Annotated in this window: 102 protein-coding genes and 1 riboswitch (2 of these 103 cut by a window edge); of the genes, 28 read left to right on the plus strand and 74 right to left on the minus strand. The window is 72.5% G+C overall.

Annotated elements, in window-relative coordinates:
- Both nusA and rimP read right to left on the minus strand, forming a co-directional pair.
- Window positions 1-72: the 5' portion of a transcription termination factor NusA gene (gene nusA, locus ACFYU9_RS31985; protein WP_389209094.1), read on the minus strand. It extends 918 nt beyond the left edge of the window; only the first 72 of its 990 coding nucleotides appear in the window; its start codon is at window positions 70-72; its stop codon lies off the left edge, out of view.
- A gap of 2 nt (window positions 73-74) precedes the next feature.
- Window positions 75-572, minus strand: a complete 498-nt coding sequence (rimP, locus tag ACFYU9_RS31990; protein WP_389347116.1) for a ribosome maturation factor RimP — start codon at window positions 570-572, stop codon at window positions 75-77.
- 157 nt (window positions 573-729) lie between these two features.
- Here rimP and ACFYU9_RS31995 point away from each other — a divergent pair, with 157 nt between their 5' ends.
- The 4 genes from ACFYU9_RS31995 (at window position 730) to ACFYU9_RS32010 (ending at window position 3,654) form a co-directional block, all read left to right on the plus strand.
- Complete coding sequence (locus ACFYU9_RS31995; RefSeq protein ID WP_389347119.1) at window positions 730-1,272, plus strand: hypothetical protein; 543 nt, start codon at window positions 730-732, stop codon at window positions 1,270-1,272.
- A complete protein-coding gene (locus ACFYU9_RS32000) occupies window positions 1,269-1,685 on the plus strand; it encodes a ferritin-like domain-containing protein (RefSeq protein WP_389209089.1) in 417 nt (138 codons plus the stop codon). The genes ACFYU9_RS31995 and ACFYU9_RS32000 overlap by 4 nt, the downstream gene beginning before the upstream one ends.
- Window positions 1,686-1,735: 50 nt before the next feature.
- Entirely contained in the window at window positions 1,736-2,620 is an 885-nt protein-coding gene (locus tag ACFYU9_RS32005; protein WP_389209087.1) for an aminoglycoside phosphotransferase family protein, read from the plus strand.
- 77 nt (window positions 2,621-2,697) lie between these two features.
- Complete coding sequence (locus ACFYU9_RS32010; RefSeq protein ID WP_389347122.1) at window positions 2,698-3,654, plus strand: slipin family protein; 957 nt, start codon at window positions 2,698-2,700, stop codon at window positions 3,652-3,654.
- An 87-nt stretch (window positions 3,655-3,741) separates the two neighbouring features.
- Here the strand turns inward: ACFYU9_RS32010 and ACFYU9_RS32015 are convergent, their stop codons facing one another.
- The 8 genes from ACFYU9_RS32015 to ACFYU9_RS32050 form a co-directional block, all read right to left on the minus strand.
- On the minus strand, window positions 3,742-5,442 hold the full coding sequence (locus tag ACFYU9_RS32015; protein WP_389209083.1) for a proline--tRNA ligase: 1,701 nt from the start codon (window positions 5,440-5,442) through the stop codon (window positions 3,742-3,744).
- 91 nt (window positions 5,443-5,533) lie between these two features.
- Window positions 5,534-6,076, minus strand: coding sequence for a GNAT family N-acetyltransferase (locus ACFYU9_RS32020; RefSeq protein WP_389209081.1), 543 nt, complete (start codon window positions 6,074-6,076; stop codon window positions 5,534-5,536).
- Window positions 6,077-6,144: 68 nt separating this feature from the next.
- Window positions 6,145-6,990, minus strand: coding sequence for a GNAT family N-acetyltransferase (locus tag ACFYU9_RS32025; RefSeq protein WP_389209079.1), 846 nt, complete (start codon window positions 6,988-6,990; stop codon window positions 6,145-6,147).
- A gap of 118 nt (window positions 6,991-7,108) precedes the next feature.
- Entirely contained in the window at window positions 7,109-8,266 is a 1,158-nt protein-coding gene (ispG, locus tag ACFYU9_RS32030) for a flavodoxin-dependent (E)-4-hydroxy-3-methylbut-2-enyl-diphosphate synthase (RefSeq protein ID WP_389209077.1), read from the minus strand.
- A gap of 126 nt (window positions 8,267-8,392) precedes the next feature.
- A complete protein-coding gene (locus ACFYU9_RS32035) occupies window positions 8,393-9,697 on the minus strand; it encodes a M50 family metallopeptidase (protein WP_389347124.1) in 1,305 nt (434 codons plus the stop codon).
- A complete protein-coding gene (gene dxr / locus ACFYU9_RS32040; RefSeq protein ID WP_389347126.1) occupies window positions 9,694-10,953 on the minus strand; it encodes a 1-deoxy-D-xylulose-5-phosphate reductoisomerase in 1,260 nt (419 codons plus the stop codon). Before dxr ends, ACFYU9_RS32035 begins: the two co-directional genes overlap by 4 nt.
- A gap of 46 nt (window positions 10,954-10,999) precedes the next feature.
- Window positions 11,000-12,259, minus strand: coding sequence for a 3-phosphoshikimate 1-carboxyvinyltransferase (gene aroA / locus ACFYU9_RS32045; protein ID WP_389209071.1), 1,260 nt, complete (start codon window positions 12,257-12,259; stop codon window positions 11,000-11,002).
- 101 nt (window positions 12,260-12,360) lie between these two features.
- Window positions 12,361-14,289 (minus strand): acyl-CoA dehydrogenase family protein, encoded by a 1,929-nt coding sequence (locus ACFYU9_RS32050; protein WP_389209069.1) that lies wholly within the window; start codon window positions 14,287-14,289, stop codon window positions 12,361-12,363.
- A 134-nt stretch (window positions 14,290-14,423) separates the two neighbouring features.
- Between ACFYU9_RS32050 and ACFYU9_RS32055 the strand changes: the two genes are divergently transcribed.
- Window positions 14,424-14,726: a putative quinol monooxygenase gene (locus tag ACFYU9_RS32055; RefSeq protein WP_389209067.1), complete on the plus strand. Its 303-nt coding sequence runs from the start codon at window positions 14,424-14,426 to the stop codon at window positions 14,724-14,726.
- A 167-nt stretch (window positions 14,727-14,893) separates the two neighbouring features.
- On the opposite strand, the gene ACFYU9_RS32060 is transcribed toward ACFYU9_RS32055, so the two are convergent.
- The 4 genes from ACFYU9_RS32060 to ACFYU9_RS32075 form a co-directional block, all read right to left on the minus strand.
- On the minus strand, window positions 14,894-16,339 hold the full coding sequence (locus tag ACFYU9_RS32060; protein ID WP_389209065.1) for an aldehyde dehydrogenase family protein: 1,446 nt from the start codon (window positions 16,337-16,339) through the stop codon (window positions 14,894-14,896).
- Between the two features lie 531 nt (window positions 16,340-16,870).
- Window positions 16,871-17,866, minus strand: a complete 996-nt coding sequence (locus ACFYU9_RS32065; protein ID WP_389347128.1) for an EamA family transporter — start codon at window positions 17,864-17,866, stop codon at window positions 16,871-16,873.
- 403 nt (window positions 17,867-18,269) lie between these two features.
- Window positions 18,270-19,835, minus strand: coding sequence for a PucR family transcriptional regulator (locus ACFYU9_RS32070; protein WP_389347130.1), 1,566 nt, complete (start codon window positions 19,833-19,835; stop codon window positions 18,270-18,272).
- Window positions 19,836-20,322: 487 nt separating this feature from the next.
- Window positions 20,323-22,473, minus strand: coding sequence for an ATP/GTP-binding protein (locus tag ACFYU9_RS32075; RefSeq protein WP_389347133.1), 2,151 nt, complete (start codon window positions 22,471-22,473; stop codon window positions 20,323-20,325).
- 724 nt (window positions 22,474-23,197) lie between these two features.
- Between ACFYU9_RS32075 and gabT the strand changes: the two genes are divergently transcribed.
- Together gabT and ACFYU9_RS32085 are read left to right on the plus strand one after the other, a co-directional pair.
- Window positions 23,198-24,532, plus strand: coding sequence for a 4-aminobutyrate--2-oxoglutarate transaminase (gabT, locus tag ACFYU9_RS32080; protein WP_389209058.1), 1,335 nt, complete (start codon window positions 23,198-23,200; stop codon window positions 24,530-24,532).
- 132 nt (window positions 24,533-24,664) lie between these two features.
- Window positions 24,665-25,399 (plus strand): phosphatase PAP2 family protein, encoded by a 735-nt coding sequence (locus tag ACFYU9_RS32085; protein WP_389347136.1) that lies wholly within the window; start codon window positions 24,665-24,667, stop codon window positions 25,397-25,399.
- Here the strand turns inward: ACFYU9_RS32085 and ACFYU9_RS32090 are convergent.
- From ACFYU9_RS32090 to ACFYU9_RS32125, 8 genes are all read right to left on the minus strand, one after another.
- Window positions 25,365-27,194, minus strand: coding sequence for a chitinase (locus tag ACFYU9_RS32090; protein WP_389347138.1), 1,830 nt, complete (start codon window positions 27,192-27,194; stop codon window positions 25,365-25,367). The two genes, ACFYU9_RS32085 and ACFYU9_RS32090, sit on opposite strands and share 35 nt — an antisense overlap.
- Before the next feature lie 90 nt (window positions 27,195-27,284).
- A complete protein-coding gene (locus ACFYU9_RS32095) occupies window positions 27,285-27,797 on the minus strand; it encodes a hypothetical protein (RefSeq protein WP_389209240.1) in 513 nt (170 codons plus the stop codon).
- A 135-nt stretch (window positions 27,798-27,932) separates the two neighbouring features.
- Window positions 27,933-29,360, minus strand: a complete 1,428-nt coding sequence (locus tag ACFYU9_RS32100) for an NAD(P)/FAD-dependent oxidoreductase (RefSeq protein ID WP_389209052.1) — start codon at window positions 29,358-29,360, stop codon at window positions 27,933-27,935.
- Window positions 29,361-29,414: 54 nt separating this feature from the next.
- A complete protein-coding gene (locus ACFYU9_RS32105) occupies window positions 29,415-30,209 on the minus strand; it encodes an ABC transporter permease (protein WP_389347140.1) in 795 nt (264 codons plus the stop codon).
- On the minus strand, window positions 30,209-31,141 hold the full coding sequence (locus tag ACFYU9_RS32110) for an ABC transporter permease (RefSeq protein WP_389347142.1): 933 nt from the start codon (window positions 31,139-31,141) through the stop codon (window positions 30,209-30,211). The genes ACFYU9_RS32105 and ACFYU9_RS32110 overlap by 1 nt, the downstream gene beginning before the upstream one ends.
- Window positions 31,138-32,307, minus strand: coding sequence for an ABC transporter ATP-binding protein (locus ACFYU9_RS32115; RefSeq protein ID WP_389209047.1), 1,170 nt, complete (start codon window positions 32,305-32,307; stop codon window positions 31,138-31,140). Before ACFYU9_RS32115 ends, ACFYU9_RS32110 begins: the two co-directional genes overlap by 4 nt.
- 54 nt (window positions 32,308-32,361) lie before the next feature.
- Window positions 32,362-33,609, minus strand: a complete 1,248-nt coding sequence (locus tag ACFYU9_RS32120) for a spermidine/putrescine ABC transporter substrate-binding protein (protein ID WP_389209045.1) — start codon at window positions 33,607-33,609, stop codon at window positions 32,362-32,364.
- Window positions 33,610-33,672: 63 nt separating this feature from the next.
- Window positions 33,673-35,187, minus strand: a complete 1,515-nt coding sequence (locus tag ACFYU9_RS32125; protein WP_389347145.1) for a gamma-aminobutyraldehyde dehydrogenase — start codon at window positions 35,185-35,187, stop codon at window positions 33,673-33,675.
- 175 nt (window positions 35,188-35,362) lie between these two features.
- On the opposite strand from ACFYU9_RS32125, the gene ACFYU9_RS32130 reads away from it, so the two are divergent.
- Window positions 35,363-35,905, plus strand: coding sequence for an NADAR family protein (locus tag ACFYU9_RS32130; protein WP_389209041.1), 543 nt, complete (start codon window positions 35,363-35,365; stop codon window positions 35,903-35,905).
- A 149-nt stretch (window positions 35,906-36,054) separates the two neighbouring features.
- Here the strand turns inward: ACFYU9_RS32130 and ACFYU9_RS32135 are convergent, their stop codons facing one another.
- The gene (locus ACFYU9_RS32135) at window positions 36,055-36,699 is read right to left on the minus strand and encodes a DUF4190 domain-containing protein (protein ID WP_389347147.1); all 645 of its coding nucleotides are present in this window, start codon (window positions 36,697-36,699) and stop codon (window positions 36,055-36,057) included.
- An 85-nt stretch (window positions 36,700-36,784) separates the two neighbouring features.
- Between ACFYU9_RS32135 and ACFYU9_RS32140 the strand changes: the two genes are divergently transcribed.
- From ACFYU9_RS32140 to ACFYU9_RS32160, 5 genes are all read left to right on the plus strand, one after another.
- The gene (locus ACFYU9_RS32140) at window positions 36,785-37,810 is read left to right on the plus strand and encodes an adenosine deaminase (RefSeq protein ID WP_389209037.1); all 1,026 of its coding nucleotides are present in this window, start codon (window positions 36,785-36,787) and stop codon (window positions 37,808-37,810) included.
- A gap of 37 nt (window positions 37,811-37,847) precedes the next feature.
- On the plus strand, window positions 37,848-38,552 hold the full coding sequence (locus ACFYU9_RS32145; protein ID WP_389347149.1) for a glycerophosphodiester phosphodiesterase: 705 nt from the start codon (window positions 37,848-37,850) through the stop codon (window positions 38,550-38,552).
- Between the two features lie 143 nt (window positions 38,553-38,695).
- Window positions 38,696-39,742 (plus strand): sensor histidine kinase, encoded by a 1,047-nt coding sequence (locus ACFYU9_RS32150; RefSeq protein ID WP_389209238.1) that lies wholly within the window; start codon window positions 38,696-38,698, stop codon window positions 39,740-39,742.
- The gene (locus tag ACFYU9_RS32155) at window positions 39,739-40,455 is read left to right on the plus strand and encodes a response regulator (RefSeq protein WP_389209034.1); all 717 of its coding nucleotides are present in this window, start codon (window positions 39,739-39,741) and stop codon (window positions 40,453-40,455) included. The genes ACFYU9_RS32150 and ACFYU9_RS32155 overlap by 4 nt, the downstream gene beginning before the upstream one ends.
- 96 nt (window positions 40,456-40,551) lie before the next feature.
- Window positions 40,552-41,748 (plus strand): serine hydrolase domain-containing protein, encoded by a 1,197-nt coding sequence (locus ACFYU9_RS32160; RefSeq protein ID WP_389347150.1) that lies wholly within the window; start codon window positions 40,552-40,554, stop codon window positions 41,746-41,748.
- Here the strand turns inward: ACFYU9_RS32160 and ACFYU9_RS32165 are convergent.
- The 4 genes from ACFYU9_RS32165 to ACFYU9_RS32180 form a co-directional block, all read right to left on the minus strand.
- Window positions 41,714-42,268 carry a hypothetical protein gene (locus tag ACFYU9_RS32165; protein ID WP_389347152.1) on the minus strand — a complete coding sequence of 185 codons (555 nt, stop codon included), beginning with the start codon at window positions 42,266-42,268 and terminating at the stop codon, window positions 41,714-41,716. The two genes, ACFYU9_RS32160 and ACFYU9_RS32165, sit on opposite strands and share 35 nt — an antisense overlap.
- A 30-nt stretch (window positions 42,269-42,298) precedes the next feature.
- Window positions 42,299-42,868 carry an HXXEE domain-containing protein gene (locus ACFYU9_RS32170; protein ID WP_389209029.1) on the minus strand — a complete coding sequence of 190 codons (570 nt, stop codon included), beginning with the start codon at window positions 42,866-42,868 and terminating at the stop codon, window positions 42,299-42,301.
- Between the two features lie 11 nt (window positions 42,869-42,879).
- Window positions 42,880-44,043 carry a PotD/PotF family extracellular solute-binding protein gene (locus tag ACFYU9_RS32175; RefSeq protein WP_389347274.1) on the minus strand — a complete coding sequence of 388 codons (1,164 nt, stop codon included), beginning with the start codon at window positions 44,041-44,043 and terminating at the stop codon, window positions 42,880-42,882.
- A 167-nt stretch (window positions 44,044-44,210) separates the two neighbouring features.
- Window positions 44,211-45,647 (minus strand): gamma-aminobutyraldehyde dehydrogenase, encoded by a 1,437-nt coding sequence (locus ACFYU9_RS32180; protein WP_389347154.1) that lies wholly within the window; start codon window positions 45,645-45,647, stop codon window positions 44,211-44,213.
- A gap of 206 nt (window positions 45,648-45,853) precedes the next feature.
- On the opposite strand from ACFYU9_RS32180, the gene ACFYU9_RS32185 reads away from it, so the two are divergent.
- The 7 genes from ACFYU9_RS32185 (at window position 45,854) to ACFYU9_RS32215 (ending at window position 52,977) form a co-directional block, all read left to right on the plus strand.
- Entirely contained in the window at window positions 45,854-46,345 is a 492-nt protein-coding gene (locus ACFYU9_RS32185; protein ID WP_389209025.1) for an Lrp/AsnC family transcriptional regulator, read from the plus strand.
- Window positions 46,330-47,709: an aspartate aminotransferase family protein gene (locus tag ACFYU9_RS32190; RefSeq protein ID WP_389209023.1), complete on the plus strand. Its 1,380-nt coding sequence runs from the start codon at window positions 46,330-46,332 to the stop codon at window positions 47,707-47,709. Before ACFYU9_RS32185 ends, ACFYU9_RS32190 begins: the two co-directional genes overlap by 16 nt.
- Window positions 47,710-47,928: 219 nt before the next feature.
- Window positions 47,929-48,669, plus strand: coding sequence for an ABC transporter ATP-binding protein (locus ACFYU9_RS32195; protein WP_389347155.1), 741 nt, complete (start codon window positions 47,929-47,931; stop codon window positions 48,667-48,669).
- Window positions 48,651-49,736 (plus strand): hypothetical protein, encoded by a 1,086-nt coding sequence (locus ACFYU9_RS32200; RefSeq protein ID WP_389209019.1) that lies wholly within the window; start codon window positions 48,651-48,653, stop codon window positions 49,734-49,736. Before ACFYU9_RS32195 ends, ACFYU9_RS32200 begins: the two co-directional genes overlap by 19 nt.
- Window positions 49,737-49,759: 23 nt before the next feature.
- Window positions 49,760-50,884, plus strand: a complete 1,125-nt coding sequence (locus ACFYU9_RS32205; RefSeq protein ID WP_389347157.1) for an LOG family protein — start codon at window positions 49,760-49,762, stop codon at window positions 50,882-50,884.
- 78 nt (window positions 50,885-50,962) lie between these two features.
- The gene (locus tag ACFYU9_RS32210; RefSeq protein WP_389347159.1) at window positions 50,963-51,916 is read left to right on the plus strand and encodes a hypothetical protein; all 954 of its coding nucleotides are present in this window, start codon (window positions 50,963-50,965) and stop codon (window positions 51,914-51,916) included.
- A gap of 26 nt (window positions 51,917-51,942) precedes the next feature.
- On the plus strand, window positions 51,943-52,977 hold the full coding sequence (locus ACFYU9_RS32215; RefSeq protein ID WP_389347161.1) for a hypothetical protein: 1,035 nt from the start codon (window positions 51,943-51,945) through the stop codon (window positions 52,975-52,977).
- Window positions 52,978-53,008: 31 nt separating this feature from the next.
- Here the strand turns inward: ACFYU9_RS32215 and ACFYU9_RS32220 are convergent, their stop codons facing one another.
- The 4 genes from ACFYU9_RS32220 to rlmN all read right to left on the minus strand — a co-directional run bounded on the left by ACFYU9_RS32220 (window position 53,009) and on the right by rlmN (window position 58,133).
- Window positions 53,009-54,031 carry an ABC transporter ATP-binding protein gene (locus ACFYU9_RS32220; RefSeq protein WP_389347163.1) on the minus strand — a complete coding sequence of 341 codons (1,023 nt, stop codon included), beginning with the start codon at window positions 54,029-54,031 and terminating at the stop codon, window positions 53,009-53,011.
- The gene (locus ACFYU9_RS32225; protein WP_389347276.1) at window positions 54,031-55,644 is read right to left on the minus strand and encodes an ABC transporter permease; all 1,614 of its coding nucleotides are present in this window, start codon (window positions 55,642-55,644) and stop codon (window positions 54,031-54,033) included. The genes ACFYU9_RS32220 and ACFYU9_RS32225 overlap by 1 nt, the downstream gene beginning before the upstream one ends.
- 62 nt (window positions 55,645-55,706) lie before the next feature.
- Window positions 55,707-56,804 carry a thiamine ABC transporter substrate binding subunit gene (locus ACFYU9_RS32230; protein WP_389209010.1) on the minus strand — a complete coding sequence of 366 codons (1,098 nt, stop codon included), beginning with the start codon at window positions 56,802-56,804 and terminating at the stop codon, window positions 55,707-55,709.
- An 82-nt stretch (window positions 56,805-56,886) separates the two neighbouring features.
- A riboswitch (TPP riboswitch) is annotated at window positions 56,887-56,997 on the minus strand.
- 29 nt (window positions 56,998-57,026) lie between these two features.
- The gene (gene rlmN / locus ACFYU9_RS32235) at window positions 57,027-58,133 is read right to left on the minus strand and encodes a 23S rRNA (adenine(2503)-C(2))-methyltransferase RlmN (protein WP_389209008.1); all 1,107 of its coding nucleotides are present in this window, start codon (window positions 58,131-58,133) and stop codon (window positions 57,027-57,029) included.
- A 146-nt stretch (window positions 58,134-58,279) separates the two neighbouring features.
- On the opposite strand from rlmN, the gene ACFYU9_RS32240 reads away from it, so the two are divergent.
- Complete coding sequence (locus ACFYU9_RS32240; protein WP_389347165.1) at window positions 58,280-59,008, plus strand: hypothetical protein; 729 nt, start codon at window positions 58,280-58,282, stop codon at window positions 59,006-59,008.
- 127 nt (window positions 59,009-59,135) lie between these two features.
- Here the strand turns inward: ACFYU9_RS32240 and ACFYU9_RS32245 are convergent, their stop codons facing one another.
- The 5 genes from ACFYU9_RS32245 to rpsB form a co-directional block, all read right to left on the minus strand.
- The gene (locus ACFYU9_RS32245; RefSeq protein ID WP_389209004.1) at window positions 59,136-60,284 is read right to left on the minus strand and encodes a phosphatidate cytidylyltransferase; all 1,149 of its coding nucleotides are present in this window, start codon (window positions 60,282-60,284) and stop codon (window positions 59,136-59,138) included.
- Complete coding sequence (frr, locus tag ACFYU9_RS32250) at window positions 60,284-60,841, minus strand: ribosome recycling factor (RefSeq protein ID WP_389209002.1); 558 nt, start codon at window positions 60,839-60,841, stop codon at window positions 60,284-60,286. The genes ACFYU9_RS32245 and frr overlap by 1 nt, the downstream gene beginning before the upstream one ends.
- 112 nt (window positions 60,842-60,953) lie before the next feature.
- On the minus strand, window positions 60,954-61,718 hold the full coding sequence (pyrH, locus tag ACFYU9_RS32255; protein ID WP_389209000.1) for a UMP kinase: 765 nt from the start codon (window positions 61,716-61,718) through the stop codon (window positions 60,954-60,956).
- 157 nt (window positions 61,719-61,875) lie between these two features.
- Window positions 61,876-62,712 carry a translation elongation factor Ts gene (tsf, locus tag ACFYU9_RS32260; RefSeq protein ID WP_389208998.1) on the minus strand — a complete coding sequence of 279 codons (837 nt, stop codon included), beginning with the start codon at window positions 62,710-62,712 and terminating at the stop codon, window positions 61,876-61,878.
- A 111-nt stretch (window positions 62,713-62,823) separates the two neighbouring features.
- Window positions 62,824-63,711 carry a 30S ribosomal protein S2 gene (gene rpsB, locus ACFYU9_RS32265; RefSeq protein ID WP_389208996.1) on the minus strand — a complete coding sequence of 296 codons (888 nt, stop codon included), beginning with the start codon at window positions 63,709-63,711 and terminating at the stop codon, window positions 62,824-62,826.
- 252 nt (window positions 63,712-63,963) lie between these two features.
- Between rpsB and ACFYU9_RS32270 the strand changes: the two genes are divergently transcribed.
- On the plus strand, window positions 63,964-64,437 hold the full coding sequence (locus tag ACFYU9_RS32270) for a peptidoglycan DD-metalloendopeptidase family protein (protein WP_389347166.1): 474 nt from the start codon (window positions 63,964-63,966) through the stop codon (window positions 64,435-64,437).
- A 92-nt stretch (window positions 64,438-64,529) separates the two neighbouring features.
- Here ACFYU9_RS32270 and ACFYU9_RS32275 read toward each other — a convergent pair whose 3' ends face one another.
- The 17 genes from ACFYU9_RS32275 to ACFYU9_RS32355 form a co-directional block, all read right to left on the minus strand.
- Window positions 64,530-65,090 (minus strand): TetR/AcrR family transcriptional regulator, encoded by a 561-nt coding sequence (locus ACFYU9_RS32275; RefSeq protein WP_389209232.1) that lies wholly within the window; start codon window positions 65,088-65,090, stop codon window positions 64,530-64,532.
- A 65-nt stretch (window positions 65,091-65,155) separates the two neighbouring features.
- Complete coding sequence (gene whiG / locus ACFYU9_RS32280; RefSeq protein ID WP_389208992.1) at window positions 65,156-65,992, minus strand: RNA polymerase sigma factor WhiG; 837 nt, start codon at window positions 65,990-65,992, stop codon at window positions 65,156-65,158.
- A gap of 245 nt (window positions 65,993-66,237) precedes the next feature.
- A complete protein-coding gene (gene dprA, locus ACFYU9_RS32285) occupies window positions 66,238-67,563 on the minus strand; it encodes a DNA-processing protein DprA (RefSeq protein ID WP_389347169.1) in 1,326 nt (441 codons plus the stop codon).
- Complete coding sequence (locus tag ACFYU9_RS32290; protein ID WP_389347171.1) at window positions 67,560-69,188, minus strand: YifB family Mg chelatase-like AAA ATPase; 1,629 nt, start codon at window positions 69,186-69,188, stop codon at window positions 67,560-67,562. The genes dprA and ACFYU9_RS32290 overlap by 4 nt, the downstream gene beginning before the upstream one ends.
- Window positions 69,188-69,589 carry a YraN family protein gene (locus ACFYU9_RS32295; protein WP_389347173.1) on the minus strand — a complete coding sequence of 134 codons (402 nt, stop codon included), beginning with the start codon at window positions 69,587-69,589 and terminating at the stop codon, window positions 69,188-69,190. Before ACFYU9_RS32295 ends, ACFYU9_RS32290 begins: the two co-directional genes overlap by 1 nt.
- 118 nt (window positions 69,590-69,707) lie before the next feature.
- The gene (locus ACFYU9_RS32300; protein ID WP_005311352.1) at window positions 69,708-70,016 is read right to left on the minus strand and encodes a DUF2469 domain-containing protein; all 309 of its coding nucleotides are present in this window, start codon (window positions 70,014-70,016) and stop codon (window positions 69,708-69,710) included.
- 56 nt (window positions 70,017-70,072) lie between these two features.
- Window positions 70,073-70,672, minus strand: coding sequence for an NUDIX hydrolase (locus ACFYU9_RS32305; RefSeq protein ID WP_389347174.1), 600 nt, complete (start codon window positions 70,670-70,672; stop codon window positions 70,073-70,075).
- Window positions 70,669-71,454 (minus strand): signal peptidase I, encoded by a 786-nt coding sequence (gene lepB, locus ACFYU9_RS32310; protein ID WP_389347176.1) that lies wholly within the window; start codon window positions 71,452-71,454, stop codon window positions 70,669-70,671. The genes ACFYU9_RS32305 and lepB (ACFYU9_RS32310) overlap by 4 nt, the downstream gene beginning before the upstream one ends.
- A 72-nt stretch (window positions 71,455-71,526) precedes the next feature.
- Entirely contained in the window at window positions 71,527-72,489 is a 963-nt protein-coding gene (gene lepB, locus ACFYU9_RS32315) for a signal peptidase I (protein ID WP_389347178.1), read from the minus strand.
- On the minus strand, window positions 72,404-73,477 hold the full coding sequence (lepB, locus tag ACFYU9_RS32320) for a signal peptidase I (protein ID WP_389208979.1): 1,074 nt from the start codon (window positions 73,475-73,477) through the stop codon (window positions 72,404-72,406). The genes lepB (ACFYU9_RS32315) and lepB (ACFYU9_RS32320) overlap by 86 nt, the downstream gene beginning before the upstream one ends.
- Entirely contained in the window at window positions 73,470-74,528 is a 1,059-nt protein-coding gene (gene lepB / locus ACFYU9_RS32325) for a signal peptidase I (protein WP_389347179.1), read from the minus strand. The genes lepB (ACFYU9_RS32320) and lepB (ACFYU9_RS32325) overlap by 8 nt, the downstream gene beginning before the upstream one ends.
- 39 nt (window positions 74,529-74,567) lie before the next feature.
- The gene (rplS, locus tag ACFYU9_RS32330) at window positions 74,568-74,918 is read right to left on the minus strand and encodes a 50S ribosomal protein L19 (RefSeq protein ID WP_389208975.1); all 351 of its coding nucleotides are present in this window, start codon (window positions 74,916-74,918) and stop codon (window positions 74,568-74,570) included.
- 129 nt (window positions 74,919-75,047) lie between these two features.
- A complete protein-coding gene (trmD, locus tag ACFYU9_RS32335) occupies window positions 75,048-75,869 on the minus strand; it encodes a tRNA (guanosine(37)-N1)-methyltransferase TrmD (RefSeq protein ID WP_389208973.1) in 822 nt (273 codons plus the stop codon).
- Window positions 75,869-76,486 (minus strand): ribosome maturation factor RimM, encoded by a 618-nt coding sequence (rimM, locus tag ACFYU9_RS32340; protein ID WP_389208972.1) that lies wholly within the window; start codon window positions 76,484-76,486, stop codon window positions 75,869-75,871. The genes trmD and rimM overlap by 1 nt, the downstream gene beginning before the upstream one ends.
- Before the next feature lie 161 nt (window positions 76,487-76,647).
- Window positions 76,648-76,887 carry an RNA-binding protein gene (locus tag ACFYU9_RS32345; RefSeq protein ID WP_056566048.1) on the minus strand — a complete coding sequence of 80 codons (240 nt, stop codon included), beginning with the start codon at window positions 76,885-76,887 and terminating at the stop codon, window positions 76,648-76,650.
- Between the two features lie 2 nt (window positions 76,888-76,889).
- Entirely contained in the window at window positions 76,890-77,336 is a 447-nt protein-coding gene (gene rpsP, locus ACFYU9_RS32350) for a 30S ribosomal protein S16 (protein WP_389208970.1), read from the minus strand.
- A gap of 154 nt (window positions 77,337-77,490) precedes the next feature.
- Window positions 77,491-78,084: a hypothetical protein gene (locus tag ACFYU9_RS32355; protein WP_345485364.1), complete on the minus strand. Its 594-nt coding sequence runs from the start codon at window positions 78,082-78,084 to the stop codon at window positions 77,491-77,493.
- Window positions 78,085-78,458: 374 nt separating this feature from the next.
- On the opposite strand from ACFYU9_RS32355, the gene ACFYU9_RS32360 reads away from it, so the two are divergent.
- Window positions 78,459-79,205 (plus strand): class I SAM-dependent methyltransferase, encoded by a 747-nt coding sequence (locus tag ACFYU9_RS32360; protein WP_389347181.1) that lies wholly within the window; start codon window positions 78,459-78,461, stop codon window positions 79,203-79,205.
- Between the two features lie 94 nt (window positions 79,206-79,299).
- Here ACFYU9_RS32360 and ftsH read toward each other — a convergent pair whose 3' ends face one another.
- The 6 genes from ftsH to ACFYU9_RS32390 form a co-directional block, all read right to left on the minus strand.
- Window positions 79,300-81,219 carry an ATP-dependent zinc metalloprotease FtsH gene (gene ftsH / locus ACFYU9_RS32365; protein WP_389208966.1) on the minus strand — a complete coding sequence of 640 codons (1,920 nt, stop codon included), beginning with the start codon at window positions 81,217-81,219 and terminating at the stop codon, window positions 79,300-79,302.
- Window positions 81,220-81,517: 298 nt separating this feature from the next.
- On the minus strand, window positions 81,518-83,071 hold the full coding sequence (gene ffh, locus ACFYU9_RS32370; RefSeq protein WP_389208964.1) for a signal recognition particle protein: 1,554 nt from the start codon (window positions 83,069-83,071) through the stop codon (window positions 81,518-81,520).
- A 239-nt stretch (window positions 83,072-83,310) separates the two neighbouring features.
- Entirely contained in the window at window positions 83,311-85,770 is a 2,460-nt protein-coding gene (locus tag ACFYU9_RS32375; RefSeq protein ID WP_389347183.1) for a [protein-PII] uridylyltransferase, read from the minus strand.
- A 163-nt stretch (window positions 85,771-85,933) separates the two neighbouring features.
- A complete protein-coding gene (locus ACFYU9_RS32380; protein WP_004924863.1) occupies window positions 85,934-86,272 on the minus strand; it encodes a P-II family nitrogen regulator in 339 nt (112 codons plus the stop codon).
- On the minus strand, window positions 86,269-87,615 hold the full coding sequence (locus ACFYU9_RS32385; RefSeq protein ID WP_389347185.1) for an ammonium transporter: 1,347 nt from the start codon (window positions 87,613-87,615) through the stop codon (window positions 86,269-86,271). The genes ACFYU9_RS32380 and ACFYU9_RS32385 overlap by 4 nt, the downstream gene beginning before the upstream one ends.
- Window positions 87,616-87,965: 350 nt before the next feature.
- Window positions 87,966-89,435, minus strand: a complete 1,470-nt coding sequence (locus ACFYU9_RS32390) for a hypothetical protein (RefSeq protein ID WP_389208959.1) — start codon at window positions 89,433-89,435, stop codon at window positions 87,966-87,968.
- A gap of 441 nt (window positions 89,436-89,876) precedes the next feature.
- Between ACFYU9_RS32390 and ACFYU9_RS32395 the strand changes: the two genes are divergently transcribed.
- Window positions 89,877-90,530: a bifunctional DNA primase/polymerase gene (locus ACFYU9_RS32395; protein ID WP_389347187.1), complete on the plus strand. Its 654-nt coding sequence runs from the start codon at window positions 89,877-89,879 to the stop codon at window positions 90,528-90,530.
- 97 nt (window positions 90,531-90,627) lie between these two features.
- Here the strand turns inward: ACFYU9_RS32395 and ftsY are convergent, their stop codons facing one another.
- Window positions 90,628-91,854 (minus strand): signal recognition particle-docking protein FtsY, encoded by a 1,227-nt coding sequence (gene ftsY / locus ACFYU9_RS32400; protein ID WP_389208956.1) that lies wholly within the window; start codon window positions 91,852-91,854, stop codon window positions 90,628-90,630.
- An 87-nt stretch (window positions 91,855-91,941) separates the two neighbouring features.
- On the opposite strand from ftsY, the gene ACFYU9_RS32405 reads away from it, so the two are divergent.
- Window positions 91,942-93,402, plus strand: coding sequence for a cytosine permease (locus ACFYU9_RS32405; protein ID WP_389208954.1), 1,461 nt, complete (start codon window positions 91,942-91,944; stop codon window positions 93,400-93,402).
- Window positions 93,403-93,471: 69 nt separating this feature from the next.
- Window positions 93,472-94,443 carry an LLM class flavin-dependent oxidoreductase gene (locus ACFYU9_RS32410; RefSeq protein ID WP_389347189.1) on the plus strand — a complete coding sequence of 324 codons (972 nt, stop codon included), beginning with the start codon at window positions 93,472-93,474 and terminating at the stop codon, window positions 94,441-94,443.
- Between the two features lie 116 nt (window positions 94,444-94,559).
- Here the strand turns inward: ACFYU9_RS32410 and ACFYU9_RS32415 are convergent, their stop codons facing one another.
- From ACFYU9_RS32415 to ACFYU9_RS32430, 4 genes are all read right to left on the minus strand, one after another.
- Window positions 94,560-95,993, minus strand: a complete 1,434-nt coding sequence (locus ACFYU9_RS32415; RefSeq protein ID WP_389208951.1) for a sugar porter family MFS transporter — start codon at window positions 95,991-95,993, stop codon at window positions 94,560-94,562.
- Between the two features lie 204 nt (window positions 95,994-96,197).
- Window positions 96,198-99,764, minus strand: coding sequence for a chromosome segregation protein SMC (gene smc / locus ACFYU9_RS32420; protein ID WP_389347192.1), 3,567 nt, complete (start codon window positions 99,762-99,764; stop codon window positions 96,198-96,200).
- 212 nt (window positions 99,765-99,976) lie between these two features.
- Window positions 99,977-100,192, minus strand: coding sequence for a hypothetical protein (locus tag ACFYU9_RS32425; protein WP_389208947.1), 216 nt, complete (start codon window positions 100,190-100,192; stop codon window positions 99,977-99,979).
- A 405-nt stretch (window positions 100,193-100,597) separates the two neighbouring features.
- A complete protein-coding gene (locus ACFYU9_RS32430; protein ID WP_389208944.1) occupies window positions 100,598-100,879 on the minus strand; it encodes an acylphosphatase in 282 nt (93 codons plus the stop codon).
- Window positions 100,880-101,064: 185 nt separating this feature from the next.
- Between ACFYU9_RS32430 and ACFYU9_RS32435 the strand changes: the two genes are divergently transcribed.
- Window positions 101,065-101,937, plus strand: a complete 873-nt coding sequence (locus ACFYU9_RS32435; RefSeq protein ID WP_389347194.1) for a CAP domain-containing protein — start codon at window positions 101,065-101,067, stop codon at window positions 101,935-101,937.
- A gap of 86 nt (window positions 101,938-102,023) precedes the next feature.
- Here the strand turns inward: ACFYU9_RS32435 and ACFYU9_RS32440 are convergent, their stop codons facing one another.
- On the minus strand, window positions 102,024-102,608 hold the full coding sequence (locus ACFYU9_RS32440; protein ID WP_389208941.1) for a flavodoxin family protein: 585 nt from the start codon (window positions 102,606-102,608) through the stop codon (window positions 102,024-102,026).
- Between the two features lie 161 nt (window positions 102,609-102,769).
- Here ACFYU9_RS32440 and ACFYU9_RS32445 point away from each other — a divergent pair, with 161 nt between their 5' ends.
- Entirely contained in the window at window positions 102,770-103,168 is a 399-nt protein-coding gene (locus tag ACFYU9_RS32445; RefSeq protein ID WP_389208940.1) for a winged helix-turn-helix transcriptional regulator, read from the plus strand.
- On the opposite strand, the gene mutM is transcribed toward ACFYU9_RS32445, so the two are convergent.
- The 9 genes from mutM to ACFYU9_RS32490 form a co-directional block, all read right to left on the minus strand.
- Window positions 103,158-104,027 carry a bifunctional DNA-formamidopyrimidine glycosylase/DNA-(apurinic or apyrimidinic site) lyase gene (gene mutM / locus ACFYU9_RS32450; protein WP_389208938.1) on the minus strand — a complete coding sequence of 290 codons (870 nt, stop codon included), beginning with the start codon at window positions 104,025-104,027 and terminating at the stop codon, window positions 103,158-103,160. The genes ACFYU9_RS32445 and mutM overlap by 11 nt on opposite strands.
- A 140-nt stretch (window positions 104,028-104,167) precedes the next feature.
- The gene (gene rnc, locus ACFYU9_RS32455; RefSeq protein WP_389208936.1) at window positions 104,168-104,953 is read right to left on the minus strand and encodes a ribonuclease III; all 786 of its coding nucleotides are present in this window, start codon (window positions 104,951-104,953) and stop codon (window positions 104,168-104,170) included.
- 19 nt (window positions 104,954-104,972) lie between these two features.
- The gene (gene rpmF / locus ACFYU9_RS32460; RefSeq protein ID WP_030195083.1) at window positions 104,973-105,146 is read right to left on the minus strand and encodes a 50S ribosomal protein L32; all 174 of its coding nucleotides are present in this window, start codon (window positions 105,144-105,146) and stop codon (window positions 104,973-104,975) included.
- A gap of 2 nt (window positions 105,147-105,148) precedes the next feature.
- Window positions 105,149-105,715 carry a YceD family protein gene (locus ACFYU9_RS32465; RefSeq protein WP_389208934.1) on the minus strand — a complete coding sequence of 189 codons (567 nt, stop codon included), beginning with the start codon at window positions 105,713-105,715 and terminating at the stop codon, window positions 105,149-105,151.
- Between the two features lie 211 nt (window positions 105,716-105,926).
- A complete protein-coding gene (locus tag ACFYU9_RS32470) occupies window positions 105,927-106,973 on the minus strand; it encodes a cell division initiation protein (RefSeq protein ID WP_389347195.1) in 1,047 nt (348 codons plus the stop codon).
- A gap of 120 nt (window positions 106,974-107,093) precedes the next feature.
- The gene (gene coaD / locus ACFYU9_RS32475; protein WP_389209230.1) at window positions 107,094-107,573 is read right to left on the minus strand and encodes a pantetheine-phosphate adenylyltransferase; all 480 of its coding nucleotides are present in this window, start codon (window positions 107,571-107,573) and stop codon (window positions 107,094-107,096) included.
- A gap of 26 nt (window positions 107,574-107,599) precedes the next feature.
- Entirely contained in the window at window positions 107,600-108,181 is a 582-nt protein-coding gene (gene rsmD / locus ACFYU9_RS32480; RefSeq protein ID WP_389347197.1) for a 16S rRNA (guanine(966)-N(2))-methyltransferase RsmD, read from the minus strand.
- Window positions 108,182-108,272: 91 nt separating this feature from the next.
- Entirely contained in the window at window positions 108,273-110,492 is a 2,220-nt protein-coding gene (gene recG / locus ACFYU9_RS32485) for an ATP-dependent DNA helicase RecG (RefSeq protein ID WP_389347199.1), read from the minus strand.
- Window positions 110,493-110,578: 86 nt separating this feature from the next.
- A protein-coding gene (locus tag ACFYU9_RS32490; protein ID WP_389347201.1) for a DAK2 domain-containing protein crosses the window boundary here: on the minus strand, window positions 110,579-112,076 show its 3' portion. The gene runs 89 nt beyond the window's last position; only the last 1,498 of its 1,587 coding nucleotides appear in the window; its start codon lies off the right edge, out of view — the gene reads right to left on this strand; the stop codon is at window positions 110,579-110,581.

Raw genomic sequence — 112,076 nt, forward strand, 5'->3', positions numbered from 1 at the left:
CTCGACCAGCATTTCGAAGGAGATTTCCTTCTCCTGTGCCAAGCCCTTCAGGAGCTTCACGTCGATGTCCACGGCTACGCCTCCTCTTCCTTCTTGTCCTTGCGGTTGAACTCGATCTCGACACGCGCCTTCGCGATGTCCGCGAACTCGATCCGGCGGGCGGTGGCCTTGCGGCCCTTCACGCCCGGCACCTCGGTGTCGAGGCCGTCCTCGTCCACGGCGATGATCCGGGTGATCAGCTCGCCGCCCTCGTTCAGCTGCAGCTTCACCAGGCGGCCGACGGCGCGCTCGTAGTGGCGGGCCTGCGTGAGGGGACGGTCGGCGCCGGGCGAGCTGACTTCGAGGACGTACTCGCCCTCGCCCATCACGTCCGTCTCGTCGAGCTTCTCGGAGATGGCGCGGCTCAGCTCGGCACAGGCGTCCAGCTCGACGCCCTCGTCCGAGTCGACGATGACCCTCAGCAGTCCGCGGCGGCCGGCCCGGGACACCTCGATCTCCTCGAGGTCGAGGTCCTTCGCGTGAACGAGCGGCTCCAGAAGACCGCGCAGCCGTTCGCTCTGGGTGGTGCTCATCCGGGTGACTCCTCGGCCGCGTGTGCTGTTGTGGGTTCGTCGCGTGTCAGATCAAAGGGTATCCGGTCCCGGAGGGTGTTGCCGTCCACCGGGCCGGGGGCCGCGGGTACGCTCGCCTGCGGTGATCTTCGAATACGTGAACGCAAGGGAGTGGGCGTTGACAACGGTGAACAGGCGCACGCTCCTCACCGCCGGAGCGGCGGGAACCGCCGTCGCGCTCGCGGGCTGCACGTCCTCGGGCGACGGCGGCCCGCGGAAGCCGACCGCCGCCGAACGGGCCGCGGCGGCCGAGGCGGCCCTGCGCCGGCGCTCGGCGACCGCCAGCCGGGACCTGATGCTGCGGTACGACGCGGTCACCGGCACCCACCCGGCGCTCACCGCCCGGCTCGCCCCGCTGCGGGCCGCGGTGGCGGCGCACGTGAAGGCGCTCGGCGAGGGCGGCACGCCCCCGGCGCCCGGCCCGTCGGGCAGCGCCTCCGCCGCCCCCGCCCCCTCCCCCTCGCGGTCGCTCGCGGCGATCCGCGTCCCGGCCACCCCCGCCGCCGCCCTGCGGAGCCTCGCCACCGCCGAACGGGCGACCGCCGACACCCATACGGCCGCACTGCTCACCGCCCCGCCCGAGTACGCCCGGCTGCTCGCCTCCGTCGCCGCCGCGGGCGCCGCCCACGCCTACCTGCTCACCGAAGGGGACCGCGGATGACCGCGCTCGACGCCGCCCAGGCCGCGCTCGCCGCCGAGCACGCCGCCGTGTACGCGTACGGGGTCGTCGGCGCGCGGATCGGCGGGGACCGGCGCGCCGAGGCCACCGACGCCTACGAGGCCCACCGCGCGCGCCGCGACGCGCTGCGCCGCACCGTCCGCGACCTGGGCGGCGAGCCGGTCGCCGCGGCCGCCGCGTACGAGCTGCCCTTCGCGGTGCCGGACCCGGCCGCCGCCGGCCGGCTCGCCGCCGTCCTGGAGGACCGGGTGGCCGGCGTCTACTCCGACCTGGTGCGTTCCGCCGAGGGCCCGCTGCGCCGCGACGCGGCGGCGGCGCTGCGCGAGGCGGCGGTCCGCGCCGTCCGCTGGCGCGGCAGCGACGTAACCTTTCCTGGGCTCGCCGAACGGGCCTAGGGCCTGTCCGGCGGATCGGCCCCCAGCCGAACCGAAGGAACGACGCACGCATGGGTTTCGAACCGCCGCAGCGACTGGTGCGCGTGCTCGGCGAGACGTACGGGGAGACCGCCGCGGCCGCCTGGCTCGCCACGCTCCCGGAGCTCGCCCAGGAGACGCTGGAGCACGCCGGTCTGGTCGCGGAGCGTGTGGTGGCCCCCGGCGGGCGCAGCAGCCTCGTCGTCCTCGTCCAGGGCGCCGTCGTCAAGATCGCGCCGCCCTTCGCCCGCCCCGACCTGGAGCGCGACGCGCTCGCCCACTGGAACGGCTGGGGCGCGGCCAGGCTGCTCGGCGAGACCGCGCACGGCGGGCTGCTCCTGGAGCGGCTGCAGCCGGAGGTGTCGCTGCGTTCCCTGCCGGAGGCGAAGGCGCTCCTGGAGGCCGCGGGGACGGTGCGGAAGCTGTGGGTGGAGCCGGCGGCCGGGCACGGCTTCGAGTCGGTCGCGGAGCGCACGGAGCGGCAGACGGAGGGCATGCGGCGCCACGAGGCCGGGGACGGGACCGGCGCGCTGGTGACCGCGGCCCTTCACGCCCGCGCGGAGCTGCTGTCCGGCCCCGGTGAGACCTTCCTTCTGCACGGCAACTTCCGCCAGGGCAAGGTGCTCGCCGCCGAGCGGGCCCCCTGGCTCGCGGTCGGCCCCGAGCCGCTGGTCGGCGAGCGTGCCTACGACCTCGCCCGGCTGGTGCGCGACCGGGTCGAGGACCTGGTCGCCGCCTCGGCCGGTGCGTCGGCCGCCCGCCGCCGGGTCAACAAGCTCGCCGACTCCCTGGAGCTGGACCGGGACCGGCTGCGCGGCTGGACGCTGTTCCGCGCCGTCGAGTCCGCGACGCGCGCGCTGACGGCGGGGCGGCGGACGGACGCGGAGCTGCTGTGGGAGTTCGCGAGCTGGCTGTAAGGGAATACCCTTTTTGTAACCTTTGGGTGCCATAGCCCTCGGATCGGCTCGACAGCCTCGGCAGCAGGGGGCCCGTGATGATCCAGGAAGTGTTGACGGCCGTCCTCGCGGGCGGCGCGGTGGTCGCGGTGTACGCGGGCGCGGCGGCGCGGGTGGTGAAGCAGTACGAGCGCGGAGTGGTGTTCCGCTTCGGCAAGCTCGCCGGCCAGGTGCGCCCGCCGGGCTTCACCATGATCGTGCCGCTCGTGGACCGGCTGCACAAGGTGAACATGCAGATCGTCACGATGCCCGTGCCGGCCCAGGAGGGCATCACCCGGGACAACGTGACGGTGCGGGTGGACGCGGTCGTCTACTTCAAGGTGGTCGACCCGGCGGACGCGCTGGTGCGGGTGGAGGACTACAAGTTCGCCGTCTCGCAGATGGCGCAGACCTCGCTGCGGTCGATCATCGGCAAGAGCGATCTGGACGACCTGCTGTCCAACCGGGAGAAGCTCAACCAGGGCCTCGAACTGATGCTGGACAGCCCGGCGATGGGCTGGGGCGTCGCGATCGACCGGGTCGAGATCAAGGACGTCTCGCTGCCCGAGACCATGAAGCGCTCGATGGCCCGGCAGGCCGAGGCGGACCGCGAGCGGCGGGCCCGGCTGATCAACGCGGACGCGGAGCTGCAGGCGTCGAAGAAGCTGCGGGAGGCGGCGCACCAGATGGAGGACGCGCCGTCGGCGCTGCAGCTGCGGCTGCTGCAGACGGTGATGGCCGTCGCCGCCGAGAAGAACTCGACGCTGGTGCTGCCGATCCCCGTCGAACTCCTCCGCTTCCTGGAACGCGGCGGCACCCCGCCGCCGGCGCCCGAGGTCACGCGTGCCCCCGCTCCCCCGCCGCAGGAGTCCCAGGAGTCCCAGGAGCCCCTCCCCGGCCTCTCCTCCCCCGCGTATCTGGCGGGCCGGGCGGACGCCGAGAGCGCGGTGGAGGCGGTCGAGGACCTGACGGGGGCGTCGGTGGAGCCGTCGCCGGTGCCGGAGGCCGATTCCTGAGCGGACGGGCCCCAGGGGTGGGGCTGACACGACCGAGGGGGCGCGGGTCCGCCGGACCCGCGCCCCCTCGGTGACGTCCTACCGCTGTCAGGCGGACAGGCGGGCGATGGCCTCGTCGACCGTCAGCTCCTCGCGCTCGCCGGTGCGGCGGTCCTTCAGCTCCAGGACGCCCTCGGCCGCGCGGCGGCCGGCGACGAGGATCTTGGGGACGCCCATGAGCTCGGAGTCGGTGAACTTGACGCCCGGGGAGACGCCGGCGCGGTCGTCGACGAGGACGCGCAGGCCCGCGGCGGCGAGCTTGTCGGAGACCTCCAGGGCGAGCTCGGTCTGCAGGGCCTTGCCGGCGGCGACGACGTGGACGTCGGCCGGGGCGACCTCGGCGGGCCAGCACAGGCCCTTGTCGTCGGCGGTCTGCTCGGCGAGCGCGGCGACGGCGCGGGAGACGCCGACGCCGTACGAGCCCATGGTGACGCGGACGGGCTTGCCGTTCTGGCCGAGGACGTCGAGCTTGAGCGCGTCGGCGTACTTGCGGCCGAGCTGGAAGATGTGGCCGATCTCGATCGCGCGGTCCAGCTTCAGGCCGGTGCCGCACTTGGGGCACGGGTCGCCGTCCTGGACGACGACGACGTCGACGTACTCGGAGACCTCGAAGTCGCGGCCCGCCACGACGTTCTTGGCGTGCGTGCCGTCCTTGTTGGCGCCGGTGATCCAGGCGGTGCCGGGGGCGACGCGCGGGTCGGCGATGTACGTGACCTTGTCGAGGCCCTGGGGGCCGACGTAGCCGCGGACGAGGTCGGCGCGCTCGGCGAAGTCGGTCTCGGTGACCATCTCGACGGTGGCCGGGGCGAAGTGCGCCTCGACCTTGCCCATGTCGACCTCGCGGTCGCCGGGGACGCCGACGGCGACGATCTCGCCGTCGACCTTCACCAGGAGGTTCTTCAGGGTGGCGGAGGCCGGGACGCCGAGCGAGGCGGCGAGCGTCTCGATGGTCGGCGTGTCGGGGGTGGGGATCTCCTCGGCGGCCGGGACGGCGGAGCCGTCGACCGGCTTCAGCTCGTAGTTCACCGCCTCGGTGTTGGCGGCGAAGTCGCAGTTCGGGCAGTCGGCGAAGGTGTCCTCGCCGGCCTCGGCGGGGGCCAGGAACTCCTCGGACTTGGAGCCGCCCATGGCGCCGGCGGTGGCGGCGCAGATGCGGTAGTCGAGGCCGAGGCGCTCGAAGATCCGCTGGTACGCCTGGCGGTGCAGGCCGTAGGAGGTGGCCAGGCCCTCGTCGTCGAGGTCGAAGGAGTAGGAGTCCTTCATGAGGAACTCGCGGCCGCGCAGGATGCCGGCGCGGGGACGGGCCTCGTCGCGGAACTTCGTCTGGATCTGGTAGAGCGTGACGGGCAGGTCCTTGTAGGAGGACGCCTGGTCCTTCACGAGGAGGGTGAAGATCTCCTCGTGGGTGGGGCCGAGGAGGTAGTCGCCGCCCTTGCGGTCCTGGAGGCGGAACAGCTCGGCGCCGTACTCGTCCCAGCGGCCGGTGGCCTCGTAGGGCTCACGGGGCAGCAGGGCCGGCAGGGAGACCTCCTGGGCGCCGATGGCGTCCATCTCCTCGCGGACGATGCGCTCGACGTTGGAGAGCACCTTCTTGCCCAGCGGCAGCCAGCTCCAGATGCCGGCGGCGGTGCGGCGGACGTAGCCGGCGCGGACGAGGAGCTTGTGGCTGAGGACCTCGGCGTCCGCCGGGTCGTCGCGCAGCGTCTTCGCCATCAACTGGGACATGCGCTGGACCGGTGCGTTGGCCATGGTTCTCGTACTCCTGCCGGGTAAGGGTGATGGCCCCGAGGTTAGCGGGGCCATCACTCCTCAGAGAAATCAGTTCCCGCCCGCACCGCGGCTACCTGCGCCGGAGCGGCAGCGGGGCGCCCATCACCGCGTACGGGCGCGGGGCGCTGGGGAACAGCACGCGGCGGGCGAGGTCGGTGTAGCCGAGGGAGCGGTAGAGGCCGCGGGCCGGGCTCTCGGTGTCGATGGCGGAGAGGATCGAGCGCGGCAGCTCGGACCGGTCGGTGATGGTGGTGATCAGTCCGCGGCCCAGGCCCCGGCCCTGGTAGCCGGGGTGGACGTGGAGCTCGGTGATGACGAAGGAGTCGTCGAGCCAGCCCTCGTGCCCGCCGGCGCGCAGATACGGTTCGACGACGGTGGACCACCAGTGGGTGCGGCTGTTGGGCATCCCGTAGACGAAGCCGACCAGCCGGCCGTCGGGAGTGGTGGCCCCGTAGGCGCGGGCGCCGGGGTTCTGCAGGTGGCGCACGACGATGTGGCGGCGTACGGCGACCTCGGCCTCGTCGAGGCCGAAGGCGAGGGCCTGTACGGCGAGGGCTTCGTCGACCCTGGCGGCGAGGTCGACCGGAGCGATCACGACCTTCGCGTCATCCATGCGCTCTTCCATGCGCCGCACCCTACAAGCACCCTCTCCGGTCCGGCCTGCGGATCCGGGCCTCCGCCTCAGAACAGCACGCTCATGAAGGCGCCGACCTCCTGGAAGCCGACGCGCTGGTACGCGGCCCGGGCCGGGGCGTTGTAGTCGTTCACGTAGAGGCTGACGACGGGCGCGACGTCGGCGAGGGCGTAGCGCAGGACGGCGGCCATGCCGGTCTCGGAGAGGCCCTTGCCGCGGTGTTCGGGGGCGACCCAGACGCCCTGGATCTGGCACGCCTGGCGGGTGGCGGCGCCGATCTCGGCCTTGAAGACGACCTTGCCGTCCTCGATGCGGGCGAAGGAGCGGCCGGAGCCGACGAGCTCGGCGACCCGGGCCTGGTAGAGCAGTCCGCCGTCGCCGGACATCGGGGAGATGCCGACCTCCTCGGTGAACATGGCCACACAGGCGGGCATGATCACCTCCATCTCGTCCTTGCGGACCCGGCGGACCAGCGGGTCGGGCCGGACGGTGGCGGAGGGCGCCTCGGCGGTCATGAGCGGCTGGTGGGCGCGGACGTCGCGGGCCGGGCCCCAGCTCGGTTCGAGGAGCTGCCAGAGCCGGGCGGTGGCCTCGGCGGGGCCGACGATGGAGGAGCAGCGGCGGCCGATCCGGCGGGCCCGGTCGGCGAAGGCGCGGACGGCCTCGGGAGTGGCGCAGATGGGGACGAGGTTGGCGCCGGAGTAGCAGAGCGAGGTCAGCATCCCGTCGCTGTACCAGCCCCACATCTCGCCGCCGAGCCGCCAGGGGTCGAGCCCGGCCATCTGGACGCGGGCGGTGACGAAGGCGTTCTCGACGGGCGCGCTGTCGAGCACGGCGAGCGCGGCGCCGAGGTCGGCGGGTTCGAGGACCCGCGTCGATGATTGCGTCAACACGTGGGGCCTCACCGTACGGTTTCTGCTGGTCCTGGCACTCTACCCCTCGTCCCCGCCGCCGCGGGGGTACGAAAAAAGCCCCTCCTTGGCGGAGGGGCTTCTTGCGCGGGCGGGCCGGTCAGCCGGCGACGGAGACGGTGGGCTCGCCGCTGGCGACGCCGTCCTTCTCCATCTGCTCGGCGATCTTCATGGCCTCGTCGATGAGCGTCTCGACGATCTTCGACTCGGGGACGGTCTTGATGACCTCGCCCTTGACGAAGATCTGGCCCTTGCCGTTGCCGGAGGCGACGCCGAGGTCGGCCTCGCGGGCCTCGCCGGGGCCGTTGACGACGCAGCCCATGACGGCGACGCGGAGCGGCACCTCCATGCCCTCGAGGCCGGCGGTGACCTCCTCGGCGAGCTTGTAGACGTCGACCTGGGCGCGGCCGCAGGACGGGCAGGAGACGATCTCCAGGCGGCGCGGGCGCAGGCCGAGCGACTCCAGGATCTGGTTGCCGACCTTGATCTCCTCGACCGGCGGGGCGGAGAGGGAGACGCGGATGGTGTCGCCGATGCCCTCGGAGAGCAGGGCGCCGAAGGCGACGGCCGACTTGATGGTGCCCTGGAAGGCGGGGCCGGCCTCGGTGACGCCGAGGTGCAGCGGGTAGTCGCACTGGGCGGCGAGCTGGCGGTAGGCGTTGACCATCACGACCGGGTCGTTGTGCTTGACCGAGATCTTGATGTCCTGGAAGCCGTGCTCCTCGAAGAGGGACGCCTCCCAGAGCGCGGACTCGACGAGCGCCTCGGGGGTGGCCTTGCCGTACTTGGCGAGGAGCCGCGCGTCGAGCGAGCCGGCGTTGACGCCGATGCGGATCGGGGTGCCGGCGGCGGAGGCCGCCTTGGCGATCTCCTTGACCTTGTCGTCGAACTGCTTGATGTTGCCCGGGTTGACGCGGACCGCGGCGCAGCCGGCGTCGATGGCGGCGAAGACGTACTTCGGCTGGAAGTGGATGTCGGCGATCACCGGGATCTGCGACTTCCTCGCGATGGTGGCGAGGGCGTCGGCGTCGTCCTGGGTGGGGCAGGCCACGCGCACGATCTGGCAGCCGGAGGCGGTCAGCTCGGCGATCTGCTGGAGCGTGGCGCCGATGTCGGACGTGCGGGTGGTGGTCATCGACTGCACCGACACGGGGGCGTCGCCTCCGACGGCCACCGATCCGACCTGGATCTGGCGGCTCTTGCGCCGTTCGGCGAGCCGGGTCGGAACGGTCGGGATACCGAGAGAGATCGCGGTCATCAGCTGTACAACCCCAAGGTGTGGTTCATCGGGCTCAGGTCTCCGAGATTACCGTCCCGGCGGCGGGTGGCCGGACACCGCACGGGTTCCGGCCACCCGGAGTCGCCCGGGACGCGGCGTGGCCGGTCAGGTGATCTTGACCGGGTTGACGATGTCGGCGACGAGGACGAGCAGGGTGAAGCAGACGAAGACGCCTGCGACGACATAGGCGGCCGGCATCAGCTTGGCGACGTCGAACGGGCCCGGGTCGGGCCGCTTGAAGACGCGGGCGACGGTCCGGCGCAGCGACTCCCACAGGGCGCCGGCGATGTGGCCGCCGTCGAGCGGGAGCAGCGGGAGCATGTTGAACAGGAACAGCGACACGTTGAACATGACCAGCAGGTTCATGAACATGACCAGGATGGTCTTCTTCGGCGCGTCGATGGTCATCAGCTCGCCGGTGATGCGGGCGGCGCCGACGACGCCGACGGGCGAGTCCGCGGCGCGCTTGCCGTCGCCGAAGGCGGCGTCCCACAGGCCGGGGATCTTGCCGGGCAGGGCGATGACGGACTTGACGCCGGCCTGGAGCTGCTCGGACATCCGGTCGACCGACTGGCCGAAGGTGAGCGGCAGGACCTCGGTCTTGGAGGCGAAGCCGAGGTAGCCGGCGGGGACGGTCTGCAGCGGCTGGACCACCCGGCCGTCGGCGTCCTTCTTGTAGACCTCGTTCTTGATGAGCGTGGGGTGGAGGTCGATCCGCTGTCCGGCGCGCTCGACGGTCACCGTGGCGGGGCCGATGGTGGCGCGGATGTGGTCGGAGAGGGTGTTCCAGTCGGAGACCGGGGTGCCGTTGAAGGCGACGATCCGGTCGCCGTCCTTCAGGCCCGCGGCGTACGCAGGCGACACCGGGTCGCCGGCCTGGCACTTCTCGCGCTTGCTGTCGGCGGCGATGACGCACTTCTGGACGCCGGCGACCTTGGTGGTCTGGGCCTCGAAGCCGATGGCCATGGCGCTGCCGAAGAACAGCACGACGGCGAGCACCAGGTTCATGAAGGGCCCGGCGAACATGACGGTGACGCGCTTCCACGGCTTGCGCGTGTAGAAGAGCCGGTCCTCGTCGCCGGGCTGCAGCTCCTCGAAGGACGCCTCGCGGGCGTCCTCGATCATGGAGCGCCAGGGCGAGGTGGAGCGGGCCTCGATGCGGCCGTCCTTGCCGGGCGGGAACATGCCGATCATGCGGATGTAGCCGCCGGCCGGGATGGCCTTGAAGCCGTACTCCGTCTCGCCCTTCTTCCGCGACCAGATGGTCGGGCCGAAGCCGACCATGTACTGCGGCACCCGGATCCCGAAGAGCTTGGCCGTGGAGAGGTGGCCCAGTTCGTGCCAGGCGATGGAGACGAGCAGGCCCAGTGCGAACAGCACGAGGCCGAGTACGTACAGGAAAACCGTCATGCGCGCGCCTCCGCGATTGCCTTCGCCGCGAGTTCCCGGGCCCGGGCCCGTGCCCAGGTCTCCGCTTCCAGGACGTCCGGGACCGTGAGCGGGGTTCCCGTGGCGGGCGTGCCGTGCTCGGCGACGACCGCGGTGACCGTGTCCATGATCCCGTTGAAGGGCAGCCGGCCGGCGAGGAAGGCGTCCACGCACTCCTCGTTGGCGGCGTTGAAGACGGCGGGCGCGGTGCCGCCGAGGGTGCCGACGTGCCGGGCGAGGTTCACCGACGGGAAGGCCTCGTCGTCCAGCGGGAAGAACTCCCAGGTGGACGCCGTGGACCAGTCGAAGGCGGGGGCCGCGTCGGGGACCCGCTCGGGCCAGCCGATGCCGATGGCGATGGGGCCGCGCATGTCCGGCGGGGTGGCCTGGGCGAGCGTCGAGCCGTCCGTGAACTCGACCATCGAGTGCACGTAGGACTGCGGGTGGACGACGACCTCGATCCGCTCGAACGGGATGTCGTAGAGCAGATGGGCCTCGATGACCTCCAGGCCCTTGTTGACCAGGGTCGCGCTGTTGATCGTGATGACCGGGCCCATCGCCCAGGTCGGGTGCGCGAGCGCGTCCTCGCGGGACACGTTCGCCAGCTCCTCGCGGGTGCGGCCGCGGAAGGGGCCGCCGGAGGCGGTGACGACCAGCTTGCGGACGTCGGCGCGGGTGCCGGCGGCGAGCGCCTGGAAGAGGGCGGCGTGCTCGGAGTCGACCGGGATGATCTGGCCTGGCTTGGCGAGCGCCTTCACCAGCGGGCCGCCGACGATCAGCGACTCCTTGTTGGCGAGCGCGAGCGTCCGGCCGGCCTCCAGGGCGGCGAGGGTGGGCGCGAGGCCGATGGAGCCGGTGATGCCGTTGAGGACGGTGTGGCACGGGGACGCGGCCGCCTGGGTGGCCGCGTCCGGGCCGGCCAGGATCTCGGGCAGCGGCTCGGAGCCGTACAGCGCCTTCAGGGCGTCGCGCAGCTCCGGCACCGCGTCCTCGCGGGCGACGGCGACCGTCTCGGCCTTCAGCCGGTGCGCCTGCTCGGCGAGCAGCCCGATCCGGCTGCCGGAGGCGGCGAGGGCGGTGACCCGGAACCGGCCGGGGTTGCGCAGGACCAGGTCGATGGCCTGGGTGCCGACGGACCCGGTGGAGCCGAGGACGACGATGTCCCGGCGGCCGGCACCTGTGTCCACAGGGGAGAAGACGCTGTGCGGGTCGGCGAGAGGAGAGGGGCGGTCGCTCATGCCCCCCATTCTTGCCGCAAAGACTGTGCGCCCCGCACGGACCCCGTCAGACTCCTTCCCCGAGCCCCTGGGCGAAGGAGCCGAAAACGGTGTGGAAGTCCGGGAACGTCTTCCGTACGCAGCCGGGGTCGTCGAAGGTCACGCCGGGCGTGCGCAGCGCGGTGACGGCGAAGGACATCACGATGCGGTGGTCGCCGTGGGTGGCGATCTCGGCGGGGCCGCTCGGCACACCTGGCCGGATCTCGATCCAGTCGGGGCCGGTTTCGACCGTGATGCCGAGCCGGCGCAGGTTCTCGGCGCAGGCGTCGAGGCGGTCGCACTCCTTGACCCGGGTGTTGGCGACGTCCTCGATGCGCACCGGCCCGTCGGCGAAGGGCGCGAGGGCGGCGAGGGTCGGCATGGTGTCGGAGATGTCCCGCATGTTGACGGTCAGGCCGCGCAGGGTTCCGGTGGAGCGGACGGTGGTCCGGTCGTCGGCGACGGTCACCTCGGCGCCCATGCGGCGCAGCACGTCGACGAAGCCGAGGTCGCCCTGGAGCGCGCCGGCGCCCAGGCCCGGGACGGTGACCTCGGCGCCGGGCACGAGGGCGGCCGCGGCGAAGAAGTACGAGGAGGTGGAGGCGTCCGGCTCGATGGCGTAGGTGGTGGCCCGGTAGCCGGTGGGCAGGACGGTGTAGGTACGGCCCTCGGGGCCGTCCGCGCGGTCGATCTCGGCGCCGAAGCTCCGCATCATCGCCAGCGTGATCTCGACGTACGGCTCCGAGACCAGGTCCGTGACGGTGATCGCGAGGCCCTCGGTGGTGAGCGGGCCGAGCATCAGCAGCGCGGTCAGGTACTGCGAGGACTGGCCGGCGTCGAGGCGGATCGCGCCGCCCTTGATGCCGCGGCCGGTGACGGTGAGCGGGTGGTGGCCCTCGCGCTCGCCGTGCGTGAGGTCGACGCCGAGCTCGCGCAGCGCGGTGCTGAGCGGGCCGAGCGGGCGGCGGCGCATCTGGGCGGAGGCGTCGAAGCGGAAGGTGCCGTGCCCGGCGGCGGCGAGGGCGGGCAGGAAGCGGGCGGTGGTGGCGCCGTCGCGGCAGTAGACGTCGGCCTCGGCGACCCCGGGCCCGGCGGGCCGGCCCTCGATGTGCCAGGCGCCTGGCTCCTGTCGTACGGCATAGCCGAGGGCCTTCAGACCCTCGGCGAAGCCCTCGCTGTCGTCGGAGCGCAGCGGCCGCAGCAGGGTGGTGGTGCCCTCGGCCGCGGCGGCGAGGAAGAGGGCGCGGGCGGTGACGGACTTGGAACCGGGGATGTCGATGACGGTCACGCCGGTCATCCTGCCGTGGCGGGCGGAACGGCGGGGGTCCCGTCCGCGAACTGGACGGGACCCTGACGTTTATTTGTCCGAATAGGTGGTGGCCGTGCCGGTCATTCGATCGGGCGGTGCTGGTTCTCCTTCGCCGACGGGCCCGGTGTGGTGTCGGCGATCCACGGGCCGTCGCCGCTCGGGTCGAGGATGCCCTCCTCCAGCCAGGTGTACGCGCCGGCCAGCACGCCGTCGACGACCTTGCGGTCCACGTCGTCGGTGTTGGCCCAGAGCCGGCCGAACAGCTCGGCGATCCGCAGCCGGGCCTGGCGGCAGAAGACGTCGGCGAGCTGGTGGGCCTCGCGGCCGTGGTCGCCGGTGGTGCGCAGCAGTTCGGCGCGGACGCAGGCGGCGCTCATCGCGAAGAGCTCGGCGCCGATGTCGACGATCCGGCCGAGGAACGCCTGCTTGAGCTCCATCTTCCCCTGCCAGCGGGACATCGCGTAGAAGGTGGAGCGGGCGAGCTTGCGGGAGGTCCGTTCGACATAGCGCAGATGCCCGGCGAGGTCTCCGAACTCTCCGTACGCGCCCGGGAGTTGCCCTTGTCCGGCGACGAGCTGCGGCAGCCAGCGGGCGTAGAAGCCGCCGGCCTTGGCGCCCGCCTTGGCCTTGTCGGCGAGCGCCTTGTCGGGGTCGATGATGTCGCCGGCGACGGCGAGGTGGGCGTCGACGGCCTCGCGGGCGATCAGCAGGTGCATGATCTCCGTCGAGCCCTCGAAGATCCGGTTGATGCGCAGGTCGCGCAGGAGCTGTTCGGCGGGGACCGCGCGTTCGCCGCGGGCGGCGAGCGAGTCGGCGGTCTCGTAGCCGCGGCCGCCGCGGATCTGGACCAGTTCGTCGGCGATCCGCCAGGCCATCTCGGAGCCGTACAGCTTGGCGAGCGCGGCCTCGATGCGGATGTCGTTGCGGTCCTCGTCGGCCATCTGGGAGGCGAGGTCGACGACGGCCTCCAGGGCGAAGGCGGTGGCGGCGATGAAGGAGATCTTGGTGCCGACGGCCTCGTGCCGGGCGACCGGCTTGCCCCACTGCTCGCGCTCGGCGGCCCATTCGCGGGCGATCTTCAGGCACCACTTGCCGGCGCCGGCACAGGCCGCGGGCAGCGAGAGCCGGCCGGTGTTGAGGGTGGTGAGGGCGATCTTGAGGCCGGCGCCCTCGGGCCCGATGCGCTGCGCGGCCGGGACCCGGACCCGGTGGAAGCGGGTGACGCCGTTCTCCAGGCCGCGCAGGCCCATGAAGGCGTTGCGGTGCTCGACGGTGATGCCGGGCGAGCCGGCCTCGACGACGAAGGCGGTGATGCCGCCCCGGTGACCCTCGGAGGCGGGCACGCGGGCCATGACGACGAGCAGGTCGGCGATGACGCCGTTGGTGGTCCACAGCTTCACGCCGTCGAGGACGTAGCCGTCGTCGCCGTCGGGCACGGCGGTGGTGGCGAGCCGGGCCGGGTCGGAGCCGACGTCGGGCTCGGTGAGCAGGAAGGCGGAGATGGCGCCGCGGGCGAGCCGGGGCAGGAAGGCGTCCTTCTGCTCCTGGGTGCCGAAGATCTTCAGCGGCTGCGGTACGCCGATCGACTGGTGCGCGGAGAGCAGCGCGCCGAGCGCGGGGCTGACCGAGCCGACCAGGGCGAGGGCCCGGTTGTAGTACAGCTGGGTGAGGCCGAGGCCGCCGTACTTCGGGTCGATCTTCATGCCGAAGGCGCCGAGTTCGCGCAGGCCGGCGATGGTCTCGTCGGGGATGCGGGCCTCGCGCTCGATGCGGGCGCCGTCGACGCCGCTCACGCAGAAGGCGCGCAGCTTGGCGAGGAACGCCTCGCCGCGCCGGACGTCCTCGTCGGCGGGCAGCGGGTGCGGATGGATCAGGTCGAGGCGGAACCGGCCGAGGAAGAGTTCCTTGGCGAAGCTGGGTTTGCGCCAGTCCTGCTCGCGGGCTGCCTCGGCGACCTGCCGGGCCTCGCGCTCGCTGACCTTGGGCGGCCGCTGGGTGGGTGCGGACATGCGGAGCTCACCTCGCCGCTCGTCGGGGCTTGGGGCCACGTGGGCCTGCTCTGTGGCTACTGTCCGTCGTACCCGATATCCACGGGTTGGGAAAGACGAGCGGCGCGGGGGCGCGGGGACGTAGGGTCCGCGCCATGTCGCAGACGATCAAGCTCATCATCCACATCACGACCCTGCCCGGCCGGGGCGCGGAGCAGGTCGCCGCCTTCGCGGAACTCGCCCCGGTCGTACGGGCCGAGGACGGCTGTCTCCAGTACGACCTGCACCGGGTCGCCGACGACCCGGACCGCTTCGTGCTGATCGAACGCTGGGCCTCCGCCGAGGCGCTCGCGGCGCATGACGCGGCCCCGCACATGACGGCGGCGGGCGTGACGAACAGGGCGTTCCGGGCGGGCCCGGCGGAGGTGTCGCGGCTCGACGACGCGCCGGTCGCGTAGGCCTGGGGAAGTCGCGGGAAGGCTGGGAAGCCCTGGGAAGTCTTGGGGGGCCCGGGAGGGGCTGGGAAGCCCTGGGCAATGGAGACGGCCCGAGCCCCCGCACAGTGGGCTCGGGCCGTCGGCCTGCGCGTACGGAGGCGTTGCTCCGTACGGATGAGGGGTCGCGCTTACAGCGCCAGGCCCGTGAGGACCAGGACCCGCTCGTAGGTGTAGTCGTCCATGGCGAACTTGACGCCCTCGCGGCCGACGCCGGAGCGCTTGGCGCCGCCGTACGGCATCTGGTCGGCGCGGTAGGACGGGACGTCACCGACGATCACGCCGCCGACCTCGAGGGTGCGGTGGGCGCGGAAGGCGGTCTGCAGGTCGTGGGTGAAGACACCCGCCTGGAGGCCGAAGTCGGAGTCGTTGACCGCGGCGAACGCCTCGGCCTCGCCGTCGACCTTGGTGACCGTGAGGACCGGGCCGAAGACCTCGGCGCGGGCCAGGGTGACGCCGGCCGGGAGCTCGGTGAGGACGGTCGGGGCGTAGGTGGCGCCCTCGCGCTTGCCGCCGGCGAGCAGCTTGGCGCCGGCCGCGACGGCCTCGTCCACCCAGGACTCGACGCGCTTGGCGGCGTTCTCGTCGACGAGCGGGCCGACGTCGGTGGCGTCGTCCGCCGGGTCGCCGCTGACCTGGGCCTCGACGGCCGCGACGATCTTCGGCAGCAGACGGTCGTGGACGGAGGCGTCCACGATCACGCGCTGCACGGAGATGCAGGACTGGCCGCCCTGGTAGTTGGAGAAGGTCGCGATGCGGGTCGCGGCCCAGTCCAGGTCGGCCTCGGAGGACCAGTCCGACAGGACGACGGCGGCGGCGTTGCCGCCGAGCTCCAGGGTGCAGTGCTTGTGCGGCACGGACTGCTGGATGGCGTAGCCGACGGTGTCCGAGCCGGTGAAGGAGATGACCGGCAGGCGCTCGTCCTGGACCAGGGCGGGCATGCGGTCGTTCGGGACCGTCAGGACCGACCAGGAGCCGGCCGGCAGGTCGGTCTCGGCCAGGATCTCGCCCAGGATCAGCGAGGAGATCGGGGTGGCCGGGGCCGGCTTGAGGATGATCGGGGCGCCGACGGCGATGGCCGGGGCGACCTTGTGGGCGGCGAGGTTCAGCGGGAAGTTGAACGGCGCGATGCCGAGGACGACACCCTTGGGGATACGGCGGGTCAGCGCGAGCCGGCCCACGCCGCCGGCCTCGGTGTCGAGGCGCTGGGCCTCGCCGGCGTTCCAGCGGCGCGTCTCCTCGGCGGCGAAGCGGAACACGGACACGGCACGGCCGACCTCGCCGCGGGCCCACTTGATCGGCTTGCCGTTCTCGGCGGAGATCAGCTGGGCGATCTCCTCGGTGCGCTCGGCGAGCCGCTTCGACACGTGGTCGAGGGCGGCGGCGCGGACGTGCGCCGGGGTCGCGGCGAACTCGTCGACGACGGCGTGCGCGGCGGCGACGGCCTCCTCGACCTGGGCCTCGGTGGGCACGCTGACCTTGCCGACCAGACGTCCGTCGTACGAGTTCGTGACGTCGAAGGTGGCCTCGCCGGTGGCCTCACGGCCGGCGAGCCAGAAGGCGTGGGTGGTCGTCATTGCGTCCCGGCCCTTTCCGTATCGGGGTGCGAGCGGTTGCTCTGGTGACACGGTAGGGCCGGTCGGGCCGCCGGTGGCTTGTCCGGTGTGGAGTGGTGCACGGGACACTCCTGTCCGGTTTGGCCGAGGCGCCCGGGTCGCGGGTGGGCGTTCCGGGGCGGTGTGGGTGACCGGTGGGCGTTCCCTGGCGCCGCACGGGGCGCTCCGGCGCGACGTGGCCGATGCGCCCGGGTCGCGGGTGCGCGGTTCCTGGGCGCAGCACTGGGCGCTCCGGCCCGCGCCCGGCGGACAGGCAGGCAGCCGTTTCACCGGCGCTCGTACGCGGAGAAGGGCGGCGCGCTCCCGCCCGTGCGCACCCCGATGACCAGGCCGCCCTTGTACGGGAGCAGCTCCCGTATGCCGCCGATGCGGTCGCGGAAGGCGCGGCCCTCCTCCTCGTCGCCCGTGGCGGCGCCCAGGAGATACAGGTCGTCGCCGTACGTCGAGGAGGGCCGGCCGTTCGAGACGGCCCTCAGGGCAGAGGACTGGTGCTCATCCGCGCCGCTCTGTCGACACGATCAGTCCCACGCCGACCACGACGATCGCGCCACCGAGGACGATCGGCCAGCTCAGCGCCTCGTTGAGGACGAGCGCGCCGAGGGCTACGGCGACGACCGGGTTGACGTAGGCGTAGGTGGCGACGAGGGAGAGCGGCGCGGTGTGGAGGAGCCAGGCGTAGGCGGTGAAGGCGATGAGCGAGCCGAAGACGATCAGGTACGCGAGGCCCGCCCAGGACCGGGCGGACACGGCCGCCAGGTCGAGGCCGTGCTGCTCGCCCCGCACCAGACCGACGCCGAGGCCCGCGAGGCCGCCGGCCAGCATCTCGTACACGCTCGCGGTGAGCGGGTTCGCGGGCATCGGCAGCCGGGACGAGGAGAAGGACCCGACGGACCAGCTGAGCGCCGCGACGACGACCAGGACCACGCCGCCGACCTTCACCTCGCCGCTCAGCCCGGGCAGGGTGAGCACCGCGAGGCCCCCGAGCCCGACGAGCACGCCCACGATCCCGCCGGCGCTCGGCCGCTCCCCGGCCATCGCCTTGAGCACGACCACGAACGCGGGCACGACGGCGATGAGCAGCGCGGTCAGCCCGGACGGCACGGAGGTCTCGCCGAGCACGACGAGCCCGTTGCCGCCGAGGAGCAGCAGCAGACCTACGGCCGCCGCGGAGGCCAGCTCCCGGGCCGTCACCTTGAGCGCGCCGACGCCCTGCCGCCACGCCACGATCCCGGCCAGGATCGTTCCGGCAGCCACGAACCGCGCCCCGGCCGACAGGAACGGCGGCAGCGTCTCGACCACGACCCGGATCCCGAGGTACGTCGACCCCCACACGACGTACACGATCGCGAGCGCGGCCCAGACGGCGCCGGGGATGCGGCGGGGGGCGGGGGCGCCGGAAGCTCCGGCAGCGCCGGGGAGGGTGGCGGAGGACGATCTTCCGGGGGACTGGGTTCCGGAGGCCGCGGCATCGGCGGCAGGGTTTGTCATGCCCAGGAGATTAGGCGGATCAGTGGCCGCCGGGCCAGAAATCTGCCCGCGATCGGGCAGGGGGAGGGGAATTCGGGCGAGCGGGGGCGCGAGCGAGTGGCGCGCTGGGCCGGGGCCGAGGTCCCGATCGGTTCCGGAGTGACCGGACCCGAGGCCCGAGCCGAGCCCGAGGTCCACGCCGGGCCAGGCGGGGCCGGGCCAGCCCGAGGTCCAGGCCGGGCCCACGCCGGGCGAGGCCGGGCGAGGCCGGGCGAGGCCGGGGGCCAGGCCCGGCCCGGAGTCCAGACCAGCCCCAGGTCGGGCCGACCGCCGCTGCAGAGCGGCCCGGTCGGTCGGCGCTGCGGAATGGCCCGGCCGGTCAGACGCCGCGCCCGCGGGCGCGGCCGGCCCCGTCCTCCTACTCCTACTCCGCGCCCGTCCCCGTCGTCTTCAGCGCCAGCCACAGCTCCATGCGGACGTCCGGGTCGTCCAGCGAGCGGCCCAGGATCTCCTCGACGCGCCGCATGCGGTAGCGCAGCGTGTGGCGGTGGACGCCCAGGTCGGCGGCGGCCGCGTCCCATTGGCCGTGGCGGGAGAGCCAGGCGCGCAGGGAGGCGACGAGGTCGCCTCGGCCGGTGGCGTCGTGTTCGTAGAGGGCGCGGAGCAGGCCGTCGGCGAAGGCGCGGACGGCGTCGTCGGCGAGGAGCGGGAGGACGGAGCCGGCGGCGAGTTCCTCGTGCTCGACGAGCGAGCGGCCGCGCCGCCGGGCCACCGACAGGGCCTGCTCGGCCTGTTTGTAGGCGGCGGAGGCGGCGATGGGGCCGGTCGGGGCGGAGAGGCCGACGACCAGTTCGGTCTCCTCGGCGTCGCGGTTCGCGTACGCCTCGCACGCGGCGACCACCGCTCCCCCGTCGCCCGCCAGGACCACGAGCCGTTCCCCGCCCTCGGGGCCCTCCGGCACGGTGAGAACGGACTCGCCCGCCCGCGCGGCCGCCGCCTCCAGTGACTCCGCGAACACCGCGAGCGGCGTCTCGCCCTCGCGCGGTTCGGAGCTCGCGGGCTCGGCGATGAGCAGCCGGAACGGCGCGTCGAGCAGCCCGCCGTACAGGTCCCCGGCGACCCCGCGCGCGTGGTCGGGCTGCCCGGCGAGCAGCATCCGCAGCACGGCCGCGCCGAGCCGCTGCTCGGCGGCCTGCAGCGAGCGCGAACGTTCCGTCGTCAGGGTGAGCAGCGCGATCGCCGAGTGCACGGCGTAGCGCTCGGCGGTGCCGAGCGGCGCGCCCGTGCCGACCGCGAGCGCCCCGCGCACCCGCCGCCCCGTGCCGAGGGACTGGAGCTCGACCCGGTCGTCGGTGCCGCCGACGACGGCGCTGGCGGGCGCGGGCCGGTCCCGGAGGCGCTCGACGTCCGGGGTGAGCCGGGCGGCCCGGCGCGCCGCCCATTCGGGCGAGACCGCGAGGACGGCGCCGGACGTGTCGTACAGCGCGGCCCACCCGTCCACGTGCGCGGCCAGCCGGGCGACGACGGCGTCCGGTCCCTCGGCGAGCGCGGCCCGCGTCAGTTCGCGCTGCGCCTCGAAACCGGCCGTGACGGCGCGGTACTGGTCGGCGGCAATGGCCGCCGACACCGCCTTGCTGATGGCGAGGAACGGCGTCCGCCGCGGCACTTCGAGCAGCGGCAGGTGTTCCTCGCGGGCCGCCGCGAGCAGTGCTCCCGGGATCTCGTCGTAGTTGACGCCGACCGCGAAGCCGAGCCCGACCACCCCCGCGCCCAGCAGCCGCCGCACATAGCGCCGCATCGCCTCGGGGTCCTCGGCGTCGAGCGTGAGCGCGGTGGTGAGCAGCAGCTCGCCGCCCTCCATGTACGGGACGGGGTCGGCGAGTTCGCTGACGTGGGCCCAGCGCACGGGTGTGCCGAGGCGGTCCTCACCGGCGCGGACGATGAGTTTGAGCGCCGAGTGCTGGACGAGCGAGGCGAGGGTGGGCGGCATCAGGGGGGACCGGGGGACCTTCGGACCGGGGAGCGGGGAGGCGTCGCGCCGCCCGTCAGAGCGGCGCGCCCCCGATTCTGCCAGCCCGGGCCGTGGCCCGCGCCCAGCCGCGCGAGCCGGCTGCGACGGGGTGGGTCGGGTGTGGCCGCGGGGCCGGCCTTGTCGGCGAGGGTCGGTGCCGCAGCACGCTTCCGCCCCCGGCCGCGTGAACCGGCCCCCGCCGCATGCGAACCCAGCCGCCCGCGTGAACAGATCCCTGCCGCGTGAACCGACCATGGCCGCACGCAAGCCCAGCCGACCGCGTGAACCGCGTGAACAAGCCCCCGGCCGCGTGAACCGGCCCCCGCCGCACGCGAACCCAGCCGCCCGCGTGAACAAATCCCTGCCGCCGCACGCCCCGGCCCCTGCCGCAGCGCCCCGGTCCCGGCCACGCGAGCCGATCCCCTGCCCCGCGCCCCGGCCCCTCCCGCGGGAGAACCCGCGTGGCTCAGCCGCGCAGGTCCACGAGCAGCGGCGGGGTCTGCTCCCCGCGTACGTCCGTGAGCGAGAGGACCGCGTGGCCCGGCGGCACCGCGTGTGCGAGGTCGGACGCCGACCAGCGTTCGCGCTCGACCTCTCGTACCGTCACCGCCTCCGTCGTCACGGCCTTGCCCGTCACCAGCTTGCGCAGGGCGTGGAAGGCGCGGGTCATCGGCTGGTCGGCGAAGACGGTGTGGTGGGCCACCTCGGTGGTCTCCACCCGTTCGGTGCCCCACGCCTCGGCGAACGCCCTGCCGTCCCAGGTGGGGATGCCGGCGAACGCCATCCGGCAGCCGACGACCGCGAGCAGCGGTCCGTGGAGCTGCTCGGGAACCTCGGCGAAGGTACGCAGGGCGAGCACGACGCCGGCGTTCTGCGGGCGCAGCCGCTGGAGGCCGCGCACGGTCCCGGGGGTGAGCGCGCCGGCCGCGTCGTCGAGGACGAGGCAGGCGAAGTGGGAGCCGGGGGCGCCGGCCCGGTCCCGTACGACGGTCTGGAACTGGGCGAGGAGCAGCCGGTTCAGCAGCCGGGCGGCCTCCTCGTGGGCGCCTTCCGGGAGGCTGATCCGGACCCGCATCGGGTGCCGGACGACGGCCCGAAGGGCGAACGCGCGGTCGTCGCCTTCGCTGCCGCTCGCGCCACCGAAGAAGTCGGCGAAGACGGGGCGGTCGAGGGCGGCGAGCCGGTCGGCGAGGACGGGGCCGAGGTCGGTCGCGGTGCCGACCTGCCGGATCCGGGACTCGAGCTCGCGGCGCATGGCCGTGGCGGCGCCGTCCTCGGGCAGCAGGCCGAGCAGGGCCCGCAGGGTCTCGGGGCCGGCTTCGAGGAGTTCGCGCAGGACGGGGACGGCGGGGAAGCGGCCGTGCGCGGCGCGGTACGGGCCGATGAGCTGCGCGAGCACGGTGGCGGCCCGCCGGGTCTCGACGCCCGGCATGTCGCCGACGAGCCCCTCCGCGAGCAGCGCGGCGGCCTCGTCCGGGTCGGTGGCCCCCGCGTACAGGTCGAGGTCGTGCCGGGAAGCCGGGTCGCCGAGGCGGATCACGACGTCGTACGCCTCGTCCGGGCCGAGCGGCGCGCCGGCCGCGCCGACGGCGACGACGGCGCAGCCGCCGGTGAGGGCCTGGAGGCCGAGCGACTCGACGACGGGTGCGACGAGGGCGCGGGTCTTGCCGGCACCGGACGGGCCGACGGCGAGCAGCGAGGTGCCGAGCAGCGCGGGGTCGAGGGCGAGTCCGGCGCCGTGGTAGGCGGCGGGGGTGCGCTCGGCGGGCGCGTAGCGGCCGACCCGGACCTGGCCGAGGAGCAGGTCGTGGGTGGCGGTGCGGCGGCCGGGCAGGTCCCGCTCGCCGGACGGATGGCCGGCCGCGGCGGCGCCCCGCGCGACGACCGCCTCGACGAGGGCGGCCCGGCGCATGCCGTCCCGCGCCGACTCCGCCCAGGCGCGCCGCACGCGCGCGACGTCGACGTCGTTCATCCGCCCGCCCGCCACCTCGGCGGCGAGCACGTCGGCGGCGCGCTGCTCACCGGCGGCGCGGAGCTCGGGCCACTGGGAGGGCGGGACGGCGGGTCCGGTGGGGGCGGCCTGGGGCTGGGGGGCCTTGCGGGCGCGCCAAGCGAGGAAGAGGCCCCGCCAATTGCCGAGCCGGGCGAACGGCCACAGGACGAGGAGCGTGATCAGCGTGTAGACGGTGTAGACGACGAAGGGCGACGTGAAGATCTCGAAGCCGCCGGTGATCAGGGCGAGGAGCGTGAGGACGGTGCTCGCGACGGGCAGCGGCACCCAGTCGAGGCCGAACGCTTCCGGCCACACAAGGAGCATGGTGCCGAGTGCCATTACGGCGGCGAGCACGGCTCGGCGAGCTGGATGGAGCTGACTCATGTAATGCCTGGTGATCTTGCGCCAGGAGCCGAGGAAGCCCAGAACGGTCACCAGCACCGCGAGGAATACGCCGTCCAGGACCACACGCGCCGCATCGCCGTGCCAGTCGACTGCGACGGTGCTGCCCGGCCAGAACCAACCCTGGGGCGTCACGCTCCACAGGATTTCGGTCTTGTACGGGAAGAAGCCCGTGCGCCAGGTGGACCAGATGACCAGACCGAGGGCCACGGGAAGGAGCATTCCGAGGATCGTGACGGGCGCCAGCCGCTCGGCCGGCTGCTCCGCAGGCACATGGCGGAACCGCCATACCCCGAGCGCGGCAGCAGGCCGCGGCGCATCCAGCCACTCGGCGACGGGGGCACGGGGCGGCACGGAGGGCTCTGCCGAGGGATACGCGCCAGGCGCGTGCGCGGGCGGCGGCGGTACGACCGGCTGCGCCGGCGGGCGCGCCGGGGCCGGCGGGACGGACGGGACCGCCGACGCCGACGGGCCGGCCGACGCAGACGAGCCGGCCGCCGCCGACGAGCCCCGCGGCACCTCGCCGGACGGCGACACCTCACCGGACGGCGACACCTCACCGGACGGCGGCGTCGCCGGGCGCGGTACCCCGGCCCCGGCCCCCGCCCCCCGCGTGTCGCTCGACTCGTACGTGCCGTCGGTCTCCATGAAACCCCCGCCCCCTGACCAGCCAGGTCGCCACAACTGTGCCACCGTCAATCTAGTGGGCGCGGGCCGTCCCGGAGCGGTTTCGCCCACCCGTTCGGCCGATCGCCGGGCGCCGTGTCGCCCCGTAATGGACATTGGTGCGCCGTGCCGCCGGGGGCCACGGAAGGGCTCACCATGTCCATCTCGGACAACGGGCCACCCGCCACCACTCCCGATCGGCGCATGCCCGACCCCCTCCCCCGCGCCTAGCCTGCGGAGGAAACCCGCAAGAGCGTCCAGAACACCCCAGGAGCCCCGCATGAACGCTGTCCCGCAGGAGCGGCGCGTCGTCACCGCCATCCCCGGCCCGAAGTCGCAGGAGCTTCAGGCGCGCCGCCTCGACACGGTCGCCGGTGGCGTGGGCTCCACGCTTCCGGTGTTCACCAAGCGGGCCGGCGGCGGCATCATCGAGGACGTCGACGGCAACCTGCTGATCGACTTCGGCTCCGGCATCGCCGTGACCTCGGTCGGCGCCTCCGCCGAGGCCGTCGTGCGCCGCGCCTCCGCGCAGCTGCAGGACTTCACCCACACCTGTTTCATGGTGACGCCGTACGAGGGTTACGTGGAGGTCTGCGAGGCGCTGGCCGAGCTGACCCCGGGCGACCACGCCAAGAAGTCCGCGCTCTTCAACTCGGGCGCCGAGGCCGTCGAGAACGCGGTCAAGATCGCCCGTTCGTACACCAAGCGCCAGGCCGTCGTCGTCTTCGACCACGGCTACCACGGCCGCACCAACCTCACCATGGGCATGACGGCGAAGAACATGCCGTACAAGCAGGGCTTCGGTCCGTTCGCGCCCGAGGTCTACCGCGTGCCGGTCGCCTACGGCTACCGCTGGCCCACCGGTGCCGAGAACTGCGGCCCCGAGGCCGCCGCGCAGGCGATCGACAACATCACCAAGCAGATCGGCGCCGAGAACGTCGCCGCGATCGTCATCGAGCCGGTGCTCGGCGAGGGCGGCTTCATCGAGCCGGCCAAGGGCTTCCTGCCGGCGATCGTGAAGTTCGCCAACGACAACGGCATCGTCTTCGTCGCGGACGAGATCCAGGCCGGCTTCTGCCGCACCGGCCAGTGGTTCGCCTGCGAGGACGAGGGCATCGTCCCGGACCTCATCACCACCGCCAAGGGCATCGCGGGCGGTCTGCCGCTCGCCGCCGTGACCGGCCGCGCCGAGATCATGGACTCCGTGCACGGTGGCGGCCTGGGTGGCACCTACGGCGGCAACCCGGTCGCGTGCGCCGGTGCGCTGGGCGCCATCGAGACCATGAAGGAGCTCGACCTCAACGGCAAGGCCAAGCGCATCGAGGAGGTCATGAAGGGCCGCCTCACCGCGATGCAGGAGAAGTTCCCGGTCATCGGTGACATCCGTGGCCGTGGCGCCATGATCGCCATCGAGCTGGTGAAGGACCCGGCGACCAAGGAGCCGTTCGCCGAGGCCGCCGCCGCGCTCGCCAAGTACTGCCACAACGAGGGCGTGCTCGTCCTGACCTGTGGCACCTACGGCAACGTGCTGCGCTTCCTGCCGCCGCTGGTCATCGGCGAGGACCTGCTGAACGAGGGCCTGGACGTCATCGAGGCCGCGCTCGCGCAGATCTGACGATCCGAGCCGACCGGATCCGAGGGCTGAAGCGCACCTTCTGTCACCGTGTGTGAAGAAGCTGTGGGGGGCCGATGGCGGGATGGGGTTCCCGCTGTCGGTCCCCTGTTCCGTACCGTACGGTTCCTTCAGATGAGAGAAACACCCCGGGCGGAGCCTCCCCAGCCCCGCCCGAACCGTGCCGCAGCGCACACCACTGGAGCCCTGGGCTCCGGAACTCCTCACCGATCGGATGGCCGCCCGCCCCACACCCCCCGGGGCGCGCGGCAGCCCGGTCAAGGCGACCGCCCCGGAACCACCCCCCCTGTTCCGGGGCGGTCGGCTGTCTTCTGGGCGCTGGTCGTCCTCGCCGTCACCACCTGGCAGGTCCTGGTCCACGGCCCTCTCGCCCGCCTCGACGAGCGCGTCTCCCGCGCCCTGGTGGACACCGTTCCGCGCGGCCTGAGCGAGGCCGCCTCCGACCTCGGCAACATGACGGTCGCCCTGCCCGTCCTCGGCTGCGCCATGGCGTACGCCGTGTGGCGCGGCCGCCGGCTCGCCGCCCTGTACGCGGGCCTGGCGATGGCCGCCGTCCCCCTCCTGATCGTCCCGCTGAAGACGTGGACGGCCCGCCCGGGCCCGCTGGAGCCCTGGGCGCACGGCTACTTCCCGTCCGGCCACACGGCGACGGCGATGGTGGCGTACTTCGGCGCGGCCTTCCTGGTGTCGACGCGGCTGGTGCCCGTCGCCGCCGTGCTGACGGCGGTGACGGGCACCGGGCTGATCCTGCGGGGCTATCACTGGCCGCTCGACGTGCTCGCCAGTCTCTGCCTCGGCGTGCTGATCCTTTTCGTCAGCTCCAGCTGTACGCGTCGAAGTTCCGGCTGAACTCCCCGTTGTCGTAGCGGTCCCAGTTGATCGACCAGGTCATCAGGCCGCGCAGGGCCGGCCAGCTGCCGTGGGTCTGGTAGGAGCCGCAGCCGGTCTTCTTCGTCAGGCAGTCGAGGGCCTTGGTGACCTCGGCCGGGGTGGTGTATCCGTTGCCGGCCTGGGTGGAGGCGGGGAGGCCGATGGCGACCTGGTCGGGGCGGAGCGGCGGGAAGACGCGGTCGGGGTTGCCGGCGACCGGGAAGCCGGTGAGGAGCATGTCGGTCATGGCGATGTGGAAGTCGGCGCCGCCCATGGAGTGGTACTGGTTGTCGAGGCCCATGATCGAGCCCGAGTTGTAGTCCTGGACGTGCAGCAGGGTGAGGTCGTCGCGCAGGGCGTGGATGACCGGGAGGTAGGCGCCGGCGCGCGGGTCCTGGCCGCCCCAGGGGCCGGAGCCGTAGTACTGGTGGCCGAGCTGGACGAAGAAGGTCTCCGGGGCCATCGTCAGCACGAACTTCGCGCCGTACCTGGCCTTGAGGGTCTTCACCGCCGCGATCAGGTTGACGACGACCGGGCTGGTGGGGTTGCGGAAGTCGGTGTCGCCGGTCTGCAGGGACAGCGAGTGGCCCTCGAAGTCGATGTCGAGGCCGTCGAGGCCGTAGTCGTCGATGATCTTCGAGACGGAGGAGACGAAGGTGTCGCGGGCGGCGGTGGTGGCGAGCTGGACCTGGCCGTTCTGGCCGCCGATGGAGATGAGGACCTTCTTGCCGGCGGCCTGCTTGGCCTTGATGGCGGCCTTGAAGTCGGCCTCGGACTCGGCGTTCGGGCACTGCGTCACGGGGCACAGCGTGAAGCGGATGTCGCCGGAGGTCACGGAGGTCGGCTCGCCGAAGGCCAGGTCGATGACGTCCCAGGAGTCGGGCACGTCGGCCATCCGGGTGTAGCCGGAGCCGTTGGCGAAGCTCGCGTGGAGGTAGCCGACGAGGGCGTGCGCGGGCAGCTGACCGCCTCCGCCACCGCCGCCCCCGGAGGTCGTGGTGGCGGTGACGGCGGTGGACTTCGCGGACTCGCCGGCGCTGTTGGCGGCCGAGACCTGGAAGCTGTACGCGGTGCTCGGCGTGAGTCCGGTCGCGGTGTACGAGGTGCCGGTGACGGTCGCGACGAGGGTGCCGCCCTGGTAGACGCGGTACGCGTCGGCGCCGGTGACCGCCGGCCAGGCGAGGGGCACGGTGGTGGCGGTCGCGGTGCCGGCGGTGAGGCCGGTGGGGGTCGCGGGTATCCGCACGGGGTCGCCGCCGGGGCCGAGCAGGGACAGGTCGTCGGCCTGGTAGGCGCCGGTGCCGTACCAGCCGTGGGTGTAGATCGTCACCGAGGTGGTCGAGGCGCCGGTGGTGAAGGTGGTGGCGAGCCGCTGCCAGTCGGGGGCGGACTGCGTCCAGGTGGAGACGTCGGTGGTGCCGGTGCCGGAGGCGCCGAGGTAGACGTAGCTCCCGCGGGCCCAGCCGCTCAGCGTGTACGTGGAGTTCGGCTTCACGGTGACGGTCTGGGCGCACCGGGCGTTGTCACTGCCGGCCGGGGTCGCCTGCAGGGCCTTCGTCCCGCCGTGCACGGGGGAGGTGACGACGGCCCCGCTGTTCGCCGTACAGCTCCAGCCGTCCAGGCCGGACTCGAAGCCGCCGTTGCGGGCGAGTTCGGTGTCGGCGGCGCGGGCGAGGGGGGTCAGCGCCGCGAGGCCGCCGGCGGCGAGCACGCCGGCCAGGACATAGGTGAGGGGTCTGGAGCGGGGAAGGGCGCGGGGAAGGGAGCGGTCCACAACTGCCTCCGGGGGTGGGGGAATCGAGTGGAGCGCGCCACAGCATGGTCCAGACCAATCAAGTGGTCAAGACCTCTGACCGCCGACGCGTCACCCCTCCCGCGTCCCCTCTCGTGATCCGCCCCGCGCCCCTTCCCGGCGCGCCAGTCGGCCCGCGGCCTCGTGCATCGCCAGTTCGAGCAGCGCGGCGTCCGTGAGCGTGCCCGCCGCGTCCGGCGGCACCAGCCAGCGCACCCCGCCGGCCGCACGGCCCGGGTACGGGACGACGATCCAGGTGCCGGCGCCGGCGCCGCGCACCCCGGTGCCGAGCCAGCGGGCGGCGGTGCCCGGCGGCACGAAGAAGCCCAGCCGGGCATCGCCGAAGTCGGCCAGGACCGGGCCGGGCCGGTCGACCAGCCGGGTGAGCACGTCGAGCGCGGGGTGGCCGAGCCCGGCCGGCAGGATCAGCACGTCCCAGCGGCGCCCGGCGGGCAGCAGCGCGATCCCGTGCGGATTGCGCTCCCACTCGAAGCGGCAGGCGTCGGGATCCGGCGCGGCCGACGCCAGCCATTCCACCGCGGCCCTGGTGGCGTCCGAAGTGCCCGAGCTCCCCGAGGCGTTCATCGTCACAATCCCCTCTCCGTGCGGACCCGCCCGGCGCGGTGTCCACACGGAGAGAGGAGGCGAGCTCGCGGCTATGACGCGGGTTCACCCTCCATTGGATGTGATGTGAGTCACATTCGATGGAATCGGCTGGCGTCAGCTGTCGAAGCCGAGGCCCAGCTTGTCCATGGTCTTCAGCCACAGGTTGCGCCGGCCGCCGTTCTCGTCGGCCCGCGCGAGCGACCACTTGGTCAGCCCGATGCCCGCCCACGCGATCGGCTCCGGCGGGAACGGCAGCGGCTTGGAGCGGACCATGTCGAGCTCGGTGCGCTCGGTCCGCTCCCCCGCGAGCAGGTCGAGCATCACGTCCGCGCCGAAGCGGGTCGCGCCCACGCCGAGGCCCGTGTAGCCCGCCGCGTACGCCACCTTGCCCTGGTGGGTGGTGCCGAAGAAGGCGGAGAAGCGCGAGCAGGTGTCGATCGCGCCGCCCCAGGCGTGGCTGAAGCGGAGCCCCTCCAGCTGCGGGAAGCAGGTGAAGAAGTGCTGGGCGAGCTTCAGGTACGTCTCGGGGCGGTGGTCCATCTCGGCCTGCACCTTGCCGCCGAAGCGGTAGACCGCGTCGTAGCCGCCCCACAGGATGCGGTGGTCGGCGGTGATCCGGAAGTAGTGGAACTGGTTGGCGCTGTCGCCGAGGCCCTGCCGGTTGTGCCAGCCGATCGAGGCCAGCTGCTCGGGGCTGAGCGGCTCGGTCATCAGCGCGTAGTCGTAGACCGGGACGGTGTAGTGCCGCAGCCGCTTGACCAGCGACGGGAACACGTTGGTGCCGAGGGCGACCTGACGGGCCGCGACCCGGCCGTACGGGGTGCGCACCGCCATGCCGCCGCCGGAGCCGCCCGCCGACACCAGGTCGAGCGCCGGGGTGTTCTCGAAGATCCGCACGCCGAGGTCCTGGCAGGCCCGCTTGAGGCCCCAGGCCAGCTTCGCCGGGTGCAGCATGGCGACGCCGCGCCGGTCCCACAGGCCGCCCTGGAAGGTCGGCGAGTCGACCTCGGCGCGCAGCGCGTCGCGGTCCAGGAAGGTGAGGCCGTCGGCGAGACCGAGCCGGCCGGCCTCCTCGTACACCTCGTGCAGCTCGTCGACCTGGTAGGGCTCGGTGGCCACGTCGATCTCGCCGGTGCGCTCGAAGTCGCAGTCCATCCCGTAGCGGGCGACGGCGGCCTCGATGGCGTCGAGGTTCTCGCTGCCCATGCGCTCCAGCTTGGGCAGTTCCCCGGGCCAGCGGGCCAGGCCGTTGCCGAAGCCGTGGGTGAGGGAGGCGGCGCAGAAGCCGCCGTTGCGGCCCGAGGCGGCCCAGCCCACCTCGCGGCCTTCGATCAGCATCACGTCCCGGGAGGGGTCGCGCTCCTTGGCGAGGAGGGCGGTCCAGAGGCCGCTGTAGCCGCCGCCGATGACGAGCAGGTCGCACCGCTCGGTGCCGGTGAGGGCGGGCAGGGCTCCGGGCTTGCCGGGGTCTTCCAGCCAGAAGGGGACGGGCTGGGCGTCGGAGAGAGATTGTGCAGCGAGACGCATGGCGACTGGGGCCATGGTTTCCAACTCCTTCGGTGCCCGGCCGGCGGCGTCCGCCGGCCGGGCGCTGTTTCAGGCTGTTGCTGTTTTCCTGCGCCGGTTCGTGATGATCTGCCCGGCCACGACCACCAGTACCGCGATGACGAACATCGCCGTGCCGATGACGTTGATCTGAACGGGGGTTCCGCGCTGCGCCGAGCCCCAGACGAACATGGGGAAGGTCACGGTGGAGCCCGCGTTGAAGTTGGTGATGATGAAGTCGTCGAACGAGAGCGCGAAGGCGAGCAGCGCGCCGGCCGCGATGCCGGGCGCCGCGATCGGCAGCGTGACCCGCAGGAAGGTCTGCACCGGGCCCGCGTAGAGGTCGCCGGCGGCCTCCTCCAGGCGCGGGTCCATGGACATCACGCGCGCCTTGACCGCGGTCACGACGAACGACAGACAGAACATGATGTGGGCGATGAGGATCGTCCAGAAGCCGAGCTCCGCGCCCATGTTGAGGAACAGGGTGAGCAGCGAGGCGGCCATGACGACCTCGGGCATCGCCATCGGCAGGAAGATCAGCGAGTTGATCGCGCCGCGCGCCCGGAAGCGGTAGCGGACCAGCGCGAACGAGATCATCGTGCCGAGGATCGTGGCGCCGAGCGTGGCCCAGGCGGCGATCTGCAGCGACAGCGACAGCGAGCCGCACATGTCGGCGACGCCGCAGGGGTCCTTCCAGGCGTCGAGGGAGAACTGCTGCCACGCGTAGTTGAAGCGCCCGTTCGGCTTGTTGAACGAGAACACCATCACGACGACGTTCGGCAGGATCATGTACGCGAGCGTCAGCAGGCCCGCGATGACGACGAGGTTCCGACGGATCCAGCGCATCAGACCAGGTCCTCCGTTCCCGCACGGCGGATGTAGACGGTGACCATGAGCAGCACGATCGCCATGAGGATGAACGAGAGGGCGGCGGCCGTCGGGTAGTCCAGGACCCGCAGGAACTGCGACTGGATGACGTTGCCGACCATCTTGGTGTCGGTGGAGCCGAGCAGTTCGGCGTTGACGTAGTCGCCGCTCGCCGGGATGAAGGTGAGGAGCGTGCCGGAGACGACGCCCGGCATGGACAGCGGGAAGGTCACCTTGCGGAAGGTGGTCGCCGGGGATGCGTAGAGGTCCCGCGCGGCCTCGTGCAGCCGGCCGTCGATCCGCTCCAGGGAGGTGTAGAGCGGCAGGATCATGAACGGCAGGAAGTTGTACGTGAGGCCGCAGACCACCGCCATCGGCGTGGCGAGCACCCGGCTGCCCTCGGTCCAGCCGAGCCAGTCGGTGACGTCGAGGACGTGCAGCGCGTCGAGGGCGCCGACGACCGCGCCGCCGTCGGCGAGGATCGTCTTCCAGGCCAGCGTGCGGATGAGGAAGCTGGTGAAGAACGGCGCGATGACGAGGACCAGGACGAGGTTGCGCCAGCGGCCGGCCTTGAAGGCGATGAGGTACGCGAGCGGGTAGCCGAGCAGCAGGCACAGCAGCGTGGCGGTGCCGGCGTAGAGCAGCGAGCGGACGAACTGCGGCCAGTACTCCTGGAAGGCGTCCCAGTAGGTCTGGAAGTGCCAGGTGACCTGGAAGCCCTGCTCCAGGGAGCCGGTCTGCACGGACGTCGACGCCTGGTAGACCATCGGCAGCGCGAAGAAGACGAGCAGCCAGACGATGCCGGGCAGCAGCAGCCAGTACGGGACGAGCCGCTTGCGGGTGGAGGGCTTGCGGAGGACCGGTTCGCCGGCCGGCGCCGCCGCCTCCTCCTTCACGAGGGTGGCGCTCATGCGGCGTCCTCCACCGTCTCCACGCCGGCGTCGATGTCCTGGGCGGCGTCGAGGCCGAAGGTGTGGGCCGGGTTCCAGTGCAGGACGACCTCGGCGCCGGGGACGAGGCGGGAGTCGCGCTCGATGTTCTGCTCGTAGACCTGGAGCTCGGCGCCGGCCGGGGAGTTCACCACGTAGAGCGTGGAGACGCCGATGAAGGACGACTCGACGATCCGGCCGGTGACCTTGTTGCGGCCGTCGGCGATCTCGCCGGCGTCGTCCGCGTGCGTGAGCGAGATCTTCTCGGGGCGCACGCCCACGAGCACCTTGCCGCCCGTGCGGACGGCGTCCGTACAGCGGTCGCCGGGCACCCGGAGCTTGCCGCCGCCGGCCGTGGCCAGCACGTCGCCGCCGGTCTCGACGACGTCGGCCTCGATGAGGTTGGAGGTGCCGAGGAAGTTGGCGACGAAGGTGGACTGCGGGTTCTCGTAGAGGTCGGCGGGCGCGCCCAGCTGCTCGACCCGGCCGCCGTTCATGACCGCGACCTGGTCGGCCATGGTCATGGCCTCCTCCTGGTCGTGGGTGACGTGCACGAAGGTGATGCCGACGTCGGTCTGGATGCGCTTGAGCTCCAGCTGCATCTGGCGGCGCAGCTTGAGGTCGAGGGCGCCGAGCGGCTCGTCGAGGAGCAGCACCTGCGGGTGGTTGATGAGCGCGCGGGCGACGGCGACGCGCTGCTGCTGGCCGCCGGAGAGCTGGTGCGGCTTCTTGCGGGCGTGCTCGCCGAGCTGGACGAGGTCGATCATCTCGTCGACCTGCTTCTTCACCGACTTGATGCCGCGCCGGCGCAGACCGAAGGCGATGTTCTCGTAGATGTCCATGTGCGGGAAGAGCGCGTAGGACTGGAAGACCGTGTTCACCGGCCGCTTGTACGGCGGGAGGTCGGTGACGTCGCGGTCGCCGAGGAAGACCGTGCCGGTGCTCGGCTCCTCCAGGCCGGCGATCATGCGCAGCGTCGTCGTCTTGCCGCAGCCGGAGGCGCCGAGGAGGGCGAAGAAGGAGCCCTGCGGCACGGTCAGGTCCAGCGGGTGGACCGCGGTGAAGGCGCCGTAGGACTTGCTGATGCCGGTGAGACGGACGTCGCCGCCGCCAGAGTTCTTCTCAGTGTGAGCAGTCTTGTCAGTCATGGGGTGAGGTCCCGGAGGTTTCGATGAGAGGGGAGGGCGTGCGGGGCCGGGCCGTCAGGCGCCGATGAGCTTGGCGAACTTCTCCTCGTACGCCGTCTCCTCCGCGCTGCTGAGCGAGCGGAAGGCGTGCGACTTCCTGGTCATCGCCTTGTCGGGGACGATCAGCGTGTTGTTCGCCAGGGCCGGGTCGATCTTGGCGAGTTCGTCCTTCACGCCGTCGGCCGGGCACACGTAGTTGATGTACGCGGCGAGCTGCGCGGCCACCGGGAGCTCGTAGTAGTAGTCGATGAGCTTCTCGGCGTTGGTCTTGTGCCGGGCCTGGGCCGGGATCAGCAGGTTGTCGCTGGAGGTGATGTAGCCGGCCGCCGGGATCGCGAACTTGATGTCCGGGTTGTCAGCCTGGAGCTGGATGATGTCACCGGCCCAGGCGAGGCAGGCGGCGATGTCGCCCTTGTCGAGGTCGGCGGTGTAGTCGTTGCCGGTGAAGCGGCGGATCTGCTTGGTGTCGACGCCCTTCTGGAGCCGGCCGATGGCGGCGTCGTAGTCGGCGTCGGTGAACGTGGCGGGATCCTTGCCGAGGTCGAGCAGGGTCATGCCGATCGAGTCGCGCATCTCGGTGAGGAAGCCGACCCGGCCCTTGAGCGTGGGGTCGTCGAGCAGCTGGGTGACGGAGTCGACCTTCCTGCCGCCGGTCGCCTTCTGGTTGTAGGCGATGACGGTGGAGATGCCGGTCCAGGGGTACGAGTAGGAGCGGCCCGGGTCCCAGTCGGGGCGGCGGAACTGCGGCGACAGGTTGGCGTAGGCGTTGGGGAGGTTCGCCGCGTCGAGCTTCTGGGCCCAGCCGAGGCGGATGACGCGGGCGGCCAGCCAGTCGGTGAGGACGATCAGGTCGCGGCCGGTGTCCTGGCCGGCCGCGAGCTGCGGCTTGATCTTGCCGAAGAACTCGACGTTGTCGTTGATGTCCTCGGTGTACTTGACCTGTATGCCGGTCCGTTTCGCGAACGCCTCGAGGGTCGGGCGGTGCTTCTCGTCGTCGCTGACGTCCATGTACTCGGTCCAGTTGGAGAAGTTCACCGTCCTCTCCTTGGCCGAGAAGTCCGTCGACGCCGGTCCCTGGCCCTCCCGCTTGGCGGGCGGGATGCCGCAGGCGCTCAGGCCGGCGAGGCCGCCTGCGGTGAGCGCTCCGACGCCGCCGGCACGCAGCACCGAACGGCGGCTGAGGGCGCCCCTGCCGCTGGTGAGGCTGCGCCGTATCGCCGCCAGCTGGGCGGCCGACAGGCTGTCGGACTCGTACTGCTCCATGCGCTGTGCCCTTTCGGGATGGGCCCTTTCGGGATGGGTTCGGTGCCGCTGGTCGGGCGGCTGCTATCGGTCCCCGAAGATCGTGCGGTGCCAGTCCTTGGCCGCCACCGCGGTGTTGTCGTACATCACGTGCTTGACCTGCGTGTACTCCTCGAAGGAATACGCCGACATGTCCTTTCCGAAGCCGGAGGCCTTGTAGCCGCCGTGGGGCATCTCGCTGATGATCGGGATGTGGTCGTTGACCCAGACGCAGCCGGCCTTGATCTCCCGGGTGGCCCTGTTCGCCCGGTACACGTCGCGGCTCCAGGCGGAGGCGGCGAGCCCGTACGGGGTGTCGTTGGCGAGCCGGATGCCCTCCTCGTCGCCGTCGAAGGGCAGGGCCACCAGGACCGGTCCGAAGATCTCCGACTGCACGACCTCGCTGTCCTGCGCGGCTCCGGTGATCAGGGTGGGACGGTAGTATGCGCCGTTCTTCAGCTCGCCACCAGGGGCTTCGCCGCCGGTGACGACGGTCGCGTAGCCGCGGGCCCGCTCCACGAAGCCGGCCACCCGGTCGCGCTGGGCGTGGCTGACGAGCGGCCCGAGGTCGGTCGACGGGTCGAAGGGGTCGCCGAGCCGCACGGTCTCCATGAGCTCCGCGACCCGGGCCACGAAGGCGTCGAACAGCGGCCGCTGGACGTACGCGCGGGTGGCGGCGGTGCAGTCCTGCCCGCTGTTGATGAGGGAGGCGGCGACGGCGCCGTGCGCGGCGGCCTCCAGGTCGGCGTCGTCGAAGACGACGAACGGGGCCTTGCCGCCCAGCTCCAGGTGCAGCCGCTTGACTGTGGAGGTCGCGATCTCCGCGACCCGCTTGCCGACGCCCGTGGAGCCGGTGAACGAGGTCATGGCGACGTCCGGGTGTCCGACCAGGTGCTCGCCGGCGGTCCGGCCGGCGCCGTTGACGATGTTGACGACACCGTCCGGGATGCCGGCGTCGCTCGCGGCCTGGGCGAACATCAGCGAGGTGAGCGGGGTCAGCTCGGCCGGCTTCAGGACGATCGTGTTGCCGGCGGCGATCGCCGGGAGGATCTTCCAGGCCGCCATCTGCAGCGGGTAGTTCCACGGCGCGATCGAGCCGATCACGCCGATGGCCTCGCGGCGCACGTACGAGGTGTGGTCGCCGGAGTACTCGCCCGCCGACTGGCCCTGGAGGTGCCGGGCGGCGCCCGCGAAGAACGCGGTGTTGTCGACGGTGCCGGGCACGTCGAACTCGGTCGTCAGCCTGATGGGCTTGCCGCACTGCAGCGACTCGACCCGGGCGAAGTCCTCCGCCCGCTCGGCGAGCACCCCGGCGAAGCGGTGCAGCGCCTCCGACCGCTCGCCTGGTGTCGCGCCCGCCCACTGGGGGAAGGCGGCCGTGGCGGCCCCGACGGCCGCGTCCACGTCGGCGGTGGACGCGAGCCGGTAGGTGAGGACTCCGTCCCCGGTCGCCGGGTCGATGACGGTGTGGTCCTGCTCCGAGTTTCCGGGGCGGAGCCGCCCCCCGATGTACTGCGCGCCGTCCGCGAAGCGATCCGACACCTGGAAGCGGTTGCCCATGACGCTCTCCGTTGTTCCAGCTCGAGTTGAGTGCCGATCCTGACAGAGCACTAGAGGCTCAACAAGGGATTCCGTTGTTGCCTTTTGGTTACGCGACGGAATCGGTCGACCAAGTGTCGAGAGCGGCGGGAAATTGCCGTACGGAGTGTCCGTGGCGGGTGAAAAGGTGGCGTGCATGAGAGATCTCGGGGAACTGAAGGAGCAGGTCAAACGCGGGGAGAAGCTGAAGTGGCTGCACTTCTGGGGCCACCGTCCGCGCCCTGACGGGCAGCTTTCGGCGAGCTGTCTGAGCCAGTGGTGGCCGTCACCGTTCGTGGTGGACGGCGTGCGGTACGCGACCGCGGAGCACTGGATGATGGCGGGAAAGGCGCGGCTCTTCGGCGACGAGGAGGCGGAGCGGGCGGCCCTCGCGGCGCCGTCCCCGGCACAGGCGAAGAAGGAGGGCCGTCTGGTCCGCGCCTTCGACGAGGAGGTCTGGCGGCGCGAGCGCTTCGATCTCGTCGTGGCGGGCAGCGTGCACAAGTTCGCGTCCGACGCGGCGCTGCGCGCCTTTCTCGTCGGTACGGGTTCCCGTGTCCTGGTCGAGGCCAGCCCGCTGGACCGCGTCTGGGGCATCGGCCTGGCGGCGGACGACCCGCGCGCCGCGGACCCGGAGCGCTGGCGGGGTGAGAACCTGCTGGGCTTCGCGCTGATGGAGGCGCGGGAGCGGCTGCGGTGAGCCCACGGCCCCGCCCTCGCCCTCGCGCGGCGCGCCGGGGCGAGGGCGGCGGATCGGGTGCGGCCCCGGCCGCGCTCCGCCGGACGGGCCCTGGGCGCCAGGCGCCGTGCCAGGCGTCGCGGCCCCGGCCCTGATCCGCCGGGCAGGCCCTAGCGCTGTCCGCCGACCACCAGGCTGGTGTCGAACGGATCGCTGTCGTACGAGGAGTGCGAGGTCTCCGGGGCGTTGTTGATGGCCACGATCATCAGCGTCAGGAACGCGGCGCTGACCAGGATGCCTATCGAGCCCAGGACGACGCCCGCGATCGCCATGCCTCGGTTCGTCGCCTCGCCGCGTCCGGCCTTCTTCAGGCCGATGATGCCGAAGATCAGCGCCAGGATGCCGAGGATCGCGCCGAAGCCCCACAGGCAGAAGCCGGCCACGGCGATGATGCCGAGCACCATCGAGGCGGTGCCCATGCCGTTGGACGGGGTGGGCGGGCCCCAGCCCGGCTGCCCGTAGCCGCTCGCGCCGTAGGCGGGGTACGCGGACGTCGGCGCCGGGTAGCCGTATCCGGGCTGCTGCGCGCCGGCCGGCGGGGTCGCCGGGGCCGGGTAGCCGAAGGCGCCGCCGGGCGCGACGGGCGGCGGCGGGAGCTCGGCGCCGGGCATCGAGACGACGGTCTGCTGGTTGTGCACCGACGGATCACCGGGCGCGGGCGTCGGAGGCGTCGCGGGTGCGGGCTTGCTCAGTTCGACGCCGTCCTGGTTGGGCGGAGCCCACGGGTCCACCGGCTGGTCATGGTTCTCGGACATGGGCCTCCCCCATCGTGGTCACGCCATGCTACGACCTCGCCCTGACAGCGGACCCTGCCGGGGCGGCCCGGCCTACCATGACCCGATGACCGACCTGCATTCCTTCATCGCCGGACTGCCCAAGGCCGAGCTGCACGTGCACCACGTGGGCTCCGCCTCCCCCCGGATCGTCTCCGAGCTGGCCGCCCGTCACCCGGACTCCAAGGTTCCGACGGACCCGGACGCCCTCGCCGACTACTTCACGTTCACGGACTTCGCCCACTTCATCGAGGTCTACCTGTCCGTCGTGGACCTGGTCCGCACGCCGGAGGACGTCCGGCTGCTCACCTTCGAGGTGGCCCGGGACATGGCCCGGCAGAACATCCGCTACGCCGAGCTGACCATCACCCCGTACAGCTCCACCCGCCGCGGCATCGACGAGCACGCCTTCATGGCCGCGATCGAGGACGCCCGCAAGGCCGCCGAGGCCGAGCTCGGCGTGATCCTGCGCTGGTGCTTCGACATCCCCGGCGAGGCGGGCCTCGAGGCGGCGGAGGAGACCGCGCGCCTGGCGGTGGAGCTGCGCCCGGAGGGCCTGGTGTCGTTCGGCCTCGGCGGCCCGGAGATCGGCGTGCCGCGCCCGCAGTTCAAGCCGTACTTCGACCGCGCCCGCGCGGCCGGCCTGCGCTCGGTCCCGCACGCGGGCGAGACGACGGGCCCGCAGACCGTCTGGGACGCCATCAACGAGCTGGGCGCGGAGCGCATCGGCCACGGCACCAGCTCCGTGCAGGACCCGGAGCTGCTCGCCCACCTCGCCGAGCACCGGATCGCCCTGGAGGTGTGCCCGACGTCGAACATCGCCACGCGCGCGGTGGAGCGCCTGGAGGACCACCCGATCCGGCAGATGGTGGACGCGGGCGTGCTCGTGACGATCAACAGCGACGACCCGCCGATGTTCGGCACGGACCTGAACAACGAGTACGCGGTCGCCGCCCGCCTCCTCGGCCTGGACGAGCGCGGTCTGGCCGCGCTCGCGAAGAACGCGGTGGAGGCGTCGTTCCTCGACGAGGCCGGCAAGGCGCTCCTCGTCGAGGAGATCGACACGTACACCGAGCAGTGGCTGGCGCGCTGAGCCCCCGGCGGCGGCCGGACGCCAGCAGAATGGGGCCATGGACCCCGTCACTGTCGTAGGCCACCGCGGCGACCCCTACCGCGTCCGCGAGAACACCGTCCCGTCGATCCTGTCGGCGATCCGGCGGGGCGCGGACGCGGTGGAGGTCGACGTCCGGCTCACCAAGGACCGGGTGCCGGTGCTGCTGCACGACGACACCCTGAAGCGGCTCTGGGGCCACGACCGGACGCTGGCCTCGCTGACCCACACGGAGCTGACCGGGCTGACCGCGGGCGGCACCCACGGCGCGGTGCCGACGCTGCGCGAGGCGCTGATCGCGGCCGGCACGCACCGGCTGATGCTGGACCTGCCGGGAGCCGACGCGGCGTCGGTCCGCCGAATCGTCGGCACGGTCCGCGAGTGCGGCGCGGCCGAGCGCGTCTACTACTGCGCGGGCGGCGCGGCCATGCTGGACGTACGGGCGGCGGACCCGGGCGCGGAGATCGCGCTGACCTGGAACTCGCTGGCGCCGCCGCGCCGGATGCTGCTCGACGTCGTGCGCCCGCGGTGGCTCAACTACCGGTTCGGGCTCGCGAGTCGGGAGCTGGTGGAGCGGGTGCACCGGGACGGCCTGCTGGTGTCGGTGTGGACGCCGGACACCCGCCGCTCCATGCGTAAGCTGATCCGCGACGGCGTCGACTCGATCACGACCAACCGGGTCGAGACGCTGTCCGCCGTACTGCGACGGGGACACGGGGATTGACGGGGACAGCGGGAACACGCGGGACACCGGGAAGAGCGGGGATACCGGGGACATGGCGGCTCCGGGGGCTGCGGTCCTGGTGGGAGGCCCATCCGTGGGCCGTGGACATCGGCATCGCGCTGCTCGTTCAGGCGGCGGTGACCATGCCGTTCGTGGTGCCGCGCGCGCCCGAGCTGGAGCCGGCGACCTGGCAGGCGTACGGCCTGACGACGCTCACCGTCGTCCCGCTGGTGTGGCGGCGCCGGGCGCCGCTCGCGGTGCTGCTCGGCGTCATGGCGACGAGCGCCCTGTACAAGCTCGCCCTTGAGGGGCCGGGCCAGCCGCTGCCGTACACGGGGCTGCTCAGCCTCTACACGATCGCCGTGCTCTGCCCGGCGTGGAAGCGGCTCGTGTCGGGGCTGCTCGTCCTCGTCGCGGTGCCGGTGTCGGTGTGGCTCAACACCCAGTCGGTGCGCGAACTGACCTTCTCGCTCTTCGTGTTCGGGGCCGCGTACGCCTTCGGGCGGCTCGCGGACGCCCGGCAGCGGGCACACCGGGTCGAGGCGGAGCAGGCCGCGGCCCGCGAACGGGCCAGGATCGCCCGGGAGATGCACGACATCCTGTCGCACGCGGTGAGCCTGATGATCGTGCAGGCGGAGGCCGGGCCGCTCGCGGTGCGGGCCGCGCCCGAGCGGGCGGAGGCGGCCTTCGAGGCGATCTCGGCGACGGGCCGCGACGCCATGGTCCAACTGCGACGGATGCTGGGCGTGCTGCGCGACGAGCAGGACTCCGCCGGACGGTCGCCGCGCGCGCCGCAGCCCGGTCTCGGCGAACTGCCGGAGCTGCTCGCGCGGGTGCGGGGCGGCGGCCTGGACGTGCGGTACGCGACCGAGGGCGCCGAGCGGCCGCTGCCGGAGGCGACCGGGGCGACCGTCTTCCGGATCGTGCAGGAGGCGCTGACCAACGTGGTCAAGCACGCGGAGGCGCGCTCGGTGTCGGTGCGGCTCGGGTACGGGCCCGGCGGGCTGGAGGTCCGGGTGACGGACGACGGGCGCGGGCCGCGCGGCGAGGCGGGGCCGGGCTCCGGCGGCCACGGTCTGCTCGGGGTGCGCGAGCGGGCGGCGGCGCACGGCGGCACGGCGTCGGCCGGGCCGGGCCCGGACGGGCGGGGTTTCGAGGTGCGGGCGGTACTTCCCTTGGAGGCGGGATGACGATCCGGGTGGTCGTGGCGGACGACCAGGAGCTGGTGCGCAGCGGTTTCGCGCTGATCCTGGACGTCCAGGAGGACATCGAGGTGGTCGCGGAGGCCGGCGACGGTGCGGCGGCGGTGGCGGCGGTGCGCCGGCACTCCCCCGACGTGGTGCTGATGGACATCCGGATGCCGGTGATGGACGGCATCGAGGCGTGCCGGACGATCTCCGCCGAGTCGGCCTGCCGGACGGTGATCCTGACGACGTTCGACACCGACGAGTACGTGTACGAGGCGCTGCACGCGGGCGCCAGCGGCTTCCTCCTGAAGGACGTGCGCCGGGACGACCTGGTGCACGCGGTGCGGGTGGTCGCCGCGGGCGAGGCGCTGCTCGCGCCGACGGTGGCGCGGCGCCTGGTGGAGCAGTACACCTCGGCGCCGGCCGCGGCCGGCGCGCGGCGGGCCGATCCGCGTCTGGAGGTGCTGACCGGGCGGGAGCGCGAGACGCTGCTGCTGCTCGCGCGCGGCCTGTCGAACGCGGAGATCGCGGCGGAGCTGGTGGTCAGCGACCACACGGTGAAGACGCACGTGGGGAACGTGCTGGCGAAGCTGGGGCTGCGCGACCGCATCCAGGCGGTGATCTGCGCGTACGAGACGGGCCTGATCACGGCGGGCGCTCCCCCGGCCGGGGGAGCCGGGGGCACGGCCGGCTCCCCCGCGTGGGCGAGGAACTAGGGCGGCGAAGACCGCCGGTGCGGGCGATCCGCGGATCGCCGCCGGTCAGCAGGATGGAGCCATCGAGAACGGCCCCTCCCCACCACGGAGTTGACCATGAAGCACACCACCCGCACGCTGCTCGCCGCCGCCCTGGTCCTGGGCGTCGCGGCGGGCCCGCTGGCCCTCCCGGCCGCCGCCTCCTCCCCCGGCGCCCCGGCCACCGCCGCCACGGCCACCGCCACCGCCCAGGCGCCCCTCTCGCCCGAGGCCCTGGAGCAGGTGATCGCCGGTCTGCCGTCCAAGGACGCGACGGCGGCCCTGGTCCGGGTCGGCGGAACCGAGGGCGCCTGGCAGGGCAGCGCCGGCGTGCACGACCTGCGGACGAACCGCCCGGCGGATCCGGGCGCCCGCTTCCGGGCCGGCTCGGTGACCAAGGTGTTCACGGCCGCGGTCGTCCTCCAGCTCGCGGCCGAGGGCAGGATCGACCTGGACCGCCCGGCCCGCGCGTACCTCCCGGAGCTGATCCCGGCGGCGTACGGCGAGGTGACGGTGCGCCAGCTGCTCAACCACACCCACGGCATCCCGGCGGCGGACCTGCCCGGCGACACGGTCGAGGAGTGGTACGCGCGCCGCTTCGTCCAGTACGACCCGCGCGAGCTGGTCCGCATGGCGACCTCGCAGCCGCGCGAGTTCGCCCCCGGCACGAAGCAGCACTACCTGAACATCGGCTACACGATCGCCGGGCTGATCGTGGAGCGCGTGACGGGCGACTCGTACGAGCACCAGGTGGCCGTGCGGGTGCTGCGCCCGCTCGGGCTGCGCGACACCTCCTTCCCCGGCGCCAGCCCGCGGATCGACGGCCCGCACAACCACGGCTACCAGGTGATGACGCTGGACGACGGGACGACCGGGCTGCGCGATGTCAGCGTCTGGGGCGCCACGGACGGCTGGGCGGCCGGTGACCTGATCTCCACGACCGCCGATCTGGAGCGGTTCACGCGGGCCCTGTTCGCGGGCCGGGTGGTGCGCGGACCGCTCCTGGAGGAGATGTTCACGCTGCCGAAGGTCGAGGACCTCACGACCGGTGACCCGGCCGCGTACTCGGTGGGCCTGTCGATGAAGAAGCTGGGCGGGCGCGAGGTGTGGGGCAAGACGGGCGGCCGCTGGGGCTACAACGCGGCCATCGCCTCGACCCGGCACGGCGAGCGGACCCTCGTCTACAGCGTCAACTCCACCGACGCCAAGGGCAAGGACATGAACCGGGTGGCGCTCGGGCTCATGGTGACGACGTTCGGAATGCCGTCGAAGTGAGCTCCGGCCCGGCCTGCGCCGCTTCGAGGCGCTTGACCAGCCGGCGCACCACGAGCAGCGGCAGGATGCCGAAGACCCCGAAGGACATGTCGATGACCGACCACCAGAAGGGGATGTCGCGGATCGGCCCGCAGATCAGGGCGAGCGGGACGATGCCGGCGCAGGCGATCATGCCGAACTCGATCACCCAGATGTTGCGGACCGGGTCGCGGTAGGGCCCGTAGAAGGCGACGGCGATGACGAGGTGGGCGAAGGCCAGCCAGTCGGTGCCGTAGAGGAGGTACGGGGCGTGGGCGTCGGCTCCTTCGACGCCGCCGCGCACCCGCGCGAGCCACTCGGCGAGCACCGGGAAGGCGTCGCCGACGGGCGCCGCCCAGGAGGACAACGCCTCGTCGGCCAGGCGGAGTTCGGTGACCAGCGGGAAGGCGGTGGCCCCGCTGAGCACCAGACAGACGATGAAGACGACCAGCCAGACGCGGATGCGCTTGAGAAGGGCTCCGGGCCCGTTCGTGTCGCTCATGAGGGCAGCGTACGCCCCTCATGAACACGTTCAAAAAGCGGTACCCCCGCTACGGCGTCCGGTCCGCGGCCGCGTGACCCGCTGCGCCACCGCGTGCGAGAGGGCCGTCGCCCCGGCCGCGACCGCGAGCCCGGCCACCGCGTCCCGGGCGCGCACGGTCCGCAGCACCCCGGCCTTCCGCAGCCGGCCGCGCGCCCAGAGGGTGAAGGGGATGACGAGCAGGGGCGAGGTGACGGATCCGGGGGTGACCCCGCGCACGGCGGCGGCCTGCGCGAGGTGCACCAGGCCGTGCAGCCCGAAGCCGTTCAGCGCGGCCTGGTAGAAGGCGGACCGCCCGCCGGAGCGGCCTCCGGCGACGGCGGCCGAGCCGACGATCACGGCCATCACCGCGACGGCGGCCCGGAACTCGCGGTCGTCGACGGAGCCGAGGGCCTGCCACACCCGCTCGGGCACGGCCGGGAACCGCTCGCGCAGCCGCGGCAGGTTCTCCCGCATCCAGCGCGGCCCGAAGGCGACCTCCTCGGCGTCGTGCAGCGCCCAGGCGGCGAACAGCCCGTAGGTGACAAGGGGGTCGAGGGGGTCGGTCAGATTCTTCCGCATACCCCGGCAACTCACAGGCCGACGATCGAGTTCCAGCGCTTGGCGAACTCGGCGCGCTCCTCCGGCCGGATGTCCCGGGCGATCGCGAGCCGCTTGCGCATCGCTCCGTCGGGGAAGATCAGCGGGTCCTCGGCGAGCGCGGCGAGCTCCTCGTCGCCGGAGTCGGCGAGCACGTCACGGGCGGCGGGGACCGGGCAGACGTAGTTGACCCAGGCGGCGAGCTCGGCCGCGACCTCGGGCTCGTAGTAGTAGTCGATGAGCTGCTCGGCGCTGGTCTTGTGCCCGGCCAGGTTGGGGATCATCAGGGACTCGGCCCACAGCTCGGCGCCCTCCTCGGGCACGACGAACGCGATGTCCGGGTTGTCGGCCTGGAGCTGGATGACGTCGCCGGAGTAGGCCTGGCAGGCGAGCACGTCTCCGGTGGAGAGGTCCTTGATGTAGTCGTTGCCGGTGAAGCGGCGGATGTGCTTCTTGCGGACGAGACCGTCGATCTGGTCGCAGAGCCGGTGGAAGTCGTCGGGGGTCCAGCGGGTGACGTCGACGCCGTTGCCCTGCATGAGCAGCGAGAAGGACTCGTCGAGCCCGGACAGCAGGGTGACCCGGCCGCGCAGGTCGTCGGCCCACAGCTCCTTGGTGGAGCGGATCTCGCGGCCGAGCTTCTTGCGGTTGTACGCGATGCCGGTGATCCCGGACTGCCAGGGCACCGAGTGCAGCCGGCCGGGGTCGAAGGCGGGCTTGCGCAGCAGCGGGTCGAGGTTCCTGGCGACGTTGGGCTGCTTGGCGCGGTCCATCTCCTGGACCCAGCCGAGGCGGACGAAGCGGGCGGCCATCCAGTCGCTGATGACGACGAGGTCGCGGCCGGTCTCCTGGTGGTTCATCAGGGACGGGCTGATCTTGCCGAAGAACTCGTCGTTGTCGTTGATCTCCTCCGTGTAGCGCACGGAGATCCCGGTCCGCTTGGTGAAGCCGTCCAGCGTGGGCCGCTTCGACTTGTCCTTGTCGTCGGTGTCGATGTAGAGCGGCCAGTTGGCGAAGGTCAGCGTCCGGTCGCGGGCGGACAGGTCGCGCCCGGCCCGGTCGCCCGGCTCGACGTACGCGGGCGGGACCCCGCATCCGGCGAGGAGCGCCGCGGCGCCGGTGCCGCCGAGTCCGCGCAGCAGCGCGCGGCGGGACATGGTCTTCCTGGTCGTCCTGTTCACCCGTACAGCTTCCCGGTGGGCGCCGACCAGGGGCAATGGACGGTCCGTCGACTCGAAGGGCGCGGCCCCGACACCCTGTCGATCAAGGGTGCCGGGGCCGCGAGGTGGCCGATCGGACCGGCCGGGGCGAGCAGCGGGGGCTGTCAGCCGAGGGACGTCATCACGTGCTTGATGCGCGTGTAGTCCTCGAAGCCGTACGCCGACAGGTCCTTGCCGTAGCCGGACTTCTTGAAACCGCCGTGCGGCATCTCGGCGACCAGCGGGATGTGGGTGTTGATCCACACGCAGCCGAAGTCGAGCGCCTTGGACATGCGCATGGCGCGGGCGTGGTCCTTCGTCCAGACCGAGGAGGCCAGGGCGTACTCGACGCCGTTGGCGTAGTCGAGGGCCTGGGCCTCGTCGGTGAAGGACTGGACCGTGATGACCGGGCCGAAGACCTCGTTCTGGATGATCTCGTCGTCCTGCTTGAGGCCGGAGACGACGGTCGCCGCGTAGAAGTAGCCCTTGTCGCCGACGCGCTGACCGCCCGCCTCGACCTTGGCGTGCGCCGGGAGGCGGTCGATGAAGCCGGTGACCTGCTTCAGCTGGTTGGCGTTGTTCAGCGGGCCGAACGCCACGTCCTCGTCGTCCGGCTGACCGGTCTTGGTCTCGGACGCGGCCTTCGCCAGCGCGGCGACGAACTCGTCGTGGACGGACTCGTGGACGAGCACGCGGGTGGCGGCGGTGCAGTCCTGGCCGGCGTTGAAGTAGCCGGCACCCGCGACGCCCTCGACGGCCGCGGCGATGTCCGCGTCCTCGAAGACCACGACCGGGGCCTTGCCGCCCAGCTCCAGGTGGACGCGCTTGACGTCCTTGGCCGCCGACTCGGCGACCTGCATGCCGGCGCGGACCGAGCCGGTGATGGAGGCCATCGCCGGGGTCGGGTGCTCGACCATGGCCTTGCCGGTCTCGCGGTCGCCGCAGACGACGTTGAAGACGCCCTTGGGGACGATCGAACCGATGATCTCGGCCATCAGCACGGTCGACGCCGGGGTGGTGTCGGACGGCTTGAGGACGACCGTGTTGCCCGCGGCGAGGGCCGGGGCGAACTTCCACACGGCCATCATCATCGGGTAGTTCCACGGCGCGACCTGGGCACACACGCCCACCGGCTCACGGCGGATGATCGAGGTCATGCCCTCCATGTACTCGCCGGCCGAGCGGCCTTCGAGCAGCCGGGCGGCACCCGCGAAGAAGCGGATCTGGTCCACCATCGGCGGGATCTCCTCGCTCGCGGTGAGAGCGACCGGCTTGCCGGTGTTCTCGACCTCGGCGGCGATGAGCTCCTCGGCGCGCTCCTCGAAGGCGTCGGCGATCTTCAGGAGCACCTTCTGGCGCTCGGACGGCGTGCTGTCACGCCAGGCGGGGAAGGCGGCCGCGGCGGCCTCCATCGCGGCATCGACGTCGGCCTGGCCGGACAGCGGGGAGGTGGCGTACACCTCGCCGGTGGCCGGGTTGATCACGTCGATCGTGCGGCCGTCGGCCGCGTCCCGGAACTCCCCGTTGATGTAGTTGCGCAGCCGGCGCAGCTCGGTGGTCACTTGCCACCCCTCCTGTCACGTTCTGTCTCCGCACTCCGTCGTGCGGCGTCCCGGTGGGCGAGACACCTCAGCCTAATCGGTCCACAGACGCTTTCCATAGCCCCGACCCCCGGCAACTTCGGATTCAGCATGATCCAGAGCCCTGGACAACGAATTTCATCGCTTTGGGGTTGCCAGACTGACGAGGTTCGGTGCACAGTGAGGTCGTGGCCAGTCAAAGCACCCACTCCAGAACCGGAACCGGTTCGTCCCCGACGATCGATGCCGTCTCCCTGGCGATCATCGAACAGCTCCAGGAGGACGGCCGCCGCCCCTACGCCGCCATCGGCAAGGCCGTCGGCCTCTCCGAGGCGGCGGTGAGGCAGCGCGTCCAGAAGCTGCTCGACCAGGGCGTCATGCAGATCGTCGCCGTCACCGACCCGCTCACCGTGGGCTTCCGGCGGCAGGCGATGGTCGGCATCAACGTCGAGGGTGACCTGGATCCGGTCGCCGAGGCTCTGACCGCCATGGCCGAGTGCGAGTACGTGGTGATGACCGCGGGCTCGTTCGACCTCATGGTGGAGGTCGTCTGCGAGGACGACGACCACCTCCTGGATGTGATCAACAAGCGCATCCGCACCCTCCCCGGGGTGCGCTCCACCGAGAGCTTCGTCTACCTGAAGCTCAAGAAGCAGACCTATATGTGGGGAACCCGATAGCCGTGAGCCAGGACCTCTCCAAGACCGCCTACGACCACCTGTGGATGCACTTCACCCGCATGTCGTCGTACGAGAACAACCCCGTCCCCACCATCGTCCGCGGTGAGGGCACCTACATCTTCGACGACAAGGGCAAGCGCTACCTCGACGGCCTCGCCGGCCTGTTCGTGGTGAACGCCGGCCACGGCCGCAAGGAGCTGGCCGAGGTCGCGTACAAGCAGGCCCAGGAGCTCGCGTTCTTCCCCGTGTGGTCGTACGCGCACCCCAAGGCCGTCGAGCTGGCCGAGCGGCTGGCCGGCTACGCCCCGGGCGACCTCAACAAGGTGTTCTTCACCACCGGTGGCGGCGAGGCCGTCGAGACCGCCTGGAAGCTGGCGAAGCAGTACTTCAAGCTCCAGGGCAAGCACACCAAGTACAAGGTCATCTCGCGTGCGGTCGCCTACCACGGCACCCCGCAGGGCGCCCTGTCGATCACCGGTCTGCCGGCCCTGAAGGCCCCCTTCGAGCCGCTGGTCCCCGGCGCGCACAAGGTGCCGAACACCAACATCTACCGCGCCCCGATCCACGGCGACGACCCCGAGGCCTTCGGCCGCTGGGCCGCCGACCAGATCGAGCAGCAGATCCTCTTCGAGGGCCCCGACACCGTCGCGGCCGTCTTCCTGGAGCCGGTCCAGAACGCCGGCGGCTGCTTCCCGCCGCCGCCCGGGTACTTCCAGCGCGTCCGCGAGATCTGCGACCAGTACGACGTGCTGCTCGTCTCCGACGAGACGATCTGCGCCTTCGGCCGCCTCGGCACGATGTTCGCCTGTGACAAGTTCGGCTACGTGCCGGACATGATCACCTGTGCCAAGGGCATGACCTCGGGCTACTCCCCGATCGGCGCCTGCATCGTCTCGGACCGCATCGCCGAGCCGTTCTACAAGGGCGACAACACCTTCCTGCACGGCTACACCTTCGGCGGCCACCCCGTGTCCTCCGCCGTGGCCCTGGCCAACCTCGACATCTTCGACAAGGAGGGCCTGAACCAGCACGTGCTGGACCAGGAGGGCAACTTCTTCTCGACGCTGCAGAAGCTGCACGACCTGCCGATCGTCGGCGACGTCCGCGGCAACGGCTTCTTCTACGGCATCGAGCTCGTCAAGGACAAGGTCACCAAGGAGTCCTTCAACGACGAAGAGGTGGAGCGCGTCCTCTACGGCTACCTCTCCAAGGCGCTGTACGAGAACGGCCTGTACTGCCGCGCCGACGACCGTGGCGACCCGGTCATCCAGCTGGCTCCGCCGCTGATCGCGGACCAGACCACGTTCGACGAGATCGAGCAGATCCTCCGCGCCACCCTCACCGAGGCGTGGACGAAGCTCTGACCGGTCCCGCAGGACCTCACGCCGCCCTCACGGCGTGACCCCGGCCCGGGTATGCCGCCATCCGAGTGGATGACGGGGTACCCGGGCCGCGTGCTGTCCGTACGAACCGACGCGAATCCTTACGGTGCCGGGAAGACCCCAGTGACCGACCGGCCCGCCCCGTCGTTCCCCCATCCAGGGGAACGAACACGGACTGGCTTCGACATCGAGGTGTACGCCATGGCCCCACCGGACAACGACGTGCTCCGGGCGCTTTCCCTGCGCTGCTCGCTCGGCGGCCACGAGGGCGCCACCGACGTCCTCACCGGCATCTCCGTCGGCGTGCGCGAGGGCGAGCTGCTCGCCGTCACCGGCCCCCGCGGCAGCGGCAAGACCACCCTGCTGCGCTGTCTGTCCGGCCAGCTCGTCGCCCAGGAGGGCGAGGTCTGGTTCGACGGCGTCCCGGTGCACACCCTCCCCCGCGCCCGGCGCGAACGGCTCCGCCGCGACCGCTTCGGCTGGATCGACCCCGAGCCCGGGCTCGTCCCCGAACTCACCGCCTGGGAGAACGCCGCCCTGCCGCTGCTGCTGCGCGGGATCTCCCACCGGGCGGCCAGGGCCACGGCCACCGAATGGCTGGAGCGCCTCGACGTCGGCGCCGCCGCCCGCAAACGGCCCGCCGCCCTCCCGCACGCCCAGCGCCAGCGCGTCGCCATCGCCCGCGCCCTCGTCACCACCCCGTCCGTGCTCTTCGCCGACGAGCCGACCGCCACCCTGCACCGCGCCGACGGCGCGCAGGTGCTGCGCACCCTGACCGCGGCCGCCCGCTCGCACGGCATCACCGTGCTGCTCGCGACCCACGACCCCGACGTCGCCGCCCTCGCCGACCGCGCCCTCGCGCTGATCGACGGACGCCACGCCGGCCCCGTACCGCCGGCCACCGGGGCGGAGGGCGTCTCCGCGTGCTCGCTCTCCGTCTAGTCCGCGGGACCCACCCCGCCGTCCAGCTCCGCCGCCTCCTCGTCGCCGCGGCCGCCGCCGGAGTGGGCTTCCTGCTGCTGTGCGCCCTCGGCTACGCCGTCGGCCACCCCGCCAGGTCCGGCGACTCCGTGCTCCGCCTGCTGTGGTGCGTGGCGCCGCTCGCCGCGACCGTGCAGTTCGCGGTGGCCGTGGCCCGCACCGACCCGAGCACCCGGCCGCGCCCCGGGCTCTCCGCGATCGGTCTCGGCCCGGCCCGCCTCACCGCGATCGCCGCCACCTCCACGGCCGTCGCCTGCACCCTCGGCTCGGCCCTCGCGCTGCTCTTCTACCTGCACCTGCGCGGCGACATCACCGGCCTGCCCTTCGACGGCGCGGCCGCGGGCCTGCTCGCCGCCGACCAGCCGGTCCCGCTGGCGGCCGCGCTCACCCTCCTCGCGGTCCCGCCCGTCGCGGCGGCGACCGCGGCCGGCCTGTCCCTGCGGCCCCGGACGGCACCGGCGGCGCGGCCGTCCCCCACCGCCGCCCTGCCCTGGGGCGTGTCGCTCCTCGCGGTGGGCCTGGCCGTGGAGACGTACGCGGCCCGCGGCAGCGGCAGCGGGGTGCTCACCGGCTGGTTCGTCTCCGCGGTGGGCCTCGCGCTGATGGGCCCCGGCCTCACCCACGGCTGCGGGCGTCTGCTCCAGACGCTCCGCCCGGGCGCCGTCCGCCTCCTCGCCGGCCGCGTCCTCATGGACGAGTCCCGGCGGCTCGGCCGCCCGCTCGGCGTGGCCGCGGCGGTCGGCTCGGCGGCGATCGCGGCGGTGGCGCGCTACGGCGGCGCGGCGCTCGGACCGCTGACCTGGCTGGGCGCGGCGGTCGTCGTCGGCTGCACGACGGCGACCCTCCTGACGGCCGCCCTGGAGTCGAAGCAGTCCCGCACGCACACCACCGAGGCGCTGCTGCGCATGGGCGCCCCGCCGACGGTGCTGCGCACGACGGCGCTGTTGCGGGCGGGGGCGCTGCTCGCCGTGTTCGTCCCGCTGACCTGTGCGGTGGGTGTCCTGGCGGCGATCCCGCTCCAGGGCTGAGACCGGCGGCCTATCGTGGCCCCATGACGCACCCGAGCGGCCACGAACGCGAGATCCGTTCCCTCGCCGACTTCGACGCGGCGCTCGGCGCGCCCGGATCGCTCTCCGGGTGCCGGGTGCAGTCCCTGGACCTGACCGACCGCACCTTCGCGCTGCTGTCGGCGTCCACGGCCGGCGCGGTGTTCCTCGGGTGCGCGATGCAGCCGGAGGCGGCGGCCAAGGTCCGCGCGGACGGCGCGCTCGTCTTCCCGCCGGTGCCCGACCTGCCCTTCGACCCGTACCGGGCGCGGCTCTACTCCCCCGGCGAGCTGTACGAGGGGATCACCGCGGAGGCGTACGAGCGGACCCCGGACGCCCGCACGTACGCCTGGTTCCGGCGTACCCGGTCGGACGGCGACATCTTCTCCTCGATGCTCCGCTCCCTGCACGACGACGCGATCTCGGACGCCCTGGACGAGCACCTGGCGGGCGCCCGCGTCGTGGGCGTGATGGGCGGGCACGCGATGGGCCGGGGCGGGGCGGCGTACGCGGGGGCCGCGCGGCTCGGCCGGTCGCTGGCCCGCGCGGGGCTGACGGTGGCGACGGGCGGCGGGCCGGGCGCGATGGAGGCGGCGAACCTGGGCGCGTACACGGCGCCGCTCGCGGACGAGGCCCTGGACGAGGCGCTGGAGCTGCTCGCGAAGGCGCCGTCGTTCACACCGTCCGTCACCGACTGGGCGCGGGCCGCGTTCGAGGTGCGGGCCCGGTGGCCGCGCGGCGGCGACTCGGTCGGCATCCCGACCTGGTTCTACGGGCACGAGCCGACCAACGCGTTCGCGGCCCGCGTCGGCAAGTACTTCGCGAACGCCACCCGCGAGGACGGGCTGCTCGCCCGGTCGAACGCGGGCGTGGTGTTCCTGCCCGGCGCGGCCGGCACGGTCCAGGAGATCTTCGACAACGCGACGCCGAACTTCTACGGCTCACGCGGCGGACCGACCCCGATGGTCCTGGTGAACCGCGCGCACTGGACGGACGAACTGCCGGCCTGGCCGCTGCTGCGCACGCTGGCGGCGGGCCGCCCGATGGCGGCGCGGATCGCGCTGGTCGACTCGGTCGACGAGGCCCCGGCGGCGCTCGCGGAGCTGACGGCTGCCCGACCCGGCGCGTAGGGGCCCTCCCCCGCGCGGTGGAACGGGTGTCGACCGCGGACTGACGCCGTGTACGCCGGGGCGCGCGAGGCTCACGGCATGCCTACCAAGAACTGGCCCGCCTGGGCGGGCCGCGCCGCTCTCGTCTGGTCCCTGCTGTACGCGGCGGGCGCCGCCCTCGCCGCCGCCACCGGTCCCGCGTTCGGCTACGCGCTGCTCGGCAAGGGCACCGGCACGGCCGCCGAGACGGCGACGGCCGCGCTGTACGCCGCGGCCGCCGTCCTCGCGTCCGTCATGCTCGGGCGCCCGGCCGGCCGGTGGCTCCCGGTCGCCGCGTGGGGTGTCGTCGGCCTGTGTCTGTCGTCGGGCTTCGGCTTCCTGCTCGCCCCGGCCCACCTGCTGTTCTTCCTGTCGCGCAACCAGCCGCCCCTGGACCTGGCCGCCCTGGCCAACCAGGCCGTCGCCGTCCTCGGCGCCGTGCTGTGGGCCGGCGCGGCCCTCGCCCACCGCCGCCACCGCCTCGGCACCTGCCCGTACTGCGGCGGCCGCGCCCCGGCCGTCCCGGCGGACGCCCGCCGCGCCGGCCTCGTCGCGGTCGCCGCGCTCGTCCCGTACACGGCCCTGAAGACGATGTGGGCCCTGGGCCTCACCCCGGGCTACACCGGCACCGGCCGGCCGGGCGCCGACCCCCGGTACACCAGCGACCTGGGCCTGTGGCTCTACGACCACGGCGTCGACGTCACCGCGGTCCTCGCCCTCGTCGGCATGGCCCTGGCCCTCGCCCTCACCCGCCCCTGGGGCCGCCGTCTGCCCCGCCCCCTCCTCCTCGCCCTCGGCTGGACGGGCGCCGGCGCCCTCGCCCCGTTCGGCCTCTTCCTGGCCGTCATCGGCCTGCTGACCTGGACCGGCGCCCTCACCACCGGCTCCATCCCCGACCACGCCCCCTGGATCGTCGCGGTGGCCTACGGCGGCTTCTGCCTCTTCGGCCTGGCCCTCGGGCAGTCGACGAGGCTCTACCAGCGGGCGACGCGGAAAAACTGCGCGCGCTGCTGAGCCCGTCCGGGTGAGAATCCGGGGCGATGACGAGAGTGACGGACCTGATGGACGTGTTCGTGTGCGCGGGGTGCGAGGCGGTGCTGACGGCACCGGTGGTGCGGGTCCCGCTTCCTCCGGAAGCCCATGTCTCCTGCGGACACGAGTTCCTGCCTCCGCTGATGGCACCGGGGACCTACGCGGTCGAGCCGCTGCCCTCGGGCCGTCCCTCCCGCATGTGGGAGGACCTCGCGGAGTCGGAGGCGGCCGCCCAGGGGGTGTACGCGCCGGTCTACGGGGTGTCCTTCGGGCCTCGGGACCGGGCCGTCGTCGCACCGGGCGACGTCCGCGGCACCGTACTCGTCCCCGAGCGCTGTGGCGACTCCTGCCTGGGCGTCGTGGCCGGTGAAGGGCCCAACCTGGTGTGCGAGGCATGCGGGTTGCCGGTGGCGTGCCGCGAGGACGACTGCGGGATCTGGTCGGCGGTGTGGTTCGAGCCGGACGCGGTGCGCCGCGTGTCCACCGGTGTGCCCGCTCCCGTAGGGGAGCTGACGCCGCTGCCTCCCGTGGAACCCCCCGGCCGCTGGAGCCCACGCTGGGCGGCGGCCACCGGTGCGGCCCTGGCCCATCTGCTCGCGGCCTCCGACGGCGGGCCGGTGGTCCTGCCCGCCGGGCTCGTCACCGAGCTGCTCGGCCCGGCTGTGAGGGCGCTGCTGCCGGCCGAGGGCCCGGCGAAGCAGGTCGGCCTCGCCGGTCCGGGACTGCCGGGCGACGACCTCGACATCGTGCTCGTCCCGTACGGCGCACCGCCGCCCGTCGGCGCGGCCGCCGTGCCGCTGCCCGACGGCGTCTGGTCTTATCTGGCGCTGCCCGGGGAGACCCGGCCGATACCGGCGTCCGGCACACTGCCGGCCGGCGTGCTGCGCGACGACTATCCGCTGCCGGACCACCCGTGGTCGCTCCTGCGGCCCGACCGCGACGCGTTCCTGTACACGCTGGCCCGGCTGCCCGAGGTCCGGTCGCCGTGGCTGCGCACACTGTACGACCGGGTGTGGACCTCGCCGTACGGCTCGGTGTTCTAGGCCTGCCCTGCCCTGATCCGCCGGACAGGCCCTAGCCCGCGTCGAGCACGACCACCTCGTCCGCGTCGAACACCACGTCCACCTCGGCGCCCGCCTCCGGCGCGTCCCGAAGGGCGAACTCCGCCTCCAGGAGCGGGCCTTCGGCCGGGCGGAGGGTGACGGCGACGTGGTGGCCGCGGAAGGTGCGGGTCTCGACACGGCAGGCGAGGCCCTCGCCCGGGGTGGCGAGGCGGACGCCCGCCGGGCGGACGAGGAGGGGGCGGTCGCCCTGGGGGGAGCCGTCGGGGACCGGGATCTTGCCCCAGACGGTGGTGGCGGCGGCGCCGGTGACGGTGGCCGGGACGACGTTGTCGAAGCCGAGGAAGCGGGCGACGAACTCGGAGGCGGGGCGCCGCCACACCTCAAGGGGCGTACCGGACTGGGCGATGCGGCCGTCGCGCATGACGACGACCCGGTCGGCGAGGGCGAACGCCTCGCCCTGGTCGTGGGTGACGGCGAGCACGGTGGTGCCCAACGCGCCGAAGAGGCCGCGCAGTTCGACGACGAGACGTTCGCGCAGGCCCCGGTCGAGCTGGCCGAGCGGCTCGTCGAGCATGAGGAGCCGGGGCCGCGGGGCGAGGGCGCGGGCGAGGGCGACGCGCTGCTGCTCGCCGCCGGAGAGCGCGGAGACGGCCCGGCGCCCGGCACCGGGCAGACCGACCAGGTCCAGCAACTCGTCGACACGGGTGGCCTGTTCGGCCCTGGACGCGCCGCGCATGCGCAGCCCGAAGGCGACGTTGCCGGCGACGTCGCGCTGCGGGAAGAGCTGGTGGTCCTGGAACATGAGGCCGACACCGCGCCGGTGCACCGGCACCCCGGCCTGGTCGGCGCCGCCGAGCAGCACCCGCCCGCCGTCCAGCGGCTGGAGTCCGGCGACGGCGCGCAGCAGTGTCGACTTGCCGCTGCCGCTCGGCCCCAGCACGCACACGATCTCGTGCTCGGCGACCTCCAGGTCCACCGCGTCCAGGACGGCACGGTCCCCGAAGCGTACGGTCGCGCCGGTCAGCGTCAGCATCAGAACTCCCCCGAGGTCCGGTCGGAGCGGAGCCGTTCGAGGAGCAGCAGGGACACCGCGCACACCACCATGAGAATCGTCGAAAGGGCCATGGCCTGGCCGTAGTTGAGCTCACCGGGCCGGCTCAGCAGCCGGGCGACGGCGACCGGCAGCGTCGGGTTGTCGGGACGGGCGATGAACACGGTCGCGCCGAACTCGCCGAGCGACACCGCGAAGGCGAAGCCTGCGGCGATGAGCAGCGCCCGCCGCACGAGCGGCAGGTCGACCTCCCGCCACGCCCGCCACGGCGAGGCCCCGAGCACGGCCGCCGCCTCCCGCAGCCGTTCGTCCACGGCCCGCAGCACGGGCAGCATGATCCGTACGACGAAGGGCACGCCGACCAGGGCCTGCGCGAGCGGTACGAGGATCCAGCTGGCCCGCAGGTCGAGCGGCGGCTCGTCGAGGGTGATGAGGAAGCCGAAGCCGACGGTGACGGCGGACACCCCGAGCGGCAGCATGAGCAGCGCGTCGAAGCCGCGCACCAGCCGTCCGGCACGCCGGGTGAGCGCGGCGGCGGCGAGACCGCCGATGACGACGGCGATGGCGGTGGCGGCGAGCGCGTACTGGAGCGAGTTGACGATGGTGTCGGTCATCGGCACGAGGAAGGTGCCGTTCTCGTCGACGGACTGCAGTGCCCGGTAGTAGTCGAGGCCGTAGCCGCCGGGCGTGGCGAAGGAGCGTTCGACGAGGACGCCGAGCGGCGCGAGGATCAGCAGCGCGATCAACAGCAGTACCCCGCCGAGCAGCGCCCACTGGCCGGCGCCGCGCGGCCGGCGCGCGGTCCGCTCGGCCGGCACCAGTCTCAGCGCGGTCTCCCGGCGCCGTACCGCGCGGGCGTGCACGGCGAGGATCGCGCCGACCATGACGAACTGCACCAGGGTGAGCACGGCGGCCGTGGACAGCTGGAGCCGGTCGGCGGTCTGCCGGTAGATCTCGGTCTCCAGCGTGGAGTACGTGGGGCCGCCGAGGATCTGCACGATGCCGAAGGAGCTCGCGGTGAACAGGAACACCATGAGCGCGGCGGCGGCCACCGACGGGGCGAGCGCGGGCAGCGTCACCGTCCGCCAGGCCCGCAGCCGGGAGGCGCCGAGCACCCGGGCGGCCTCCTCCTGGCGCGGGTCGAGCTGGGCCCACAGGCCGCCGACGGTGCGGACGACGACCGCGTAGTTGAAGAAGACGTGGGCGAGCAGGATCGCCCACACGCTGGTGTCGAGCCGGACGCCCCACCAGTCGTCGAGCAGCCCGCGGCGGCCCACCAGGGCGAGGAACGCGGTGCCGACCATGACGGTCGGCAGCACGAACGGCACGGTGACGACCGCGCGGAGCAGCTTCTTGCCGGGGAAGTCGAGCCGGGCGAAGACATAGGCGCCGGGCAGCGCGACGAGCAGGGTGAGCGCGGTGGAGGCCAGCGCCTGCCACAGCGTGAACCACAGCACGTCGAGGATGTCGGGCCGGCTCAGCGTCTCCGTGAACCGGCCCAGCGCCCAGTGCCCGTCGGGCCGCAGCCCGCGCTCGACGATCGAGACGACGGGCCAGGCGAAGAACACCGCGAAGAAGACGACGGGCAGGACCATCAGCCCGAGCCGCGTCGCGTTCCCCGCGACGCGGCTGCGGGCCGTACCCCTGCCGCGGGCGGCTACTTCAGGACGAGCGAGGTCCACTGCTGGATCCACTGGTCACGGTTGTCGGCGATCTTCTTCGGCGCCAGCGTCTCCGGCTTGTCGATCACCACGCCGTGCTTGGTGAACAGCTCCGGCAGCGACGCGTCGTTCGCGACGGGGTTGACGAACATCTGCAGCGGCATGTCCTCCTGGAACTTCTTCGAGATCAGGAAGTCGATGAGCGCCTTGCCGCCCTCGGGGTTCCTCGCCCCGTCGAGCAGGCCCGCGAACTCGGTCTGCCGGAAGCAGGTGCCGGTGGACACGCCGGTCGGCGCGACCTTCGGCTGCGGCTCGGAGTACAGCACCTCGGCCGGCGGGGAGGAGGCGTACGACACCACCAGCGGCCGGTCGCCCTTGGCCTTCTTGCCGCCGGAGGAGCCGGAGAACTCCTGGTTGTAGGCGAGCTCCCAGCTGTCGACGGTCTTCACGCCGTTGGCCTTGAGCTTCTTCCAGTAGTCCGGCCACCCGGCGTCGCCGTACTTCGCGGCCGTGCCGAGGAGGAAGCCGAGCCCCGGGGAGGACCGCTCGGGGTTCTCCACGACGAGCAGGTCCTTGTACGCCGGCTTGGCCAGGTCGTCGAAGGTCTGCGGCGGCGCGAGCTTCTTCTGCGCGAAGTACGCCTTGTCGTAGTTGACGCAGATGTCGCCGGAGTCGACCGGGGTGACCCGGTGCCGCGCCTTGTCCAGCTGGAAGGCGTCGGGGATCCGGCCCAGGCCCTTGGCCTCGTACGGCACGAAGATGCCGTTGTCGAGGGCGCGGGACAGCAGCGTGTTGTCGACGCCGAAGAAGACGTCGCCCTGCGGGGCGCCCTTGGTCAGGATCTCCTTGTTGACGGCCTCGCCCGCGTCGCCGCTCTTGAGCACCTTGACCGTGAAACCGGTCTCCTTGGTGAAGGCCGCGAGCACCTCCTTGGAGGCGGCGAAGGAGTCGTGGCTGACGAGCGTCACGGTCTTCGGGGCGGGCTCGCCGGTCTTGCCGGCCGCCCCACGGCCGTCGCTGGTGCCGCAGGCGGCGAGGGTGGTGACGCCGAGCGCGCCGACGAGCGCGGCGGCGGCCGCCTTCCTGATGTTCACGTGAATGTCCTCCTGGGTGTGACCAGAAGGAGACGCGGCCCTGCCCGCTCCCGGGACACCGGGCGCGGGCAGGGCGCAACAGCTCGAGTTACGACCGAACTTCCTACCCGGAATGACCCGGGCGAGGTTCAGAGGGTCTGCGGTCCTACGGTGACCGCACTCTCAGCGCTGTGGCGCTCCCCTGTCGGAATGTGAAGATGTGTTCGAGCTCAGACTACAAGGTCAGCGTTCGGCGGCGGCGAGCTGTCCACAGGCGCCGTCGATCTCCTGACCGCGGGTGTCGCGGACGGTGACCGGCACGCCGTGGGCGGCGATCGCCTCGACGAACGCCTTCTCGTCCTCCGGCCGGGACGCGGTCCACTTGGAGCCCGGGGTCGGGTTCAGCGGGATCAGGTTGACGTGCACCCGCTTGCCCTTGAGCAGCCGGCCCAGCAGGTCACCGCGCCACGCCTGGTCGTTGATGTCCCGGATCAGGGCGTACTCGATGGAGATCCGGCGGCCGGACTTCTCCGCGTACTCCCACGCCGCGTCGAGGACCTCACGGACCTTCCAGCGGGTGTTCACCGGCACGAGGGTGTCGCGCAGCTCGTCGTCCGGGGCGTGCAGCGACACCGCGAGCCGGCACTTGAAGCCCTCGTCGGCGAACCGCAGCATCGCCGGGACCAGACCGACCGTGGAGACGGTGATGCCGCGCTGCGACAGGCCGAGGCCGTCCGGCTCCGGGTCGGTGAGCCGGCGGATGGCGCCGACGACCCGCTTGTAGTTGGCGAGCGGCTCGCCCATGCCCATGAACACGATGTTCGACAGCCGGGCGGGGCCGCCGGGGACCTCGCCGTCGCGCAGCGCGCGCATGCCGTCGACGATCTGGTGGACGATCTCCGCCGTGGACAGGTTGCGGTCGAGACCCGCCTGGCCGGTGGCACAGAACGGGCAGTTCATGCCGCAGCCGGCCTGCGAGGAGATGCACATGGTCACCCGGTCCGGGTAGCGCATGAGCACCGACTCCACGAGCGTGCCGTCGTGCAGCTTCCACAGCGTCTTGCGGGTCGTGTCGTCGTCGCACGACACGTGCCGCACCACCGACATCAGATCGGGCAGCAGCTCGCCCGCGAGCTTCTCGCGCGAGGCGGCCGGGATGTCGGTCCACTCGGCCGGGTCGTGCGCGTACCGCGCGAAGTAGTGCGTGGACAGCTGCTTGGCGCGGAACGGCTTCTCGCCGATCGCGGCGACCGCCTCCTTGCGCTCGGCGGGCGAGAGGTCGGCGAGGTGCCGCGGGGGCTGCTTGGCTCCGCGCGGGGCGACGAAAGTGAGTTCTCCGGGCTTCGGCATGGTCCTACCAGTGTCGCAGACGGATTCCGGGACCGGCGCACCCCGCGAATTGGCCGATCACCGCCTCATGGGGTTGGGTGTTCATGCCAATGAACTGATCTTGGTCCGGCCGGGGCGGCCGGACCGGCACCGCTGAGGAGTCCCAGGTGAAGGCTGTTGTACGGGGGGCCGCCGTCGCGGCGGTACTGGCGCTCGCGCTGACGGCGTGCAAGGACGGGAGCACGGCGGCGAACCCGCCGGCGGGCGGCCCGGGCACGGGAAGCCCGAGCGCCAAGAGCGCGGCCTCGGGCGCGCCCGCCCAGCAGGGCGGCGGGTCTGCGGCTCCCACCGACCACCAGAGCATCACGCCGAACTTCCCGCCGGCGTCGGTGGACGCGACGGGCATGTACGCCGCGCTCCCGGCCGACGGCAGCCTGCAGTCCATGTCCAGCGGCGAAAGCGTCGTGATCCAGGGCGCCGACGCCCTCAAGGGCTGCCCCGAGCTGACGAAGGCGCCGTGCGCCCCCGGGATCCAGGTGGCCGGGCACAAGGACATGGAGTCGCGCAACCCGGACGGGGCGCGGATCGAGTTCAGCCTCCTCTCCTTCGCGGACGAGGCCGGCGCCACCGCGGAGACGAAGGCCCTCGCGGAGCAGAAGCGGAAGCCCGGCGACGCGGACGAGCACCCGGTGAAGCCGCTGACGATGGACACCGGCGCCGAGGAGACCCAGGCGTTCCAGCACGACAACAGCATCGACGTCGTCATGCGCGTCGGCTCCGTCGTGGCCTACGTCATGGCGAGCGACACCTCGCCCGAGAACGTGAAGTACGCGGCGAAGCTCCAGATCGCCCGCGTACAGGCGGTCGCGGCGGGGATCAACCCGGACCGCGGCTGACCGGCGGGCCGTCCGGGCCGGAGGCGACGCGCAAGGGCCCCCGGGCGCGGACTATGCGGAAGGGCCCCCGGCCCGCACTCGAAGGTGCGGGCCGGGGGCCCTTGCGCGAACCCGGTGGACGCGCCGGTCAGCCGCTGCCCACGAACAGCACCAGCAGCAGCCAGACCACCGGCGCCGTCGGCAGCAGCGAGTCCAGCCGGTCCATGATGCCGCCGTGACCGGGCAGCAGCGTGCCCATGTCCTTGATGCCGAGATCACGCTTGATCATCGACTCGCCCAGGTCGCCCAGGGTCGCGCTGGCCGCCACCGCGAGGCCCAGGATCAGGCCCTGCCACCAGGCGCCGTCGTCAATCAGGAACTCCATGCACAGCGCACCCGCCGCCATCGCGAACGTCACCGCGCCGACCAGCCCCTCACGGGTCTTGCCGGGGCTGATGCGCGGCGCCAGCTTGTGCTTGCCGAAGCGCCAGCCGACCGCGTACGCGCCGGTGTCGCTGACCACCGTCAGGAGCAGGAAGGTCAGCACCCGCTGCGGCCCGTCGTCGGCGGTCAGCAGCATCGCCACGAACGTCGCCAGGAACGGCACGTAGAACGCGGCGAACACGCCCGCCGTGACGTCCTTCAGATAGCCCTCGGGCGGCTCCGTCATCCGCCACACGAGAACGGCGAGCGCCGTGAGCGCCATCGCCACCCACGCGCCCTCCGCGCCCCGCACGTAGCCGGCCACGACCATCGCCGCGCCGCCGACCGCGAGCGGCACCAGCGGCGCCTTGATGGCCTTGCGCTCCTGGAGGCGGGACGTCAGCTCCCACAGGCCGACCACGACGGCCACCGCGATGACGCCGACGAACGCCGGCTTCCAGATGAACAGCGACGCGATGATCACCGCGCCGAGGCCCAGGCCGACCCCTATGGCCGCGCCCAGGTCACGGCCGGCGCTCTTCTTCTGCCGCGGCTGCTGCCGGGGCGAGGGCGCGGGCTGGGAGGGGCTGGACATGGGCTCCTGCGGGTGCTCGTGCGGCGTCTGGTCGTGGAACTCTGGTCCGGGGGGAACGGGGTCCCCGTAGCCGTGGTCGTGGAACGGGGGACCGCTCGGCTGAGCGGCCCCCCGGCCGTGATCGTCCTGGTTGTCGTCGGCGGGACCGTCGGACACGATGGGCATGGGCCGAGTCTGCGGCGCCGGGTGCCATTCGTCGGCGGGACCCGCCGGGGCGGGCCCCTGGTCGGGCCCGCCGAATCCGGCTGTGGCCGGGGCCCTCCAGGATGAGTCGTTCATCAGACCTCGAGGAGCTCGGCTTCCTTGTGCTTCAGCAGCTCGTCGACCTGCGCGACGAACTTCGCGGTGAGGTCGTCGAGCTCCTTCTCCGCGCGACGGCCCTCGTCCTCGCCGACCTCGCCGTCCTTGACGGCCTTGTCGATGCTCTCCTTGGCCTTGCGGCGCACGGAGCGGATCGAGATCTTGGAGTCCTCGGCCTTGGTCTTGGCGACCTTGATGTAGTCGCGGCGGCGCTCCTCGGTCAGCTCCGGGAAGTTCACCCGGATGATGCTGCCGTCGTTGCTGGGGTTGACGCCCAGGTCCGAGTCGCGGATGGCCTGCTCGATGTTGCGCAGCGCGCTCTTGTCGAACGGGGTCACCACGGCCATGCGCGGCTCCGGCACCGAGAACGACGCCAGCTGGTTGATGGGGGTGAGAGCGCCGTAGTAGTCGGCCACGATCTTGTTGAACATCGCCGGGTGCGCACGGCCGGTGCGGATCGCCGCGAAGTCCTCCTTGGCGACCACGACGGCCTTCTCCATCTTCTCCTCGGCCTCGAGGAGGGTCTCTTCGATCACCACTTGCTCCTGCGTGTCGTCGCGTTGTGTCCTGCACGGTGTACGACCGGCAGGGCTCTGTCCATCCCCCTCGCGGGGTCCCTCACCCGCGTGGGTCGGTTCCCGGACCTGGTCAGGCCCGGGTGCCCTCGTCGCTCACGAGCGTGCCGATCTTCTCACCCTTCACCGCGCGCGCGATATTGCCCTCGGCGAGCAGTTCGAAGACGAGGATCGGCAGCTTGTTGTCACGGCACAGGGTGATGGCGGTGGCGTCGGCGACCTTGAGGTCGCGGGAGAGCACCTCGCCGTACTCCAGCGCGTCGAACTTCACCGCGTCCGGGTTGGTCTTCGGGTCCGAGTCGTAGACCCCGTCGACACCGTTCTTGCCCATCAGCAGGGCCTCGGCGTCGATCTCCAGAGCACGCTGGGCGGCGGTCGTGTCGGTGGAGAAGTAGGGCATGCCCATGCCGGCGCCGAAGATCACGACGCGGCCCTTCTCCAGGTGACGCACCGCGCGCAGCGGGATGTACGGCTCGGCGACCTGGCCCATCGTGATGGCGGTCTGGACCCGGGAGACGATGCCCTCCTTCTCCAGGAAGTCCTGGAGGGCGAGGCAGTTCATCACCGTGCCGAGCATGCCCATGTAGTCGGAGCGCGCCCGGTCCATGCCGCGCTGCTGGAGCTCGGCGCCGCGGAAGAAGTTGCCGCCGCCGATGACGACCGCGATCTCCGCGCCGTCGCGGACGACCGCGGCGATCTCACGCGCGATGGCGTGCACGACATCCGGGTCGACCCCGAGGCCGTGGCCCCCCGAGAAAGCCTCGCCGGACAGCTTCAGCATGAAGCGGCCGACCTTTTTGCCGTTGTTGTCGTCGCCCTGTTCGGCGCGCTGATTCATGGAGATCTCCTCGTGCACATACCAAGAAGGCCATTGCCCTGGGTCCTTACGGTTTCCCCTGTGGCAATGGCCTCCTCGTCAGATCCGCGGCCGTCCGGCGCGAACGCGGGCAGCTGCCTCAGACCCTACCGGGGTCCGGTGTCCGTTGCGTACGGACTCAGATGCCGACCTTGATGCGGGCGAAGCGCTTCAGGGTGACACCGGCCTCGTCCAGGACCTTCTGGACGGACTTCTTGTTGTCAAGGGCGTACGGCTGGCCGAGCAGCGTGGCGTCCTTGAAGAAGCCGTTGACGCGACCCTCGACGATCTTGGCGATCGCGGCCTCGGGCTTGCCCTCGGCGCGGGTGGTCTCCTCGGCGATGCGACGCTCGGTCTCGACGACCTCGGCCGGGATGTCCTCGCGGGTGAGGTACTTCGGGGCGAACGCGGCGATGTGCTGCGCGATGCCCTTGGCGACCTCGGCGTTCTCCTTGTCGAGCTCGACCAGGACACCGATCTGCGGCGGCAGGTCGGGCATCGTCTTGTGCATGTACGCGGCGACGTAGCCGTCGGCGTACTGCGCGAAGCGGTCGAGGACGATCTTCTCGCCGAGGTTGGCGTTGGCCTCGTCGACGTACGCCTGGACGGTCTTGCCGGGCTCGATCTCGGAGGCGAGCAGGGCGTCGATGTCGGCCGGCGAGGTGGCGGCGACGTGCGCGGCCAGCGCGTTGGCGACGGCGAGGAACTTGTCACCCTTGGCGACGAAGTCCGTCTCGCACTTCAGCTCGACCAGGACACCGGAGGTGTTGTCCTCGGCGATGATGGAGACCACGGCGCCGTTCTCGGCGGAGCGGCCCTCGCGCTTGGCGACGCCCTTCTGGCCCTTGATGCGCAGGGCCTCGACGGCCTTGTCGACGTCGCCTTCGGCCTCGTCCAGGGCCTTCTTGCAGTCCATCATGCCGGCGCCGGTGAGCTCGCGGAGCTTCTTGACGTCAGCGGCGGTGTAGTTCGCCATGAGTCTGTTTCTCTCTCGAAGTCTGAAAGATCGGGCGGGTCCACGGGTGGACGGCGGGGGCTTCGTGGGCCCCCGCCGTCACTACCCGAAGGTCCTCAGGGACCGGAAGGGTCAGGCCTGCTCGGCGTCGGCGGCCGGCGCCTCGGCGGCCGGAGCCTCGGTGGCCTCGGCGGCCGGAGCCTCGACGGCCTCGGCGGCGGCCGGAGCCTCGTCAGCCTTCTTCTCGCCCTCGAGCAGGTCGCGCTCCCACTCGGCGAGCGGCTCGCCGGCGGCCTTCTCGCCCGGCTTCGAGTCGCCGGTCGCGGCACCGGAACGGGCGATGAGGCCCTCGGCGACGGCGTCGGCGATCACGCGGGTGAGCAGGGTGACGGAGCGGATCGCGTCGTCGTTGCCCGGGATCTTGTAGTCGACCTCGTCGGGGTCACAGTTGGTGTCGAGGATCGCGACGACCGGGATGTTGAGCTTGCGAGCCTCGCCGACGGCGATGTGCTCCTTCTTGGTGTCGACGATCCAGACGGCGCTCGGCACCTTCTGCATCTCGCGGATACCACCAAGGGTCTTCTCCAGCTTGGCCTTCTCGCGGGAGAGGACCAGGAGCTCCTTCTTGGTGAGGCCCGACGCGGCCACGTCCTCGAAGTCGATCTGCTCGAGCTCCTTGAGGCGCTGCAGACGCTTGTAGACGGTGGAGAAGTTGGTGAGCATGCCGCCCAGCCAGCGCTGGTTGACGTACGGCATGCCGACGCGGGTCGCCTGCTCGGCGATGGCCTCCTGCGCCTGCTTCTTCGTACCGACGAACATGATGGAGCCACCGTGCGCGACGGTCTCCTTGACGAACTCGAAGGCGCGGTCGATGTACGACAGCGACTGGAGCAGGTCGATGATGTAGATGCCGTTGCGCTCCGTGAAGATGAAGCGCTTCATCTTCGGGTTCCAACGACGGGTCTGGTGACCGAAGTGGACGCCGCTCTCCAGCAGCTCCCGCATCGTGACGACGGCCATGGCCATCTCCTTGGTTTCTCGGTTGTTTTCCTGACGCCCCGGCGCGCCGTGCCACAAGGGACCGAAAGGCGCTGCCACCCGTCACGAGGACCGATGGCGGGGCGTGCGAAGTCGACCCGGTGACCCGGGTCGCCATGGAAAGTGTACGGGACCCCGGGAGCGCCGGGTGACGGCGTTGTCCACAACCGGCGCCTTGTCCACAGATTCCGCTGATGCCGGTCATGGCGGTTTCGGCCCGGGCAGGCTGCCGCCATGAACCTCTACGTGACCGGGCTCCTCCTCGCCGTGGCCTCCGCGGCCTGGCCCGTGGGCCCGCCCCGGCCCGCCGTCCTGCGCGGCTGGGAGCCCCCTCCTGGCCCCTATGCCGCCGGCCACCGCGGCCTCGACCTCGCCGCCCCGCCGGGCACCCCGGTCCGCGCCCCGGCCGCCGCCACCGTCACCTTCGCCGGTCCCGTCGGCGGCCACGGCGTCGTCACCCTGACCCTGACGGGCACGGGCCTGCCGCCCCTGCGCACGACGTACGGCCCGGTGGAACCGGTGGCCCGGGCGGGCACGGTGGTGCGGGCGGGCGACGTCGTGGCGCGCGTCGCGCCCGACGGCGATCACTGCCCGGTGAGCTGCCTCCACTGGGGCCTGCTGCGGGGCGAGACGTATCTGAACCCGCTGGGACTGCTGGGCGGAGGGCCGTCGAGACTGCTGCCGGTGTGGGGGCGCGCGCCTGAGTGACCTTGGTCGACTGCGTGCACTGCGGGGGGAGGGGTGGGGGCGGGGGGCGGGGGGAGGGAGGGCCCCGGAAGCCGGTCAGGCGCCGGAGCGGTTCAGGTTCCGCGGATGCCGCCCAGGGCCATCGAGACCGCCGCCTCCGTGATCGTGGCGGGGTCTTCGGCGGCGCCCAGTTCGAGGCGGCGGACGGCGGCGTCGACGACGCCCTGGAGGAGCATGGCCTCCAGACGGGGCTGGGGGCGGGCGAGGGCGGTGAGGGCGTCGACGATCATGGTGACGAGGGTGCCGTGGGCGGCGCGGATCTTCTCGCGGGCGCCGTCGTCGAGTTCGCTGGCGGAGATGGCGACGACGGCGCGGTGGCGGCGGTCGCCGACGAGTTCCAGCTGGGTGCGGACGTAGGCCTCGACCTTGCCCTCGGCGGTGTCGGCGGCGGCCATGGCGGCTTCGACCTCGGCGGCCCAGAGGGGGAAGTCGACGGCGCAGAGCTCCTCGACGACGGCGGCGCGGGAGCGGAAGTACTCGTAGACCGAGGAGCGGGCGAGGCCCGTGCGCTCGGCGAGGGCGGGGAAGGTCAGCGCCTCCGTACCGCCTTCGGACAGCAGGGAACGCGCGGCGTCCAGCAGGGCGCCGCGTTGCATGGTCCGGTGCTCGGCCACCGAGGCCGCTCGAATCCTTGGCACGGCTCCACTGTACGGCGACGGCGGGCCGCCCGGTCAGTGGGTCAGCGGCCCACGTCGGCGAGCTTGGCGCGCAGCTGGAGGACGGATTTGGTGTGGATCTGGCTGACGCGGCTCTCGGTCACGCCGAGGACGTGGCCGATCTCGGCGAGGGTGAGGCCCTCGTAGTAGTAGAGCGTGACGACGGTCTTCTCGCGTTCGGGAAGGGTGTTGATGGCCCGGGCGAGGAGCCGGCGCAGTTCACGGTCCTCGGCGACCTCGACGGGGTTGTCGGCGGCGGTGTCCTCCAGCGTGTCCATGAGCGAGAGCCGGTCACCGCTCTCGCCGCCGACGTGCAGCAGCTCTTCGAGGGCGACGACGTTGGCGAGGGACAACTGACTGAAGACGGCGTGGAGTTCCTCGAGGGTGACGCCCATCTCCGCGGCAACCTCGGGCTCGGTGGGCGTGCGGCGCAGCTGCGCTTCGAGGGTGGCGTAGGCGCGCTCGACGTTGCGGGCCTTCTGGCGGACGGAGCGGGGGATCCAGTCGAGGGCGCGGAGTTCGTCGATCATCGCGCCGCGGATGCGCGTGATCGCGTAGGTCTCGAACTTGATGGACCGCTCGACGTCGAACTTCTCGATGGCGTCGATGAGTCCGAAGACCCCCGAGGAGACGAAGTCGGCCTGCTCGACGTTGGAGGGCAGGCCGACGCTGACGCGTCCGGCGACGTATTTCACCAGGGGTGAGTAGTGCAGGATCAGCTGTTCCCGCAGCCGCTCGTCGCCGGTGTCCTTGTACGAGCGCCACAGCTCGTCGAGCGTGGTCGGTGCGGGTGGTCGCACGGTGCCCCGGGCTGCTGGGGGCACCACAGCGCGGTCAGACCCGGAGGTGTGCTGGGGCATGCGTCGCCTTGAGCCGTTCTGCCGTCGGGTGCGGAGGGGTCGGTCCGGTTGTCGGGCGGTGGAACCTCGTGAGCGTAGCGTGAGTGGGCCGTCGCGGTGCGCGAACGCCTGTGGATCGCGCCGGTCCGGGTGGCTGCCCTCGCCCACATCTTCGAACGGGGGCCGTGGCGCGGATCGGCCCTTCGGATGCGGCCGAGAGAACTCGGTTGCTCATCTGGTTCACCTTTTCACCCGAATGCTCCGGGTCAAGTACCGCCATGCCGGGCGTTCGGGGGTTCGGGTCGCCTGTTCGCCAATCGCCAGTCGTCCTGCCGGCGTTCGACGAAGCCGAGGGAGTGGAGTTCGTACAGCTTGGCGAGGGTCTGGTCGGGGTGGGTGCCGGCGTGGGCGGCGATGTCGGCGAGGGCTGCCGGGCCGTGGCCGGGGAGGGCTTCGAGGACACGGGCGGCGTCGGGGGCGAGGAGGTCGCGCGGCAGTACGGGGCCGCGGCGCGGTGGGGCGAGCTGGCCGATGTCGCCGACGAGTTCGATGATCTCGGCGGCGTCGGTGACGAGGGTCGCCTCGCCGCGCAGGAGTTCATGGACTCCGGCGGAGAGTCCGCTGGTGACGGGGCCGGGGACGCCCATGGTGTGGCGGCCGAGGCGGGTGGCGGCGCGGGCGGTGACGAGGGAGCCGCTGCGGAGTTCGGCTTCGACGACGACGGTGCCGCGGGTGAGGGCGGCGATGACGCGGTTGCGCAGGACGAAGCGGCTGCGGGTGGGATGGCCGCCGGGTGGGAGTTCGCCGAGGACGAGGCCCTGCTCGGCGATGCGGGCGAGGAGGCGGGCGTGGCCGCGGGGGTAGGGGGTGTCGACGCCGCAGGCGAGGACGGCGACGGTGGCGCCGCCGTTGCCGAGGGCGCCGCGGTGGGCGGCGCCGTCGATGCCGTAGGCGGCTCCTGAGACGACGACCCAGCCCTGTTCGGCGAGTCCGGCGGCGAGGGTGGCCGCGGTGTGGGCGCCGTACGGAGTGCAGGCGCGGGCGCCGACGACGGCGACGGAGCGCAGGGCCCAGGCGCGGAGGTCGGCGGGGCCGCGGGCCCAGAGGCCGAGGGGCCGGGCGTCGCCGAGGTCGTCGAGCTGCCGGGGCCATTCGGCGTCGCCGGGGATGACGAAGCGGCCGCCGAGCCGGGCGAGATGGTCGAGGTCGCGTTGTGGTGTGGCGGTCCGGGCGCGCCGCCGCCAGCTCGCGAGGCGCTGCTCGCCGATGCGGGGGAATGTGGCGGCGCCACGGGGCCGGGAGCCGGGGTGGCGGTCGGGGGCGTGGCCTGAGTCGGGGTCGTTGCCCGAGACGGGGTGGGGAGCGTGGCCTGAGCCAGGGTCGGGGTCGGGGGCGTGGCCTGAGTCGGGGTCGGGGCCTGGGGTGTCGGGTTCCCAGAGGCCGGGTTGTTTCGCGCCGCCGTCTTCGTCGAGGAGGCGGAGGAACGCGACGGCGCCGTGGCGACGGATGGCGCGGCCGGCGTGTTCGTCGCCGGGTTCGACGATGTGGCTGAGGGCGGCGCGGGCGAGGCGTTCGTCGTCGTGCGGGGTCATGTCCACTCTCCGGCGGCGACGGGGACGCCCCGGGCGATGCCGGTGCGCAGTTCGAGGGCGAGGGCGAGGTCGTCGGCCTGGGGGCGGTCGTGTCCGGCGAGGTCGGCGATGGTCCAGCCGACGCGCAGGACGCGGTCGAGGCCTCGGGCGGTCAGCAGGCCGCGTTCGATGTCGCGTTCGGCGGCGGCGAGGGCGCCGGGTGCGGCGTGGAAGCGGGTGCGCAGTTCGTGTCCGGGGATCTCGCTGTTGACGGACCAGGGGGTGTCGGCGAGGCGGGTGGCGGCGCGGGCTCTGGCTTCGTGGACGCGGTCGGCGACGGTGGTGCTGGCTTCGCCGCGGCTGCCCTGGCCGAGGAGGTCGGAGCGGGTGACGGGTTCGACGGCGACGCGGAGGTCGACGCGGTCGAGGAGGGGTCCGGAGAGGCGGGCCTGGTAGCGGCGGATGACGGCGGCGGGGCATTCGCAGCCGGAACCGAGGAGGGTGTGGCGGCCGCAGGGGCAGGGGTTGGCGGCGAGGGTGAGGAGGAAGCGGGCGGGGAGCCGGACGACGCCGGCGGCACGGGCGATGACGACGTGGCCGGATTCGAGGGGCTGGCGCAGTGCGTCGAGGGATTTGGTGGAGAACTCGGGTGCTTCGTCGAGGAAGAGCACGCCGCGGTGGGCGAGGGAGACGGCGCCGGGGCGGGGCAGTCCGTTGCCGCCGCCGACGAGGGACTGCATGGTGGCGGAGTGGTGGGGGGCGCAGTAGGGCGGGCGGTGGACGAGGGGTTCGCCCGGCGGGAGGATGCCGGCGACCGAGTGGACGGCGGTGACTTCGAGGGACTCCTGGCGGGTGAGGGGCGGGAGGATGCCGGGGAGCCGTTCGGCGAGCATGGTCTTGCCGGCGCCGGGTGGACCGGTGAGCAGGAGGTGGTGGCTGCCCGCGGCGGCGATTTCGAGGGCGCGGCGGGCGGTGTGCTGGCCGGCGACGTCGGCGAGGTCGGGGCGGCCGTCGAGGGGATCGTCGGCGGGTGCGGCGGCGAGGCCGGTGCCGACTCCGGCGCCGGGGACGAGGAGTCCGGCGAGCATGGGGTCGGGGCGGCCGTCTTCGTGGGGTGCTTCCTCGGGGACGGGTTCGTCGGCGAGGACGGCGATGAGCTGGCGCAGGGTGCGGACGCCGAGGACGGAGACGCCGGGGACGAGGGCGGCTTCGCCGGCGGTCTGTTCGGGGACGACGACCTGCTTGTATCCGGCTTCGGCGGCGGCGAGGACGGCGGGCAGGACGCCGCGGACGGGCCGGACGCGGCCGTCGAGGCCGAGTTCGCCGATGAGGACGAGGTCGGCGATGGTGCGGGGGTCGATGCGTTCGGCGGCGCCGAGGACGGCCGCGGCGACGGCGAGGTCGAAACCGGAACCGCCCTTGGGGACGGAGGCGGGGCTGAGGCCGACGGTGAGTTTCTTCTGGGGCCATTCGGCACCGGAGTTGACGATGGCGGCGCGGACCCGGTCGCGGCTTTCGACGAGGCTCTTGTCGGGGAGGCCGACGAGGGTGAAGGCGGCGACGCCGGCTTCGAGGTCGGCCTGGACTTCGACGACGACGCCTTCGACGCCGACGAGGGCGACGGAGCAGGTGCGGGCGAATCCCATCACGCCACCCCCTGGGCGTGGGTGACGACGGGTGCGCCGCGGCGGGGCAGGACGACGCCGACGAGGTCGATGCGGACGCCTCCGCCGTCACACGTCCCGACTGGTGGTCCGCCCGGCGGTCCGGCGGACGGTCCGCCGTGGCGGTCGAGCCAGCAGGCGGCGAGGCGGCGGAGCCGCTCGGCCTTGCGGGGGGTGACCGCGGCCATGGGGTGCTCGAAGGCGCCCTCGCGGCGGGTCTTGACCTCGCAGATGACGAGGGTGTCGCCGTCGCGGGCGACGATGTCGATCTCTCCGGTGCGGCCGCAGCGCCAGTTCCTGGCGAGGACGTGCAGGCCGGTCGCGGTGAGGGTGCGGACGGCGAGCTCTTCCCCGTACCGCCCGAGTGCTTGTGTGGCGTTCATCGGTACCACCTCCGGCACCGACTGTGACGCACCGTGACGCCGCGTGTGCGGCGCTGTGGACGAGCGGGCGATTGTGGAAAACCCGCTCACTCCCCCGGGTGGTCCGGCGTCCCCCGCCTCAGCTGCCGGGCAGCTCCAGGTCGCTCTTGTTGAGCTCCTCGATGTTCACGTCCTTGAAGGTGAGGACGCGGACCTGCTTGACGAAGCGGGCGGGCCGGTACATGTCCCAGACCCAGGCGTCGGCCATGGAGACCTCGAAGAACACCTCGCCCTGGACCGAGTGCACCTGCATCTCGTAGTCGTTGGTGAGATAGAAGCGCCGCTCGGTCTCGATGACGTATTTGAACAGCCCGACGACGTCGCGGTACTCCCGGTAGAGCTTCAGCTCCATCTCGGTCTCGTACTTCTCGAGGTCCTCGGCGCTCATGGCATGTTCCCCTATCAGCCGTGCGTCCCCCTATTGTGCGCCAGTCGCCCGGGCCCCTAAACGATTTCCGGGGCGAGAACGAGCGGCTGGCTCGGGGGTCCTTCGTCGAGCAGCCGGTGCAGCAGCTCGGCGAGTCTGTTGGGGTACACCGTCTCACGGGCCGCCGACAGTTCGGCGGAGGTCCACCACCTGAGGCCCGCGACGCTGCGGGTCTCCAGTTCGGTGAGGGCCGCGGGGGCGGTGGCGGTCTGGGTGGTGCGGGCCAGGTAGTACCACTCGTCCTGGTCCCAGCGGCGGCCGTCGAAGGGGAAGGAGCAGTAGCGCTGCCAGACGACGGGCCCGAGGCGGACGTCGGTGATGCCGGTCTCCTCGACGAGTTCGCGCAGGGCGGCCTGCTCGCGGGTCTCGTCGCCCTCCAGTCCGCCGCCGGGTGTGAACCACCAGGTCTGGGCCGGGTCGTCGGGTTCGTAGCCGTGGATGAGCAGGATGCGGTCGTCGGGGTCGAGCAGGATCACCCGCGCGACTCTCCGGGCCTGCGCGGCCGGGACTCCCGCACCACCCGGAGCTCCCGCACCACCGGGAGCTCCCGCACCACCCGGAACTCCCGCCCCCGCCCCGTTCCCCGTCTCCGTGCCGGCTTCCGCGTCCTGCGTCACGCGCTCACCCGCTTCTTCTCCGCCGGTTCCGCCGCGGGCTCCGGGCGCCGCAGCCGGGCCAGCGGCCCGTACGCGGCGCCGGCCAGGATCAGTACACACCCTGCGGCGACCGCGTAGAAGAGGGCCATGACGGGGCCCGGCCGGGAGATGCCGCCGGGGAGGGCGGCGAAGCCGGTGGGCCGGGCGAGGAGACCCTTGGCGGGCCAGGCGACGGCGTCGACGCGGGCGACGACGGAGGAGCGGGGTACGGAACCGTGGGCCGCTTCCTGGAGGTGGGCGCGGGAGTCCATGGAGGTGTGGCGGTCGTCGCCGAGGAGGAAAAGGTTCCCGGCGGGCACGGTGGCCGAGAACCGCTGTCCGGAGGCGGTCGTTCCGGCCGGCAGATACGGTTCGTCGACCGGTGTGCCGTTGACGGTGAGGCGGCCGTCGCTGCCGCAGCACGCGACGGTGTCCCCGCCGACGGCGACGACCCGCTTGACCATGGTGACGTTGCCCCAGGCCGGGTCCTGGAAGACGACGACGTCGCCGCGCCGGACGTCGGAGCCGTCGACGCGCTGGGCGAGGACCTTGGAGCCGACGTCGAGCGTCGGGGTCATCGAGTCGGTGGGGACGGAGAACGGCTGGTAGAGCACCGCTCCGACGACGAAGCCGCCGAGGAAGAGCACACAGCCGACGGCCACGGCCAGCCCCGACAGGACACTGCCGAGGCGGCCGCGGCCGTCCTTCGTACGCGCGGTGCGGGACGTGCCCGGTGCACGTGTCGTGCTCGATGTGACGCTCATGGGCTTGGCACCTCGGATGGTCCGCCTGGCCGTCCGTGCGACGGTCCGGGACGGCACCCTACCCGCGGGTCGCTACTCGGCGGTATGGCGTGCGGCGCGCTTCTTGCGCCGCCACAGCACGAGCGGGAGCCCTCCGGCGACGCCCATGGCGCCGGGGGCGGCGGCCAGCGCCTGGTTGAGGCCGGGCTGGTCGAAGGTGGCGGGCACGGGCAGGGTGGACCAGCGGGTCACCGGCCAGGCGATGACGACGGCGCGGCCGACGACCTCGTCGTTGGAGACGGTGCCGCCGCCCGCGAGTTCCATGTGGAAGCGGGAGTCGAGCGAGTTCTGCCGGTTGTCGCCCATGACCCAGATGCGGCCCTTGGGGACCTTGACCGGGCCGAAGGCCGGGTCGCAGGGGACCGAGCCGGGATAGAGGTAGGTCTCGTCGAGTTCCTTGCCGTTGACGACGACCTTGCCGCCCTCCTTGCAGGAGACGGTGTCGCCGCCGACCGCGATGACCCGCTTGATGAGGTCCTTCTCCTCGGCGGACGGCATGAGGCCGATGAAGCTGAGGGCCTTCTGCAGGATGTTCGGCTGCGGGGTCGGCTCGCCCTCCAGCCAGCCGCCCGGGTCGTGGAAGACGACGACCTCGCCGCGCTCGGGCTCGGAGCCGAACCATGGGGTGAGCTTGTCGACGAGGACCCGGTCACCGCGCTGCAGGGTGTTCATCATCGAGTCCGAGGGAATCGAGAACGCCTGCACCAGGAAGGTCTTGATGAGCAGCGCGAGGACGAGCGCGATGCCGATGAGGAGCGGCAGCTCCTTCCAGAAGGAGCGGGGCTTCTTCGGGCCGTGCCCGTCCTGGCCGGTGTCCTCGCCGGCTCCGGTCCCCTCGCCCGCTCCGGTCCCCTCGCCCGCGCCGTCGGCGCCTGCGGAGTCCGCTGCGGGGTCCGGCCGGTCCGTGGAGTCATCGGTCATGGCCGCCGCCGGGGGGTGGGGCCGCTGGGGCCTCTCCTCGGGCTCGCCGTGTCCGGAACGTGCGCCGACGGCCACATCCCCCACATCCACTCCTCAGTCCGTGCGCTCGCCCGTCCCGGAACAGGGACAGGCCCATCACTCCCATAACGAGCAGAAGTTCCGCCGGGGTCGGGAGCGGGGGCAATCCGTTCAGATTCCGCTGGGACACACTATGCGACGGAGCTTGCGCCGAGGACTGCGCCACGGCCTCGTGCCCGGTGTCGGGCACGGACGCGAACGTGGCGCGTTCCTCCAGGCCGCGCCAGTGGCCGAACGGCCAGGCGATGACGACGGCCCGGCCGACGATCTGCTCCTCGGAGACGGTGCCGTGGTCCGGCTCGTCGAGGTGGTAGCGGGAGTCGGCGGAGTTCGACCGGTGGTCGCCCATGACGAAGATGCGGCCCTCGGGGACCTTCACCTCGAAGGGGATCTTCGAGGGCGGGTTGCCGGGGTGCAGATACGGTTCGTCCAGCGGTACGCCGTTGACGGTGATCCGCCCGTCGTCACCGCAGCACTTGACGGTGTCGCCGCCGACCGCGATGACCCGCTTGATGAGGTCGCGTTCGTCGGCCGAGGGCATCAGGCCGATGAAGGTCAGCGCCTGCTTGAGCTGCTTGACGCCCACCGGGTCGTCGGCGGGCGGCGCGCTCTCCTGCTGGAGCCAGTTGCCGGGGTCCTGGAACACGACGACGTCGCCGCGCTGCGGCTTCGAGCCGAACCACGGCGTCAGCTTGTCGACCAGGACCCGGTCGCTGATCCGGATCGTCTGCTCCATGGAGCCGGACGGGATCACGAACGCCTGGACCAGGAAGGTCTTCAGGACGAGCGCGATGAGGACGGCGACGCCGACGAGGACCGGGATCTCGCGGACGGCGGAGCGCTGCCGGCGCCGCTTGACCTTGCGGGCGAGCCTGCGCCGCTCGGCCCGCCCCGGCGGCGTACGGGACTCGTCGTCCGGGCCCGTGCCCGTACCGCCCGCGCCCGCACCGCCCCGGCCGGCCGGCGCCTTGCCGCGCCTACCCATGTCCCTGTCCGTCCGTGCCCGGGTGCCCGGCCCCGTGCCCGCCGGTACCCGAGCCCCCGGCACCGGTCCCTGTCCCCTGCCCGCCGTTACCCGAAGCCCCGGCACCGGTCCCGTGGCCGCTCGCCGTCCACTGCGGTACGGCGGCGAAGGCGTTCGTGCCGGCCACGGTGGACCAGCGGCCGAAGGGCCAGCCGATCCAGTCGGCGCGGCCGATGACCTTGTCGACCGGGACCATGCCGCCGCCGGGCTGGCCGAGGTGGTCGCGGGAGTCGGAGGACTGGCTGCGGTGGTCGCCCATCACCCACAGGGTGCCGTCGGGGACCACGATGTCGAAGGGCACGCGGGACGGCTGGTCGCCCAGCATCACGTACGTCTCCTTGACCGGCACGCCGTTGACGCTGATCCGGCCGTCCTTGTCGCAGCAGACGACACGGTCGCCGCCGGTGCCGACGACCCGCTTCACGAAGTCCGTCTCGTCGGGTTCGGCGAGGCCGAGGGCCGCGGCGGCGGCGTGCAGGGCTCCGGTGACGGGGTTGCCCGCCGGCTGTTCCTCGACGAAGGAGCCGGTGCCGTCGAAGACGATCACGTCGCCGCGCCGCGGCTCGCTGCCGAAACGGTACGCCAGCTTGTTGACGAGGATCCGGTCGCCGACCTGGAGCGTGGGCTCCATCGAGCTGCTCGGCACCAGGAAGGGCTGCAGCACGAAGTGGCTGAACAGCAGCAGGAAGGTCATGCAGGCGACGCCGATCAGGCCCGTACGCCGCCAGGTCAGCGCGCGCTCGGGCGCGGACTTCTCCTCACCGGGCACGGCTTCGGGCTCGGGCGCTGCTTCGGACCCGGCTCCGGATCCGGGTCCGGATCCCGGTCCGGATCCCTGTCCGGATCCCTGTCCGGATCCGGGTCCGGCCTCGGATCCTGCTCCGGACGCGGCTCCGGTCTCGGGCTTCGCGCGCGGGGTTTCCGCGTTCCGCCCGGAAACGCGCGCGGAGCGCGACCGCTCCTCCTCGCCGGAGGAGCGATCGCGCTCCGTGTGCTGTGCTTCGGTGTCCATCGGGGGCAGAGCTTATCCCGCCACCCTGTGGGACCTAGCTCAGTTGTCGCGCTTCTCCTTGATCTTGGCAGCCTTGCCGCGCAGCTCACGGAGGTAGTAGAGCTTGGCGCGACGGACGTCACCGCGGGAGACGAGCTCGATCTTCTCGAAGATCGGGCTGTGCACCGGGAAGGTGCGCTCGACGCCGACGGAGAACGAGACCTTGCGGACCGTGAAGGTCTCGGAGATGCCCGAGCCCTGACGGCGGATGACGACACCCTTGAACTGCTGGATACGGGAGCGGTTGCCCTCGATGACGCGAACGTGGACGTTCACGGTGTCGCCGGGGCGGAAGGCCGGGACGTCGGAGCGCAGCGAACCGGCGTTGACCTGGTCGAGCAGGGAGGCCATGGAGGTCTCTTTCCTCGCTGATGCCACAGGTCATCAGCGGTACGTACGAATGGTTGGAGAGCGTCGCGCGTCTCTGGCGGGCGTCGTTCCCCCTGTGGCAGGGGCGCGCGCCGGACGTACGACAGCGGCCTATTCTTCCACGGGCTCGGGCCCGCGCCAAAATCGGCCGCCGGGCTCGGGGGCCCAGCCGAGCATGGAGAGGACTTCCCGGTCCTTCTTGTCGAAGGCGGCGGGGTCGGTTCGCTCGACGAGGTCGGGGCGGTTGGCGGCCGTACGCCGCAGGGCCTCGTCCCGGCGCCAGCGCGCGATCTTGCCGTGGTGCCCGCTGAGCAGCACGTCCGGGATCTCACGGCCGCGCCACACCGGGGGCTTGGTGTAGACGGGGCCCTCCAGGAGGTTGGCCATCGCGCCGGGCGCGAAGGAGTCGTCCTGGTGCGACTCGGCGTTGCCGAGGACGCCGGGCAGCAGCCGGGCGACGGCCTCGGTGATGACGAGGACGGCGGCCTCGCCGCCGGCGAGCACGTAGTCGCCGATGGACACCTCGTAGACCGGCATCCGGGTGGCGTACTCGTCCATCACGCGCCGGTCGATGCCCTCGTAGCGGGCGGGCGTGAAGATCAGCCAGGGCCGCTCGGAGAGTTCGACGGCGAGTTCCTGGGTGAAGGGACGGCCGCTGGGCGTGGGCACGACGAGGACCGGGCCGTGGGCGCCGGCCTCGAAGCCGTCGGCGAGGGTCTGGTCGAGGCAGTCGCCCCAGGGCCCGGTCTTCATGACCATGCCGGGACCGCCGCCGTACGGGGTGTCGTCGACCGTGTTGTGCCGGTCGTGGGTCCAGTCGCGCAGGTGGTGGACGTGGACGTCGAGCTGTCCGCGCGCGCGGGCCTTGCCGACGAGCGAGACGTTCAGCGGTTCGAGGTACTCGGGGAAGATCGTGACGACGTCGAGGCGCATCAGGAGGCGTCCTTGTCGAAGTCCGCGCCCTCGGCCCCGGAATCGGCCCCGGCGGCCTCCGCCTCCCCCTCGGCGTCGGCGTCGCGCGTGGAGACGACGACGGCCTGGCTGTCGTCGATCAGGCCCGGCGGCGGGGTGATGACGGCGCGCTGGTTCTCCAGGTCGATCTCGGTGACGATCTCCGAGACGAAGGGGATCATGACCTCGGTGCCGTCGGGCCGCTCGACGATGAAGAGGTCCTGGGACGGCAGGTGGGAGATCTCGGAGATCACGCCGATCTCGGTGCCGTCGGCGAGGACGACGTCGAGGTCGACCAGCTGGTGGTCGTAGTACTCGTCCTCCTCCTCGGGCAGCTCGTCGGGGTCGACGTCGGCGATGAGGAGGGTGTTGCGCAGGGCCTCGGCGCCGTTGCGGTCGTTGACGCCCTCGAAGCGCAGCAGCAGCCGGCCGCTGTGCACCTTGCCGGACGCGACGGTGAGGGGCCCGGCGGAGGCGGGGTCCGTGTGCAGGACGGCGCCGGGTCCGAGCCGCAGCTCGGGCTCGTCGGTCCGCACCTCGACGGTGACCTCGCCCTTGATCCCGTGGGCACGGCCGATCCGCGCGACTACCAACTGCACTGGTGAACTCTCCCCTTTTTGCGGCTAAACCGCCGCCGCTCTCGCGGAGGTGGTACCTCTCCGTCGTGGTTGCTCAATCAATTTTGCTCTTGCCGGCGGGCAAAACGACTCAGGCCGGGGTGGGCGCTTGGCCCTCCCCGGCCCGTGCCGGTGTCAAACTTTCAGCGGACCTGGTCCACGTCGACGAGGTCGACGCGGATGCCGCGGCCGCCGATGGCACCCACGACGGTGCGCAGCGCACGCGCGGTGCGGCCGTTGCGGCCGATCACCTTGCCGAGGTCGTCGGGGTGGACCCGGACCTCGAGTACGCGGCCGCGACGCAGGTTGCGCGAGGCGACCTGCACGTCGTCGGGGTTTTCGACGATGCCCTTCACGAGGTGCTCGAGAGCCTCCTCGAGCATGATCAGGCCTCGGAAGACTCAGCGGCCTCGGCCGAGGAAGCCTCAGCCTCGTCCGCCTTGGCCTTCTTGGCCTTCGGGGTGATGGCCTCACCCTTGGCGTCGTCGCCCTCGAGAGCCTTGGCGAACTCGTCGAAGGTGGCGCGCTTGGCTTCCTTGGTCGCCGGGGCGAGCAGCGGCTTCTCCGGGGCCGGGAGGCCCTTGTGCTTCTGCCAGTCACCGGTGAGCTTCAGGATGGCGAGAACCGGCTCGGTCGGCTGGGCGCCGACGGACAGCCAGTACTGCGCACGCTCGGAGTCGACCTCGATACGCGACGGGTTGTACGTCGGGTGGTAGATGCCGATCTCTTCGATCGCGCGACCGTCACGACGGGTGCGGGCGTCGGCGACGACGATGCGGTAGTGCGGCTGGCGGATCTTGCCGAGGCGCTTGAGCTTGATCTTGACTGCCACTGGAGTGGTGTCTCCTGAACTTGACGTGGTTGGGCACTTGAGATGCCACGTGGGGTTGCGGTACTCGGGTGCCCGATGGACGCGTCAGCCGGAGGAGAGAGGGGTCCTATGCGACTGTCGAGTACAGCTAGCCATTGTGCCACACGCCGCGGGGTCAGCTTGCGGCGCCCACCGTCTCCGGGATGCGGAAGGGCTTGCCGCAGCCGCCGCAGACGATCGGCGCCTGGGCGAGCACGGACGGGACCACGCGCACGTTGCGCCCGCAGTCGCAGACGGCCTTGACCCGCACGCCGCCGCCGGAGGAGCCGTGCCGGGCGGCCGGTCCGCGGAAGGAGCGCTTGGTGTCGGCGGCGGTCGCGACCGTGTGGGCCTTGAGGGCGCGCTGCAGCCGCTCGATGGTGGGCCGGTAGCGCCGCCTGGCCTCCGCGTTCAGCGTGACCAGGGAGAAGCCGCTGCTGGCGTGCGGTTCCTCGGGATGGTCGAGGCCCAGCTCCTCGGCGATCGCGAGGAATCTGCGGTTGTGGTAGCGGCCGGCGCGGGAGGTGTCGCGGACGCCTCGGGCGGCGGCGATGCCGTGGACTGCCTCGTGGAGCAGTCGCTCGAAGGAGAGCTCGGCGCCGCAGGCGGACGAGGACTCTCCGATCAGGGACTCGGGCGCGGCAAGATCCGGCAGCTCGGGGTGGTGCCGCTGAATGTCGGCCCACGCCTGCGCCAGCTCTGCGGCGAGGACAGGTGGTGTCGTGCTCACGTCGGGTACAACGACGCGGATCCCCTCCGGGTTCCATTCCGGGGCAACTCAAATATTTTGCACGTACCCGTCAGTCGGTACGGAGGTGTGGGGAGCCGGTACGACCGGTGCGTACGGCGCAAACGCCCCGGCGCGCGGGCTGGTCACGCACGCGGGTGGCGGTGTGGGAGGGACAGTACCGGTTCGCGGAGCCGCTCCGGGCCGGTACCCCCTCCCCCGTACGGACTCCTGGCGGAGGTTGGCCGGGGGCCGTACGAAGGTTGGCCGGGGTCCGTCGGCCGCGAGCACTGGACGGGGGCGGCGATGCGCAGTTCCCTGGCTACGGGGGGTTGTCCGAGGGGGTTGTCGTCCAGGCACGGATTGGGGCGCTTTCCATGACACCTACGCTCGTCCCGCACCACCCCGCGCGCGATTGGGCCGAGATCCAGGAACGCATGCTCGTCCCGCTGTACGAGGCGGTGTACGACCGGCTCGGCGTGGTCGCCGGGTCGCGGGTGCTCGGCCTGGGCTGCGGCTCCGGCCTCGCGCTCCTGATGGCGGCGGCGCGGGGGGCGCGGGTGGCCGGCGTCGACCGGGACCACGCGCGCGTGGCGCTGGCCAGGGAGCGGCTGCCGCGGGCGCCGCTGGGCGCGGCGGACGGCACGGCGGTCCCGGAGGCGGTACGCGAGGGCGGTCCGTACGACGTGATCACCGCGTTCCACGGGCCGGCGGCGCTGGCCGGCGTCACTCTTCCGGCCGAACGGGGCGCGGCGGTCGTGGTGGCGGGCTGGGGGCCGCCGGAGCGGTGCGCTACGGCGTCGGTGCGGCGGGTCGCGGCCCGGCTGGCGGGCTGGACCGCGACGGAGCACGACGGGCCGCGGGACTGCCTGGCGGAGGCCGTCGCCGCGGCGGGGCTGCGGCCGTCCGGCTCGGGCGGGGTGGCGTGCCCGTTCGGCTACGCGGACCGGGACAGCGCGGTGCGGGGGCTGCTGTCGACGGGCGAGTTCGACGCGGCGCTGCGGGCGACGGAGCCGGACCAGGTGGAGAAGGAGCTCCTGGAGGCGCTGGAGCCGTACGCGCGCCGGGACGGCACGGTGTGGATGCCGAACGTGTTCCGGTACGTGGTGGCGCGGGTGCCGTAGGCGGGGCCGAGGCCCGGGGCGTGGAACCGCGTCCCGGGGACGGGGAACCGGGCGCGAGGCCGACGGGAGTCCGGCGGCTCGCGTCGGCCCGGCTTCAGCTCTCCTTGGCGAGGCGCGGGATGCCCGCCACCCGGTACGCCTCCGCCTCCTCCAGGGTCTCGTTCTCCAGGAGGGCCTCGGCGAGCGCGTCGAGTTTGTCGCGGTGCTCGCGCAGTTGACGCAGCGCGCTCTCGTAGCACTCGTCGACGATCCGGCGCATCTCCTCGTCGACGCGGTCGAGGGTGGCGGGTGCGGCGGAGAGTCCGTACGCCTGCTGGGCGTCGCCGGGGATGGCGGTGAGACGGCCGACGCGTTCGCTCATGCCCCAGCGGCCGGTCATGCCGCGGGCGATGTTGGTGACCTGTTCCAGGTCGTTCTCGGCGCCGGTGGTGATGACGCCGAAGACGACCTGCTCGGCGGCCATGCCGCCGAGGGCGCCGATGATGCGGCCGCGCAGATACTCCTCCGTATAGGCGTATTTATCTGATTCGGGTGTGGACAACGTGACGCCGAGGGCGCGGCCGCGCGGCACGATGGTGATCTTGCGGACGGGGTCGGCGCCGGGCTGGAGCATGCCGAGCAGGGCGTGGCCGCTCTCGTGGTAGGCGGTGCGGCGGCGTTCCTCGGCGGGCATGACGAGGGGGCGTTCGGCGCCGAGCTGGACCTTCTCCAGGGCGTCGGAGAGGTCGGACTGGGTGACGGACTGCTGCTGGCGTTTGACGGCGAGGAGGGCGGCCTCGTTGGCGAGGTTGGCGAGTTCGGCGCCGGTCATGCCGGGGGTGGTCTTGGCGACGTGCTGGAGGTCGACGTCGCGGGCGAGCGGGATCTCCCGGGTGTGGATGCGGAGGATGGCCTCGCGGCCGCCGCGGTCGGGCGGGTTGACGTGGACGATGCGGTCGAAGCGGCCGGGCCGGGTGAGGGCGGGGTCGAGGACGTCGGCGCGGTTGGTGGCGGCGAGCACGATGACGCCCTCGGAGCCGGTGAAGCCGTCCATCTCGGTGAGGATCTGGTTGAGGGTCTGTTCGCGTTCGTCGTGGCCGCCCATGCCGGCGCCGCCGCCGCGGGCCCGGCCGATGGTGTCGATCTCGTCGATGAAGATGATCGCGGGGGCGACCTTGCGGGCCTCGTTGAACAGTTCGCGGACGCGGGAGGCGCCCACGCCGACGATCATCTCGATGAACTCGGAGGCGGAGGCGGAGAAGAAGGGCACGCCGGCCTCTCCCGCCACCGCGCGGGCGAGGAGCGTCTTTCCGGTGCCGGGCGGGCCGGCGAGGAGCACGCCGCGGGGCATCTTGGCGCCCATCGCGCGGTAGGCGGCGGGGTTCTTCAGGAAGTCGACGACGTCGTTGAGTTCGCCGGCGACCTCGTCGATGCCGGCGACGTCCTCGAAGGTGGTGCGCCTGCCGCCCTCCAGCTCGACCGGCTTGGGCGGGGCCTTGCGGCCGAGCATGCCGCCCGCGCCGCCGAGGCCCGCGCTCATCCGGCGGGCGATGAACACCCACAGCAGGATGAGGATCAGCATCGGGGCGAGCGAGATCAGCAGGTTGCTGAGGAAGCTGCGCTCCTCGACGACCGGTTTGGCGGTGACGGTGACGTTCTGCTTGGTGAGGGAGTCCCACAGCTTGTCGTCGGCGAAGGCGGGCCGCTGGGTCTTGAACTTGGTGTAGTCGCCCTCGCCGTCGGGGACCGGCTGCTTGTTCTTCAGCTGGCCCTGGATGGCGTCGCCCTTGGAGTAGATCTTGGTGACGTTGCCGGCGGCGACCTGCTTGTCGAACTCGGTGTACGAGATCGTCGCCTCGTCGCCCTGGTTGAAGATCGACAGGAACAGGTTGGCGATGAGGTAGACCACGAGTGCCGTGAGGATCAGCCCGCCCCAGCCGCCGGGCATCTTCTTCCTGGGCGGCGCGGGCGGCGGGGCCCCTTCCGAGCGCCAGGGCTGGTCGGTCCGGTCGCGCGGGGGTACGGGGTTGGCCACGGGATCTCCTCGGGGTGGCAGTGGCCCCAGTATCGAAGAACCGAACATGTCCGGCATTACGGGCGGGCTGACCGGACGAAGCCCCGGGGACGGAGCCGACCGGGCGAACCCGCCGCGAGCACCACCCGGCGAGGCCTCCCCCGAGGCCCCTCCCCCGGGGCCCCTCCGGCGAGGCCGCCCGCCGATGGACACCCAGCGAGGCCGCCCGCCGAGACCCCCCGCACGCACAGGGGCCCGCGGCGGTACGAAACCGCCGCGGGCCCCTTCGCCCGGCACCCCCGGGTGCCGGCCATGGGTGTCAGCCCATGAACTTCTTGAACTCGTCCGGGAGCTCGAACTCGCCCGGGCCCTGCCCCGCCTCCGGCAGCCCGAAGGCGCCGCCGGCCTGGGCCTGCTCGCGCTTGGCGGCGGCGGCCTGCTCGTCGGCCTTCCGCTTCATCGGGTTGCCGCTCTTGCGCTTGCCCTTGGCCTGCTTGACCTGCTTCTTCTGCCGGCCGGCGCCGCCGCCCATGCCCGGGATCCCCGGCATGCCCGGCATGCCGCCGCCCTGCGCCATGCGCGACATCATCTTGCGGGCGTCGAAGAACCGCTCCACCAGGCCCTTGACGGCGCTGACCTCGACGCCGGAACCCTTGGCGATACGGGCGCGGCGGGAGCCGTTGATGATCGTCGGGTCCTGGCGCTCGGCCGGGGTCATCGACTTGATGATGGCGCCGACGCGGTCGACCTCGCGCTCGTCGATGTTGTTGATCTGCTCCTTCATCTGCGCCATGCCGGGCAGCATGCCGAGGAGCTTGGAGATGGAGCCCATCCGGCGGACCTGCTCCATCTGGGCGAGGAAGTCGTCGAGGGTGAAGTCCTGGCCCTTCTTGGAGGCCAGCTTCTCGGCGACCTTGGCGGCCTCCTCCTGGCTGAAGGTCTGCTCCGCCTTCTCGATGAGCGACATGATGTCGCCCATGCCGAGGATGCGGGACGCCATGCGGTCCGGGTGGAACGCGTCGAAGTCGTCCAGCTTCTCGCCGTTGGAGGCGAACATGATCTGCTTGCCGGTGACGTGCGCGATGGAGAGCGCGGCGCCACCGCGGGCGTCGCCGTCGAGCTTGGACAGGACGACGCCGTCGAAGCCGACGCCGTCGCGGAACGCCTCGGCGGTGTTGACGGCGTCCTGACCGATCATGGCGTCGACGACGAAGAGGACCTCGTCGGGCGAGACCGCGTCGCGGATGTCCGCGGCCTGCTGCATCAGCTCCTGGTCGATGCCGAGGCGGCCGGCGGTGTCGACGATGACGACGTCGAAGAGCTTGGTGCGCGCGTAGTCGATCGAGTCCTTCGCGACCTGGACCGGGTCGCCGACGCCGTTGCCCGGCTGCGGGCCGTAGAAGCCGACGCCCGCGCGCTCGGCGACGACGCCGAGCTGGGTGACGGCGTTGGGGCGCTGGAGGTCACAGGCGACGAGCAGCGGGGTGTGACCCTGGGCCTTGAGCCAGACACCGAGCTTTCCGGCCAGGGTGGTCTTACCGGCACCCTGGAGACCGGCGAGCATGATCACGGTCGGAGCGGTCTTGGCGAACCGCAGACGGCGGGTCTCGCCGCCCAGGATCGAGATCAGCTCTTCGTTGACGATCTTGATGACCTGCTGCGACGGGTTCAGGGCCCGGGAGACCTCGGCCCCGAGGGCGCGCTCCTTGACGCGGGCGATGAACGCGCGGACCACGGGCAGCGCGACGTCGGCCTCGAGGAGGGCGATACGGATTTCCCGAGCCGCGGTGTCGATGTCCTGCTCAGAGAGGCGGCCCTTGCCCCTGAGGGCCTTGAAGGTATTCGCCAAGCGGTCGGAGAGAGTATCGAACACGGCGCTCGTCGGTCCTTGGGGTCGGGAGTAGGGAATCGCCCTCCAGGGTATCCGGCCCGGCAAAGGAATCGTCCCCGCCCACCGGATCGGGTGGCCGCGGACGTATCCCCGCGGTGACGCGGACCTGTCCCCGCGGTGGCGCGGACGTATCCCCCGCGGTGGCGCGGACGTATCCCCCGCGGTGGCGCGGGCGTGCCCCGCGGTGGCGGGGACGACCGGCCGCTTCGAGGATCTCGCCCTCACCGCAACGCCTCCTCCAGCGTCTTCGCCAGCCCCGCCGCCTCCTCCGAGCCGAGCAGCGAGCCGTCCGGCCGCGTCACGTACAGCGTGTCGACCGCGTTGGCGCCGAGCGTCGAGACATGGGCGCTGCGCACCCGGACCTCGGCGCCCTCCAGGGCGCGGCCGATGCGGTGGAGGAGGCCGGGGGCGTCCTGGGCGCGGACCTCCAGGACGGTGGCGAGGCGGGAGCCGGCGGCGGCGACGGTGACGCGGGGCGGCGGGGCGGCGGCGCCGCGGCGGCGCGGGTAGGCGGCGTCGCGCTCCGCGAGGCGGGCGGGGACGTCGAGGGAGCCGTCGAGGGCGCGGACGAGGTCGGCGCGCAGCCGGTGGGCCTCGGGCAGCGAGCCGTACTCGGCGGCGACCCGCCAGTCCAGGACGAGGACGGGCCCGTCGCCCAGGGCGCGGGGCAGGGTGACGGCGCGCAGGTCGGCGGCGCGGACGGTGAGGCGGTGCAGGGCGAGGACGCCGGCGACGGCGGGCAGCACGCCGGGGCGTTCGGGGACGGCGACGAGGAGCTCGACGCCGACGGGTTCGGGTTCGCCGGGGTCCGGGGCCGGTTCGTGGGCGGTGTGCAGGGCGAGGACGGGTTCGCCGGTGCGCAGCGCCTCGACGGCGAGGCGCTCCTGTTCGGCGCTGGGCGCGGCGGCCTCCGGGTCGGGCGGCTCCTCGCCTGCGAGGACGCCGGCGACGCGTTTGACGAGGTCGGCGACGAGGGAGGCGCGCCAGGTGGACCAGGCGGCGGGTCCGGTGGCGAGGGCGTCGGCCTCGGTGAGGGCGTGCAGGAGTTCCAGGGCGCTCTGACCGCCGACGGCGGCGGCGACGGCGCGGACGGTGGCGGGGTCGTCGAGGTCGCGGCGGGTGGCGGTCTCGACGAGGAGCAGGTGATGGCGGACGACGGTGGCGAGGACGGCGGTGTCGGCGCGGTCGAAGCCGATGCGGGCGGCGACGTCGCGGGTGATGGTCTCGCCGGCGACGGAGTGGTCGCCGGGCCAGCCCTTGCCGATGTCGTGGAGGAGCGCGGCGACGAGGAGGAGGTCGGGGCGGTGGACGCGGCGGGTGAGGGCGGCGGCGCGGACGGCGGTCTCGACGAGGTGGCGGTCGACGGTGAAGGTGTGGACGGGGTTGCGCTGGGGGCGGCAGCGGACGCGTTCCCAGTCGGGCAGGAGGCGGCTGATGACGCCTTCGGCCTCCAGGGCCTCCCAGACGGGGACGGTGCTGTCGCCGGCGCCGAGGAGGGTGACGAGCGCCTCGCGGGCCTCGGCGGGCCAGGGCACGGGCAGGGGCGGCGCGGTGGCGGCGAGGCGGCGGACGGCGTGCGGGGAGAGCGGCAGTCCGGCCTGGGCGGCGGCCGCGGCGGCGCGCAGCGGCAGGACGGGGTCGCGTTCGGGCCTGGCGGCGAGCGCGAGGACGGCCTCGCCGTCCATCTCGACGACGCCTTCGGCGAGCGGGGTGCGTTCGGCCGGCGGTGTCCCGCCGCGTCCGCCGGACCGGCCGGCGAGCAGGGAGCGCAGCCGGGGCGGCCGGGCGGCGCGGGCCTTGAGGACGCGGCCGACCTCGCGCCAGGTGACGTCGGAGGCGTACGCGATGGTGCGCGCGGCCTCGTACACCTCGCGCAGCAGGGTGTCGGCGTCGAGGAGGCCGAGTCCGGCGGCGACGGCGTCCTGGTCCTGCAGGGCGAGCCGGTCGGTGGCGCGGCCGGTGGCGAGGTGGAGGGCGTCGCGGGCGTCGAGGAGGCGGCGGCGGGCGTCGTCGAGTCCCGCGCGGGGCGCGTCGGCGAGCCAGGAGGCGGCGACGGCGCGCAGGGCCTGGGCGTCGCGGAGGCCGCCGCGGGCTTCCTTGAGGTCGGGTTCGAGGAGGTACTGGAGTTCGCCGGAGCGTTCGGCGCGCTCCTGGCAGAGGGCGGCGAGTTCGGGGAGGCGGCGGGTGGCCTGGTTGCGCCAGTCGGCGAGGACGGTGCTGCGCAGGGCGGTGGCGAGGGCGGGGTCGCCGGCGACGGTGCGGGCGTCGAGGAGGCCGAGCTGGGCCTTGAGGTCGTCGGCGGCGGTCCCGCGGGCCTCGGTGGTGGTGCGGACGGAGTGGTCGAGGGCGATGCCGAGGTCCCAGACCGGGTACCAGATCCGGTCGGCGAGGGCGGCGACGGCGCGGGCGTCGGCGCCGCCGTCGTGCAGGAGCAGCAGGTCGAGGTCGCTGCGCGGGGAGAGCTCGGCGCGGCCGTAGCCGCCGACGGCGACGAGGGCGGTGCCGGGCGGGGGCGCGGCGGCCTCGTACAGGCCGGCGAGCCAGTGGTCGGTGAGCCGGGCGAGGGCGGCGCGGCGCGGCGGCCCGGCCGGCGCCTCCCGGTCGAGGAGGCGCAGCCGGGCCGCCGCGTAGCCGCCGGGTCCGGGATCGTCCGTTTCCGTCGTCACGTCGATGCTCGTCACCAGCGGCTCCTCACTGCTGAAGGGCTAGGGGGTGTCCGGCGGATCAGGGTCGGACAGGCCCTAGGGGGGTGTCTTGTCGATCGGACCGGACCGATCGCGAGCCCGGCATGATCGGCAAGGCACCCCCGCCGGAGGCTGTCCGGCGGATCAGGCCGGACAGGTCCTAGAGGGCGTCGGGTCCGCGTTCGCCGGTGCGGACGCGTACGGCGGTCTCGACCGGCACGCTCCACACCTTCCCGTCGCCGATCTTGCCGGTGCGGGCGGCCTTGACGACGACGTCGATGAGCTGTTCGGCGTCGTCGTCCTCGACGAGGACCTCGATGCGGATCTTGGGGACGAGGTCGACGGTGTACTCGGCGCCGCGGTAGACCTCGGTGTGGCCGCGCTGGCGGCCGTATCCGCTGGCCTCGGTGACGGTGAGCCCGTGGACGCCGAAGGCCTGCAGGGCCTCCTTGATCTCGTCGAGCCGGTGCGGCTTCACGACCGCGGTGATCAGCTTCATGCGTCGACCTTCTTCTTGTTCTCCGTCGGTGCGGGTGCGGTGGCGGTGGTGCGTCCGGTGATGCCGCCGCCGGCCCCGCTGAAGTCGTACGCGGTCTCGGCGTGCTCGACCTGGTCGATGCCGGAGATCTCGTCGTCCTCGCTGACCCGCATGCCCATCGTCCTGTCGATGACGAAGGCCAGGATGGCGGAGACGATCAGCGAGTAGGCGAGGACGGAGAAGACGCCGACGGCCTGCTTGCCGAGCTGGTCGAGGCCGCCGCCGTAGAGGAGGCCCTTGGCCTTGGACTGGACGCCGCCGGTGGCGAAGAGGCCGACGAGGAGGGAGCCGACGACACCGCCGACGAGGTGGACGCCGACGACGTCGAGGGAGTCGTCGTAGCCGAACTTGTACTTGAGGCCGACGGCCATGGCGCACAGCAGGCCGGCGATGGCGCCGATGGCGATGGCGCCGAGCGGGGAGCAGGAGCCGCCGGACGGGGTGATGGCGACGAGGCCGGCGACGGCTCCGGAGGCGGCGCCGAGGGTGGTGAAGGAGCCGTGGCGGAGCTTCTCGTAGGCGAGCCAGGCGAGCATGGCGGCGGCGGTGGCGACCTGGGTGTTGACGAACATGACGGCGCCGACGCCGTCGTCGTTGCCGAGCCAGGAGCCGGCGTTGAAGCCGAACCAGCCGAACCAGAGCAGTCCGGCGCCGAGCATGACGAGCGGCAGGCTGTGCGGGCGCATCGGGTCCTTCTTGAAGCCGACGCGCTTGCCGATGACGAGGATGACACCGAGGGCGGCGGCGCCGGCGTTGATGTGGACGGCGGTGCCGCCGGCGAAGTCGATGACGCCCATGTCGAAGAGCCAGCCGCCGGTGCCCCACACCCAGTGGGCGACGGGGAAGTAGACGATCGAGACCCACAGGGTGATGTAGAGGGCCCAGGCGGTGAACTTGACGCGGTCGGCGAGGGCGCCGCTGATGAGGGCCGGGGTGATGACGGCGAACATCAGCTGGAAGACGGCGAAGACGTAGACCGGGATGGTGTAGCCGTCCCAGAGTTCGGTGAGGCCGATGCCGCTGAGGCCGACGTAGTCGGAGGACCAGGCGACGACGGAGCCGATGTCGGTGCCGAAGGCGATGCTGAAGCCGTAGAGCACCCACAGGATCGTGACGATCCCGAGGCTGATGAAGCTCATCATCAGCATGTTGAGGGTGGACTTCACACGGACCATGCCGCCGTAGAAGAAGGCGAGGCCCGGGGTCATCAGCATGACCAGGGCGGAGCAGATGAGCATGAACCCGGTGTTGGCGGCGGACAGCGGGGGCGCGTCCGCTGCCAGGGTCGTGATGGCTGATGCCATCGGCGTCTCCTCGTCGTCGTTGCGGCCTGTGCGGGGCGGGGCCGAGGGGGCGGGGCCGGGCCGGGCCGTGAGGGGCGCCGCGGCCGGGGGCCGGTTATGCGCCAGAGATTCGCGCAGGCCGGTTTCCGCCGATGCCGCTCGATGTTTCGCCGCAGTGACGAAGGCGCCGGGCGTGTTACGCGGCCGTGAACGGCCGGGGCGCCGCCGGGCCACCCGGGCGCGGACGCGGACCGGCCGCGCCGGTCGTCCGTGGTTCCGTGCGGCGGGGGAGCCGAGTCGGGGTTACGGGACGTCCGGCGCGGCCGGGGTCTTGGGTGGTGCCGAGCGGGTCGCTCAGCGGTCCTGCGGGCTCAGACGGCCTCCGCGGTCTCGGGGAGCAGCGCGGTGAGCCGGTCGGTGAGGTGGACGACTTCGGCGACGTCGCCGAAGTCGCGGGCGGCGGTGTCGACGGTCTTGCGCAGCCGGGTGTTGACCCGTTCGGAGCGGACCTTGCGGGCGATGCCGAGGGCCTTCTCGGCGAGCACCACGGACTGTTCCGGCTCGCGCTTGAGCAGGTGGACGGTGGCCATGCCGATGAGGTTGAGGGCGTAGCTGCGCTGGTGCTCGGGGTCCTTCTCGAAAAGCTCGACGGCGCGCTCCATGACGGGCTCGGCGAGCGAGGCGTAGGTCGGGGAGCGTCCGGCGACGTAGGCGAGGTCGCGGTAGGAGTGCGAGTTCTCGCCGTTGAGCTCGGCCTCGGAGAAGAAGCGGATCCAGTCGGGCTCGGGCTCGCCGTCGAGGCCGACGTCGGAGAAGGTGTCCTCGGCCATCCGCACGGCCCGCTTGCACTTGGAGGGCTGGCCCATGTTGGCGTAGGCGCGGGCCTCCATCGCATACAGCATGGCCTGGGTGCGCGGGGTGGCGCAGTCCCGACTGCCGTACTGGGCGAGGTGGATGAGTTCGAGGGCGTCGTCGGGCCGGCCGAGGTGGATCATCTGACGGCTCATGCTGGAGAGGATGTACGAGCCGAGGGGCTTGTCGCCGGCTTCCTTGGCGGCGTGCAGGGCGAGCACGAAGTACTTCTGGGCCGTGGGCTGGAGGCCCACGTCGTAGCTCATCCAGCCGGCGAGCTCGGCGAGTTCGGCGGCGCACTTGAAGAGGCGCTGCGCGACGGCGGACGGCTGCGGTTCCTGGAGCAGGTCGGTGACCTCGTGGAGCTGGCCGACGACGGCCTTGCGGCGCAGTCCGCCGCCGCACTGGGCGTCCCACTGGCGGAACATGGCGGTGGTCGACTCGAGCAGGTCGAGCTCGACCGGGGAGAGCCGGTGGGTGCGCCGGTCCTCGGCGGGCGCGTGCTGCGGCTCGCCGGGCGGGGCGGGCACCAGCCAGCGCTGCATGGGCTCGATGAGGGCGGGCCCGGCGGCGAGCTGGAGCGAGGAGCCGAGGAAGCCGCGGCGGGCGAGCATCAGGTCGCTGCGGGAGAACTCACTGAGCAGGGAGACGGTCTGCGGGCCGGCCCAGGGCAGGTCGACGCCGGACACGGACGGCGACTGGTGGGCGGTGCGCAGGCCGAGGTCCTCGACGGCGACGACCGAGCCGAAGCGCTCGGAGAACAGCTCGGAGAGGATCCGCGGGATGGGCTCGCGGGGCTGTTCGCCGTCGAGCCAGCGGCGCACCCGGGAGGTGTCGGTGGAGATGTGGTGCGCGCCCATCTGGCGCGCCCTGCGGTTCACCTGGCGCGCCAGCTCGCCCTTCGACCAGCCGCTGCGCACGAACCACGAGCCCAGCTGCTCGTTGGGGCGCTTGCCGGCTGTCGTACCGTCTGCGCCGTTGCCGCCCACTGGAACGCCCCCATCCACCTGATGCCTTGCGAACCCCTGACAGGATGCCGTGTTTCGCCGTGTCCGTCCGGCGTTTGTACTCCTCCGAACAGAAGACCGGGTTGCCTCCGGCATACCCATGCGTGCAATACACCTCGGGTTCGTGTACCGAAGGTAATCCTACGATCACCCGTCCGTGCATGGCGTTTCAAGAAACGCCACCATTCGCCACCCCTTCGAATGAACTCGCCGCGCGGAGAACGCGATTCACTTGACATGCGACGGAACGGGGTCGGTGAACCGGAGCGCGAGGAGGCGCGCGCGACGGTCCGCACCACCCGCCGCACCACCGCGCGCCGCCGCCCGGGAACGACCGGGGACGACCGGCGACGAAGCGTGGCGGACGGTAGCGGCGCTCCTCCGGTCCGTAACCACCGGCGCGTTCGACCCGTTGGAGGGGGCATGGGCTTCACGATCGGCGGCATGCGCGAGATGCGGTCCGGCTCGCGTCGCCGCGTACGCACCAGTGAGTGCACCGCGGTGGCGGAGTACACCGGACTGTGGGGCTGGGACGTGGTCCCGGGGGCGCGCGCGGTGGCCGGCCGGTGCTCCTGCGGCGATCCCGGCTGCACGGCTCCGGGGGCGCACCCGCTGTCCTTCGCCGAGCCGGTCCCGGCGGGCGCGGGGCTCGACGTCGCGACCAAGGCGTGGTCGGAGTACCCGGGCGCGGCGGTCATGCTGCCGGTCGGCCGGGCCTTCGACGTGATCGAGGTCGCCGAGGCGGCGGGCCGCCGGGCGCTGGTCCGGCTCGAACGCATGGGGCTGCCGCTGGGGCCGGTGTGCGCGACGCCGACCGGCCGGGCGCGGTTCTTCGTGGCGCCGGGCGCGGCGGCCGAGCTGCCGCGGCTGCTCTACCGGATGGGCTGGGACGACGCCGGCCTGGACCTGCACGGTCTCGGGCCGGGCACCCACATCACGGCCCCGCCCTCCGACCTCGGCGGGCACGGGCCGGTGCGCTGGCTGCGGCCCCCGACGCTCGACACCGCGGGCGCGCCGCCGCAGGCCCGGCTGCTGCTCGGGACGCTGGCGTACATCTGTCACCGCACCCATTACTGACCGGACCGGCCACCGGGCGATCCCGGTCACACGAGAAGGGCCCCTGCCGTTGAGCTGCGGCAGGGGCCCTTCTCGTACGCGCGTGTGCGCGGTGGTGTCAGTCGCCGATCAGGGCGTCGACGAACGCGCCCGGCTCGAACGGGGCCAGGTCGTCCGGGCCCTCGCCCAGACCGATCAGCTTGACCGGGACGCCCAGCTCGCGCTGGACGGCGACGACGATGCCGCCCTTGGCGGTGCCGTCGAGCTTGGTCAGGACGATGCCGGTGATGTCGACGACCTCGGCGAAGACGCGGGCCTGGATGAGGCCGTTCTGGCCGGTGGTGGCGTCGAGGACGAGCAGCACCTCGTCGAGCGGGCCGTGCTTCTCGACGACGCGCTTGACCTTGCCGAGCTCGTCCATGAGGCCGGTCTTGGTGTGCAGCCGGCCGGCGGTGTCGATGAGGACGACGTCGGCCTTCTCGGCGATGCCCTCCTTGACGGCGTCGAAGGCGATCGACGCCGGGTCGCCGCCCTCCGGGCCGCGGACGGTGCGGGCGCCGACGCGCTCGCCCCAGGTCTGCAGCTGGTCGGCGGCGGCGGCGCGGAAGGTGTCGGCGGCGCCGAGGACGACGGACTTGCCGTCGGCGACCAGGACCCGGGCCAGCTTGCCGGTGGTGGTGGTCTTGCCGGTGCCGTTGACACCGACGACCATCACGACGCCGGGGACGTCCTCGGGGCTCTCGGTCTTCACCGCGCGGTCGAGGTCGGGGCCGAGGAGGGCGATCAGCTCCTCGCGCAGCAGCCCGCGGAGCTCCTCGGGGGTGCGGGTGCCGAGCACCTTGACGCGCTCGCGCAGCCGCTCGACGAGTTCCTGGGTGGGGGCGACGCCGACGTCGGCGGTGAGGAGGGTCTCCTCGATCTCCTCCCAGGTGTCCTCGTCGAGGTGCTCGCGGGACAGCAGCGAGAGCAGCCCCTTGCCGAGCGAGTTCTGGGAGCGGGCGAGCCGGGCCCGGAGCCGTACGAGACGGCCGGCGGTGGGCTCCGGGACCTCGATCTCGGGGGCGGCGGGCGCCTCGGGAGCGGCCGGCTCCTCGGCGACCGGGGCCTCGGCGGCTTCGGCGGGGGCCGGGAGTTCGACCTCCTCGACGGTGCGGCGTGGTTCTTCCCGCAGCGTCTCCGCCTCGTCGCCGACATGCGGTTCGGCGGGCGGAGCGGTGATGGTCGGGGCGGTGGACGGCGGCTCGGCGGGCGGCAGCCGCTTCTTCTTGCGGCCGCTGACCACGAGCCCGCCGGTCACGGCGACCGCGACGACCAGAGCGATGACTACAGCAAGGATGAGTTCCATAACCGGTCCAGTATCGGCCACGCGGAGGCAGAACGCGGAGCACGTAAAGTGGGTGGTTCCCCCACATCTGTACGACGGAGTACTCCTATGCCCCACGTGTCCGAGTCCGAAGCGGCGCCGAGCGGCGGCGCCCTGGAGAGCCGCGGGCTCGAACCCGTCCCCGACAACGAGCGGACCGGCCGGGTCCGTGAGCTGTTCCCGACCTGGGTGGCGGCCAACATCAGTGTGCTGCTGCTCACGATGGGCGCCGGCCTGGTCGTGTTCAACGGCCTGAACCTGTGGCAGGTGCTGGTGGTGGCGCTGGTCGCACCGGTCCTGTCGTACGGGATCGTCGGTGTGATCTCGATCGCGGGCAAGCGCGGCGGGGCGCCGGGCATGGCGCTGTCGCGGGCCGTGTTCGGACAGCGCGGAAACCTTTTTCCCGGGGCGCTGATCTGGGTGGCCCGGTGGGGCTGGGAGACCATCAACGCGGTGGCCGGCGCCTATGCCGTGCTCACGGTGCTCGACCTGGTCTTCGGCGTGAAGTCGAACACCTTCCTGATCGTGGTGACGCTGTTGGTCTTCGTCGCCTGCACGTTCCTGGTGTCGGGGCTCGGGATCAACGCGCTGCGGGTGTGCAGCAAGTGGTCCACGTACCTCTTCGGCGCCTTCTCGGTGCTCGTCCTCGGCTATCTGGTGGCGGACACCGACTGGTCTGCGGTCTTCGCCAAGCCGGCCGGTTCGACGGCGATGCTCGTCGCGGGCATCGGGACGATCGCGGCGGGCGGCATCAGCTGGGTGCCGTCGGGCCCGGACTTCACCCGCTATCTGCCGCGCACCGCGTCCTCGAAGGCCGTGGTGGGCTCGACGGTCGGCGGCGCCGGGATCGTGGTGCTGCCGATGGTGCTGATGGGCGCGGTGATGGCGGTGGCCACGCCGAGCCTGGCCTCGGCGCAGGACCCGGTGTCGTTCATCGGCGAGCTGCTGCCGATGTGGATCTCGGTGCCGTATCTGCTGATCGCGCTGATCGGCATGCTGCTGATCAACTCGATGTCGATGTACTCGGCCGGCTTCACGGCGCAGACACTGGGCATCCGGGTGCCGCGGGCGGCGGCGGTGAGCGTGAACGCGGTGATCAGCCTGGTCTTCGGCTTCCTGCTGATGGTGGTGGCGAAGAGCTTCACCGGCTCGTTCATCTCCTTCCTGACGCTGCTCGCGGTGGCGTTCTCCGCGTGGATCGGCGTCTTCGGCGTGGACATGCTGCGGCGGAGGTCGTACGACGCGGCGGCGCTGATGGACACCACGCGGACCAGCGCGTACTGGTACCGGGGCGGTTTCGCCTGGCAGGCGATGACGGCGTGGGGCACGGCCCTGGTGGCGGGCCTGCTGTTCACGAAGGTGGACTGGTTCGCGGGGCCGCTGGCCTCGTCCTGGATCGGGCGGAACGGGCTCGGCTGGGCGGCGACGATCGTGGTAGCGGGCGTGCTGTACGCGGTGCTGCCGCGGGACCGCGAGCCCGTGGCCGATGCCCCGGAGCCCGTCGGAGCGCGCGAGCCGGCGTCCGTCTGAGCGTTCACATCTGACGCCTCGTCAGCTAACGTCCCCCTCCACGACGCACCCGTGGAGGGGGACTTTCCCATGCCGTTCACCGTCGTCCGGTTCAACCTCGTCGATCCGCACGCCGATCCGGTCTCCCTCTCGGCCCGCTACCGCGCCGCCGTCGAGATGGCCGCGTACGCGGACACCCACGGCGTCGACACCGTGCAGACCGAGGAGCACCACGGCGCCGTCAACAACTGGCTGCCCTCCCCCTTCGCCTTCGCGGGCGCGGTGTTCGGCGCGACGAAGCGCCTGGCCGTCACCGTGTCGGCGATCATCGGGCCGCTGCACGATCCGCTGCGGCTCGCCGAGGAGATCGCGGTCCTGGACCTGCTGAGCGGGGGCCGGCTGGTGACGGTCGCCGGGATCGGCTACCGGCCGGAGGAGTACGAGGAGCGCGGCGTCGACTGGGGCCGGCGCGGCAGGCTGCAGGACCTGCTCCTGGAGACTCTGCTTGCGGCCTGGTCCGGCGAGCCGTTCACGTACCAGGGTCGTACGGTGCGGATCACCCCGCGGCCCTTCACCCAGCCGCACCCGCTGCTCCTGGTCGGCGGCTCGTCGAAGGCGGCGGCCCGGCGGGCGGCCCGGCTCGGGCTGCCGCTCTTCCCGAGCGCGCACCTGCCGGAGCTGGAGACGTACTACCGGGAGCAGTGCGCCGCCTACGGGACGGAGGGCTGGACGATGATGCCGGCCCGCGAGACGCCGCTGCTGCACGTGTCGGAGGACCCGGACCGGACCTGGGCGCAGTACGGGGAGCACTTCCTGCACGAGGCGCGGACCTATGCCTCCTGGCAGTCGAAGGACATCCGCTCGGCGGTCCGCTCGGCGGCGGCGTCGGTGGCGGAGCTGCGGGCGGAGGGCGTGTACCGGGTGGTGACGCCGGACGAGTGCGCCGCGCTGGGGCGTGAGCTGGAGAGTCTGGTGCTGCATCCGCTGTGCGGCGGGATGCCGGTCGAGGAGGGGTGGCGGAGCGTGCGGCTGTTCTGCGACGCCGTGCTGCCGGGGCGGTGACCCGGCCGCACGGCCCGCACTCCACGCTCCGCACCGCTGAAAACGTACTGCCCCGGTTCGAGGCGTAGGGCCTTGGACCGGGGCAGTTCCGTGCGTGAGGAGAGGGGCAGCGGGGTTTAGCCCATCTCCTCCAACGCCTTGCCCTTGGTCTCCTTGACGTACCGGAGCACGAAGGGGATCGAGAGCACGGCGAAGAACGTGTAGATCAGGTAGGTGCCGGAGAGGTTCCAGTCGGCGAGCGACGGGAAGCTGGCGGTGATGGCCCAGTTGGCGATCCACTGGGCGGAGGCGGCGACGCCGAGGGCCGCGGCGCGGATCCGGTTGGGGAACATCTCGCCGAGGAAGACCCAGACCACCACGCCCCACGAGAGGGCGAAGAAGAGCACGAAGACATGGGCGGCGACGAGCGCCACGACGCCCTGGGTGGTGGGCAGCTTGCCGTCGACGAGGTCGGCGGAGAAGGCCCAGGCCTCGACGGCGAGGGCGATCGCCATGCCGACGGAGCCGACGAGGGCGAGCGGCTTGCGGCCGACGCGGTCGACCAGGACCATCGCGATCACCGTGCCGATGATGTTGATGATCGACGTGGTGAAGGAGTAGAGGAACGAGCTCGACGGGTCGATGCCGACGGACTGCCAGAGCGTCGCGGAGTAGTAGAAGGCGACGTTGATGCCGACGAGCTGCTGGAAGACGGAGAGTCCGATGCCGACCCAGACGATGGGCAGCAGCCGGAACTTGCTGCCGGCGGCGAGCAGGTCCTTGAAGGTGGACTTGTGCTCGCTGCGCATGGCCTGGTCGATCTCGGCGACCCGGCGGTCCAGGTCGACGCCGTGGCCCTCGACCTCGGCGAGCACCTCCTTGGCCTTCTCGGTGCGGCCGACGGAGATGAGGAAGCGCGGGGACTCGGGGATCGCGAAGGACAGCAGGCCGTAGAGCAGGGCGGGCACGACCATCACGCCGAGCATCCACTGCCAGGCCTCCAGGCCGCCGATCTGGCCGCGCTGATCGCCGTCGGCGAGCTGGAGGATGCCGTAGTTGACCAGCTGGGAGATGGCGATGCCGATGACGATGGCGGCCTGCTGGAAGGAGCCGAGCCGGCCGCGGTAGGCGGCGGGGGCCACCTCGGCGATGTAGGCGGGGCCGATCACGGACGCCATGCCGATGGCGAAGCCGCCGACGATCCGCCAGAAGGCCAGGTCCCAGAGGGCGAAGGGCAGCGCGGAGCCGACGGCGCTGACGGCGAAGAGGCCGGCGGAGATCCGCATGCAGCGGATGCGGCCGATGCGGTCGGCGATCCGGCCGGCGGTGGCGGCGCCGATGGCGCAGCCGATCAGGGCGATGGCGATGACCTGGGCGAGGCCGGCGGAGCCGATGCTGTAGCGGTCGCGGATGGCTTCGACGGCGCCGTTGATGACCGAGCTGTCGTAGCCGAAGAGGAAGCCGCCCATCGCGGCGGAGGCCGTGATGAAGATGACGTGTCCGATGTGGTCCGGATGGGCCGATCGGCCTTCGGACGAAGGCGGTGTGGGCGCCTGCGCGGTGCTGGTCACAAGGACTCCTCGGGGCTCCGGCAGCGTCGCCGGGCGGTGGGGGGCGAGCCCTTCCAGTGGCGCACAACTTCACGCCGCCCACCACGTGAAGGTAAAAGCAACGTTGCAGAGACTATGCCTTCAGGTTTCGAAGTCAATAGTCGATGTCGTATGACTTGAAACTCATGTGAAGGTGTCTTGTCTTCACATGTTGAAGGAATGGCCTCAGCGCAGACGCTGACTGATCACCTTCGAGACGCCGTCGCCCTGCATGGACACGCCGTACAGCGCGTCGGCGACCTCCATCGTCCGCTTCTGGTGCGTGATCACGATCAGCTGCGAGGACTCCTGGAGCTCCTGCATGATCCGGATGAGCCGCTGCAGGTTGGTGTCGTCGAGCGCCGCCTCGACCTCGTCCATCACGTAGAACGGACTGGGCCGGGCCTTGAAGATGGAGACCAGCAGCGCCACGGCCGTCAGCGAGCGCTCGCCGCCGGAGAGCAGCGAGAGCCGCTTGACCTTCTTGCCCGGCGGGCGGGCCTCGACGTCGACGCCGGTGGCGAGCATGTCGTCCGGGTCGGTGAGCACGAGCCGGCCCTCGCCGCCCGGGAAGAGCCGCGAGAACACGCCCTCGAACTCGCGGGCGGTGTCCCGGTACGCCTCGGTGAAGACCTGCTCGACCCGCAGGTCGACCTCCTTCACGACCTGAAGGAGGTCGGCGCGGGTCTTCTTCAGGTCGTCGAGCTGCTCGGAGAGGAACTTGTGGCGCTCCTCCAGGGCCGCGAACTCCTCCAGGGCGAGCGGATTGACCTTGCCGAGCTGCTGGTACGCACGTTCGGCGGCCTTCAGCCGCTTCTCCTGCTCCGAACGGACGAAGGGCCGCGGCCGGTCGCGCGGATCGTCCGGGTCGTCGGCGTCGTCGGCGTCGCCGGGGAGTTGTCCGCCCTCGGCGGGCAGCGACGGCGGTACGGGCTGGTGCGGGCCGTACTCGTCGACCAGGACGGCGGGCTCCACGCCCAGCTCCTCCAGGGCGCGGCCCTCCAGCTGCTCGATCCGCAGCCGCTTCTCGGCGCCGAGGACCTCGCCGCGGTGCACCGAGTCGGTGAGCTTGTCCAGCGCCGCCTTGAGGTCCCGGCCGTGGCCGCGGGCCGCGGTCAGGCCCTGCTCGCGGGCGCTCTTCGCGGCCTCGGCGAGGGCGCGCTCCCGCTCGGCGCGGACCAGGGACACCTCGGCGTGCGCGAGCAGCTGGCGGGCGCCGGACGCGACGGCGGCGGCGACCTCGGCCTCGTGGCGCAGCCGGGCGCGGCGCTGCTCGGCCCGGGCGCGGGCCTCGCGCTCGGCGCGGGCGGCGCGGTCGAGGGAGTCGGCGCGGCCGGCCAGGCCCTTGACGCGTTCCTCGTGGGTGCGGACCTGGAGGCGGGCCTCCATCTCGGTCTGGCGCGCGTTGGAGCCGTCGATCGCGAGCCGGTCGCGCACCGAGGTGTCGGGCTCCTCCTCCGCGGGGCCCCCCTCGGCGACGAGCAGCCGCTCGGTCAGCTCCTCGGCCTCCACGAGCGCCCGCGCCAGCGCCTCTTCGGCGCGGGCGGCCGCGGCGGCCGCCCGCTCGGCCTCGCCCGCCGCGGCCCTGGCCTGCCCGGCGAGCCGGCCGAGCTGCTGCGCCACCCGCGACTTCTCCCGGTCGGCGGTCCGGCGCCGCTCGCCCAACTCCTCGACGAGCAGCGAGGCTTCCCGCCGCCGCTCCTGCGCCGCCTCCTTCTCCCGCGTCAGCTCCGCGCACCGCACGTCGAGTTCGGCCAGCTCCGCCGCCGCCTCGTCCACGGACGCCTGCACCTCCAGGAGGCTGGGCGCCCCGGCGGACCCGCCCTGTGCGAAGTGCGCCCCGAGCAGGTCGCCTTCGGCGGTGACCGCGGTCAACCCGGGCCTCGCGCGGACGACTTCGACGGCACGGTCGAGCGAGTCGACGACGACGGTGTCGCGCAGCAGACGCCGTACGGATCCCATGAGTTCGGCGGGGCCGGTGAGGAGGCGGGCGGCGGGCGTGGCGCCGTCGACGGCGGGAGGCTCCTCCGCTTCCTCCTCGGGGCCGGCGAGGAGCAGCGACGCCCGGCCCGCGTCCTGCTTGCGCAGCAGGCGCAGGGCCTCGGCCGCGGCGGCCGGGTCCGTCATGGCGAGCGCGTCGGCGGCGGCGCCGAGCGCGGCGGCCAGCGCGATCTCGTGGCCCGGGGTGACGTGGAGGAGTTCGGCGGCGGGGCCGAGGAGGCCGGTGAGGCCGGCGGCGAGGAGCGTGCCGGTGCCGTCCTTGCGGCGCAGTCCCAGGGCGAGGGCGTCGTGGCGGGCGCGGGTGGCGGCGCGGGCCCGGTCGGCGTCGGCGGCGGACTCGCGGGCGGCGCCGAGGGCGGCCTCCGCGTCGGCGAGGGCGCGGCGGGCGGTCTCGTACCGCTCCCCCAGTTCGGTGTCGCCCGCGTCCAGGCCGTCGACCTCGGCCCGCAGCTGCTCGTACTCCTCCTGCGCGGCGGCCGCCCGCTCCCGGGCCTCGTCGCGGGCGGCGGCGAGCCGGTCGATCTCGGCCTGGGCGGACGCGGCGCGCGAGCGGGCGGCGTTGACCTGCCCGTGCAGGCGGGCCAGGCCCTCGCGGCGGTCGGCGAGGGCGCGGGCGGCGTCCTTGAGGCGGCGCTCCTCCACGGCGAGGGCGCGCTCCAGTTCGGCGCGGTGGGCGACGGTGTCGTCGAGGGCGCGCTCGGCGGCCTCCAGGGCGGCGGCCAGCTCGGCCTCCTGCTCGCGGACCCGGGCCGCCTCGCGCTCCAGGTCCTCGGGGTCGCGGCCGCGCCGCTCCTCCGCGGGCTCGGCGGTCGCGCTCGTGACGCGGGCGTCGGCGAGCGAGACCGTGCCGCGCACCCGCTCGGCGAGCTGCGACAGCTCGTACCAGGTCTGCTGGGCCCGCTGGAGCCGCGGCACGAGGCGCCGCACCTCCTCCTCCAGGCCGGCCTCCCGGGCGAGCGCCGCCTTCAGTTCGGCCTCGGTGGCCGCCTTGCGGGCGAGCAGCGCGGCCTCGTCGGCGATCTCCTCGTCGAGCGCCTTCCTGAGCCGTACGAGGTCGTCGGCGAGCAGCCGCAGGCGGGCGTCGCGCAGGTCGGCCTGGATGACGGCGGCGCGGCGGGCGACGGCGGCCTGCCGGCCGAGCGGCTTGAGCTGGCGGCGCAGTTCGTCGGCGAGGTCCTGCACACGGGCGAGGTTGGCCTGCATCGCGTCGAGCTTCCGCAGCGCCTTCTCCTTGCGCTTGCGGTGCTTGAGGACGCCGGCGGCCTCCTCGATGAAGGCGCGGCGGCCCATCGGGTCGGCGTGCAGCACGGAGTCGAGCCGGCCCTGGCCGACGATGACGTGCATCTCGCGGCCGATGCCGGAGTCGGAGAGCAGGTCCTGGATGTCGAGCAGCCGGCAGGTGTCGCCGTTGATCTGGTACTCGCTGCTGCCACCGCGGAACATGATCCGGGTGATCGTGACCTCGGCGTAGTCGATGGGCAGCGCGCCGTCGGAGTTGTCGATGGTCAGCGAGACCTCGGCGCGGCCGAGCGGGGGGCGCCCGGTCGTGCCGGCGAAGATGACGTCCTCCATCTTGCCGCCGCGCAGCGACTTGGCGCCCTGCTCGCCCATGACCCAGGACAGGGCGTCCACGACGTTGGACTTGCCCGAGCCGTTGGGCCCGACGACGCAGGTGATTCCCGGTTCGAACCGCAGCGTGGTGGCGGAGGCGAACGACTTGAAACCGCGGAGCGTCAGGGCCTTGAGGTGCACGGCGGCTGACTCTACCCGCGGTCCCGGGTTTCACCCGTGAGCACGGTGGGCACACCCTCCCCCAAGGAATCCACGTCAGTGGCACACGGGGGTCGTGACGACTCAAGAAAGAAGGGACGCCTGGGCGTCCCTTGCATATCCAGCTGTGGTGTCCAGCTGCTGTCTGGCTGTGCCAGCGAGAGTGTTTCTCACCCTGGCCCCGGCACGGGGCGTCAGGTGAGCGCAGGCTCCGCCTTGGGAACGTCGAGGTCGATGCTGTCGAGCAGCGACTCGCCATGCTGTGCGGCGGCAGCGGTCAGCGCGTCGTTCTCGGACTGGATCCGAACCAGCTCGGACTCGAGGTCCTGGACGCGCTGCTGAAGCCGTCGCATCTCGGCGAGGAGTCGCGGGTCGGAGCCGCCGACGTAACCGAGAAGCGCCTTTGCCATGATGGATGGTCCTCCACACTGAGTGACCGACCGAAGCGGTGTGGGTCGTGAGGGATTCGCACCCGCGGTGCCCGATCGTGCTCTTTGTCGTGCCGGTTTCCACGGTCGGACAGCTGAGGTGCGCGGGGGCTTCCAGAGTCTCACCAAAAAGTTTGACGGTCAACACGATCACGCCCTGCATCAAGGGTCCACCGGGGGGCTCGCGGCCGTACGGAACACGGCGGCGCCTCGCGACTCGGTGCCTGGGGGGCGTGGGGATCATCCTTGCGCGCGCGGGCTGACAAGGCAAGTGCTTCGCCGCGACCACCAGGCAATTCGCACTCCCGGGAGCGCTCCCCGAACGTCCGCCCGAGGGCCGCGCGAACCCTCGGCCGGAGCCCTCGGAACAAGATCGTCAAGCCGTGCTCAGCGGACCTCGAAGCCGTCGTAGATGCCGCGCGGAGTGGCCCAGATCTCCGTCACGCCGTCGACGCGCCCGGGCGTGTCGCCCTCGCGCAGCCAGTCGAGCAGACGGTGGCAATTCTCACGCGGCCCCTCGGCCACGACCTGGACCCGCCCGTCGTCGAGGTTCAGCGCGAAGCCGGTGAGCCCGCCGATCTCCAGCGCGTTTGCCCTGGTGAACCAGCGGAAGCCCACTCCCTGTACCCGGCCGCGCACCCAGGCGGTCATCCGTACGTCCTCATCCATGGCTGCACGCTAGCGGTCGGATCACGGAAGGAGCACGTCAGCCCCTCGTGTCATGGCGTACAGTCCCGACGGAACGGGGCTCACCCGGTTGGCCGAGCCCCCGGCGACCGGATCCACAGAAGCAAAGATCAGCAAAGATCCGGGTCCGGTCGAAGCGGAACATTCCAGTCAGGGAGGCGGAGCAGATGGGACGGCATCGCGGCGCACGGCGCAGCGCACCCGTACGCACCGGGCTGCTCGGTGTCTCCACGGCGGTCGCGGCCGGCGCGATCGCCGTCGCGGCGGGCCTGCTGCCCGGCGGCGAGACCTTCACGCTCGGCGGTACGAGTGCGAACGAGCAGAAGATCGAGGCCCAGCAGGCGCCGAGCCTGAACACCCAGGGCGGCGCCTCGGCGACCCCCGAGACCACGGCCGCGCGCGCCGGCGGACCGGCCGGCAGCGGCAAGGCCGCCGCGCCCTCCGCACCCGCCGCTTCTTCCAAGGCCCCGGCGCCGAAGCCCTCCACCCCGAAGAGCACGGTGACCCCGAGCCCCCAGCCGACGGCGCCGAAGACGCACGAGGCTCCCAAGGCGTCCACGTCCCCGGCGGCGAAGCCGGTGCGGACGGTCCGCCCGACCCGGACCGTCACCGTCCCGGCCGCCCCCGCGCCGACCGCCACCGTCCGTTCGCTGACCGCGCGCGAGAGCTCCGCCGAGGCGGAGGTCGTCCGGCTGGTGAACGCCGAGCGCGCCAAGGTCGGCTGCCCCGTCGTCCGCTCGGACGCCGATCTCGCCTCCCTGGCCGGCGCCTTCAGCGCCGACATGGCCGCCCGCGGCTTCTTCGACCACACCGACCCGGACGGCGCCACCCCGTGGGCCCGCGCCACCAAGGCCGGCATCACCGGCCTCGGCGCCGAGAACATAGCCCGCGGCCAGGTCGACGCCGCCGCCGTGATGCGCTCGTGGATGGCCAGCGACGGTCACCGCGCGAACATCCTGAACTGCGACTACACGGTGATCGGCGTGGGTGTGCACTTCGGCGCCGGCGGCCCGTGGTGGACGCAGGACTTCGGCACCTGAGCCGCCGAGGAAGCCGTACGCGAGAGGGCCCCGTCACCGGTCACCGGTGACGGGGCCCTCCGCGTCGCGCGGGGGAAGTCCGGGCGTCAGGCCGCGGCCTTGCCGAGCGCGAAGGTGCGGGCGGTCTCGGCGACGCGCCGGCCGAGGTGCTCGGCGGTGGCGATGTCGGCCTTGTGGACGCCGTCCGGGCCCAGGTCGTTGTGGGTCTGGGCGCCGGCGCCGGCGAAGATGCCGAGGCGGTTGAGGTCGTTCTCGGAGGCCTCGCTGGTGTTCCAGCCGGGCTTCAGGCCGAGGTTGATCCAGGTCATGCCGTGCTGGCCGGCCAGCGTCTGGAAGAACTGCAGGGTGTGCAGCTTGTCGCCGCTCTTGGAGCCGGAGTTGGTGAAGCCGGCCGCGAGCTTGTCCAGCCAGGCGTCGGTGAACCAGCGCTTCGAGGTGGCCTCGGCGAACTGGTGGAAGGCGCCGGACGCGGTGCCCATGTAGGTCGGCGAGCCGAAGACGATCGCGTCGGAGGAGTCCAGGAGCTCCCACTCGGCGTCGGTGATCTCACCGACGTTGATCACGTGGACGGTGGCACCGGCGTCCGCGGCACCGGCCCGGACGGCCTCGGCGAGCACGGCGGTGTGGCCGTAGCCGGAGTGGTAGGCGATGGAGACGACGGGCGTGGTCACAGAGGACTCCTCGAACAGCTCGGACGGGGGGTGCGGGGAACACCGCCCCGGGGACATCGGAAGCGGGAACACCAGAAGTAGAGCACTAACTTTTCGAAAGCGCAAACCTCTGGAGAGCGCATCCGTGGCCGTAAGCGCTGTGCGGGAGTACGGTGGAGCGCATGACCGACGCCGACGCCCTCGCCTATGACGTGTTCGCGCGCGCCTGCCCCTCGCGCGGCACGCTGGAGCACGTGACGGGCCGCTGGGGCAGCCTCACCCTGGGCGCGCTGCACGACGGCACGTTCCGATTCAACGAGCTGCGCCGCCGGGTGGACGGCGTGAGCGAGAAGATGCTGTCGCAGACCCTGCACGCGCTGGAGCGCGACGGGCTCGTGCACCGCGAGGCCCGGCCCACCAACCCGCCGCGGGTCGACTACCGGCTCACCCCGCTCGGCCGCGAGGTCGCCGAACGGCTCCTCGGCCTCATCCACCTCGTCGAGGGCCGGATGGACCAGGTGCTGGCCGCGCGCGAGAGTTACGACGCGGAGCGCGCCGAGAGCACCGCTCTCACACCGTGACGCGGGGCTCGCGCTGGCAGCGCGGGCAGAAGTAACTGGACCGGTTCATCCACGCGCGCCGGCGCATCGGCGTACCGCAGCGGTGGCAGGGCTCGCCCTCCCGCCCGTAGGCGTCCAGCGAGCGGTCGAAGTAGCCCGACTCGCCGTTCACGTTGACGTACAGCGCGTCGAAGCTGGTGCCGCCGGCCGCCAGGGCCGCGTTCATCACGTCGCGGACGTGCCCGAGCAGCTCCGCGACACGCGGCCGGGTCAGGCTCGCGGTCGGCCGCTCGTAGTGCAGCTTCGCCCGCCACAGCGCCTCGTCCGCGTAGATGTTGCCGACGCCGCTGATCAGCGACTGGTCGAGCAGCGCGCGCTTGATCGTCGTCCGCCGCAGCCGCAGCGCCCGCTGGAAGGCGGCGTCGTCGAAGGCCGGGTCGATCGGGTCGCGGGCGATGTGCGCGATGACGTCCGGGAGGCCGTCCGCGCTGTCCGGGGCGGTGTCGTGCAGCGAGAGCCCGCCGAAGGTGCGCTGGTCGACGAAGCGCAGCTCGGTGCCGGCCGCGTCGTCGAAGCGGATCCGGATGCGCAGGTGCTTCTCGTCCTCGGCGTCCGCCGGCTGGACGAGCAGCTGCCCGCTCATCCCGAGGTGGCCGAGCACGGACGCCTCGCCGCCGTCGAGCGGCAGCCACAGGTACTTGCCGCGGCGCCGCGCCACCCCGAAGGTCTGGCCCGTCAGCCGGGCCGCGAAGTCCGTGCCGCCCTCGACGTGGCGCCGAACGGCCCGCGGGTGCAGGACGTCCACCCCGGCGACGGTCCGCCCGGCGACCCAGCGCTCAAGACCGCGTCGGACGACCTCGACCTCGGGCAACTCGGGCACGGGACTCCTCCGGACGGGCTCGGGACGACTTCTGCAGGCAGCCTACAACCGCCCGCCGGCACCCCGGACAGCACGCTGCCCCCGCCCCTCACGAGGAGGGACGGGGGCAGCGCGTGAGGAAACGCGAAGGAAGACGAAGGTCAGGCCGAGGCCTGGTCCTTCACGGAAGAGGCGTCGGCGGCCTCTCCCGCGGTCGCGGCCTCGGCCGCCGCCGCGCGCTCGGCCGCGGCCGCGTGAATCGCGCGCCACGCGGACTCGGCCGCCTGCTGTTCCGCTTCCTTCTTGCTGCGGCCGGTGCCGGTGCCGTACGAGACACCACCGACGCGGGCGGCAGCAGTGAAGACCTTCTCGTGGTCCGGACCCTCCTCGCTGACGAGGTACTCCGGAACACCGAGCCCCTCGGCCGCGGTCAGCTCCTGGAGACTGGTCTTCCAGTCCAGGCCGGCGCCGAGGTTGGAGGACTTCTCGATCAGCGGGTCGAAGAGCCGGTGCACCAGCTCGGACGCCGCATCGAGACCCTGGTCGAGGTACACCGCGCCGATCACCGCTTCAAGCGTGTCGGCGAGGATGGACGCCTTGTCCCGCCCGCCCGTGCCTTCCTCGCCCCGGCCGAGCCGGATGAAGGAGCCGAGGTCGAGGCCGCGGCCCACCTCCGCCAGCGCCCGAGAGTTGACCACCGCGGCCCGCAGCTTGGCCAGCTGGCCTTCGGGCAGGTCGGGGTGGGTTCGGTAGAGCGTGTCCGTGACCACCAGGCCGAGCACCGAGTCCCCGAGGAACTCCAGCCGCTCGTTGGTGGGCAGACCGCCGTTCTCGTACGCGTACGAACGGTGGGTGAGCGCACGCACCAGAAGGGCGGACTCGAGCTGATACCCGAGCCGCCCTTCCAGAAGCGTGTGAGACGAGGCTGAGTTGACGTGGTCAGACATCGTGCCTCTCACCAGCCTCTCAGACCGAGAGGACCTGGCGCTTGTTGTAGGTGCCGCAGCTCGGGCACGCGATGTGCTGCTGCTTCGGCTCCTGGCAACGCTCGCACGAAACCAGGGGGGTGACCGCAGCCTTCCACTGCGACCGGCGGTGGCGCGTGTTGCTGCGCGACATCTTCCGCTTCGGAACAGCCACGGCTACTTCTCCTGCTCTTCGTCGACACCGGTAGCGGCGCCGCTCATGTTGTCCTTCTCATCGGTTCCCAGCGAACCGGCGAGTCCCTGCAATGCCGCCCAACGGATGTCGACGGCGTCATGGTGGTGGTCCGGGTTGTCGTTCAGGTTGGCTCCGCACTCGGAGCACAGGCCCTCACAGTCCTCCCGGCACACCGGCTGCATGGGCAGTGCGAGCACCACCGCATCGCGCAGCACGGGCTCGAGGTCGAACATGCCGTCCTCGAGGGGGATCATGTCCTCGTCGTCCTCGGCTTCGTCGTCCGCGGCCGCCTTGGAGCGGCCCCGGTCGTCGGAGTCGGGGTACGAGAACATCTCCTGGAAGTCAGCGTCGAGATCGAGCTCGACGGACTCCAGACACCTTACGCACTCCCCCTCGGCCGATGCACGGGCGGTGCCTGTGACAAGCACCCCTTCCATGACCGACTCGAGACGGAGATCGATTTCCACCGGCGCGCCCTCGGGCACCGCGACGACCCCGGCGATCCCCAGATCCCTGGGGGCATCGACCGTGCGGGAGATCCGCTGCATGGCACCAGGACGCCGCCCCAGCTCGTGTGTGTCGAACACGAGGGGATTGCGGTGGTCGAGGCGCGTGCTCAGGGCTCTTCCTGCTTTCGAATCGTTCACATACGTGAGGGGGCTGCCGGATACGGGCAGCACGGACCGCGGAAATACGCGCGACCGAACAGCCAGAATACTGGACGCTTCGCTCAGGGCCCAATCCGGGTCGACGCCCTGGTCAGTGGCCCTGCTCGTAACGGCGCAACTGCTCCAGGTCGATCATGCTCGTGTCGAAGAAGCTGGTCTCGTCGAGCGAGGCGGCCGCCTGCTGGGGCTGGTGCGGCGGCTGGGCGGGCTGCTGCGGCTGCTCGTAGCCGTACTGGCCCTGGTAGGCGTACGGGTCGCCCTGCTGCTGCTGGTACGCGTAGGGGTCCTGCTGCGGGTATCCGTACGGGTCCTGGGCCGGGACCTGGACCGGCTGCTGCTCGTAGCCGTACGGGTCCTGGGCCGGCTGCGCCGGGATCTGCGCGGGCCGCGCCGCCGGTACGGGCTCGGGGTCGGCCAGCTCCGCGAGGCCGGCCAGGTAGTCGGCGTCGCTGGTGTGCAGCGGGGTGCCGGCCGCGTCCTGGGCGGCCATGTGCTCGCCGAGCGCGTCGGTGGCGACCCGGCCCTGGAGCTTCTGGCGGCCCCGGCCGACGGCCTCCAGGGTCGTGCTGAGGACGGCCTCGAAGGCGCCGAGCTTGGCGTCCACGTAGCCGTCGGCGCGCTGGATCAGGGTCTGCGGGTCCGCGCTGTACTCGGGGGCGTCCTCGTCCGCGTACCCCTCGGCGTCGAGGCCGGGGCCGCGGCCGAGCAGCTTCTCGCGGCCGCGGTCGACGGAGGCGATGGTCTTGTTGAGGACCACCTCGAAGTTGGCCAGCTTGGAGTCGACGTAGTCGTCGGCCTCGGCGCGGATCTCCTCGGCCTCCCGGCGGGCCTCGGTGAGGATCCGGTCGGCCTCGCCCTGGGACTGGCGGGCGACCTGGGAGTCGGAGACGATCGAGCCGCGCTCGGCGTGCGCGGCCTCGATGATCCGCTCGGCCTCCTGGCGGGCCTGCTCGACCATCTGCTCGCGCCCGCCGATCAGCTCCCGCGCCTGGGCGAGGGAGTCCGGCAGGGCCGCGCGGAGCTCGTCGAGCAGGGCGAGCAGCTCGGCCCGGTTGAGCACGCAGGACGCCGACATCGGCATGGAGCGGGCGCTGCGGACCGTCGTGACGATCTCGTCGAGCTTCTTCTGCACGTCCACCGGGGCTCGCCACTCTTCTCAGCTGGATGGAGACGGACGGCACGACTGTAAGGCCAGTCGGGCCCGTTCCGTGACCTGGTGACGGAGCGTCAGCGGAGGTGGCCGGGGGTCACGACCGGGTCACTTCTCGCGCAGGCGTTCGGTGAGTCGGCCGAGGACCTGCGGCGGCACCAGGTGGGAGACGTCCCCGCCCCAGGCCGCGACCTCCTTGACCAGCGAGGACGACAGGAAGCTGTACGTCGGGTTGGTGGGCACGAAGAGCGTCTCGACGCCCGAGAGCCCGTTGTTCATCTGGGCCATCTGGAGCTCGTAGTCGAAGTCGCTGACGGCGCGGAGTCCCTTGACGATGGCGGGGATGTCGCGCTGCTTGCAGAAGTCGACGAGCAGTCCGTGGAAGGACTCGACCTCGACGTTGCCGAAGTCGGCGGTGACCTCACGGATGAGCTCGATCCGCTCGTCGACCGTGAACAGGCCCTTCTTCGACTGGTTGATCATCACCGCGACGTGCACCACGTCGTACAGCTTGGAGGCACGGGCGATGATGTCCAGGTGTCCGTTGGTGATGGGGTCGAATGACCCCGGACAGACGGCGCGGCGCAACTTGGGTCCCTCGCTCTCCGGTCCGGTCATCGTGCGTCTTCGCACGTAGAGGCGGCGCGACCGTACCAAAACGTTCCCTCGCCGTAGCGACGGGACCGCAGGGGGTCGAAGCCCTCGGGCCAGCCGAATTCCCCGCCTCGGGTGCTGCGCTCCACGGTGACGAGGGCATCCTCGCCGATCCAGCCCCCGGAGCGCAGTGTGAGGAGGATCTCGCGAAGATCGTCGTCCGAGACGGCGTACGGGGGGTCGAGGAAGACCAGGTCGTACGGCTCGGCCGGGGCCGGTCCGGCCGCGATCTGCTCGGCCTTGCCGGTGCGCAGTTCGGCGCCGGGCAGGCCGAGGCTGCGGATGTTGTCCCGGACGGTCTTCGCGGCGCGCGGGTCGGCCTCGACGAGCAGGGCGTGCGAGGCGCCGCGGGACAGCGCCTCCAGGCCGACGGCGCCGGAGCCCGCGTACAGGTCGGCGACCCGGGCCCCTTCGACTCCGTGGAAGGACTCCCAGGTGGAGAAGAGGCCCTCCCGCGCGCGGTCGGAGGTGGGCCGGGTGCCGGTGCCGGGCGGCACGGCGAGTCGGCGTCCGCCGGCGGTGCCGGCGATCACGCGGGTCATGTGGGTTCCTCGTCATCCATAAACGATTGCGCTCGCAATAGCTTATGGCGGCCGGAACGGGAAAGCTCCGGTGCGGGACCGGGCGGCCGGGTCAGCCCTTGTCCAGGTACTCCTCCCGGTCCTTGTCGAGCAGCGCGTCGAGCGCGGTGCGCAGCTCGGGGTGGGCGGTGAGGCCGGGGTCGGCGAGGACGAGTGCGGTGGCCTCCTCGCGCGCGGCGGCGATGACCTCCTCGTCGTCGATGACGGCGAGCATCCGCAGCGAGGAGCGCACGCCGGACTGGGCCTGGCCGAGGACGTCGCCCTCGCGGCGCTGTTCGAGGTCGATGCGGGAGAGCTCGAAGCCGTCGAGGGTGGCGGCGACGGCGTTCAGGCGCTGGCGGGCCGGGCTGGCCTCGGGCATCTCGGAGACGAGCAGGCAGAGTCCGGCGGCGGAGCCGCGGCCGACGCGGCCGCGGAGCTGGTGCAGCTGGGAGACGCCGAAGCGGTCGGCGTCCATGATCACCATGGCGGTGGCGTTGGGCACGTTGACGCCGACCTCGATGACGGTCGTGGCGACCAGGACGTCCACCTCGCCGGCGGCGAAGCGGCGCATGACGTCGTCCTTGTCGTCCGGGTGCATCCGGCCGTGCAGCACCTCGACGCGCAGTCCGGCGAGCGGGCCGCTGCGCAGCTGCTCGGCGACGTCGAGGACGGCGAGCGGCGGCCGCTTCTCGGCCTCGTCCTCCGGGCCGGCCTTGCGCTTGGCGGTCTGCTTCCGGTCCTCCTCGTCGCCGATGCGCGGGCACACCACGTACGCCTGGTGCCCGGACTCGACCTCCTCGCGGACCCGCTCCCAGGCGCGGGCGAGGAAGTGCGGCTTGTCGGCGGCCGGCACGACGTGGCTGACGATCCGGGAGCGGCCGGCGGGCAGCTGGTCGAGGACGGAGGTCTCCAGGTCGCCGAAGACGGTCATGGCGACCGTGCGCGGGATCGGGGTCGCGGTCATGACGAGCAGGTGCGGCGGCTGCTTCCCCTTGCCGCGCAGGGCGTCACGCTGCTCCACGCCGAAGCGGTGCTGCTCGTCGACGACGACCAGGCCGAGGTCGTGGAACTGCACCTTGTCCTCGATCAGCGCGTGGGTGCCGATGACGAGGCCGGCCTCGCCGGTGACCAGGTCCAGGAGCGCCTGACGCCGCGCGGCCGTCCCCATGGACCCGGTGAGCAGCACCACCTTGGTGGCGTTGTCGGCGCCGCCGAGCATGCCGCCCTCGGCGAGCTCGCCCATCATCTCGGTGACGGACCGGTGGTGCTGCTGGGCGAGGACCTCGGTGGGCGCGAGCATCGCGGCCTGTCCCCCGGCGTCGACGACGGCGAGCATGGCGCGCAGCGCCACCATGGTCTTGCCCGAGCCGACCTCGCCCTGGAGGAGGCGGTGCATCGGGTGTTCGGTGGCGAGGTCGTCGAAGATCTCCTTCGACACCTTCCGCTGGCCGTCGGTGAGGGTGAACGGGAGCTTGGCGTCGAAGGCGGTGAGCAGGCCGTCGGCGGCGGGGCGGCGGGCGACGGCGTGGAGCTGGGTGTCGGCGTGGCGGCGGCGGGCGAGGGCGACCTGGAGGACGAACGCCTCGTCCCACTTGAGGCGGTCGCGGGCGTCCGCGATGTCGGCCTTGGTGCGCGGCCGGTGGATCTTCATGAGCGCGTCGGGCAGGCCGGTGAGACCACGGCCCTCGCGCAGGGCGGGCGGCAGCGGGTCGACGAGGCCCTGCCAGGCGGTGGCGGCCATGGAGTCGAGGGCGATGGAGACGGACTGCTCGATGGTCCAGGACTCCAGCTGCTTGCAGGCCGGGTAGATCGGCAGCAGCTCGTTGGCAAAAGCCCGGACGGTCTCGGTGCTGCTCTCGGCGTCGAGCAGCTTGTACTCGGGGTGCGCGAGCTGGAGACGGCGGTTGAAGAGGCCGACCTTGCCGGCGAACATCGCGCGGCGGCCCGGCAGCAGCTCCTTCTGGTGGAAGTGCACGGTGCGGCCGAAGAACACGAGCTGCATCCGGCCGCTGCCGTCGGTGATCGTCACCTCCAGGCGCTGTCCCTTGCCGCGCCCGCCCTTGTTGAACGTGTGCAGGCGCGCGTCGGCGACCTGGGCGACGACCGTCACGTGCTCGTCCAGGGGCAGGTCCGCGAGCGCGGTGAGCTCGCCGCGCTCGGCGTACCGGCGCGGGTAGTGGTGCAGCAGGTCACCGACCGTGTGCAGGTCCATGTGCTCGGCCATCACCTTGGCGGTGGCGGCGCCGAGCAGCTTCTTGAGGGGTTCGTCGAGCGCGGGCACGAGACCCATTGCACACCACACCACTGACACCCGTCGCGCACCGGGCGGCGGGAAGTCCCCCTGCCCCGGACCCGTCCCGGGCGCCCCCGGGCCCGCTACTCGACGCCGATGAGGAGCGGCGGCGCGCCCTCGCCCGCCTGGTAGGTGGTGGTGTCGACGGCCAAGTACGTGGCGCGGACGTGGCGTTCGAGGGTGTCGGCGAGGGCGGCGGGGGTGTCGGCGGCGGTGATGAGGGTGACGAGTTCGCCGCCGGCCGAGAGCATGCGGTCGAGGACGATGCGGGCGGTGGCGGTGAGGTCCTGGCCGATGACGGCGACGTCGCCCTCGATGAGGCCGAGGACGTCGCCGGCCTGGCAGACGCCGGCGGAGGTGAAGGACTGGTGTTCGGCGACGGCGAGTTCGGCGTAGCGGGTGGCGCCGGCGGCCGCGGTCATGGCGACGACGTCCTCGTCGAAGCGGCGGTCCGGTTCGTGGACGGCGAGGGCGGCGATGCCCTGGACGGCGGCGCGGGTGGGGATGAGGGCGACGCGGACGCCCTCGGCGCGGGCCTGTTCGGCGGCCGCGGCGGCGACGGTGCGCAGCTCGGTGTCGTTGGGGAGGAGGACGACCTCGTGGGCGTGGGTGCGGCGGATGGCTTCGGCGAGTTCCGCGCCGGTGGGCGGCTCGCCGGGGCGGGCGAGCAGGGTGGTGGCGCCGGCCCCGGCGCACAGGCCGGCGAGGCCCTCGCCGGGGACGACGGCGACGATCGCGCGGCCGGCGGGCTCGGTGTGCGCGTCGAAGTGGGTGATGCGGATGCGGTACGGGCGTCCCGCCTCGACGCCGGCCTCGACGGCGGCGCCGGCGTCGTCGGTGTGGACGTGGACGTTCCACAGCCCGTCGCCGCCGACGACGACGAGGGACTCGCCCAGCGCGTCGAGGCGGGCCTTCAGGCGGTCCACGGCGGCGTCGCCGGCCTCCAGGAGGTAGATCACCTCGTACGCGGGTCCCTCGGAGCCCTCGCAGGCGGCGTCGGCGAGGACGGGGTGGTGCACGGGCCCGAGGGGGTGCTCGGGGGGCCGGCCCGTCAGGGTCTCGACGAGCGCGCCGAGCACCGCCACCAGACCGCGTCCTCCGGCGTCCACGACGCCGGCGCGTTCGAGTGCGGCCAACTGCCCGGGGGTCGCGTCCAGGGCCGTCCGGGCCCCCTCGTAGGCCCGTGTGGCCACCGTCACGAGTTCTCCGCCCGGCGCGCAGGCTTCGGCGGCGGCGCGGGCGACGGTGAGGACGGTGCCCTCGACGGGGTGGGCGACGGCCGCGCGGGCCGCGCCGGCGGCGCCGGCGAGGGCGCGGGCGAGGTGATCCCCGTCACCTCCGGCGGCGAGTTCGGCGGCCATCCCGCGCAGCAGCTGGGAGAGGATCGTGCCGGAGTTCCCGCGGGCGCCGAGCAGGGCGCCGTGGGCCATGGCCCGTATGACCTCGGCCACTCCCGCGCCGCCGGGGACCTCGTCCACCGCCCGGGCCGCCGACTCCACCGTCAGGTACAGGTTCGTACCGGTGTCCCCGTCCGCGACGGGGTAGACGTTGATGGCGTCGATCTCCTCGCGCTCTCTGCCG

The sequence above is a fragment of the Streptomyces sp. NPDC004327 genome, assembly GCF_042873935.1.
GTDB lineage: Bacteria > Actinomycetota > Actinomycetes > Streptomycetales > Streptomycetaceae > Streptomyces.

What these genes read in the sequence shown, in the direction of transcription:
- tsf (WP_389208998.1), bottom strand. Translation starts at nt 62,712, where the DNA reads ATGGCGAACTACACCGCCGCTGACGTCAAGAAGCTCCGCGAGCTCACC.
- ACFYU9_RS32075 (WP_389347133.1), bottom strand. Translation starts at nt 22,473, where the DNA reads ATGCTCCTTCCCGTGGCCCTCGGTCTGGTCATCTGGTCCACCTGGCGC.
- rnc (WP_389208936.1), bottom strand. Translation starts at nt 104,953, where the DNA reads ATGTCTGACCACGTCAACTCAGCCTCGTCTCACACGCTTCTGGAAGGG.
- pyrH (WP_389209000.1), bottom strand. Translation starts at nt 61,718, where the DNA reads ATGAATCAGCGCGCCGAACAGGGCGACGACAACAACGGCAAAAAGGTC.
- lepB (WP_389347179.1), bottom strand. Translation starts at nt 74,528, where the DNA reads ATGGACACCGAAGCACAGCACACGGAGCGCGATCGCTCCTCCGGCGAG.
- ACFYU9_RS32060 (WP_389209065.1), bottom strand. Translation starts at nt 16,339, where the DNA reads ATGACGACCACCCACGCCTTCTGGCTCGCCGGCCGTGAGGCCACCGGC.
- ACFYU9_RS32465 (WP_389208934.1), bottom strand. Translation starts at nt 105,715, where the DNA reads ATGCAGCGGATCTCCCGCACGGTCGATGCCCCCAGGGATCTGGGGATC.
- dprA (WP_389347169.1), bottom strand. Translation starts at nt 67,563, where the DNA reads ATGACCCCGCACGACGACGAACGCCTCGCCCGCGCCGCCCTCAGCCAC.
- ACFYU9_RS32205 (WP_389347157.1), top strand. Translation starts at nt 49,760, where the DNA reads ATGACGCACCCGAGCGGCCACGAACGCGAGATCCGTTCCCTCGCCGAC.
- ACFYU9_RS32225 (WP_389347276.1), bottom strand. Translation starts at nt 55,644, where the DNA reads ATGGTCCTGCCCGTCGTCTTCTTCGCGGTGTTCTTCGCCTGGCCCGTC.
- lepB (WP_389208979.1), bottom strand. Translation starts at nt 73,477, where the DNA reads ATGGGTAGGCGCGGCAAGGCGCCGGCCGGCCGGGGCGGTGCGGGCGCG.
- ACFYU9_RS32445 (WP_389208940.1), top strand. Translation starts at nt 102,770, where the DNA reads ATGACCGACGCCGACGCCCTCGCCTATGACGTGTTCGCGCGCGCCTGC.
- ACFYU9_RS32140 (WP_389209037.1), top strand. Translation starts at nt 36,785, where the DNA reads ATGACCGACCTGCATTCCTTCATCGCCGGACTGCCCAAGGCCGAGCTG.
- ACFYU9_RS32300 (WP_005311352.1), bottom strand. Translation starts at nt 70,016, where the DNA reads ATGAGCGCCGAGGACCTCGAGAAGTACGAGACCGAGATGGAGCTGAAG.
- ftsY (WP_389208956.1), bottom strand. Translation starts at nt 91,854, where the DNA reads ATGGAACTCATCCTTGCTGTAGTCATCGCTCTGGTCGTCGCGGTCGCC.
- ACFYU9_RS32170 (WP_389209029.1), bottom strand. Translation starts at nt 42,868, where the DNA reads ATGCGGAAGAATCTGACCGACCCCCTCGACCCCCTTGTCACCTACGGG.
- ACFYU9_RS32210 (WP_389347159.1), top strand. Translation starts at nt 50,963, where the DNA reads ATGCCTACCAAGAACTGGCCCGCCTGGGCGGGCCGCGCCGCTCTCGTC.
- ACFYU9_RS32215 (WP_389347161.1), top strand. Translation starts at nt 51,943, where the DNA reads ATGACGAGAGTGACGGACCTGATGGACGTGTTCGTGTGCGCGGGGTGC.
- ACFYU9_RS32345 (WP_056566048.1), bottom strand. Translation starts at nt 76,887, where the DNA reads ATGCTCGAGGAGGCTCTCGAGCACCTCGTGAAGGGCATCGTCGAAAAC.
- ACFYU9_RS32385 (WP_389347185.1), bottom strand. Translation starts at nt 87,615, where the DNA reads ATGGCATCAGCCATCACGACCCTGGCAGCGGACGCGCCCCCGCTGTCC.
- ACFYU9_RS32020 (WP_389209081.1), bottom strand. Translation starts at nt 6,076, where the DNA reads ATGGATGACGCGAAGGTCGTGATCGCTCCGGTCGACCTCGCCGCCAGG.
- rimP (WP_389347116.1), bottom strand. Translation starts at nt 572, where the DNA reads ATGAGCACCACCCAGAGCGAACGGCTGCGCGGTCTTCTGGAGCCGCTC.
- whiG (WP_389208992.1), bottom strand. Translation starts at nt 65,992, where the DNA reads ATGCCCCAGCACACCTCCGGGTCTGACCGCGCTGTGGTGCCCCCAGCA.
- rlmN (WP_389209008.1), bottom strand. Translation starts at nt 58,133, where the DNA reads ATGCCGAAGCCCGGAGAACTCACTTTCGTCGCCCCGCGCGGAGCCAAG.
- ACFYU9_RS32395 (WP_389347187.1), top strand. Translation starts at nt 89,877, where the DNA reads ATGGGCTTCACGATCGGCGGCATGCGCGAGATGCGGTCCGGCTCGCGT.
- recG (WP_389347199.1), bottom strand. Translation starts at nt 110,492, where the DNA reads ATGGGTCTCGTGCCCGCGCTCGACGAACCCCTCAAGAAGCTGCTCGGC.
- ACFYU9_RS32430 (WP_389208944.1), bottom strand. Translation starts at nt 100,879, where the DNA reads ATGGATGAGGACGTACGGATGACCGCCTGGGTGCGCGGCCGGGTACAG.
- gabT (WP_389209058.1), top strand. Translation starts at nt 23,198, where the DNA reads ATGAACGCTGTCCCGCAGGAGCGGCGCGTCGTCACCGCCATCCCCGGC.
- ACFYU9_RS32220 (WP_389347163.1), bottom strand. Translation starts at nt 54,031, where the DNA reads ATGCTGACGCTGACCGGCGCGACCGTACGCTTCGGGGACCGTGCCGTC.
- ACFYU9_RS32165 (WP_389347152.1), bottom strand. Translation starts at nt 42,268, where the DNA reads ATGAGCGACACGAACGGGCCCGGAGCCCTTCTCAAGCGCATCCGCGTC.
- ACFYU9_RS32000 (WP_389209089.1), top strand. Translation starts at nt 1,269, where the DNA reads ATGACCGCGCTCGACGCCGCCCAGGCCGCGCTCGCCGCCGAGCACGCC.
- dxr (WP_389347126.1), bottom strand. Translation starts at nt 10,953, where the DNA reads ATGAGCGACCGCCCCTCTCCTCTCGCCGACCCGCACAGCGTCTTCTCC.
- ACFYU9_RS32270 (WP_389347166.1), top strand. Translation starts at nt 63,964, where the DNA reads ATGAACCTCTACGTGACCGGGCTCCTCCTCGCCGTGGCCTCCGCGGCC.
- ACFYU9_RS32290 (WP_389347171.1), bottom strand. Translation starts at nt 69,188, where the DNA reads ATGGGATTCGCCCGCACCTGCTCCGTCGCCCTCGTCGGCGTCGAAGGC.
- rsmD (WP_389347197.1), bottom strand. Translation starts at nt 108,181, where the DNA reads ATGACCCGCGTGATCGCCGGCACCGCCGGCGGACGCCGACTCGCCGTG.
- ACFYU9_RS32015 (WP_389209083.1), bottom strand. Translation starts at nt 5,442, where the DNA reads ATGGCCAACGCACCGGTCCAGCGCATGTCCCAGTTGATGGCGAAGACG.
- ACFYU9_RS32425 (WP_389208947.1), bottom strand. Translation starts at nt 100,192, where the DNA reads ATGGCAAAGGCGCTTCTCGGTTACGTCGGCGGCTCCGACCCGCGACTC.
- ACFYU9_RS32050 (WP_389209069.1), bottom strand. Translation starts at nt 14,289, where the DNA reads ATGTCCGCACCCACCCAGCGGCCGCCCAAGGTCAGCGAGCGCGAGGCC.
- ACFYU9_RS32065 (WP_389347128.1), bottom strand. Translation starts at nt 17,866, where the DNA reads ATGACAAACCCTGCCGCCGATGCCGCGGCCTCCGGAACCCAGTCCCCC.
- ispG (WP_389209077.1), bottom strand. Translation starts at nt 8,266, where the DNA reads ATGACCGCGATCTCTCTCGGTATCCCGACCGTTCCGACCCGGCTCGCC.
- ACFYU9_RS32135 (WP_389347147.1), bottom strand. Translation starts at nt 36,699, where the DNA reads ATGTCCGAGAACCATGACCAGCCGGTGGACCCGTGGGCTCCGCCCAAC.
- ACFYU9_RS32405 (WP_389208954.1), top strand. Translation starts at nt 91,942, where the DNA reads ATGCCCCACGTGTCCGAGTCCGAAGCGGCGCCGAGCGGCGGCGCCCTG.
- ACFYU9_RS32095 (WP_389209240.1), bottom strand. Translation starts at nt 27,797, where the DNA reads ATGAACGCCTCGGGGAGCTCGGGCACTTCGGACGCCACCAGGGCCGCG.
- ACFYU9_RS32295 (WP_389347173.1), bottom strand. Translation starts at nt 69,589, where the DNA reads ATGAACGCCACACAAGCACTCGGGCGGTACGGGGAAGAGCTCGCCGTC.
- rplS (WP_389208975.1), bottom strand. Translation starts at nt 74,918, where the DNA reads ATGGCCTCCCTGCTCGACCAGGTCAACGCCGGTTCGCTGCGCTCCGAC.
- ACFYU9_RS32115 (WP_389209047.1), bottom strand. Translation starts at nt 32,307, where the DNA reads ATGACTGACAAGACTGCTCACACTGAGAAGAACTCTGGCGGCGGCGAC.
- ACFYU9_RS32245 (WP_389209004.1), bottom strand. Translation starts at nt 60,284, where the DNA reads ATGAACGACTCATCCTGGAGGGCCCCGGCCACAGCCGGATTCGGCGGG.
- ACFYU9_RS32130 (WP_389209041.1), top strand. Translation starts at nt 35,363, where the DNA reads ATGAGAGATCTCGGGGAACTGAAGGAGCAGGTCAAACGCGGGGAGAAG.
- lepB (WP_389347176.1), bottom strand. Translation starts at nt 71,454, where the DNA reads ATGAGCGTCACATCGAGCACGACACGTGCACCGGGCACGTCCCGCACC.
- ACFYU9_RS32160 (WP_389347150.1), top strand. Translation starts at nt 40,552, where the DNA reads ATGAAGCACACCACCCGCACGCTGCTCGCCGCCGCCCTGGTCCTGGGC.
- rpsB (WP_389208996.1), bottom strand. Translation starts at nt 63,711, where the DNA reads ATGGCCGTCGTCACGATGCGGGAGCTGCTGGAGAGCGGCGTCCACTTC.
- ACFYU9_RS32410 (WP_389347189.1), top strand. Translation starts at nt 93,472, where the DNA reads ATGCCGTTCACCGTCGTCCGGTTCAACCTCGTCGATCCGCACGCCGAT.
- ACFYU9_RS32105 (WP_389347140.1), bottom strand. Translation starts at nt 30,209, where the DNA reads ATGCGCTGGATCCGTCGGAACCTCGTCGTCATCGCGGGCCTGCTGACG.
- ACFYU9_RS32360 (WP_389347181.1), top strand. Translation starts at nt 78,459, where the DNA reads ATGACACCTACGCTCGTCCCGCACCACCCCGCGCGCGATTGGGCCGAG.
- ACFYU9_RS32005 (WP_389209087.1), top strand. Translation starts at nt 1,736, where the DNA reads ATGGGTTTCGAACCGCCGCAGCGACTGGTGCGCGTGCTCGGCGAGACG.
- ACFYU9_RS32100 (WP_389209052.1), bottom strand. Translation starts at nt 29,360, where the DNA reads ATGGCCCCAGTCGCCATGCGTCTCGCTGCACAATCTCTCTCCGACGCC.
- ACFYU9_RS32110 (WP_389347142.1), bottom strand. Translation starts at nt 31,141, where the DNA reads ATGAGCGCCACCCTCGTGAAGGAGGAGGCGGCGGCGCCGGCCGGCGAA.
- ACFYU9_RS32120 (WP_389209045.1), bottom strand. Translation starts at nt 33,609, where the DNA reads ATGGAGCAGTACGAGTCCGACAGCCTGTCGGCCGCCCAGCTGGCGGCG.
- ACFYU9_RS32175 (WP_389347274.1), bottom strand. Translation starts at nt 44,043, where the DNA reads ATGTCCCGCCGCGCGCTGCTGCGCGGACTCGGCGGCACCGGCGCCGCG.
- ACFYU9_RS32195 (WP_389347155.1), top strand. Translation starts at nt 47,929, where the DNA reads ATGGCCCCACCGGACAACGACGTGCTCCGGGCGCTTTCCCTGCGCTGC.
- ACFYU9_RS32070 (WP_389347130.1), bottom strand. Translation starts at nt 19,835, where the DNA reads ATGCCGCCCACCCTCGCCTCGCTCGTCCAGCACTCGGCGCTCAAACTC.
- ACFYU9_RS32035 (WP_389347124.1), bottom strand. Translation starts at nt 9,697, where the DNA reads ATGACGGTTTTCCTGTACGTACTCGGCCTCGTGCTGTTCGCACTGGGC.
- ACFYU9_RS32010 (WP_389347122.1), top strand. Translation starts at nt 2,698, where the DNA reads ATGATCCAGGAAGTGTTGACGGCCGTCCTCGCGGGCGGCGCGGTGGTC.
- ACFYU9_RS32125 (WP_389347145.1), bottom strand. Translation starts at nt 35,187, where the DNA reads ATGGGCAACCGCTTCCAGGTGTCGGATCGCTTCGCGGACGGCGCGCAG.
- ACFYU9_RS32085 (WP_389347136.1), top strand. Translation starts at nt 24,665, where the DNA reads ATGAGAGAAACACCCCGGGCGGAGCCTCCCCAGCCCCGCCCGAACCGT.
- ACFYU9_RS32435 (WP_389347194.1), top strand. Translation starts at nt 101,065, where the DNA reads ATGGGACGGCATCGCGGCGCACGGCGCAGCGCACCCGTACGCACCGGG.
- ACFYU9_RS32380 (WP_004924863.1), bottom strand. Translation starts at nt 86,272, where the DNA reads ATGAAGCTGATCACCGCGGTCGTGAAGCCGCACCGGCTCGACGAGATC.
- ACFYU9_RS32150 (WP_389209238.1), top strand. Translation starts at nt 38,696, where the DNA reads ATGCCGTTCGTGGTGCCGCGCGCGCCCGAGCTGGAGCCGGCGACCTGG.
- ACFYU9_RS32155 (WP_389209034.1), top strand. Translation starts at nt 39,739, where the DNA reads ATGACGATCCGGGTGGTCGTGGCGGACGACCAGGAGCTGGTGCGCAGC.
- ACFYU9_RS32145 (WP_389347149.1), top strand. Translation starts at nt 37,848, where the DNA reads ATGGACCCCGTCACTGTCGTAGGCCACCGCGGCGACCCCTACCGCGTC.
- trmD (WP_389208973.1), bottom strand. Translation starts at nt 75,869, where the DNA reads ATGCGCCTCGACGTCGTCACGATCTTCCCCGAGTACCTCGAACCGCTG.
- ACFYU9_RS32055 (WP_389209067.1), top strand. Translation starts at nt 14,424, where the DNA reads ATGTCGCAGACGATCAAGCTCATCATCCACATCACGACCCTGCCCGGC.